We start from the raw sequence: 98998 nt of genomic DNA on the forward strand, positions 1-98998 counted from the left end.
ATTTTCTGTACGAGGAAAATCGAAGGTAGAAAACGAAATGGGCCTCGCGTTAATGGCAGTGAATTTAAGAAAATTCACTGTCAGCAACTAAGATATAGAAATATTTACACGCAAAATAGAGAAAAAGTGAATTTGAGGATCCTCAAATTCACCTTTCTCATTATTTAGAAGCTAGTTATGTCCCAGCCTCTTTAAAAAATGACTGGTATCATAATTGGTATTGATCCTCTACATAGTTCAATATGTTTAACTTTTCAAGGTATTTGGCCGGAGCTAAGAAAGTAACCGTTACAACGCCTGGATGACGGCCAATATCAATAGATCCTGTGATCGTCGCTCTGTTTAATACTTCTGGCACAGTAATGCCAAAAGCATCGGCTGCTCTTTGAAGCCCGTTGTCTGTTGCTTCATTTAGATTTGCACCAGTTCCAATAAATGATACAGGCAAGGCATCTTCAAGCTCAGGTACACCCCATTGATCTGCAAGCTTACGTGCAGCTTTTTTCTCTGCTTCTGTTATTGGTTTAGCGACATATGGCAAATCTTCTACGACAGGCAGAACAATTGGGCCGTTAATTTTTGCACCTTTGACGACATGAACTTGCAATGTTACAATCCCGGCAACGTCTGCCGTATGACCTGCAATTTCCCCATTTCCTTGCATGGCATGCATATCGCCTAAATAGACGCCGCCGCCAGCCACTTTTACTGGACAAATTAGCACTGCTCCCTCACGAACGCGGTTAACGTCCATGTGGCCATCCGTTCTATCCTCAAGTTGTTCCTTCGTTAATCCGTAATCATGCGGTGCATCAATAAGAAATTGACCAAAATCCCCAGCATTATGAGAATCAGGAATTTGACGTGCAGGTGTCGTTCCAAGCTGTCCAAGGAACGGTCTCATCCTAGCAACTGTACCGACTAAATCATGCGGTGCAAAAGTAACAATCGGATTTTGAATAGAGTTTTCCGGCGTGGACATGTAATCCCTTCCATCCTGCGCTACTTTTTCAGCAGCCTCCTTATGAAGCGTCACACCGAGTTCTTTATCATGGTCAAATGCAATTGTATAACCATTTGTAAAAATAAATGGTGTTACATCTGCCCCACAGTTTGCACAACGAATCGCTTCTTGACCAATGCCTTCAATTTTCGTTTCTGGATTTATCTCACCACATTCAGGACATTTTCCGGCAACAAATGGATCGCCAAGAAATCTTCCTTCAACAGGACTGTCGTTTCCTGAAGATGTCACTTGTGATGTTACTTTTATCGATTTAATTTTAATCACAATCGCATCGCCAACCTCTGCGCCTTCAACAAAAACCGGCTTTGTTACTTCATGTCCTCCACGAAGACATGGCGTAATCATCGGTCCCCAACAACCTGGCGTTGTATTAGCAACGATGTATCCACCGTCCTTCACTGGACCTAGCATCTGTTCTTCAGGATTTAAAATCCCGTTCGTGAACTCGTTCACAAAAACCGTTTGTTTAGCCATTACGATCGCTCCTTGTTATATCATGATGTCTTCCACTTTCAGCATATCGGTAAACGCTTTATCGAACAAGCCTTTTACAAATCGTTCAAAAAACATTCGGTATTTTTCCTTTTTTTAAAGGTTGACTTTTCATAATGGACTATTTTTTATAAAAACCTTTTATGAAGACATAGTGATAGACACTTATTATTTTTCCCACATCTAACTGGCGAGTCAAGACCCCCACCTCAGAGTAAGAGGAACGAAAAAGTCTAAGTGGGGATAACTGAAAGTCAAATGTCCGATTGGTTCGGGTCGACAGGATAAGGAAAGCTTCTTGAATCAACATCGCACGAAGAAAAGTGCTCTTCTTTTTCGAGGATGTCGGTCACAAAGGCGTTGCAACAGCACGTTTCGACCTTAGCCTTTGTTCTACTTTCTTATCAGTAGGGGATGAGAAAAAAACCCCCACTGATGGAAGTTTCACTTTATTTTTAATGTATCCATATTTAAACAGGCTATGCTCTTCTTTTTATAAGACTGATAGTAGAGCCAATTTCAATATCCACTTATCTCCTCCACCCCTGTCCCTTTCAGGTTAAGAAATCGAACATACATTAAATAGTAAGGACAATTAAGTTCAATTCCTATTTAGAAGGGAGGAAAAAAGATGGATTTAGGAAAAACAAGAAAACAGCTTTGCCAAGAATTTGCCCGCATTCTCGATGGAGCTGGGAGTCTTGATGAAAATGGTGTCTGCCTCGTGCAAAAGTTTCGTAATTTAAAATTTACCATTCTTGGCCGCCGTACTCGTTCACCATTAGTACTGCCACAATTTTTCACTTTTGAAGATCTCGATTCTCAAGGCAGGGCATTAAATTTAGGAGAAACTGTACTATTGCAAGAAGAAATAAATCCATTATTAACAGAACTGCGAAAACGAAATATTATCGTAACAGCAGTCCATAACCACTGGTTATTCGAGGAACCAAGAGCAATGTATATGCATTTTGAATCGATTGAACCACCACTGGTATTTGCAAGAAAAATAAGAGAAGCATTTCGTGTTTTAAAACGTTAAATGTTTGAGCTGTGATCTATTGACAAAAGAACGCTAGCGCTGGAGGCGTTCTTTTGATGACTTTTAATACTTATTTTCTCGTCATATAGAAAGGATCGATGAACTAAATCATGAAATGACAATTCTTTCTAAAACAGGAAGCGAAAATTGCTTCCTGTTTCATGTTTGAAGAACTAACACCTTCCATTCCTCTTCAGGCACTTAAAACCTCTTACGAATGAATGTTAACTTTTAATATCTTGCTTTATTTCATATTTAGTAATAATGATTTGCTTTGCAATGCTCTCTCATCCATTTTCATGAGGGAAATCATGATTTTTTTCACTTTATTATCATAAAAAGTACCCTAAATAAATGGAACAAGAGCAAATCTTGACAACAATGAACAAGTGTAACATAATTAAACATGTAAGGATGTTAAAAATGAACAAAAGGAGGCTAAATCAGATGTTAGTTCTTGAACGTCGTCGATGGATTGAAACACAAATTGCCAATAAAGGGAAAATAGACATTGAAGAACTTGCTAAGCAATTAGACGTTTCTAGTATGACTATTCGACGTGATTTAGCTGAACTTGAAAAAGAAGGAAAAGCTATCCGCACTTATGGAGGAGCTGTTTCTCCTACATCGCTGATTGGCGAAACCCCATATGCTTCGAAGAAAGGACAGAACATCTATGAAAAGCAATTGATTGCAAATAAAGCGCTCACAATCATACCTGAAAATGCGAGTATTTTGTTAGATTCAGGTACAACTACAATAGAGGTTGCTAAGCGGTTAAAACAGAGGAATGATATCACTATTATTACAAATGATATTAAAATAGCTGCTGAATTAATTGATAGTCAATTAAAAGTGATTGTGACAGGCGGAGAATTACAAAATAATGTAGGCGCTTTATATGGATGGCCAACCCAAGAAATATTAAAAAATATTCATGTTGATATCTTTTTCTTAGGTGCACATGCGATAGATATTCAAGCTGGCATTACTGCTCCTACCTTTGAAAAGGCTTTAATTAAAAAAATGATGATGGAAGCTGCTGAGCAAACGTGGCTGCTTGCAGACTCGAGCAAATTTAACAAAAAAGCATTTTCAGCCGTTTGTTCTTTTGAAAGCTTGGAAGGAATGATAACGGATTCAAAACATGATATTCCTGACAGAGAAAAGTATGAAGAACAAGTCATGCTGCTATTTGGAGAGGAGGTTTCATCATGAAAGTTGGAGTCATTGCTGATGATTTAACAGGTGCGAATGGTACAGGTGTAAGATTAGCGAAGCAAGGTTTCAAAACAACAACCATCGTTCAAAATGCACCATTTCCGACGTCAAATAAATATGACGCGATTTGTATTGATACAGATAGCCGCTATGCAAAAAAGGAAATTGCGATCGATCGTGTGAAAAGGGCCGTCCATTGTTTTAAGCAATGGGGTGCCAAAGTTTTTTGCAAACGAATTGACAGTACGATCCGCGGCAATATTGGCATCGAAATTGATACATTGCTCGATGAGCTTGGCAAAGATGCAATTGCAATCGCAGTTCCGTCATTTCCAGACTCAGGACGAATTACAACAGGCGGATTTTTATTAGTGGATGGGACACCTGTTCAAGAAACGGATGTTGCTAGAGACCCGATCACGCCAATTACAAACTCTTTCGTTCCGGCAATCATTGAAGAACAAAGCAAATACCCTGTTGCTCATATCGGTTTAGATGTCGTGCTATCAGGAATTGATGCGATCACAACCGAGATGCAATTAAAAGTGAAAGCAGGAAAAAGAATCATCGTCATTGATGCGGTAAGCGATGAACAAATTGAAGCGATCGCAACCGCAATGTCAAATTTAAAAGATAATATGATGATACCGGTTGATCCAGGACCATTAACAGCTTACTATTCTAAAGCTTATTTACATCAGATGGCTAGCGAACAAAAACTGCTTGTAACAGTTGGAAGTGTGACTTCTTTAACTGGAAGGCAGCTTGAATACTTATTTGCAAAAACGAATGCCACTCCAGTTTATGTAGATCCAGCGAAGTTAGCAACTTACAGCGACTCTTGGCAAAAAGAAATTGATCGCGCTATTGCAGCAGGCTTAGAAGCCCTCAAAACAGAAACGATACTAATCGTCACGACTTATTTACCAGGAAATAAATTGCTTCAATTGAAACCGCTATCTGAAATGGAACAAGTATCAGAAGATGCATTAGCAAAACGGATCACTGATGGACTTGCTGCCATCAGCAGGAGGATTATTGAGCGAAGTCCTTATCCAATTGCTGGTTGTTTTTCAAGCGGCGGAGATGTAACTGCTTCCTTATGTGCAGTTGCTGGCGCCAATGGAATTGAATTGGAAGATGAAGTACTTCCCCTTGCTGCTTATGGCAAATTTGCTGGTGGGTTCTTTGATGGTCTGCCTGTCGTCACGAAAGGCGGAATGGTAGGCGATAAAAGAGCTATCTACGAAAGCATTAGATTTTTACAAGCAAAAATATTTAATCATCAAAGGAGTGTTCACAATGACTGACACAACAAACATTATCGCAATTCCAATGGGCGACCCAGCTGGTATTGGGCCTGAAATTACCGTCAAGGCACTAAATAAGCAAGAAATTTATGATGTTTGTTCACCTCTTGTAATCGGACATGCTGAAGTATTGAAAAACGCCTTAAAAATGACGAATACAAACTTAAATATTCGGTCGATCAACGAACCATCTGAGGGCTTATATGAATACGGAACAATTGATGTGATTTCATTGGACAACCTTGATATGAGTAGTCTAGAAATCGGCTCCATTCAAGCTCAATGCGGTCGAGCAGCTTACGAGTATATCGAAAAATCTGTTGACTATGCTTTAGCTGGAAAAGTTGCAGCATTAGCAACAACTCCTATTAACAAAGAATCGCTTAAAGCCGCAAAAGTACCATATATCGGACATACTGAAATTTTAGAAGATCTCACAAAATCATATGATCCATTAACAATGTTTGAAGTATTAAATATGAGAATTTTCTTCTTAACAAGACATTTATCTTTAAAAGATGCAATTGCAGAAATGACAAAAGAGAGAGTAAGCGATTATTTGGTTCGATGTGATGAAGCACTGCAGCGTCTTGGCGTAAAAGATAGAAAAATTGCAGTAGCTGCGTTAAATCCTCATGGCGGTGAAAGCGGATTATTTGGCCGGGAGGAAATTGAAGAAATTACACCGGGTATTGAAGCAGCAATTGAAAAAGGCATAGACGCAGTTGGTCCCGTACCTGCTGACTCTGTATTTCATCACGCATTAAATGGCCGCTATGCAGCAGTATTATCTTTGTATCACGACCAAGGACATATTGCAGCGAAAATGACCGACTTCGAAAGAACGATATCGATCACAAACGGCCTGCCATTTTTACGAACTTCCGTTGACCATGGCACAGCCTTTGATATTGCTGGAAAAGGCATCGCTTCAAGTGTCAGTATGGAAGAATGCATCAAATTAGCAGCAAAGTATGGAAAAAACTTTAACGCGATTCATTCTTAAACGTGATTCACATAAATGTTCAATCAAACAAAATAGATCGATAACAAGAGGCTGCTATAAAGAAGGAGGATAAATGATGGACGTATCCGGTGGACAAATGATGTTAGGACTTGGGCTTGGTGTCCTCGTGTTAATTTTCCTAGTACTAAAAACAAAAATTCACGCTTTTCTTGCATTAATTATTGCAGCGTCTGTTACAGGTTTAGTCGGGGGCATGCCTGCTCCCGATGTTGTTAATGCCATAACAGCAGGATTTGGTTCAACGCTAGGATCAATCGGTATTGTCATTGGTTTTGGCGTCATGATGGGAAGGATATTAGAAGTCTCGGGCGCTGCAGAAAGAATGGCTTATACAGTAGTCAAACGTCTTGGAAAAAGAAAAGAAGAATGGGCAATGGCGATTACAGGATATATCGTATCGATTCCCATCTTCGTCGATTCGGCGTTTGTAATTTTAACGCCGCTTATTAAAGCGCTATCAAAGAAAACAGGTAAATCTGTCGTTGCCCTTGGCGTAGCGCTTGGCGTTGGTTTAATTGCAACACACCACGCCGTTCCGCCAACACCGGGTCCACTTGGTGTCGCTGGCATCTATGGTGTTGATGTTGGTCTAATGCTATTGTGGGGATTAATCTTTGCCATCCCTATTATGATTGTTGGTGTGATTTATGCGAAATGGCTTGGAAATAAAATTTATCAGCTTCCTGATGAAACTGGCTTAGGTTTTATCAGACCTGAAAAACAGATCACAGTGGAAGAATACATTGAAAATGCAGAAAACAAAGATCTTCCTTCGTTAACACGATCCATCTTGCCAATCATCGTACCAATAGTATTAATTTTTATGAATACATTGATCTCGTCACTTGGACGAACAGGAGGCATCTATGATTATTTATCCTTTTTTGGTTCCCCTGTCATTGCAGTTGGAATCGGATTAATTTTCGCTATATATGGACTCTATCATCATGCTAAACAATCTGAAGCAATTGAACGAATGGAAGAAGGCATCAAAACAGCGGGCATCATTTTACTTGTAACAGGTGCTGGCGGCGCACTCGGAAATGTGCTGAGAGAAAGCGGAAGTGGAGATTATATCGCTCAGCAAGTTGCCAACATTCATATGCCAGCCATTTTAATTCCTTTTGTAATCGCTTCACTCGTTAGACTGATTCAAGGCAGCGGAACAGTTGCAATGATCACAGCTGCATCGATCTCAGCTCCAATTTTAGCTGGATTAGACGTTAACATGGCATTAGCTGCACAAGCTTCCGCACTAGGTGCACTCGTATTTTCTTATTTTAATGATAGCTTCTTCTGGGTTTTAAATCGGATGCTAGGCATTAAAAATGTGAAAGAACAAATCTTAACATGGTCCGTTCCGACAACATTAGCCTGGCTCGTATCACTTGTTATGCTGCTGATTGCAAACGCATTCGTATAATGAATAATAGGTGGCGCAAAAGATGCTAAAGTGTTCTTTTGTGCCACTATATGCATTGTTCATACGTTTTATAAATAAAGCTTCTTTTGCAAATGAAGAATGGTTTCTTTCGACACCCCTGTACATTCGATGATTGTTTCAATATCCATTTTTTTTTTGCAGCATCTTCTTTGCTACTTCTTTTACTCCTACTTTGATTCCCACCTCTTTGCCTTGCTTAATTCCTCACGATTCATTACAATGTAGTCTTTTATCATGGGCTTGGTTCTATTTTCATTGGCTGCATGAGTGTTGATACCTCCTTATCTATAAGTGGATTAGCTGAATTTGAAGCTTTTCTTTTGAGTCTATTGGGATGTTAAGCGAATAATCAATGAAGGAAAACAGTGTGTTGAGGTAGCTGCGCTTGTTTTGGCGGAGAATATGCTTATCTTGAAGTACGAGTGTGAGGAGGTTGCGTTTAAATTGACAGCGGATGTCCATGGCTTTGTTTATTTCTAGCGCATACTGTCCAGCTAAGATTGCATAAGCAAAGCGGTTATTCATACTGAGAAAGTTTGTTTCATCTTGATCGAGGATTTTATAAGTATTGAATTGATACATACCTTTCGTCTGAAGAGAAAGAAAATTAAAATATTTATCGTAGATATTATGGTATCATGTACATAACAAGGAAGGAGGCAAGGAAATGGATAAAGAAAAGATTGCGCTTAGATTTGAAAGTTTTGCGATCAATGAATGTAAAGGTTCTTGTGAGTTGTATGAATTTTTATCATGGAAGATTGCTAGTGATAATGAATTGCTTGAAATTGCATCACATGCTAGAACCGGGCAGCCTGTTCCAAATCTATTGTTTGGTGCAGTTCAATATTTATTGTTAAAAGGAAAACAACATCCATTAAAAAAGTACTATGAACACGATAAAATAAATTTAAAAATAACCGAGGATGCTTTTCATCATTTTCGTGATTTTTGTCTCCTTTATCAAGATGAGATTATCTCGCTCCTTCAGAACAAGTACGTTCAAACAAATGAAGTAAGGCGCTGTTCATACTTATATCCAAGCTTTTGTTTCATCTATCAGAAAATAAGGAAACCGCTATCGTTAATTGAAATAGGCACAAGTGCTGGGCTGCAGCTATTATGGGATAAGTACTGTTATGATTACGGCACAAACGAGCGGTTTGGCAATGTTGATTCTGATATTGAGATTAAAGCCGACATCCGAGGTGAGAACAAACCATTTTTCCTTCCAACAAGTCCGCCTGTTGCTGAAAGAATTGGTTTAGACTTGCATGTAAACGATGTAACAAATGAAGAAGATTATTTATGGCTTAGAGCGTTAATTTGGCCTGAACACCAAGAGCGTGTTGCACTTTTTGACAAGGCATCGCTTTACTTAAAGAAACAACCTGTAACATTGATTGAAGGCGATGGAATTGCTTTACTACCACACATTATAGAGCAAGTGCCAACTGATACCGCCATCTGTATTTTCCATACACATGTCGCAAATCAATTATCAAAAGATGCTAAGGAAAAACTGATCGATACCATTAAAGATATTGGCAAAGAAAGAGATGCCTTTCATTTATATAATAACATTTGGGATGCTCACCTTCATTTAGATTATTTTATAGATAGCAAAGAATACAATGAAATGGTAGCGGAAACAGACGCACATGCTCGTTGGTTTAACTGGAAATTGTCAATGGAAAGTAATTTGGTGTAGCTAGAAGTACTAAACTTTTGAAGAGGGGGATTTCTCATTATCCTTTTATATGTTAAAAATATAAGCATTTTCGATTGAATGCTACGATAAAATCATGAGCATTATAAAGGAATCCTCTCGCTACAAAGTTGAAAAATGAAGATTTTATATATTTGAATACGGAGGAAATTCTTTGTTTCTTGAAAAAAACATTTCTACTCAGTTTAATCAAGTGATTGAACATGTTAGAAATACACATGATACTGTGAAGGCTTTAGGATACGCAGTATTAGTCATACACAATGATCAAATTGTGACAGAACATTATGCTGGCTATCACTCACAATTGCAACATGCAAAAGCTATCAATGAAGATTCGCAATTTCATATTGCATCTGTGCGTAAAAGTTACACTGGTTTTTGCATAGCTTGGGCTCTCCACTACGGATACATACAATCAATTGATGATCCAGTGCTTCACTATTTACCTGATCTCGATAAAGTGAAACTTCCATCAGTGGGGGTTTTCTCTCATCCCCCACTGATGGTTAGTTGAACCAATCGGACATTTACTGGCAGTTAACCCCCACTTAGACTTCTTCGATTCCTCTTACTCTTGAAGTGGGAGTCTTACTGCCAGTTAGATGTGGGATAAAAGGGTGTTGACAGGAATCACCCTTCGTCATTTCCTTACGCATACACATGGACTTCGCACAGATTCTAACGGACATTTATATAATCATTTTCCCGCTGGCCAGGGATGGGACTATCGGGATGAAAATATTAAAATGCTAGCTGAGATCGTACATCGTACAACTGGAAAAACTGTAGCGCAAATATCTTCAGAACAAATTTTCGCCCCGATGGGATTTACAAAAAGCGGGTGGAAAAATAAACCACATCCTGATATGGTTTTAACTATCTTAGATCCTAATAAAGAGCCCTCATTCGAACTACGCGACACTGTGAATGGTGATCGACCCAACATGTTTTCTACAACCAGAGAATTGGCTTATTGGGGTTATCTCCATCTTAAAAGAGGAAAGATTAAAAATAAACAAATAATCCCTGAAAAAATATTTCAATTGGCAACAACATTACAAAGCCCAGCACTCTCAAATGCAGACCTCCCAAGAAATGGATTCCTTTGGCAAGTACAGGATCAGCCTGCAAAACAAAGTGAAATTGGACCTAAAGTACCTAAAGGTTCTTTCCAAATCATTGGAATTTGCAACCAAGCGATTTTAGTTATTCCTAAATATCATATCGTTGCAATTAGACTAATGAATCGCCTTGGAAATCCGCCCGGATATGATTATTTAGAGGACATCAGATCTTTTGGCGACTGTGTTGCATCATGCATTTGATATCATGAGAGGTGACATCACGAAAAAGGAAGCGCTTTAATTCGTTTCCTTTTTCGTTTGTAGCTTGCCATACCTTTCTAATGTAGAAGGAGTATTTTATCTTTCTATAAACTATTAGAGTCCTTGTTCCTCCTATTCGTCTAAATCCTAATTGAACAACTGTACAAAGTAATTCAGACAGGAAATTAAGAAATTAAGAAATATTGTTGATGAAAGAAACATCATTGTCTCATTTGCTGTTTTTATAATCTTTAAATAAATTTAGTAACTGAATTAAAATACTTTTCTCAAGTCTTATTGTCTTAAGCTAATACCAATTAAATAAAGAATTACAATATGTAATGGATAAAAAATGTAAAAGAAATATTTTAGGCCTAATCCCTTTTTCCCATTGTAGAGCAACATGAAAGGCAGTGCTGCAATCATTAGCCATTGATAATCTGCAAAGGGTACGAAGTAAGAAAAAAATCCTCCCATGTGATACCCATATCTTCTCACTAAAAAATAACATATAATGGTAAATATGCTGAAACAGATAATAAATGCCTTTTTATTATTTCTCATTACATAGAATAACACTCCAAGCATAACAAAAAGAGGACCACCTTCTGTAAACATTATATTTCCAAATAATGAACCATAAAACATGTGAGATTGAAGTATGTAAGGAACGCTTGGAATAAGCTCAGCTATCATAAGACATAAAAAGGTACTAATGAATTGCCAAATAATAAAGCCAAGAAGATATTTTTTTTCTTTTTGATTCATGAGAAAAATAGTGAAACCAATTAAAAATAAGGTAGTAAAAATGTTGTTAGTAATAGAAACATAGGTATACCTAAATACATAATTAATCACTAAATTTATGATAGCCATCCCTACTCCAAACAAATACATACGTGTAAGATACTTTCTTTTATTCGATGTATACGAAAAACCCCAAATTACACAAAAAATAAATAAAGGAGCAGAAATTCTACCAATCCATCGAAACCAAATTGGGGTTTCTGGTATAAATTGGCCGATATGATCTATAAGCATAAATACTAGTGCCAATAATTTTAAGGTTGTTGTTGTCATATTAAAAAATCTCCTTATTCTTTAAAATCTTTGAGATTTGTATCATTTGATGAAATAAAGGTATCACGTAAAAATATTAAGCTATATCATAATTTGATATTCAAGTCTATTTATTAAAATAAATTTGATAATTATTGAAAACTATTAATAATTATCCTTCTATAAATAAAAAGTCCTTCAGAAAAATAATTAATTGCGGTTATCTTATCCATTATAGATGATTTGTATGGAGTTGGTGTTGTAGAGATAGAAAGATAATTTAATAAAAACCATGCTTCTTTTTATTAACCATCTAATCATTTTAGGGAAATATTAGAGATGAGGGTACGCAGTTAAAACTTTTTCAATTGGTTTAAAAAATGCGAGTACACTTGCTTCATAATCGATCAATAGAAAAAAACATTTCATTTCCAACGTGATTGATTCATATTGCAATCATTTTATCTTTGTCACCATCTTCATATATTTCTTTTCCCTAACTTATTGAGAAAAAACGCCACGATGACGTTGATGGAACGGGATCATGGCGTTCCTAGTTGATAGTTATAGGTGATATTTTTAAGGTAGCTCAAGTTCTGCTGGAAAAACATATTCTTGGAGTCAATTTCGATAATCGTTTATTTATTCTATATATCCACTAAAATCACTAGGTGCCTGAAAAGTCATATAGTAAAGTTTTGATGAATTTAAATCTGAGATAGTACCTGTGGATGTCGTATTAGCGGGAACTTTTATTGTTTCAGTAGCAAAAATACCATATTACGTATAAACTTTTACTGTTAATTCGTTATCGTTATAATTAGTTATACTGTAACTAACTTTCGATTTCCCTGTGAAATAATTGTTTGTAAATAATTTTGATCTCTTAGCCTCTCCTGAAAATTTCATTTTTCCATCATTAAGATCAACTACATTATCGGTACTTGGCTTACCTCAAAGAAAGCATTTAAAAAGGTTGACAGATCAGTTTTTCTGCATTAACATACCCTTAGAGGTATAAACGGGTCATAGCGAATCATAGATGCTAAAGATTCGGTATCTTAATATTCACCGTGTAAACGAAAAGAGCCCCATGAATAACTTAGAAGCAGGGCAATTCTAAAGTTCAAACAATAAAAAGTTTTTGCCACCGTCTACATTCAAAAAGGTTCATTTTTTTTAAACTTTTATATACCCATATAGGTATTTACGAATATTAAATAAGGAGGCATCATGATGACTGGACAGAAGAAAAAAACAACGATTGTGTTATTCAGCGGAGATTATGATAAAGCAATGGCTGCATATATTATTGCAAACGGTGCAGCAGCCTATGATCACGAGGTTACTATCTTCCATACATTTTGGGGATTAAATGCCTTGCGCAAGGATGAATCAATGAAACCTAAAAAAGGATTCCTTGAAAAAATGTTTGCGAAAATGATGCCACGCGGCGCGGATAAAATGGGCTTGTCGAACATGAACTTTGCTGGAATGGGGCCGAAAATGATCAAACACGTGATAAAAAAACATAATGCCATGACGCTTCCGCAATTAATTGAAATGGCGCAGGAACAGGATATTAGACTAGCAGCCTGCACAATGACAATGGATTTGCTTGGTTTGCAGCAGGAAGAATTGCTGGATAACATTGAATACGCTGGTGTTGCAGCCTATTTAGCGGATGCTGAAGATGGAAATGTAAACTTGTTTATCTAATCTAGGAAACACAATCATATGAATAAAGGGATGCTAAATAACGTTAAAGAGAAGCAGCTGGGAAAATCCCTAGCTCAGTGAATATCCCTTTATGTTTATTAGAGTTCCGGCGGCAGAAGCTCAAATGGTAACAGCATAAATGAGTGCTAAGGTCGCGCCAATATTTTTTTACTCTTTTAGATACTTCGGCTAGTTTAATTGGTAAGGAGGAAATAGAATGATTACACCAAACTATGTATTAGACGCAAAAGGATTTGCCTGTCCGATGCCGATTGTCAAAACTAAAAAAACAATGAAGAATTTGGAACCAGGGCAGGTATTAGAAATTCAGGCAACAGATAAAGGATCAACAGCAGACCTGCAAGCTTGGGCAAAAAGCACAGGCCACGAATACTTAGGAACGAAAACAGAAGGTGATGTTCTCCACCATTTCCTTCGTAAGGATGGAGCAAATACCGCAGCTGAAACCACTGTCATTCCTGAGATTTCATTAGAGAACTTTAAAGAAAAAGTAGAAAATGGTGAAAATCTCATCATTCTAGATGTACGCGAATTAGGTGAGTACGAGGCGGGTCACATTCAAGGCGCCATTCATATTCCACTAGGTGAAGTAGAACAGCGTTCCGATGAATTAAAGAAAGATGCGTGCATTTATGTAATCTGTCATTCGGGCAGAAGAAGTGAATTAGCCGCTCAAACGATGGCGAAACAAGGATTCAAACAATTAATCAATGTTGTGCCCGGCATGTGTGACTGGACAGGCGAAACGGTAAAGTAAAAAGGAAAGTTTAAAAAACAGCAATGATTGCTGCAAACGGCGATTATTCGATGCATAAAAATATTCCATATCGCAACGGCAGCGGCTGCCAATCCCCAAAGGGAAAAAGCATGTTTCCGAAGACATCCAAGAACAACAAACCCTTCTATTACGAAACTTGAAGGAATGGCTTGGAAAAGATGGCGACGGATAACATGGGCCTTGAAAAAGGTACAATGAAAAAATTTTTAACTCAAAATATACTATAGGGGGTAAGTATAAATGTCAGTAAATCCAATGACAGCGAAAGAAGTCACAAAAAAGGTCATCAACAAAGAATCATTTTTTATTTTAGATATTCGAAATGAAGATGCTTTTCACGATTGGAAAGTAGAAGGAGAAAATATTCAATATCTAAACGTTCCTTACTTTGATCTCCTGGATGGAGTCGAAGAAATCTTGCCGCAACTTCCGCAAGGTAAAGAAATCTTGGTTATATGTGCAAAAGAAGGTTCATCTATCATGATCGCTAATATGCTTTCAGAAGAGGGGCTGAACGTATCTTACCTTGAAGGCGGCATGGAAGCGTGGAGTGAATATTTAGAACCTGTTAAAGTAGGCGATTTAAAAAACGGAGGTGAATTATACCAGTTTGTCCGCATCGGGAAAGGGTGCCTCTCTTATATGGTGGTATCGCATGGAGAAGCAGCTCTTATTGATGTGACGCGTATGACCGATGTCTACACGAAGTTTGCGCAGGAAATTGGCGCGACCATTACCCATGTATTTGATACCCACCTTCATGCGGACCATATCTCAGGCGGAAGAAAGATTGCGGAAGCAACCAACGCCACGTACTGGCTGCCGCCAAAGGATGCACAGGACGTAACGTTTGACTTTCAGCCGTTAGAAGAAGACCAGCACATCACGATCGGCAATACGACGATCCAAATTCAGCCATTGTATTCCCCTGGCCACACGATCGGATCGACGTCCTTTATTGTAGACGAATCATATCTTTTATCAGGAGACATCTTGTTTATTGACTCTATCGGAAGACCTGATTTGGCTGGATTAGCAGAAGACTGGGTAGAGGATCTGCGTGAAACGCTATACACACGTTACAAAAAATTATCAGATGACCTCATTGTGTTGCCGGCTCACTTTATGATCACTGAAGAGCTGAATGACGACGGCAGTGTATCAGAAAAATTAGGTACACTATTTGAAAAAAATCACGGGTTAAAGATAGAAGATGAAGCGGCATTTAGAGAAATGGTGACCAGCAATCTGCCGCCGCAGCCAAATGCATATCAGGAAATCCGGCAGACAAACATGGGGAAATTGACACCTGATGAAGAGCAACAACGCGAGATGGAAATTGGCCCAAATCGTTGTGCGGTTCGATAAAAAAGAGAAACAAAATACAAAACAACTAAAAACGAATGGAGAGATTGAAATGAATGCAGATAAAGTATTAGATGTAAAAGGGCTTGCCTGCCCAATGCCGATAGTGAAAACGAAAAAAGCGATCAATGAGCTGGAATCCGGACAAGTGCTGGAAATTCATGCGACAGATAAAGGGTCAAAAGCGGACCTCACTGCCTGGGCGAAGTCCGGCGGCCATGAACTCGTAGATCAGACAGAAGAAGGTGATGTTCTAAAATTCTGGATCAAAAAAAGCTGATAAGAGAACGAAAGGGTGTCGACCAGATACCCTTTCTCTTTTTGAAAGGAGGAGGAACCGATGGATTTTCATTTTATTGTCATCATTTTCCTAATAGGATTTATCGGCTCGTTTATTTCCGGTATGGTTGGGATTGGAGGATCGATCATTAAATACCCGATGCTTTTGTACATTCCTCCGATGCTTGGAATGGCAGCGTTCACTGCCCATGATGTATCCGGAATCAGTGCCATTCAAGTCTTTTTCGCTACGATTGCAGGTGTATGGGCGTACCGAAAAGGCGGCTACTTGAACAAAACCTTGATTCTTTATATGGGGTCAAGTATTTTAATCGGAAGCTTCATCGGCGGTTATGGATCTGGCATGATGTCAGAAGGAGGCGTCAACCTTGTTTACGCGATACTTGCGACCATTGCGGCTGGCATGATGTTTATCCCGAAAAAAGGAATCGATGATATTCCGTTTGACCAGGTGACATTTAATAAATGGTTGGCGGCTGGACTGGCATTTATTGTTGGAATCGCGGCTGGCATTGTAGGAGCAGCAGGAGCCTTTATTTTGGTTCCGATTATGCTTGTCGTCTTAAAAATCCCAACAAGAATGACCATTGCCACCTCACTAGCGATTACATTTATTTCGTCGATCGGTGCCACAATCGGCAAAATCACGACGGATCAAGTTCTTTATGGTCCTGCAGCCATCATGATTATCGCTAGCTTGCTTGCCTCTCCTTTAGGAGCAAAAGCTGGAAAAAAGGTGAATACAAAAATATTGCATGTTCTGTTGGCTTTATTAATTCTAGGAACAGCAATTAAAATTTGGATGGACATTTTTTAACATAAAAAAGCAGGCCAAAATGGTGCCTTTTCATTGTATCCAACGCAAAAAGAAACGCTTTTATTCGTTTCCTTTTGCGTATACAATTTGCCTAAAAATTCGAATTTGAGCTTATTTCGTATTTTAATTTTTCTTCATTTACGAACACACTAATTATGTTACTGGAATCATTCAAAAGAAATCCTTTTCTTCTTCTAGTTCCTTTTGCAATAGCAAGATCTTTTCTTTCGACAAACCTGTACATTCGATGATCGTTTCAATATCCATCTCTTTTTGTAGCATCTTCTTTGTCACTTCTTTTACTCCTTTTTTAACGCCTTCTTTCTTTCCTTCTTCTTTACCTTTCAAGATTCCTTCTTTGATACCTTCTATCTTCCCTTTTTTAACTCCTTCTTTAATACCTTCCTCACGTTTCATCGCGATGTAGTCTTTTATCATTGGGCTTGGTTCCATTTTCATCGGTTGCATGAGTGTGGATACCTCCTTATCTATGAGTGGGTTCATTTGAATTTGAAGCTTTTCTTTTAAGTCTAATGGGATGTAGAGCAAATAGTCAATGAAGGAAAAGAGTGTGTTGAGATAGCTGCGCTTGTTTTGGCGGAGAATGTGCTTATCTTGGAGTACGAGTGTGAGGAGTTTGCGTTTAAATTGATAGCGGATGTCCATGTCCTTTTTCGTTTCCAATGCATACTTGCCAGCTAAGATTGCATAAGCGAATTTGTTATTCATTTGAAGAAGGTTTGTTTCGTCTTGATCGAGGATTTTATAGGTATTGAATTGATACGTAAGTTTAGTTCCATGGAAATTGTAGCAAAAAGCTGTAGGGTGAAACGAGGGGGTGCCATCTGTTAGAAGTGCAATTGCCACGATTTTCTGTTTATACTTATCAAAGGTGCGATAGAAATATTGAAACATACGCAAACCGAAGTGGTCATCTTGTGATTGCTGGATTTCAACGTGAATGAGTATCCATTGATCTTTACCGTTTTTCAACTTTACTTCCATTAGCTTATCCATATGGCGAGTTCCCTTTTTATCGTGTTTCGGAAACAGCTTCAACAGTTCCTGCTCCAGCGCTTTCGGTTCATAACGCCAGTCGATTTTCTTTGCTAAATCTGGAGCAAACAAATACATAAAGTCCTCGAACAGCTCGGTAATCACCGTTTTCCACAGATAATCATAATCGATTGTATACTTCTTCTTTTTCTCTTGGACGAGCATGGTGAACATGCGGTTACCACTTCCTTTTCTTTTAATAAATCTCCCATATACACTATTCGACATAATATGAGTTAATCCTTCTATTTTTGTCTATATGTTAAAAAAGAGTAATGTTTTTCAGGTTTATTCATATGAAAGAAAGATGTGGTCCCCATACTGAGAGACCACATGCTTTATTAGCCTAAGCTTTTGTTCCTGCTTTTTGTTCTTTTCCATTAACTTCTACTTGTTGCCCTTTAAAATGATTCATTTTATAAAATTCTACAGCATAAGGTTCAGTAATTTGATAAATTTCTTCCCACTTTTTAACAGCCGCATCGTAGTCTTTTTTCTTCGTTAATTCAACGACTTCTTTATAAAGAGGTTCTAACTTTGCTATATCGTCTTTTTCAACAGAATATTTTTTTATATCGTCTTCAAATGAAGCAACTCTTGCTTCTGCATAGTAAGGTTTAAGAGCTTCAAAGAATTCATCCATGTGATTTGCATTACTTTTATTTTTATCGTGTTTTGCCATCCCTTCTTCATGGAGTTTTTTCAATGCTGCTTTATCTTCATCTGGAATCTGAAGTCCAGTTACTTCTAAAAACTCCTCAAAAGTTTGTTTGTAGTCAATATCTTTTGTTTTATCCGGTGGGAAGAATTTTTCTGGTTCTGCTTTAGGATATGAAGCAAGAACTTCACTTATTTCATGTTCAACTTCAAAATAGCGATTCATTTTTTCTTCGTTTTTGGAATCTGCATCTACATACTTATTCTCACCTATTATTTCAGTGAAGGCGAGTTTTTCTAACTCTTTTAATTCTTTATGCAAATTTTTGACCTTTGCTAAATCATCATTTGTTATTTCTTTCGGTAATTGTCTTTTATATGCTTCAAAGCTATCAAAAAAGGCCTCGCTATCTAATACTTTTCCTTTCACAACGATTTCAGCGCCTTCTTTCAATCGCATATCTATAATTTGTTCATCTGTGAAGTCATGTAAACTTACACGATATCGTTTGCCATCTTCTCCAGTGATGAATAATTCATAATTGGCGTAAGTTAACACTTTTCCTTTTACTTGTTGTTGTTCCAATTGTGTTTCGGACACTTCTTTCTTAACTGCTTCGGCTGCTCCAGCTTGTATAGGTGCGAAGACTGCCATACCCATCACTAATGCCGACGCAAGCACCATCGGTTTTCTCGCCTGTTTTTTCTTCATTAGGTATACCTCTTTTCACGTATATTTTTGATCATTCTGATAAAACGACCTATCTTCTACAACTTTTCACTGTCATTCTCAATCTTTGTTAACGCTGAAGGAGAATGACAATCTGTTTTGTCTACCTTTTTTTGCTGCTTCTTCTTTTGTCTTCATGCTTTCCATTCTAAATGGTAGTGCACGGGAAAACTCCAAGTATGGATCAAACATTTCATAAAAATGCGTCCTACTTATTAGCACCTTTCATTTGTTCCACTAAGAGGAGATGAAATAAAGAGTGAACGAAAAGTACATGATGAGATGAAAAGATGATTATCAATAGAAATGGAAAAAGAATAAATCTTGTAGGATGTTCTACACTAGTCATAGAAATACAATCCTATTTGGGTTCATCAGAACGTAGAAAACTTCTTCTTGCCGCAATAAAGGTCAAATCCATCAAAATAGACTTTCCCTTCAAGAGTTAATCTTCCACATCCCAATTCACCTATAATGCTGAGACGAATTTTCCTTTCTTAATGACGGAATTCACTTCTTTCTATGCGCGAATCATGGTTTCACCCACTAAAATTTTTCTTGGTAAGGTTTGTTTCCATCATCGTCCACTCTCTTCTCCTCTTAGTACTACTAATGTAACAAGCAATTATTTAAAAGTAATGGAGTAAATATGCAGATGTTGTGCAGATCATATTACTTCATAAAAATAGGTATTTAGACCTACTATGTCATTAATACTTTTTCCGTTGATCTGCTGGTTCCCTCAAATAAATAGGAATGTTTTCTTGCATTTTCCTACTCTATCATTAGCACTGTAATAATATAGTTAGGATGCAAGCCATGATACGAGTATATCTTCGTGCATTGCAATCAAATTTCTTTTTGATAGCTACACAAATTTTACCCCAAGAATCACTAAACGAAGCTCGTGATGCCGTTAAAAATCTTGATTCCTGCACCTCATCACTCAAGCCAACAAATTATAAACAAGCCAAATTGTATCTATATGTTGTGTATGGGGAAAGGAATTTTTATAAGTAGATCATTTGATGATTCGAAGAAAATGGTAGGAAAGCTTATCAAGTTTATTAGTTACCTATAATATTAAAAGATTAAAATAATTTACATTGACAAAAGCAATATTATCTATGTATTCGTTTTTAAAATATTTATTTTTATAGTTAATCGTTTTATTTCAATCTATTGATAAGTCCTTTAGGTCAATTGGTATTTCACGTAACACTACTTTCCTTATGATTTCATGATGATCTTCAAAACCTTCTTCTTTCAAATCACGATAGAGATCCTCAAGATGAGATAAAAACTTTGCTTTTTTTCTATAAAATGACGATCCTTGGTCTGAGGTAACTATCAGTGAAAAGATTTAATTTTTCTAACATAACATTATCCATCCTTTGAATTTATTGAGGCTGCGAGTGTAATCTTTATCACAGCCTCTTGATTTGAAACTTCAAACGATATTTTTAACTTCTTGCCATCTTCATATAACGTCTATAGCCAACCAAAGAGAGGGCAAATCCTAAAATTGAATAGCCAATCAAAATAAGGACAACGATCCCTAAGTTTTCTCCTCCTGGCAGTGTTGAAACGAATTGTAATAATCCTTGATGAGCCCAGTATTGCGGCAAAATAATCCCAATCGTTTGGAGATAACCAGGAAGTTGATCAAAAGGAGTCCATAAACCGCATGTGACAGCTGCTACAAGAGCGATCATATTCGACATGACTAGTCCTGTATTTTCCGTTTTCGCATATAGAGCGATTGCCACACCCCATGAGGTAAGCCAAATAGAAATGAATAAAGTGACTGTTAGATAAGAAGCGTAATGAGTAATTTGAATATCATACAGATAGACCCCAATTACTGTCAGTAACAGTATTTGTGATGCAATGATAATAAAAAAAGGAATACATTTGCCAAGAAAAAAGTGATAATTCTTTAGCGGGGTACTGGCTAGTCTAGCGACCATCCCTTTTTCCCGGTCTTTCACAAAGCTTATCACGATTGAAATAATAATAAAGGTAGAAAAGACTATGCTCATGCCTGTGATCAATTGTGAGGCTACAAGTGTTTTATGAGCACTATCTCTTGAAAATAACTCAACCATGAAAGTAATCGTAACGATTGGCAACAGTAGGGTCCAAAATAATAAAGATTTATCTTTTATTTGCTTTTTTGCTTCTATTTTAGTCAACGGCCACATAGTAGTCACTCCCCTTTTTCATTTTGATCTCGCAAATCAGTACCAGTTAGTTGAAAAAATACATCCTCTAATCGCGGCTTAAAGAGTGATAGTTGTTCTGGGATAACATGATGATCTCTGCTTAATTGAACAAGTTCAGTAATCGTTGTTAACGGATCGTTGCTTTGAATAATAGCGCCTGTCTTATATGGAGTGAACGCAAATTTTCCATTTGCTAATAATTGAGTTGAATCCTCTGCTTCAAAATACACCGCGGTATTCGCATAACGATTTACAAGTGCTTTGATTTCTCCTTCTTCAACAATATTGCCTTTGTCGATGAACGCAACGTAATCGCACAAATTTTCAATCTCTTCCATGTAATGACTTACATAAACAATCGTTTTTCCTTGCTGTTTTAACTTGTTGACAATATTAAAAATATACCGTCGAGACTGCGGGTCAACTCCTACGGTTGGTTCGTCTAAAATGATTAATTCAGGATCATGCATCAGTGCACAGCCAATATTCAATCGGCGCTTCATCCCCCCTGAAAAACTTTCCACAATATGATCGGCCCTCTCTAACAAACCAATGTCTTTCAAGATTTGTTCTGCTTTTTTCTTTAAAGTGCTCCCTTTCAATCTATGAATCTGACCAAAAAACTCCAAATTTGTTCTGGCAGTTAATTTCTCTTCTAAACTAATGTCCTGGGGGACATAGCCTAACGTTCCTTTCGCACCACCAACGTATTTGATCCTGCCTTCATAGGATCTAATAATTTTCGAGATAATTTTTATCAGAGTAGATTTTCCGGAACCGTTAGGACCGATTAATCCGTAACACGTCCCCTTAGGAATAGTAAGCAATACATTGTTTAATGCATTGATTGTTCCATAGGATTTGCTTACTTGCTCAATCTGCAACATACTGACTCTTCCTTTCTCACTCGTTGTTTTTTAAAATTGCTTCAATCGTTTTGATATAGTTTTTATAAGCTTGAGCGCCAAGATCAGTAACCTGTACAATCGTTTTCGGTTTTTTTGCTACAAATTTTTTAGTAACTTGAATGTATGCTGCTTCCTCTAACTTCTTTAAATGAGAGCCTAGGTTCCCGTCCGTAATCCCTAATGACTTCTTTAATAGCGTGAAATCACAACTTTCGTATGTCATGAGTAAACTCATAATCCCTAAACGAACCTTTGCATGAATTAAATCATCTAACTCGTTGATATTACTCATTTCCATGCCCTTTTCGTTTCAAAATCAGTCCAGTCAACACCAAACTTCCACCGCCAATGACGGCAAAAATAATATTCATGACATTAGGGAAAAAGAAGAAAGTAATCATTCCAAGAATACTAAGCCAAACACCCATGAAGAAAATTTCTTTCGTTAATACAATGCCTAACAAAAGGTACATTATTGAAACGAGTAAAACAATGTAAAACAATATATTTTCAAACGTATATGGCAAGAGGCCGGAATAGATAAGAAAAAGAAATACCGCTAATATGACAAACAATGCTATCGAGGTATATCGCAACTGGGTTCTTAGAAATAACGGAAGCGGATCTGTTTTATCTTGCTTAAAATATATCGTTAATGTAATAGCCCAGCCAATCATCCCCAAAGTGAACCAAGAAACGCCAATCGTGAAAGAACTCAAAGAAAACGATGACATCGGGTAAGCAATCATCGAAATAATCCCCCAGACGATAAAATAAACGCTGGATTGCTTACAATACTCGGTTTTGTAATTCGTAAGGGTTTTAATGTGAGAAAGATTTTCTAAAATTTCTGATCTGGTATATTTCTGTTCCGACATATCATATCTCCTTTTTCACAAAGTACTCTGCAAAACAAAGTATATATTATTTCCATATCTTTGTAAAGTGATCTTTCCACATTATTTTATTTCTATATAAAAAAGGGCATTAGTTCCTCTCTTTTCGCTTTTGAGGGTGTTATCATTCGGTTGTTTCGTTATCCAGGGCTTTATATACATTTTAACAAATTAGCTTGCGGTTAAAGCCATTGTTCCATTAATTGATGGTGGATGCCAACAAGAGAATAGTAGATTTGGAATACGTGATCTTGGCGAATCCACCGCCCTGTAGTAGTCCACAGTACCGATATCCATTCGTTCAACATATACTAACTCTTACTCCTGTATTGAGTAGGAAATTTACAAGCAAGCAATTTCGCTGAGAAGTGATTCAATTGTGTTTCAAGCAAATAATAATCAATCGACTTCAACATCAAAAAATGCAGTTAAAACAGTTTACTACCAGACATAACATTCATTCAATCCCGTTTTAATTTGATTAAAAATTTGATTAACTAGTTGTTAGAAACTTATTCTTTTCTTTTAAGCAGTTAATTTATTATGGGATGGACGGAATAAAAGTCTGAGGCGATTCAGAAATATACGATAGAATTGCAAAGGGAAGCCCCTAGAAATAAATCCAAGGGCTTTTTTAGAAGGATGTTGATCATTTATCCATAAGGTTGTTGCTTATTATCTACTTTAACATTACCACTATCATCGATAGATACGAGAACCGGAATCTTAGTGTATTTGTTGTCCTTTACTTTAACATGTAGAAGTAGGAGAATTCTTTTCGAAAACCTAGTTTATCTATACATTTAAATCCTTTGTAGTGTCTTTATTTATCTTTATCTTTCTTTTATGTCTATTTAAGATAATATTTCCGATTACCATCAAGCCGAGTGTTGAAATAAGTAAAACGGTACTTCCAGTCATCATGTGAATTTTTGGATTATCTAGTAAAGTTGAGACTTCGCCGTTGATGATTTTGGCGACATTAAAATAGACGAAAGGTGACAAATGTGCCATCTGAGGCAGCGTTTGTGTGCTTAATGCATATCCCGAAATGGCAAGAAGGCTGACAAACGTAAATAAACTGAATTGATTTTTTATCAATAAAGAACAAAAAATTGTTAGTGTAAGCAAAAACATGAGTACGATTAGAAATAAGACAATACTTTGGACTAAATACTCTCCTATTGGGATAAAGTGAAAACCCATTCCTTGAGAGTAATTTCCTGTGTAATTTAATGAATTGGCCAAACTAGCGCTATCATATATCAAAATTGGATACAGCCAATCTCCGAATCGATCAAAGATCGTTCCCATTAAAAGTACAATAGAGAAAATCCCGATACTGCTCAGTAATGCTGCTGTTAACGAAGCAAGCCATTTCCCATTAAAGATATGGCTCAATGAAAGAGGTTGTGTCATTAAAAAATGGAGTGTTCGGTTCTTTCCCCTTTCCGTGGCCAAACCCCCTCCTAATAATAGAAAGAATAGTATCATTGGCACAAAAAAGAAATACTGATCCATATAGAGATAAAGTGAGAAAAGTCCGCTGCTATCCACTTTTCGATTCGCTTCTTCCCATTCTTTTTGTAAATAAGCTTGATTTTCTCCCCAGTAATGAAAGATCGTTGGAACAAATTCTCCAGGAAATACAGGTTGAATATGATGCTCCATCAGCCACTTTTTTTCTGCCAAACTGGCGTCTATCGATAGTTTCCCTATTTCGTCCGGCGAATTATTTAAATAGTAACCAGTATCAAATTCTTTGTTGGAAAATTGATTTGCAAAAAGTTGATACTTATATAAAGGAATCCAATCTCCCTTTTCGTAAGCAGAAACGGCAGCTTTATTTTTAGATACCTGTTCTTTAGCAACAGCCAATGCTTTTTCATAACCTACAACTATCACATCATCTTCGTCTTTTAAAGATGCAATCACTTGTTCAAAAAGTGTAACTAGCTTTTCTTCTAGCGGTTCTTTTAGCTTATCAAAATAAGCAGCTTCTTTTTCCTTTGCCTCCTGATAAATGAAAAAATATCCAATCGCAATAAATAATACGAGAAGGATGTGCACTTGTTTTAAAAGCCTTTTCCGTTGCATTTTCCGCCATTCAAACATACTAAACTTCCACAATATTGAGCGCTTTTTTTGTATCCCCCCACGTTGAAAAGCTTTATTAACATCATTCGCATGAAATAAACTTCTCTCTTTCTCAGGAAGAATAACTGCTAAAGCTAGTAGAATGAGACTCGAAACGAAGGCCGAGAGAAGATATAGCAAAGCAGAACATAGTGATGTTTCTCCTATCATCTGTGACAAGCGAAAATATTGAAATGGATTATAAGGGATTTGTAAATTTGGATACATACTTGTCACGATAAACCCGAGAAAAATTGTCGAGCTAATCAGCATTAAAACACGAAAAGAATTTTTTAGCCATGCGCTGAACAATAAAATGAGACTAAAAGTAAAAGTACTTGCACAGATAAACAATATGGCTCCCCCCATTAAATAATGAAAGGTGGAAATGAGGATAAAGGTATCTCCTGATTCGATTATTTGGGGATACTGAAGATTTATGCCGTATTCACCAAAAAGGAAGGGAATAAACAACCCTAGGCAGATAACCATGATAAAAAATACAAAAAGCGTCATCAGCAAGCTCGCATATTTTCCTGCAAACAGTTGCCATTTAGGAATAGGTTGCGTATTCAATGTAAGCCATGTTCGCTGTTCCTTTTCTGCTGTAATAGTAGTACCAAAGAAAAGCAAGAAAATCAAAATACTTAAAACACTAAAGTGTATATTTGTACTATCTTTTAAAAATAAGGCAGGAGATAATGGATACTCTTCATCTTCGTAAGGCAAGTTGTATGCTCGAAGCCAAGCATTTTTCGCGATTGCTTTTTCTCTTTCAACCCCCTGCAATAGTTGAAATTCGCCGCCATATCGCTCAAACTGCTGTAAATGGGTCAAAAAATCTTTTTCATAAGCGGGGATCTTGCTCCATTCTTGGTGATTGATCGCAACTTTCCAATATACCAATGCAGTTCCCATATCTTGTACGTGTTCAAATTGTTTTGCTTGTAAGTCGTCTTCAAAACCATTTTCTCCTCTGACCGATTCAAGGTCTTCTTTTACACGATTTACTTCACGTAATAACGGTTCCATTTTCGCTGTAGCGCGTTCTGACATAAGAGATTGTTGAGAAAGATTTTGATAGAAGATGCCACATGTACATAAGAGAACGATGATGAACAACCAAAGAAGTTTTTTCTGACGCCATACCTTTTTCATTTCAAATAGGAGCAATTTCATGATACATCATCCTTTTTTCCGAAAATCTTTTGATAACGATCCTCAGAACCGAGCATTTTTTTCTCTATATCTAAAATTTCTATTTCTTTTTGATTAAACAATTGGAAAATTTCATTAATAGGAGCACCTTTCATATAGAGCAACAGCTTGTTATTCTCTATTTTGACCGGAATTTTTATCCCTTCTAAAGCCGTTTTGGCATGTTGCACATTATCAACGCTTAGCTGGTAGCCAATCCTTTCATAGTGGGGAATATGTTCTTTGATGATTTTTCCATTTTTCAAAAATAAAATATGGGAAGTGATAAGGTCTATTTCAGCTAGCTGATGTGATGATAAAACAATGGTCGTTCCATTTTCATATAAGTTTATTAAAAGGTTCCTTACTTTAATTGCACTTGTAGGATCAAGCCCATTCAGAGGTTCGTCTAATATGAGTAGTTTCGGTTTATTTAAAAGGGCCATTGCCAATAATAGGTGTTGTTTCATCCCAAGAGAATAATTTCCTACTTTTTTATTTAAATAATGAGTCATTCCTATTCGCTCAGCAGTTTCATAAATCCGTTGTTTTGAAATCTTTTGGATGTCGCCAATAAACTGAAGATGATCATAGCCAGTTAAATAATCATATAGGACAGAATTGTCTTGCATAAAGGAAATCTCTCTAAAAATCTTCGGATCTTTGTTGCTTCTGTTAAGTATCATAACATCACCACGATCAGCAGTTAATAAATTGGTAATAATATTTAAAAGTGTAGATTTTCCAGAACCATTTGGCCCTACCAAAGCAACAATTTGGGGCTTTTCAATTTCAAAAGAAATATCTTTCAGTACTTTTTCTTTTCCATACGATTTGTGTACTTGATTGACTGATAGAATCATGATTACGCCCTCCATATTTATCAGTAAATAAAATTCAACTTTCAAACGATAAAAAAGCTCTTAACCTCCAACAATATGAAAGGAAGAGCTTTTACTTTAAGTGATTATAAGAATTATTCAGTATCTATAGGGCTAACAAATGGAGTTGGATATGATAAAGGTTCTCTATAAAGATAGCCACGATATGCACTTACACCTGGATGAATTTCTTTATATGCACTCAACCATCCTCGATAGACGTGACCATATTTTCCTTCTGAATAAAATATATAAGGGTTTATACTCACATCTACTATTCCTTCAACAAAGTAACTATCGGGGGCTGATTGTTCAACTACTGAACCTGATTTTGCTAAATCAGAAGTGGCCTTCGCAGGTGTACATACTAATGAAATAGAAGCAGCTAGAGTAATCATTAACATTGCACCAAAAATTTTCTTTAACAAAATCATCACTCCTAAAATTATTTTACAACTCTTTTAAATATTAACATTTTAAGAAAATTTTATCAACTGAAAACCCACAGTTTTTACTATTTTTTAAAAAAATAGATATTTTATAACTAAATAACTGATAGTTGAATAGACTGAAAAACCTATCGTCTTTATAGTTTATTTTGTTGTAGAATTACATGTGTAAACGCTATAATAAACAATTTTCGCTAAGATAATTTTTATACTTTCGTCAAATAAGACCTAATTGCCCAACGAATCGCTTATCTAATCGACAATGTAATAGAATTAAAAAAGGAAAAGCCCTTGGAAATAAATCCAGGAGCTTTTTAAGAAGGAATGTTGATCATTTATCCATAAGGTTGTTACTTTTTATCTACTTTTACATTACCACTATGATCGATAGATACGACAACTGGAATCTTAGTCTCTTTATAGTCATTTGGTTTAATTAATACAGTAAACTCTAGAGTCTTGTTTCTAAAGATCCACTTTCGAATTAACATTTTTATGGTTTCCAATTATTCTGATGTAACGTCCCTTTAATGTACAAAAAATATCATTGATTAATGTTTATTAATAACACTCCATAAACCTAGCTTTCCTAGGATTAATCTTCTTGCTAATCTTTGAACATTATGAATATCATATGGATTAATATAAGCAATTACTTCGTTAAATTTATGTCCGATAAAATAATTCCTTATATAGCTACAATAATGTAGTGCATCATAAATCCTCAATTTTTGATCGAGAATTACTTCTCCATCATTCCAATATGAATCAATTCCTAGTACGGGTTTGATCTCTGAATATAAGGGACTTGGAGTGCCCCTTATAAGCCAAGTAATTGTTTCCAACTCATCTATATCTACTTCTGAAAGTCTTTTAAGAATGTCATCTTTAACAACAAAATTCCATTCACCTTGTAAAAATCGATGTTTATTACTACTAGAACGTATTTCAAGACCCAATTCTTCTATTATTGAATAGGCACTAAAAAATGCATAAGCTCCTTGAACATGGTAAGAGTATCCTCTATCCTCTATAGAAAATACTTGTCCATATGTAGGAGAAGCAGAATGTGGTGAAATTGAATCCAATTGTAAGCTAAATCTATATTTTTCAATACTATATATAAGACTTTTGTCATTCCAACTTCTTGAGGCTACTAAACATGCAAAAAGCATATGTTCATTTATTGTATTTTACTTATAATTATCATTTAATATAAAGTCACTTTTAATATCAACAACAGACTTTGGATTTGGATTTTCATATATTGAAGGATAAGCTAAGAGTCTTCCTCCATGTATTAGGTTACTTATGTTCTGGGCTATAACATCATTTTCAGCATAAACAATCAATTCGAAAGCTCGATTATATTCTTTAAGTAATTCATTTATTTTTTTAGGAATGGGTGGTTTTTGTCTCATTATAAAATCATTACTGTCTTTTTTAACCCAATTCATATAGCTCGGATCTTCCCTATAATCAAAAAAAACATTTTTATCAATCTCTATATTCTTTATTAGTTCTGCCTGTTTATCATAAAAAATATTGAAAGTTGAATATCCAGTTAAATTCTTTTTCAACTTTATCCCCCTTATATAAATAATACTTCCTTAGTTTACTTTCTTTTTCTCTTATTTTCAAAATTTAAAAACCAACTTCTATAAATTGAATACTTTTTGTTTAAAATAAAAAGTATATTCAACAAAATACAAACTCTTCATTATTGATGAGATTGGTATTTACCGATTGATCCATGGACACCAAATATTCTTCCAGCTGATTGATAAACGTTATTAAAAACGAATCCATGATTTTATGGCAAACGTAAATTTTGAATCCTGGAACGAATTGTTTCAAGAACTGAAACTAGCCAATGCGATTCTCGACCGGATTCCACGCAACAGTTGTTACAATTGTAGGTGATCATATCGTTTGAAGGATCATCTAGCGAAAAATTCTAAGTGCTTTTGTACATCATTAAGTGAGCGTTTGTGTACATATTTTGGGTTCTTACGTTCTTTTGGTGAAAGAACTTATAATCATATGAATAAAATGTAAATCATTCGATTTTTACGGACTTCCTGTGCTCGAAAAACGTAATAAAATGCGAAGTTGCTTTTATCCAGCCACAATAAATTGACTTTCCCCAACATTATGTGAGAGCCATATTTTGTTAACATTTATAACTAATAGTAAAAATTCCAAATTTCAGAATTTTTCTAGAACGTCTTTATCCTTTATGAGTAGTTCGTTTGACTTACAAGTACATTCTATATACCATAATATTATCAACATTGTTTTGATAATTGTTAATAAAAGAGGTGTGTTTATAATGATGTAAATGTACTTCGAATAAATAATTGCACAAAATTATTCACTTTTAGTTGAAGTAGTTTTTTTAGGTTAAGATTTATTAAGATAATAAGAGGAATAGAATTCCTTTAATACATCGTTATACTTAGTACCTTGTTATTAAGTAATATTAGGAATACCTGATGGATCATTTCAGGTACTGAAATAGCTCTTAAAAATTATAAACCGGATGATGTGAAAATGTCTATTTAGAGTATATAGATGAACAAAACGATTAACGAACATATTAAGTATATATTTCGATGTATTAGATTTAAATCAGGCTTAAAATCAGAATTATCTCGTATTAAAACAATGACATATTCCATTGATTGATGATAGAAGGTCAAAGTATACACTTAATATAAAACAGATGAAATAAATACTGTATGCATATCTTTTATCCATAAATATCGATTAATATTCCAATATTTCGGGAAAGCGTTAACTACGATGAGTAAGAGGTGATAGGTATTGTTTTCAATAAAATATGATGATTGGAGAAATACTTGCTCGCAAATTTTTAACCAAAAACATGGACGTAAAAGGATGTATTTACAATGGTATCCATTTACACGTCTTTCCCAAAAAGAAAAAGAGCTCTTAATAAGCCAAGAGTTTTTTAATAGCTTTATTAAGTCTGGATTGTTCTTGTATTATTCCGAAAACTGGATTGTACCAAACAATTATATAATGAAGGGAGATGGAAACTTTAGAAATGCATCTCTTGTTTCCCCTATTATGTATCTACTGGCGCTAACTATAGGAAAAAGCATTTCTAATGTATATGTATGTAAAAGACCGCAGGGAATTAAAGTATTTTATGCAGGAAACTTTGATGAAGATAGGCTATATTACAAAAAGGACTATGATGTTTTCTTTAAGACAATAAACAAAATATCACAATCATATCAATATTATATCAAAACAGATGTTAAGGATTTTTTTCCTAACATAGATATGAACAAACTATTCGACATGATTAATAACAGACTTTCCGTGATAGCAAATCCAATATCACAAAAAGATCTATTATTATATAAAGAATTATTGTTGTGCTTAGGCCAAGGAGAATTTCCATTGATAGAAAATAGTACTGTTTCATCGTATTTAGCTACTGTTGTTTATTTGGAAAAACCTGATATTAAGCTTAATCACTATGTTGAAAACAAGGAAAAAGATATAACGGAATTTGTGATGATTCGATATGCTGATGACTTATACATACTTTTCAACTCGAATACTCCACAAAAAAAACTAATGCCCATAGTAAACCGTGTTATTAATTTTTACTCTAGTGAACTAAAGAAATTAGGCTTATCTTTAAATAGAAGTAAAACAACGTGGAGACGTATTTCTGAACTGAACGAGGAACTGAAAAAATCATTGTATGATGAACAATTCAATGGTAAAGATTTTAATATCACCGATATTGTGGACGCCGACCTTTTGTTAAAATTTCTTGAAAACATTGAAAATGCACTCTTAAATTATAGTTTAGATGTTACAGAATATACTAAAATAGTCAACAATACATTTTTTATTAAACAAACAGAATATACTCCACAGGAGATTTTTAATTCTTTGGTATATGAAAAACATCAATTATTTAATAATCCACAGATTATTAACAAATTACTTCTGCTGATTAACTTTGACTACAGTTTTCTAAAACTAGATACAAAACGCTTCATGATCATGTTCCTTAAAACAAAAGACGGGAATTTAATAAAAGCTATGCTCGCTAAACTTTTCGAAGCTAATCGAAATGGTGTTTGGAGTATATATGATACATCATTAGCCATAAATTATTTACTTCAAAGAAATTTTGAACATCGTGACCTACTTAAAATTTTAAGAAATGAAGAACAAAATATACATTCTTATTATAATTTGTATTGCAAATGTTCATTTTTCAAATCAATTAAGCAATCACATCAAAACTATATTCGTAAATTTGGAAAAAACGCTTTTTATTTTAAAGATGATAAATTATTTTTCTTTTATTTTATGTATATGGTCGAGCTAAAAAAGAAAAATTACCTTTCAGCTTTTGCATATTTTAAAAATTTTTTTGACAGAATTTCTGCACATTTGGCATTTGCAATAAATAATGATAATGCTAAAGGAAAGCCCAACTATAAGAAATATTATAAAGAAGGTGCATTTAAGAGTTTATACAAAAATATTCCGAGTTCAGATATAGTTATAAGAAAGGCACATACTATTAGGAATGCTAACCCTTTATCACATTCAAGTGCGGAATTGATAGATAACAATAATACTCCAAAAGATATTTTGACATCTATAGAAGAATTGAGTTTATTAATTAAATCTAAAATATCAGAATTATGATGGGAACCAAGGTGTTCAATTCAGAATAACTAAAAAAATACCTTTATAGAGGAAGTCGCCCCCCTACAACAGATGGTCCTGTATTTGATTGACTTGTTGCTTGAAACATAGAAAATCATTAAACACTTTTAAGCTGTTGATTTTTTTATTAATCGTGGAAACAGCATAATCATGTTCGATCAGATGTTCTTTATATTTCACAAATAAAAAACGAGAAAGAAGCGGTTGGTCTCCGTCTCCTTTCTCGTTACAGTATTGCATATAGCCTTTGATATCACTAACGTAAGAATCGATGGTCTTCTTTGCCCATCCTTCCTCAATTAGCCATTGGGAAAAGCCTTGTAGAATGTCCATATTTCCCTCCTAGTTCCCTTTTCCATTTTCAACCTTAACTAACGACAATTTTATATAAATGACGTATTTCCTTTTAGCACTCATTTTAACCAAACAGATGAGCTACATGACTTCCCAATACATTAAGAAAACAAACATCCATGTTTAATAGAAATGTCACCAGTTTATGATCAGAAATGTCGTGAGTAAATCCCCTAAAATATGATGAGCAACTGTGACAGATTTTTAGAATATGCTCCCTAAGGGAATTTACTAATAGTAAAAAACTCGTATTCCACGTTTTTAGCAGCAATTATGACATTAACAAGCAAAAGTATAGTTAATCTTACAAATGATGGTTTTCGTTATTTCTCGGCCTTTAAACACTATTTTTTGATCTTATCCTTTCCCTTTTTTAGCTGTTCATTTTTTTATACGATAGAAGATCATCATTTTTTAAGATTAACTGACATAACCATTGGTATGATTCTTGATCAATAAAGACAACTCCTAGCCATTCATGTCCATGTTGATCTTCTACTTGAATGTTTCTGCAATCACTGCATCAGGAAGCGTTTGCAATAAGAGAGCCGAAAAAGTCTTCTTGTCCATTTCCTCACAATTGAAAAGCAATGATTCATTTCCAACATGTACTGGATCGACATTGACTTGATATTCTTCTGCTAATGTATGAACAAACCAATCTACTGGCAACATGGTCAAAAATACCCCTTCTCTTTCAGTGATGTATAAGAAGACTCACAAACAATGAGATGTCTAATAAGTCGATTCCTAATATCTTCCCTGCCTCGTTTAATCTTTCTGTAATCCCAATGTCCTGCGGACTTGGAGTGCTCACATTCGAAGGATGGTTATGCGCGATAAGAATACTAGCTGCATTCGATAGTATTGCAACTTTCATGACCTCTCTCGGATGTACAATACTGGCATTTAAGCTCCCAATATGACAAACATGAAGGAAATTAGGACAATTCTTTGTATCTAAGCAAGCAACGAGGAAATGTTCCCGATCAGCATCCTTTAGATATGGCAAAAACAATTGATAAGCATCCTCTGAAGAATTGACTTGTCTTTGACTAAATAGAAAACTCGACTCCCTGACCATTTTAATGCTTACAATCTGTACTCGCTTTGCTGGTTGGTGTTTCGTTGTTTCTGATTGCATAAGTGGTTGTTCCTTTTTGGATTGATCGTACATCATAAATCCCTCCTGAAATAGAAATAACTTTTATTCCGAATGGGATGGAATAAAGGTTTGTGGTGATTCAGGAGTATAATATAGGTTTGATTATGGGGACATTACGGTGATTTAAAAAGGGAAAAGCCCTTTGGAGATTAATCCAAAAGGGCTTTTCAATTATAACAGACATTAGCTTAATTATTGTATTGTAACATCACCAGTTACTGGAACTGTAACAGTATATTCTTGCTCTGCAGTTTTACCATTTTTTGTAAATGTAGCTTTTAATATAACAGTTTCGTTACTAGTACCACGATTGATAGTACCATCTGTAGCTACAACACCAGTTTTATTTGATCCCCAAGAAACTGTAACACCATTTCCAGCATCTGTTAATAAAGTTAAAGTAGGATTTGCTCCATCTTTATCATTTACTATAGGTGTATCAAAAGTTGCTTTTGCACTATCTACAGCATCTTGATCTAGATCAGGTGCTTTATCATCGTAAGTTACATCACCAGTAACTGGAACAGTTACATAAAAGACTTTTTCTTCTTTTGCGTCACCTTTTTTAACAGTAGCCTTTAATTCAACTACTTTACTATCACTTTGATGACGAGTCACTATACCAGTATTTACATCAATTACATTAGATGGATCGGCATTCCAAGTGATTGTTGATCCTTTATCCCCAGTTTTAGCTAAGATAAGTTTAGGATTAGTTGCACTTGCTCCATTAGTTCCATCCCAAGCAAGATTTAGTCCAGCTAGATCTTTTTCAACAGCATCGGTATCTTCTGAAGCTTGATTAATTGCGTCTTCAACTTTAACTGTAGTTTTCTTGATGTCAGCTTTATTTTTACCAAAGAATTTTACATCACTGATTGTTAAGTCAGTAACTTTGCGATCGTTTTTAGCACCTTTTATTGTAATAACAACAGTTTTATCATCGTTAGACTTAACTTCTGCTTTAGTAGCAGTGATCTCATCGCCAGCAAAAGTAAAGATATCTTTACTTACTTTAGCAGGATCAATAGCTTCGCTAAATGTTACTTCAACTGTGTCAGCTACACCATCTTGTGGATTGCTTGTATCAAATGCTTGAGCATTTTTTGTAACTGTTATATCAGCTGGTTTATCATCAATCCCAACAACTTCAAATCGATAGTTATCGCCATTAATAATTAATCTTACTTTTATAAAGTTGATGTTTTCTTCAACTAATTTATTAAACTCGCCTTCTGTAAGACCAGTATTTCCATTTCTAACATCATAGTAAGAAACTGTTTTGTCTTTATATTTTACTAGGTCTTTACCTTCAAGTTTAATTTCTTTTTTAGATTTGTCAAATGATGTAACAAGACCTACGTGACCTTGACCAACATCAGTAGTAGATTTAAATTTAGCTTTAACAGCTTTTGAAGTTCCAAGGTAAATAGTTGAGCTGTTATTATTTACCGTATTAGCTGGAATTGAAGCTGTAGCAGTTACTTCTAGAGATGCGTTTTTGTCTCCATCTGTTTCAACTGTAATTTTCCTATCTTTCCCATTAACATTTACTGTTAGTGGACTGCCTGGAGAAACAATTTTACCATTAACTTTAATACTGTTATCACCAGTATTTCTAATAGTAAATGTGCCATCCAAACTAGAAGGTTGACTCAATTCGCTGTTATCTGAATTATATTTAGTACCACTTTGGTTTCCAGCTAATAATACAAAATCATAAGCTTTATTACCAATAAGTGCTTCTTTATCACCTTTATACTCCGAATTGCTGTCTTTTTCTCTAAGTTCTACAATAGTTGTAGTGAATGTTGCTCTTTCGAAGTAAGTGATTTCACCTTTTTGTTGTGGTGAAGTTTCATGGTAAGTATTCTCACCAGTGTTACTGTTTCCAATATTGTACCATACTACAGGTGTAGCATATTCATTACCAGTAGCATTGTCACTAGCAATTGTAAATGATGCTTTACCATCTTTGTCTAATTTAATAGTTGTTGTTTTATCAGCAATTTTTTTCTCATCTTTAGTAAAGTAAGCATCTGTGCTAGTGTTTACGTTTCTATCAAGGTTTTCCATGAAACCTACATTCAATACTTGGTTAGGAACTACCTTGCCGTCTTTGTCTTTCACTTCTACGTTGTACTTACGACCGTTTTTCTCACCAGCAGCTGCTTTTTCGCCGCCATCACGAGTTACTGTGATTTTGTATTCAGATTGGATTGCTCCAAATTGAAGCTCTTTCGCATATACACGTAGGTTGTCATTTAACAATCTGGCATCAGTTTTGTTATCGATAGTTGTTGCCTGGTATACAACTGGTGTAACTTTTGTGTTTGAACCAGTAACTGTGAATTTAGCAACACCGTTTCCGTCTGTTGTAACTTCAGCAGTACGTAGTGTATTGTTTGTTAATTGAACAGGGTTTACACCGTTAACAGTTGCTTTAGATGTTTTGTCAACTGTTACATTTACGTTTTCAGCAAATGTGACATGGAATTTAGCACCTGGTACTGGGTTGCCTGTTTTCGGATCGTTATAAGTGATTTTATATGCTTTTGTTTCGTTGTTGTTTAATTTGTCGCCAGCTTTGTCGTCAGCTTCAATTTTTAGAATTTCGTTGACGCCCCAGAATACTTTAGCATTTGCACGGTGTGCAGGTGCTCCAGTTGGGTAAACTGCAACATCGTCGTTGTAGCCAGCTGCATATTGAGTGTAAGAATACTCTGCAATACCTTCAGCGTTTGTTAATGCTTCTTCAACGTGGCTTTTGTTTAAGCTTCCAGCAGCTGCTTGAACGTTGAATGTAACAGGGATACCTGCTTCTTTAACACCAACGTCTGCTTTCAATGTTACTTGTTTACCAACTACCCCTTGAACAGCTGTGTCAGCTAAAGAGATTTTCTCAGGGATAACAGCAGAGATACCTTCGAATTTACCGATTTCTTTGCCGCTTTGTTTAACAGTGTATTTTTCTCCACCTTTTTGTTTAGCAGTAGTTAATACAACTGTTTTGTTGTCAGATTGCTTAATAGCAGCGTTTTCTACTTTTAAGCCGCTAATTTCGAAGTCAGAAGCTTTAACGTCTTTCACTTCTTCTTTATATGTGATTTCAACTGTAGTGTTGTTAACTGCTTTAATTTGAGTATCGCCTACGATGCCGTCGCCGTAAATTTGCTCAGCAGTGTAAAGAAGGATTGCCAAGTCACCACGGTCGATTGTGTCGTTAGGTCCGAAAGTTGTAGTTGTAAGGCCTTTAATAACTCCATCTGCATAAAGTGTTTTGATTGCTTCTGTATACCATGCATCTTTTACATCAGTAAATGGAAGTGTAACGTCATTTTTCGGTTCCACACCATATGCTTGCATCGTCATTAGAGCGAATTCTGCACGTGTTAATTCAGTATTAGGTTCGAATTGTCCAGAAGGTTTACCAGTGATAACACCTGCTTTATATGCAGCGTTAATTCCTTCTGAATACCATACACCTTGTTTTACATCTGGGAATGGAGCTGCTGATGCAGTCAGATCAAAACCGCGAATTAAACTTAATACGCGTGCAGCTTGAGCACGTGTTACTTTATTTCTGATTTTGAATGTTCCATCGTTGAATCCTTCAAAAACTTTCATTTTTGCTAATGCGTTAATAGGCTCAGTGTAAGGTGTTCCTTCTGCAACATCTGGGAAAGATGAAGCTGCTAGGCCTGTAATAGGAGCAACTGCTGTAGCTACCATTGCGGCAGTCATTGAAGTTGCTAAAAATTTACGGTATGACTTTGGTTGATATGCCATAGTATTTCATTTCCTCCTTTTTGTATGTAAAGCATGTATTATTTTCCAATCCTAGAGACATAGTGTGCTGGTTTCTAAGGTTGTTTTTCTCATGATGTTGTCCACAATGTCTGTAGTCTCGTAGACTGGGAAAAAATAGTTGTAAAAAACAAACCAAACCATGCATATATGAGTATAGTTAACAATGATTTCAATGTCAACTATAAAAATGACATATTAGCATTTTTTATTAAAGTTGGTTTACTTTTCACGTTAAACCCATTTTACCCTATCATTCATAAATTTCAAGCGTTTTTCTACAAAAAAAAGTTCCTTAAGAAATGATTCTTTCCTTATATATAGTTTTTCATTTCAAAGCTGAAATGATTGGAAAGTGCATAAGATAGAGGGATTTGCCATGATAGGATATAGTTGGCAAGGGGCGCTTGTCGTTGTTTTGTGGTCGTTTTGTCATTTTTGTCATGAAAGTGTAAAATAAAAATCGACCTCCTACGACTTTATTTCGAGTATAGGAGTCCTTAAAGAAGGGAGTTTAGTAGTGTATGAAAAAAACATTCTCGATTATTGTCGCATCATTGGTTTTTCTGTTTACCCTTTTCTCCCTCAAGTTGCGCAAAAAACGTAAAAGCTAACTGTGATGGAAATCCCTGCTTCTTTAACCACATCTTCTATCATACACAAAAAAAAAGCGCTTGTGCAAGGGCGCTTTTTTGTTCGGGAAAATGATAATGGTTATTCCCTCGTCTCGTTCATTGCTTTTGAAAGCAGCACGGTTAATTCTGATCTGGTAATACTTTCGTTCGGCTTGAATGTATGATCCGGGTAGCCATTTGTCATGTGAGCTGTTTTTAAACTATTGACTGCTTCATAGTAGTAAGCTTCAGGACGTACATCACGAAAACTTGCTGTATTATTATCAGGTAAATGGAAAGCTTTCTTCATTAATATTGCCACATCGCCGCGGACAATTGGATCGTCTGGTTTGAACGATCCGTCTGGAAATCCTGTAATCATCGCTAATTCACTTGCTGCTTGTATATAGGGAGCAGCAAATGATGCTGGCTTTACATCGGTAAAGATCGTTTCTGAACTGTCCGTTTCTACGTTTAATATTTTCCCGATCATCGTTACCGCTTCTGCTCTTGTCACGACCTCGTGAGGCTGGAAGGTGCCATCAGGATAGCCGCTAATGATCGCTTCTCCGCTTAAATGTTGTACGGATGGCGTATACCAGCTTGCTTCACGAACATCTGAATAAGGAGTCGTATCTTTCGTTGGCGCTTGTATGAGTCCGTAGCCGTATTCTTTATTTTTCCCTGGCGTGCCGAGGTCGAGTGCATTGATTTGCATCATGTGACGGATCTCTTTATGATCGAGCTCAGGAAAAGCTTCCTTATATAGTGCTAACACACCCGCAACAAAAGGGGTTGCAATGGATGTGCCATGTGTAACGATATAATCTCCATTCGCATTGTCTGTCAACACGTGTGAAGTTGTAAGAATGTAGGAGCCTGGAGCTGTGATTTCCAATGATTTGCCTGTATAAGAAAAGGATGAGTACAAATGATCTTCATCAATGGAACCGACAGCAATGACAGATGGATAGCGTGCAGGATACAATACGTCTGTTCCTTCGGGTAAAGGCACTTTCGTATTTCCCGAAGCCGCTACGATTAAAATTCCTTTTTCATATGCTTTCGCGAGTACTTTCTTAAGTGCATATGAATCTTGTTTCGTTGTTAAGCTTAAATTGATAATGTCCATTTCGTGCTCAATGGCCCAATCAATCCCGGCAATGACGTTCGTTTGGTTGCCAAAGCCATTATCGTCCAATGCTCGGACTGCATAAATGCTTGCTTCTGGTGCAATGCCGACAATGCCAATGTCATTGTTGAGCGCACCGATAATGCCTGCAACATGAGTGCCATGTCCAAAAACATCCGTATAGGAAGTACGGTCACCGATAAAAGAGACACCGCCAGCAATATGTAAGTCGGGATGCTGATCGTTCACTCCAGTATCAATAATGGCAATTTTAACGCCTTTTCCTGTATAGCCAGATTGTAATGCTTTTGGCGGCTTCACAAGATTGTAGCCCCAATTGGTCTGTTGTGCTTCCGTTTTTACTACCCCGTCATGTTCCACCCATTTTACGTGTGGGAGCTGCTTTAATGCCTCACGTTCTGTTTTTGGAACTGTTACAGCAATAGCGGGGATATTCGCAAACTGATGATGCACGTCTGCTTGCACATTTTCTAGTACAGATAAGTCAACTTCCTCTTCAAATCCAACAATGATTCTTTCTGTCTCGATATCTAATGCTTCTGCATTGACAGTATTAAAGCTTGTAAACAGGATAAATAGTAAACTGGCTAACCATCCAATAGATCGTTTCACAAGTCCATCCCCTTCTCTATTTCCTCATTTGCTAGCTGCCCAATTATCTTCATTAATGGTTAGATCCCTACTTTCGATGCAAGCATATCTCCCCATTGCTTCCTCTATATAGAGGAAGCACTCAAGCAAAATGCTTGAGTGGCTTCTAAAAATCTTGGTCATCTTGCTGAACGATAACTTCGGCGACTTACATTCCTTTCCAAGCGTAATAATCAAGAATCCCTTGGGTGATTGCGGCAGCAGCTGCATCACGATATTGATCGGAAGCCAGCTTTGCAGCATCGTCTTTGTTCGTAAGGAAGCCGAGTTCTACAAGAACAGCAGTCATTGTTGTTTCGCGGATAACATGGAAGTCTCCGTGCTTTACGCCGCGGTCAGCAGTTTTCATCGCGGCAACTAATTGCTTTTGGATGAAAGCTGCTAATTGTTGACTTTCTTTAGATCGCGTATCGCCAGAAGCTGTTTTGTAATAGTACGTCTCTGAACCGGATGCACTTGCGGTTGCACTGTTCGCGTGGATGCTTACAAACGTATCTGAATTGCTGTCTTTGGCGATTTTGACTCTTTGTGTAAGCGTAGGATAGCTATCATCTCTGCGAGTCATGATCACTTCAATGCCTTGTTCCTTTAAAAGCTTTTCTACGCGTAGCGCCACAGCAAGGGTTACGTCTTTTTCATTCAAACCGTTTGCAATTGCTCCGGGATCTGTTCCGCCATGCCCTGCATCAATCGTAATGATTTTTTTGCCATTTGCAGGCGGCGGTGTTGGTGTTGGTGTTTCTGGCTGCGTTGGCGCTACATCTTTTTGCAAGTATTTATTGTTGACATAGCCTTTCAAGTTGCCAGCTGTAATACTCGACCAATCGCCTGTCGTCTCATTGACAGTTACTTTCGTGTTGTACGTCAGTGCGCCGATTACACCATAGTTTACGCCAGGGCCGCTGCGGACGTTTAAAGAATCTACGTTTACGTAACGTACGACAGGCTCTTGTACTGCTGGTGGCGTTTCAGGTTCTTTTGGCGGTGTCACAGGTGTTTCTGGCTCTTTTGGTACTTCTTCCTGTTGTAAATATTTCGCGCTCACATAGCCTTTCAAGCTGCCAGCTGATATGTATGCCCAACCATTTGAAATTTCATGCACCGTTACTTTCGCATTCTGCTTCAAAGAACCGATCGCCTGATAATTCGTACCAGGGCCGCTCCGAACGTTTAAGGAGGTTGCATTTACATAGCTTTCCCCGATTGAATTATGTTCAAAAACGATGCGGAATTCTTCGTTCAGGCTGCGGGCGACTAGTAAAGCAAATTCTGCTCTTGTAATCGCTGTGTTTGGCTTGAATGTTCCATCTGGATAGCCAACAGAAATCCCTGCTGTTGTTAGCTTATTAATCGCTGCATATTGCTTCCCAGAGGGCGAAACATCTTTGTAGAAAACATCGCCTTCTTTTGTAAATTGAAATGCCTTCGTAATCAGGACAGACATTTCCCATCTCGTAATCTTGCTTTCAGGCCGGAATTTCCCCGCTCCGTCTCCAGAGATGATGCCTTTTTCAAATGCCGACTGAATATAGCCGGAAGCAAATGAATCTTTTTTCACATCTGAGAAGCTTGTCTTACGCTTTTCACCATTTAAGCCAATCGCTTTTCCGATTAATGTTGCCGCTTCTGCACGGGTGACATTGTTGTTCGGTCGAAATGTCTGATCTGGATAGCCTGAGAGAACATCGCGATCGATTAAGTAGCCGATTTCTTTCTGGTACTTTTCTGGGATGTCTTTCAGTTTTGCAGCTGCGTTTGCTTCGGTATGAAGTGTACCGAGCATAACGACAAAGGCCATCATAAGCGAGACAGAAAATCTAAGGTGCTTAGCCATTTTTCTCCTTTTCCCTCCTTTTAGTTTTAATCATGTAAAAAGCTTTCTAACTCCAAGCATAGCGCCATCTTTTTAGAAAAATAAAGATTCACATCTGATCAAAGCATGTCCAAAGAATCTTGGCATGCCGAGGAGAACAAGCAGCTTCCCTGTCCCTCTAATCAAGACCAGCATTAAGCAACCGGAATATGAACATGTCAGAGATTGTTTGAACAACTTTAAATAGATCATGTTAAAAAAATCTTTGAAAGCAAGCACTAGCGGTTTGAGACACATCGCAGAAAAGAGCGGAGTATGCGCAATGAGCATGTTGAACGGCATTTTCTCGACGTTTTGCGAAGGTGCAGTGTGGATTTTCAGAGACTTTTTGAACAACCTCTAATAGACCGATGTTTTCATAGTTTACCATATTAAACTAATATTTTTGGTTATTTTTCTAAAAATGACAAAAGTTTTTCGGCGCCTTTGTGGGAAAATGCTTGACAACTGCATGTTAGCATATATTTGGTTTTGAAGGAATATTTTTCGGCATATTTAGTTCGTCAGACACAAATAGCAAAAAATGATGCGAAATTTCTGTAGTGTTGACAAATCATGATACTCGTTGACATATTTTATGATTCCTTGGATAATGAACCTGTTGCAGGCAGCATGGATATGAATAGTTGACTGAAATTCTTAAAAATATATTAATTTATACGAACCTCATGGGGATGTTGTTACAATATACTCATGAGGTGATTTTATGAAAATATATGATTGGAGAGTTTGCTAAAAGAAATAACAAGAACTGAACAAATACTTAGAAATTGAAGTAAATTAGGAAAATTCAACCCGCTCATGTCGTAGGTTGCATCGTCAAATTTTGCGCAAATATGAATGAATAAGGAGGGGAACCGTTTCGTCAAAACGAGCAACATGATTTATTTGATTTTTATCAGTTTTTGGCAACGGGAAAATCTTGAAAACTCGCATATTTATACTTGTTTCACTAGTCTTATGTTTTTCGATTTTGCTTTTCTTTAACAGTAACATTTTAGGAAAAAAGAATAACTATCAAGTTTATATTGATGGAGAAAAAATAGATACTTCTAATGTTCAAAGTAAAAATGGCAAAATTCTGCTTCCCCTTCAAGAACTAGCGGCACATTTAGATACGGATGTCGACTGGAATGAAGAGGAGAAAAAATTAACATTAGCACACAATGATGATTCGATTATTTTTTTTGCTAATGAAAAAGTGATTGAAAAAGACGGGAAGAAACAGCATACAGATGAAGAACTTGTCATCGAGAAAGCAAAATTAATGGTACCGCTCCGATTTTTCGCTGATCTATTGGGATTTTCCGTTAAGTGGGAACAAGCTCAGAAGGCAGCGATGATTGACACGGATATGGATACGGATGAACCCTTTGAAGCTGCCGCCATTCCGATTTTAATGTATCATCACTTTGCTGAAAATGTGAGCAATGCGATCATTCCTCCTCATGAATTCGAGGAGCAGATGCACGTTTTGCATGAACAAGGCTACAACACAATTCATGAACATGATTTGCTGTTAGCAATGGAAGGGAAAAAACCGCTTCCTGAAAAGCCGATCTTGATTACGATCGATGATGGATATGAGAGTAACTACACACATGTCTTCCCAGTTTTAAAACAATTAAACATGAAGGCTACCATCTATCCTATCGTAAAAGAAATGCGGGAACTAAACACGACACCATATAAACCCAATGCACTGCCAAAGCTTTCTTGGGAACAGATTCGGGAAATGTATCAAACAGGACTTGTAGAATTTCAAAGCCATACATATGACATGCATATAAAAGGAACAACGGCAAATGGCTCTGAGCAGCCACTCATTATGGAGCCGATCTACATCAACGAAAAGCTGGAAACGGAAGCAGAATATGAAGAAAGAGTGCTACATGATATCCAACTCTCAAAATCGATCATTGAAGAAAAAGTCGGAAATAAAGTCATTTCGTTAGCATACCCGTTTGGAGGTGTTAGCGAGGAAGCGATTCAATTACTGCAACAATCAGGCTATAAAATGGCGTTAACGACAAGCCATGGCGCCAATAAAACAGATAATCCGCCATACCGATTGAACCGCATTAACGTTGGACCTGGAACGTCAGGGTCAGAGCTTGTAAGTATCATTGAAGAAGAGATTGCTAAATTGGAAGCAGATAAATAAAGTAGAATTGCAAAAGAGCGCATGTTTGCGCTCTTTTGTGTCTAAAATCTATGAAACTTTGTGTTTGTTCCAAAAGTTATATGGCTGCAAAGAGTTTGTCATTACTTTTAACTCGTAGCCATTGTTCTGCAAGTAATCTAAAATGGCAGGAAGCGCTTCAGCTGTTGTTGCTTTATCGTGCATTAAAATAATTGGCGCCGTTCCGTTTGCTGCTTGTTTTTTTATTTGTTCGATCGTATAATTAGCCGTTTTAGGACCGTTTAAAAATTTCCAATCCAAACTGTCTACGTTCCAGTCCCACATCAGATAACCCGCTTCATCCATTGCTTTCCGATAATCGGCTTTCATATAGGGAACGCTGCCATACGGAACACGAATGATATTGGAATCTACATTTGCAATCGCTTTGATGGTGCTAAGGCACGTCGTCATTTCATTCACAGCCGAAGCAGGAGAACGATAAAATTTGTTTTTATCGTGTGTAACGCCATGACAAGCTAAAGCGTGGCCTTCCGTTACCATTTTTTGAACAGTGCCTTCATATTGCTTCATATTGCCGTCCAACATAAAGAAAGTTGCTTTCGCCTCATACTCCTTTAAGATTTGCAAAATGGTTTCTGTATGCTTGTTCGGACCATCGTCAAAAGTAAGGTACGCGCTTTTGGTAGGTTTTGGCTGCTGCATCTTGCGCCACTTTTCTGTCTCCGCTTGCATTTGTGCCTTGTATTTGGCAAGAAATTGTTCGTTCGTTAAGGTCTCTTTCCCGTCTACTACTCTAGCAATAGGACCTTCTTGGATATAGACGATTTTAAAGCCAAAATACTCACTCATAAAACGATACGGAGCGACTACTCTTTCCTGATCTGTTTGGATAGAAAGTGTTTGTTCCTCCCCTGTATCCGTCGTTAAACGTTTGTTAGCTGGGTCTAACAAGATGCTTTTGTCGTCCTTCGTCAACTGTACTGTTCGCGTATCTTTATTCCAGCGAACTTCGACGCCTAATGCTTCAGCGAAAATACGGACAGGAACATAAGTAATCCCGTCTTCTATGTATGCTTGTGTATCTACATTTGAAATCAGTTCATCATTTACCCCGATAAAGATAAGCTGTCTTGTTTTTGCCTCTGCCTTCGTTTGTGTGAAGCCTATGATCATGACACACCATACCATCGCAGCAAGTACGATTTTTCTTTTCATTGTTTCCCCTTCTTTCATTATTTAAAAGTCATGTCGATTTTTCCTGTGCCGTTTTCCACTTTCACTGTTGCAAAAGCACCGTTGACGAGCGTCACTTGCGGCGGCAAGTGGCCGATGTCAGCATCGTATACAACTGGCATCTGTAAATCAGCAAAAACAGCATGCAATGCATCGATCATTTCGAAGTCATCCACAGGCTGATAGTCGCCTGGACGGCCAAATAAAATGCCTGCAGCGCCCTCAAACCAACCGCTCATTTTTAATTGCCATAATGCCCGATAAATACCTGCTGCCGTTAATTCGGCACTTTCCAAATACCAGATCACACCATCTTCACGGCAATAACGATCGATGAAATCACGAGCGTTGCCATAAGGTGTTCCAACGAGATGATGAAGCGTATCAAGACAGCCGCCGATTAATCGGCCTGAAAATTGTGTTCCTTTGCTAGATAGCGTCTTCCATTCAGTTGGTGTATCAAAGTAAAGACCAGTTCCCGGATTTTCAAAAGCCTGCTCCCATGAAGATTGGTAAGTCTCTGACGACGTTTGTGAGATCGTTTCATGGACTGCTGTTCCTAACACTTCCGTCCATTTTTTTGTGATCGGGTCCCAATGAGGGGCTGACAGATCGACATAATTCGTACCGTGCGCTGATGCGAAACCTGTCATGATAGTATAAGCAAAACATAGTGTGCTAGTGTCCGAATATCCTAATATCCACTTAGGTTCCGCAGCCTTTAGTGCTTCCCAATCTAATAGCGGCAATATTTCCATTAGAAAGTGTCCGCCCCACGGTGGAATAATCGCTTGGATCGTATCATCAAGGAGAAAATCCATCAATTCCTGCGCTCTTTGTTCTTTTTCACAACTAACTAATTTATGATTTGTCCAAATCGACTTGCCTTCCCTTACTGTATAGCCGGCACGTTCGACTTGCTTTTTTGCTTTGTGAAGCAAATGATGCAGCTCCCGTTCGACACCGCTAGATGGAGCGGTAATGGCAACCTGATCACCTTTCTTTAATGGCTTTAGATAACGTATGCTTGTCATTTTGCTCTCTCCCTTTTCATTCATCCGTAAAACACGAAATTAGACAAATAGTTACATTCTTGCTCTTTTTTACACTTGTAAAAACTTTCGTGATCATACTGTAAATATCCTTTTTTGATAAGGAAAAAACCAATTTATCTACTTTTTAGAGGAAAATATTTATTTGTTAGAACTTGCTGGATTGTACCCCTCATATTTTTATAGTATGATTAGCTTTGATTCATGTCTTTTTTGGGAGGATTATCTCAGTGATTTTTAACTCATTTGAATTTATATTCGTGTTTCTTCCCACAGTGTTTCTTGTCTACTTTCTTTTAAATAGATGGCATTTCACTGTGTCAAAAATCTGGCTGTTTCTCAGCTCATTGTTTTTTTACAGCTGGTGGAATCCAAAATATTTTCCGCTTATTTTACTCTCGCTATTCGTCAATTTCTTTATCGGTACTTATTTAGGAAAAGAAAAACCGATTTGGCAGCGGAAACTCATGTTGACGATCGGGATTGTCTTCAATGTCGGTTTGTTAGGCTTCTTTAAATATTATGATTTTTTGATTAACAATATCAATCTTGTTTTTTCAACAGATTTCAATCTTCTTTATTTGGTACTTCCGTTAGCGATTAGCTTCTATACGTTTCAGCAAATCGGTTATTTGGTCGATTCTTACCGCCAAGAAACGAAGGGATATGTTTTTTTAGATTATGCACTGTTTGTGTATTTTTTCCCGCAATTGATTGCTGGACCGATCGTGCATCATAAAGATGTGATGGATCAGTTTCGCGACCCATTTAATCGGCGCGTGAATGCCAAACATATCGCAGTAGGCCTGCTTGTTTTTTCCATTGGTTTATTTAAAAAAGTGGTGATTGCCGATGCATTTGCTGTGTGGGTGAATAGTGGCTATAGTATGGCAGCGTCGTTAACATTTATCGATGCATGGATGACGTCGCTTTCGTATACATTCCAGCTTTATTTTGATTTCAGCGGCTATTCAGATATGGCGATTGGAGCGGGCCTGCTGTTTAACATTCATTTGCCAAAAAACTTCAACTCTCCATATAAGGCATTAAACATTCAAGATTTTTGGCGGCGTTGGCATATTACACTATCCACCTTTTTGACAAGATATATCTATATTCCGCTCGGTGGGAACCGAAAAGGAGCCGTTCGCACGTACGTGAATATCCTGATTATCTTTGCGATTAGCGGGATATGGCATGGAGCGGGCTGGACATTTGTTTTGTGGGGACTGCTGCATGGCATCGCAAGTGTGATCAATCGCTTTTGGACGCGGGCTGGTTTTTCCATGAATAAAGTATTAGCATGGTTTATCACCTTCCAATTTGTCAATGCAACGTGGGTGTTTTTCCGCGCTCCTAATTTCACAACTGCCATTCAAGTATTAAAAGGCATGGCAGGACTTAACGGTGTATCCATTCCGGATCAGCTTGCAAATATACTTCATTGGGAGACGACAAGGCTTTATACATTTTCGTTAGCAGCGTCAGCATTGGAAGTGCTGCTTTATCTAGCAGGTGCACTCTGCATTGTGTTGGTCTTTAAGAACTCCTATGAATGGAAAGAACAATTTAAGCCAAAATGGTATTATGCGGTTTTTGCCGCGGCGCTGTTTATTTATTCGGCTTTTCATTTACAGAAGGTAACAGAGTTTTTATATTTTAATTTTTAGGGTGAGCTAGGTGAATCCTTATCGAAAATTTGTCATCGTTTTTTTGTCGCTTGTCTTTCTAATCCTTGGATCAACAGCTTCCTTTATTTTTTTTATCGATCCGATGTGGACGTTTGGACATGCACATACGTACAATGATCATCAGCTTTTGATTGATGAACGCCAGCAGAAATCCAATCATATGTATTTTCAGCCGTTTCATCATCGTACGCTGCTCATTGGCAGCAGCCGGTCTACTTATATTAATCAGGACGATTTTATCGACATGGATGTGTATAATTTTGCTGTTAGTGATATGTCGATTCGTGAATACGAGAGCTTTATCGATTCTGCTGTGAAGGCAAACAAAGAGCCGTTTGAAACAATTATCATCGGTGTTGATTTTTTCAAATCAAGCTTGCAAGAAAGTGCTGAAGCGAAAAATTTAGACAATTACTTAGAAACGCTGCATGAACCATTTTACCGTTATAAAAATTTAATCTCTTTTGATTTGTTGAAATATGCTTGGAAAAATTTCAACAAATCACGTCACAATGTGATTTTGGAAGAACGAAATTATAATCGCAACAATGTTGCATTTGCGAAGCGCATCGATGAAGTAGAGCTTGAAAATGTCGTTGCTGAGAAGGTGGAGCGTTTCCGACAAGTCTTTTATGGAGATACGTATGAATACAACCCTGACTATCGAGCCATTTTCCACCAATTACAAGTGAAGAACCCTGATACGGACTTTATTATTTTTACAACACCGATTTCAACGCCTTTGTTTGAAGCACTAGTAGAAAAAGGGAGACTTCCCGATTATGAACGATGGCTTCGTGATTTAGTGGCAGAATTTGGCGAAGTGCAGCATTTTATGTATCCAAATTCGGTTACGGACGACATTTCCCATTACTTTGATGGCCACCATTTTTATCCCGAAATAGGTACGCTTATTGCGAACAAAATAAGCGGTCATGATGAAGATGTTCCAGCCGATTTTGGCGTCGTACTCACAAATGAAAATCTAGACGAATTTCTAAACGTGATACGAGAAAAATTTTCTGCAAAATGATTGTCTTAAGTTTGGTGATAGATCTCCATATTGAGCGCGAAAGCTTTTCAACGCTTCGTATAAGTAAAAAATGACAGCAGCGTTTTTCAAAATTATGAGCATTTAACGTCTGCTGCCATTTTTTTTGCATCACATGGAGATTTTTGCTATTAAATAAGCTAAAATAATAGTAGTGGAGTGTACTAGTCGAATGATGCCGAAAAGATAACAAAAATAGCTTGTCAGTTTAACAGTTTCTCTACTTTTTGTATCATTCGAAGGCGTTCAATTTTGTTTATCATTGGAGGCAGCTTTTTATGATTTATGAGTTTAATTTCTGGAAAGCGCTCGTCCATCCGGCGACTAGCTTTTATCAGGTATCAAAAACCGAAAAGATTTATCGTCTGCGGTCAAGGATCATCGTGCTCTTTCTTTGCAGCTTTATCATCTTTATGGCTGCTGGTTTTTTTGGAATTGGCGGAGAAAGTTTGTCGAAAGATTTAACAGTGCTTCAGCCCCATGAATTTGAGATTCGAAAAGCACTGTTTGCCTTGGGTAAAGGATTTAGCGGTTTAGGGTATGCAGCGATCTTAACATTTTTTACTGCGTTGCTTTTTTGGGTTTTTACAGGGATTGATTACAAGAAGCTGCTCGTTTTTCAGTCACTTGTCCTAGGCATCCATCTAATCGAGATTGCCGTAAACGGCTTACTTCTCCTTACAGCTGGGCTGCCATGGTATTCATCGCCTTTTTCCCTTGGTGTTTTACTGCAATCGATGAACGCAAAAAATTTCTTCATCTACTTATTTGGAAGCATCTCGCTTTTTAAAGGATGGGCGATTTATTTGCAATATAAAGGATTGCGTGCTTGTATTGAAAAAAGCCGTGCAGCTATTTTAGGGATTGTCATTGGTGTCAATCTTGCATACTGGATTATAACAGCTGTGCTTGCTTATATTGATTTTCATGCTATTTTATAAGATGAAGAGATTACTGATAAAGATGGTGGTGAAAGCATGACGAAAAAGCGATGGTCGATCGTATTAATCGCAGCGATTTTGTTATTTGCAACAGTAAATATCGTATTGATCAGCAAAGAGAAAAGCAAGGTGGCTCGCGTGCATTCTATTCATCAATGGAAAACAATCCAAACTGGCAGCCTTGAGGAATCGTTTGTGGCAGATGGTGTTGTCTCCGCTGCTGACAAGCATTATATCTATGTAGATAAAGAGGCGCCGTTTCTGGAATTTTTAGTAGAAGTAGGCGATGAAGTTAGCCGTGACACACCGCTTTTTGAATATGCCAATCCGGACTTGGAAAAACAGCAAGAACTCCTCAATCTTGAAATAGACCGGCTAGAAAAAGAAAAGCGCAGTATAGAGGATGCAATTGGTGAGTTGGAAAATATTTTAGCATCATTGCCTGCTTCTCGTCCTCATACATATGGCAGTGAAGAGGATAAAATTATCATTGTTGAACAGCAAGAAGAAACTGCTTATCGCATTGAAGCAGACATTGCTGAAAAAGAGCTGGAAAAAAGCAAGGTCGAGCATGCAATCGACAAATATGAACAGCAATTGCTGCTGGAACGGGTTAGTGATATCTCTGTCGTCAGCGGATATGCTGGAAAAGTAGCGGATATTGCTTATAATCTCGACAATCCAGTTATCACGATTATGTCGGGTGACGCTGTTGTGGAAGGACTTTTTACAGAAGAGGAAAGAAGCTTAGTTGAACAAGACATGGACGTGCAAGTGTCTTCTGAATTATTTAAGGAAAAAATGACAGGAACGCTGCAATCGATCCGTGAAGTTCCTGAGCAAAAACCGGACGTGAAGACAGAAGCAGCCTATCCATTCACAATTGCCTTGGAAGAGATAGAAAATGAAAATATTTATCCAGGCTACCATGTGAAGGCGAAAATCATTCTTGATGAGGCAACAACCGTTCCCCTCGTCCCAGAAAAAAGCCTCGTTGGTTCCAAAAATGAGAAAAGCATCTATGTTCTCAATGACAAGGGACTAATTGAAAAAAAACCGTTAAAAACCGGCATACAGGTAAATGGCAAAGCTGAAGTAGTAAATGGTGCAAAAGAAGGCGATTGGTACGTAGCAAAACCGAAAGGACTGCAAACAAACCAACCTTTTATCACACCATTAAAAGTAAGCAAACTAAAGAAAACGACATTCCGTAGCACACCGACAAAAACAAAAGTAAAATACGTACTAATCGGCGCCTTGCAGCGCTGAGGTTAAAAAAACAGGACTGTGGAGAACAGTCCTGTTTTCTTTGTATTATATGTTGTTAAAAACGATGAATTAGCGTTATAACGTTAAAGTGATGCGGGGGTAAGTTTGCGAAATCAAATAAATATGCAGAATTGCTCTTTCATGAGCCAATTCGATAAGTTTATATGCCGAAGCTTTTTAGACTCAAAAGAGGAGGGGCAAAATACAATGATAAGATCTTACTGTGGTAATTAATGAGCTTTCCAAAGACTAAAAAGTTTATTTGTTATACGTTCCGTTCATAGATGATAGAAAACTAAATCCGTTTCCATGACTTGCCAAATTAATATGATCAGATTCTTTTATATTCATGCTTCCAAATACAAAAACACCTACAGCCATTACTCCTACCGCCAACATTTTAAGCTTTTTCATTAAATAGCACTCCTTTTTTTAGAATATTCCTAGCTTCACAACTAACTCGGAAATATTCATTTGATTTTTTATGATGATTTTGATCAAAAAGTCGAATAGCTAAATCTTCTGCATAGTCTTCCACATATATCCATAGATTTACTTTCTTGAAATATTGAATAGCCTTATCTATAACATGCTCTAACTGTTCAATAGACGATTGATCTATCATTGTCTTCAAAATGGTAAAATGATGTTTGTACTCTAAATTACAATCTACTAATCCTTTTTCAATATATGCTTGTGCTTCTTTTTTATTTTCTAATTTATAATGCTCTCTAGCTAATAAAAAAAACCTTTTATACTCTATTTCTTGTTTACAATCAGAAAGGTATTTAATCGCTAATTCTGAAAGACCTTTTTGGGAATATAGCAATCCTAAATTATACTTTACTTTCTTAATTAGTGATTTTTCTTGTTTTTCTTTGAGCATATTCAATGAGGAGATCAGATGTTTTTCAGCAAGTTCAAATTGTAACAATTCTATATAAGACATTCCAATGACATTTAAAGATGCCGCTAATTTAATTTCGTAACCAGATTTTTCAGCGAAAAAACGTTTGGCTTCTATTGCATGGCTAATGGAACGGCTATAATCGCCAATGTAATAATAGAATAATGTTGCCCTATGATTAAACTCGGCTTTTTCTGCTTTGTCTGGAATATCCTCTAGTAATCTTCCAGCATATTCACAATGTTTTTTAGCTTTGCTGTAATGACTGATTTCCGTGTAATAAATAAATTTGAATAGATGATAATAGTACTGCAGAAATGTTTCTGTTTGTTCTGAGATAGACAAGTTTTCATTTAAACTTAAATCATGTTGAAAATTTCCTGTCAACATTTGAAAACGAAAATCTAATAAAGAATAGTAGATTAGAATATCCTGATCTTCTTCAATACGGTGAATTTTTTGGTCGATTTCTATTTTTAATTCTTTTGCTTTAGCAACATGATGTGATCGTATCTCACTATACCAATCATTCAATAACTTTGTGATTTCTTCTTTTGATACAACGCTTACAGTCACTTTTTTCTTCACCTTCTTTTACCAGTTTCATTATAGAAAATTATATTTTTTACATTTATAAATTAGTAAGATCAATTATTTTAGTTTCTTTTATATTCATGCCTCTAAATGATTTAAATGTAAAATTTCACTGTTTAATATTTGTTTTGCTTCATAACTAATACGAAAAAACTTGGTTGATTTTTGGGGATTATTCACAGCAAAAAAACGAGAAGCTAATTCCTCCGTATAAATCTTTACATATTGCCATAATTCTTCTTTTTTGAAATATTTGATGGTTTTTTCTACATTCTCCTCTAACTGTTCTATTGGAGACTTATCATTCATTGACTTCAGAATGTTGAAATGATGCATATATTCTTCATCACAAACTTTTAATCCTTTTTGAATGTAAGTTTCTGCACGATCAATATTTCCTATTTTAAAATACTCTCTTGCTAGCAAAAACATCGTTTTATAATCTGTTTCTTCATCTTCGAATGATTCGGATAAGTATTGGATTGCTAATTCTGAGAGGTTCTGATCTGCATACAATAATCCTAAATTGTAGTTCGTTTTTAAGATTAACGACAACAACGTATTATCATTCTGTTCTCGCAGGATATTAAGGGAAGCAATGAGATGTTTTTCTGCAAGTTCGAACTGCCTTAAGTGAATACATGCCATACCTAGCGTATTAAGACAATTTGCAAGCTTGATTTCATATCCGAGATTGTTAGAAAAAAAATCTTTAGCTTTTGTTGCATGCACTATTGCTGTTCCATCTTGACCAATATAGTAATAGAATAAAGAAGCTCGATAGTTAAACTCCGCTTTTTCGGCTTCGTCTGGAATATTATCTAATAATTTTTCTGCGTTTTCATAATGTTCTTTTGCTTTGCTGTAATGACTGATTCCTGTGTAATAAATAAATTTAAAGAAATGATAATAGTATTGTAAAAATGTTTCTGTTTGTTCTGAGATCGACATGTTTTTAATTAAACTTAAATCATGCTGAAAATTTCCTGTTAATATTTGAAAGCGAAAATCTAACAAAGAATAGTGGAGCAGGATATCTTGATCTTCTTTCATACGGTGCATTTTTTGATGGATTTCTGTTTTTAATTCTTTTGCTTTATCAACATGATGTAACCGAATTTTACTATACCAATCATTCAGTAGCTTTGTGATTTCTTCTTTTGTTACGACGTCTACAGTCACTTTTTTCTTCACCTTCTTATACCAGTTTCATTTAGAAAATCATATTTTTTACATTTATGAATCAGTAAGATTAAATATTTAGTATTCATGCCTCAATATGATTGATATGCAAGATTTCCCAATTCAAAATCTGCTTCGCATCATAACTAAGACGAAAAAACTTGGTTGACTTTTTAGGATTATTCGCAGCAAAAAAACGAACAGCTAATTCTCCTGCATAATCTTGGACATATCTCCACATATTCTCTTTCTTAAAATAATGCAAGGCTTTCTCTACTACGTTTTCTATCTGTTCAACAGATGATTGGTCCACTATTTCCTTTAAGATTTGAAAATGATGCATATATTCTTTATCACAAACTTTTAATCCATTTTGAATGTAAACGTGCGCATCTTCAATATTCCCAACTTTAAAATATTCTCTCGCCAATAAAAACATGGTTTTATAATGCTTCTTTTCTTTGATTGAAGCAGATAAGTATTTGATTGCTAATTCTGAATGACCTTTTTGGGAATATAGCAATCCTAGATTATAATAAACAATGAATAATTTTTCCTTCTGTTCAGTAAGAATGTTTAGCGAGGATTTCAGTTGTTTTTCAGCAAGATCAAACATTGATAATTCTATACATGATATTGCGATCGTAATTTTACAATTAACCGATTTAATTTCATAACTGGGATTGCAAGAGAAAAAACGTTTCGCTTCCATCGCATGACTAATGGAATGACTATAGTCGCCAATGTGATAATAGAATATAGAAGCTCGATAGTTAAACTCCGCTTTTTCGGCTTCATCTGGAATAGCTTCTAGTAACCTTTCGGCGCTTTCATAATGTTCTTTCGCTTTCCTGTATTGACTGATTTCCGTATAATAAATAAATTTAAAGAAATGATAATAGTACTGCAGAAATGTTTCTGTTTGTTCTGAGATTGACAGTTTTTCACTTAAAATTAAATCATGCTGAAAATCTCCTGTTAATATTTGAAAGCGAAAATCTAACAAAGAATAGTGGAGCAGGATATCTTGATCTTCTTTCATACGGTGCATTTTTTGATCGATTTCTGTTTTTAATTCTTTTGCTTTATCAACATGATGTGACCGAATTTTACTATACCAGTTATTCAATAGTTTTGTGATTTCGTCTTTTGTTACGACGTCTACAGTCACTTTTTTCTTCACCTTCTTCCATATTTCTCGATATAATCCCATAAACTTTCATACAAGTTCAATTATAGCAAATAACTATTTTTTTACTACCATATAAAGACTTAATATTCCGACATTGTTCGTCAATATTTTTGATTTTCTATGCTTTGCCGGACGCTCATTTAAAAAGCTCTGCCTGATCGACAGAGCTTTTTAGCGTTATTGTTGTTCAGCTTGTGCTTTGAAGATGTCTGCGACTTGATCTATGACGATGCCGCTGCCGCCTTTTTGATGAACGTTTTCTATAAGCATTGCCACAAGCAGATTGGGATTTTCTGCATTATAGGCGACAAAGACGCCATTTTCTGCTCCTTTTGCTCCTTTTTCTGCTTTCAGTTCTGCTGTTCCTGTTTTACCAGCTAATGCAAATCCGGGAATGTTGGCTGCTCGTCCAGTTCCTCTTGGGTCTGCTACTACTTTACGCATCATGTCTGCAATGGCTGCTGCCGTGTCTTCGGAAAGAAGATTTTCCCGCCAATATTGCGGCTGCTTTTCTTCTTGAAGCAAAACGGGCTTTAGGAGATTGCCTTTATTGACAAAAGGTGTGTAGGTCATTGCTAAATGAAGGATGTTCATTTGCAGTTCTCCTTGTCCATATGCAGTATCCGCTATCAAGCCTTCGCTTCCTAATTTACCGTTATTAGAAATCTGAGATTTTTTTAGTGGATAGCCTGATAATATGTTGTCCTCAAAGCCAAACTCTTTCAATCCTTCTATAAACTGGTCGCCGCCCATTCTAAGTGCCATTTGGGCAAAATAAATATTGTCGGAAAGCACCATTGCTCTTTCCATGTTGACTGGTCCGTTCGTATCCGATACTCTGGAAACATAGTGATCTCCCCAGTTTTGTTTTTGCCATTTTTTACCTTTTATTACGATGCTTTCAGATAGGGTTGTTGTCCCTTTTTTCAATGCAATGGCTCCTGTAATCGGTTTAATAGTGGAGCCTGGTGCGTAAGAAAGTGCAAAGCGATTAATGAGTGGGAGCCCCGGCTGATTTTCTAATTTTTTATAATCTGCAGCTGACATTCCAAGTGTTAGATCATTTGGATTAAAGGACGGTGCGCTAACTAATGATAATACTTCCCCTGTCAACGGGTTGATTGCTGCAGCTGTGCCAGGTCCGCCTTTCATCTGTTCATAAACATTCTTTTGCGTTTCAATGTCAATGGTTAGATGAATATTTTCGCCATCAACTGGTTCTGTTTCTGCAATAATAGTGTTTTCTCCATCCGTATTCTCGATCGAAATTTGCACACCGCTTTTCCCGCGCAATTCCTTTTCATAAACTTGCTCCAGCCCTCTTTTTCCAATGATGCTGGTAGGTCCATAATCTTCATCTTTATGTTCTTTCATATCTTCTTCTGTTACTGCTCCAACGTAGCCAATTAAATGGGCAGCTGCGTCTTCATATGGGTATACACGCGTTGCTATCATTTTCGTTGCAATACCGGGCAGACTTTGCAATTTCATAAGAATATCTTCGCGATTCGTTGCAATTTTCTTTAAGGGAACAAAGTAGTCAGGCTGAACCCAGCTTGCTTCTAGCTTTTCATTGATTTCTTCTACAGATATGCCTAAGTAGCGAGCGGCATCGTACTTTACTGCTTCGCTATTTTCCCCCAGTTTTCCGGGAACGATGCCAACTTCATAAGCATTGCCATTCGTAGCTAATGCCGTTTTGTGTCGATCAAAAATGATTCCCCTTTTTGCATCTGTCGTCGTAACCTTTACTTTGTCTTCTTTTTTAAGATCAGGCAGGATAAATCCTGGGTTCCAATCAATATACCAATCCGTTTCTTTTTCACGTTCTTCTTTCCGCAAATGGATTTTCTTATTATAGGAAATTGGCCCTGCAATCGTATCGAAACTAATCTGAAGCGGAATGACTGCTTCTTCTTCCAGTTCCTCTACTTCCTCTTCTGTTAAAGGCTTGTAATCAATTTTTACATTCTTAATTTGCAAATCCTTGTATATCTTTTCATAACGATCTACATAATCTTTTTTGTTATACGTTTCTTTTGTCTCTGTTGATAAATCACGCTTAAACATTTTGTCAAATTGCTGCTCATTCCAGCTTTCAATATAGGTGTTCAGACGATCATTTGGTGATAAAGCCTTATTTTTGCAAGCAGCAAGTGTGAAAACGATGAAAATGATGACAACCATACTGATGATTCTTTTCATCTAGTTTACTTCCTTTCCACTTCATTCTATCCTTCTATTATAATCGCTTTCGTTCCTTCTCTCAAAGTTTAATCTCCACTTGAAAGATAAAAAAAGGGTTGCATGGGTAAGAGAATAGAAGAAAGATCATAGCGCTTTCGAATGAAATAAAAAGACAATGATTATTACTGTTTAAGATGAAGAGGAAAGCAGCTTTTCAAAATAGGTGTTTAAGAATATGCCATTGGGGTCAAATTGCTGACGGGTTGTTAAAAATACTTCCCACATCGGATACCATTGTTTTGCTTGCTGGTAGTTAAAGGTGTTCATTTTCCCCCAATGAGGCCGCCCTTGAAAGTCGGACATCAATTCTTCGACCCAAGCAAAATACGATAGGTATTCCATTCCTTTATACATATGAAAAGCTAGAAAAGCTGAGTCCTGTTGGTAATTTGGACTGAGGAAACCATCTTCTCCTTTTACAAAACGGCATTCAATCGGAAAATGGACGGAAAATGGCTGCTTTTGTAAATGTGAAGCGATCATTTCTATGCACGGTAAAAATTGTTTGATTGGAATGGCATATTCTATTTCGTAAAATTTCACCTTTCGAGGGGAAGCAAACATTTCATAGCTAAAGCCTGTTTCTATACGATTAGGGATTGTTTTGGCTGAAATATTGCTAACCAATTGTGAGCGTTTAGGATTTCGTCTGCACCACTCTGAGAGTAAATAAAAAATATGATTTTCAATGCATATTTTACTGAAGCTGGCGTTTATCTTTTCCCCTTTACGCTGGGCAATCGGGGCAACTTTTTCCATCTGTTTTATTTGGACGATGTCTGTACCCGGAAAGTAAAACCATTCGAGATGACGGTTTGTTTGCATATCTATTTTCCAAGAAGACATCGTATCCGCAATGGTTGTCCGAAATGTCGTTACTTTTAAACTATAAAGCGGAACAACTTTAATCGTTAACCGAACGAGGATGCCTAGTAATCCCATAGAGACGTGGAGTGCATTCGCTAAATCATCATTTTTTCCAGTTCTCCTATGATAATGGAGATTGCCATTTCCATCAATCCATTCCCAGGCGGCCACTTGATTGGATAAAGAACCAAAGGTAATACCTGTTCCATGGGTCCCCGTGCTCACTGCTCCAGCAATTGTCTGCTCTTGAATATCTCCCATATTTTCTAATGCATAGCCATGCTCTTTTAACAATGGGCCAATTTCGTGTAAATATGTTCCTCCTAAAATCACCGCCTCATTTGTTGTTGGATCGACTTTTTCTAAACCACGCATATGATGAAGACTAAGTACAATATGCTCTGGCATCGCAACAGGACTAAATGAATGGCTAGCGCCAATAACGCGGACTCTTTTGTGCTGCCGAGCAGCTTTTTTCACAATATCTTGCAATTCAGCAGTACTTTTTGGCGTATATAACGCTTCAAAAGCACTCGATGCTGTTGCAGCCCAATTTTTCCAGCTTTTCTTTTTTCTTAATAAGTTTATTGATTTCATTTTACAGCCATCCCAAAAGGCTTTTGGCAAATGGCTTCCTCCTTTCTATAAAAAACACTGTCCATCACCGCGGTATGTCGTAAAAGTTTCTACTACTTGGCCATCTCGATAGCCATATAAGCATGAAAAACGTTCGCACAATTCCCCAGCCTTGGCATGACGAAAGTAAACGGAATCTCCAATCGAAGGAATTACTGTCGTTGCTAGTAAGGGAGTTTGTACTTCTCCAGCCCCTTCATTAGCTAAAAGCGACAATCCGCTAGGCAAGTAAGGCTGCGGAAATTTATCCTTTGAGAAAGCACCGGAAGCAATAAGCCCGCCGCCATGGCAGACAACAATGTTCTCAGCTGGTTTTCTCGTCACGCTTAAAGCAAAGCCAGCAGCGGGAAGAAGTGCTAGTGATTTGTACTGGTCAAAAAGAGCTGGAAAATAAAAAGCTGAACCAACCGCTACTTCTGTCACTTCGCTTTGCTTTCCCGTCCACCATAAACTGCCTGAGCCGCCGCCATTTATAAATTGTAATGGACCAGTGTACGATTCAATGATATCGATAGCTCGCAATCTCCAATCAGCAATCGCCTTGAGTGATCTTTTTTTCAATACTGGAATGATAGGCCTTTTCCACCTTTCTGTTGGAACATCGCCGACCCCAGCAATTTGTGCCTCATACCCCATGACACCGACAACCTTTGTATGCGTAAAAGAAGCAACCATATGCAACAAATTTTTTAATGCTGCTTCATTGTTGAGAGGCGAACGTTTCGTGCCAAAATATAAAAACGGAAAAGCAGTTGCTACATTTATGTCAAGACAAAGTGAAAAAACGATATTATGTGTAAGGCCTATCTCCTCAAGGAGTTGCCAAGCTTCAAGTGAATCAACCATCCAAATGACTTCTCTGCCCTTACGAATATATGGAACTGTTTGTTCTATTGCTGTTTTTTCAACTGTTGGATAGGCACAAAGCAGTTGATCAAGCCCCTGTACAAGCAAATAAACTGTTTCAGCAGCACTAAAAGTCATCCATCCTGAAAATTGCGGAAATTTATTTGCAATATAAGTCATGACTGCAACAGAGCGAATTGATTTTGTGGCAATCCGAATACGTTTTGAGCGGAGAAGCTTCTTAATGTAATGAATATTGCTGTCGAGGTAGTCTAAATCTAAATATGCAAAAGGCCGCGGCAAATGTTCAAAGGCTGCTTCATAACGTTTATATTGTGAAAGCATTTTAGCGAAGTTCCAACCTCCTTCTTGTCCAATGCTTTTTATTTTTATAGCATTTAGTTAAAGTGCTATAAAAAAATTCGGCAGCTAACTCTTCCTTATCATTTATATTACTAGCAGATTTTTTTATACAGTTAATTAAGTCAGTATCATTTCAATAGTTGTTTTCACACAAAAAACTCACCATTATTTTAAAAAACGGTGAGTTTTTCTATTACTATATTTTCATGCTGGCATGCTTTATGAGTAAGTTTCGTAAATGTGATAGCGTGTTCGCTGTCGCCGTGCAGACAAACAGTATCTGCTTTGATTGGAATGATTTTACCTGACACAGTTTGTACTTGCTCGACCGCAATTTCATGATTTTTAATCATTGCATGCTGGTCCGTTCTTGGCGTTAGTGTGCCATCATCTTGTTTCGTTCGATCGGCAAAAACCTCATGAGCACCTTGCAAGCCAAACTTTTCCAGTTATTAGACCAATGTTTTTTCTGCTGCTTCATTTAATAGCTTGATTGTTGTTTTTCGGATAAGAAACGGTAAAATACCGAAAGAATATGGTTTATACACACGTTCTGTCCACTTATGTCCATCTTTCCCATATACGCCCATGTTTACAGATGGCACATTCAATTTCTTAATTGCTGAGTATGGCACTGGATAGAGGGTTTCCCACTCTGGTAAATTATCAAGCAGCGGCCGAAGCTCTTCTTCTGTTTCGTGAATGGATAAGAAGCTGCCATCTGCTAAATAAGGAAAGAATTTTTTCAAGGTAAATTGCTCGCTAGTTTCTTTTTGCATGTCTTCGAGAATCGCCGCAACGGATTCCTGTACTTGTTTATCTCGTTTGTCCGTTTCTTTCAAATAATTGTGCGGTAAAAAAGGCGGCGCAAAAAATAGAATAACACGAGCTTTCTTATCAGGGTCAAGCGCTTGGAGTACGCTGACAACTTCAAAACTAAGGTCCCGCAAATCGTTCGCTTTTTTTTCCTCTAAGACCTTTGCAATAACAGGCTTGACATCGATTCCTTTGTCTACTAGTGTTTGCACATAATCAGAATAGGTGGTCACTTCTATTTCCCAAGAAAGGTCTCTTGTCGGTAGGCCAGTGACAGCAATATATTGTTCAAACTGCTTTTTCAAATAGCTTTCTACCTCTGCGCAAGCCTGCTTTGCCTCATGCAGCAGTTGATCAAGCACCTGTTCTGGCGTCGCTTCGTAAATAAAATAATTAAAGTATAGATGACTGCTTGTCGCTGTCTGTACTGTATATGTTTCCTTCGTATCTCTTTGATAGAGACAAGTAGGCGGCAGAACAAGTTCACCGGGAATTTTTTCGGTAAGGTCGTAGCGATTATGTATCCGTTCTGTCAACTTTGCCGCAACAAAGTTCGGATCGATGCCTGACAATGTATCTCCAACATGCACTTCACGGCCGTATATATGAAAGCAAGGCAATATTTTTCCCGCTGTTCCAGTATAAATATAGCGCTGCTCGTCACCATCATAGAGCGGCGTAATAAAGTCATTGTTAATCGCTAACACATAGTTTAATTGCTGCTCCTCTTGTAATCTATTCAATTCCTGGAGCGCCCCAATAATTCCACGATGTTCGCTTTCTTCATCTCCATTGAACATTAACAATAGATTGCCTTGCAATTCCTCGCGATGCTCAGAAAAGTAAAGGATGTTCGCAACATGAACAGCCGCCCCGCTTTTCATATCTACAGCCCCGCGCCCAAACATCCAGTCTCCCGATTGTGCTGCTTGCTGTAATTCTTTATCATTGTCATAAGTACGGAAGAAGGCTTGTAATGCATCTGGTGAGAATGCTTTATCTTTCAATTGGCCATAATCTTCTATTGCTACAGTGTCAATATGAGAATGATAGATAATTGTATTCTTCGTTTCAGCTGCCCCCTTGACGAAAGCAAAGACATTCTTTCTTCCGATCGGATCACCTTCCACCGTATGAAGCCAAAGATTTTCCGGGTTCTCTTGAAAGTATGGAAACGTTTTTAAAATTGCATAAAGCTCTTCGGCAATCCGTATCTCTCCAATGGTTCCATTGATACTATTAATCCCAACTAAATGTTTGGTTATTTTTTCTACTTGTTGTTCAGTAGGAAGTGAGTAAATTTGTTGATACATGGATGTATACCTCCTCATTCTATTTATCTTTCCTTATTTTTCAGATGATTCTTGTCGTTAAGCTCCCTTTTTTCGGTAAGCCTGCTTGTAAAAGTTCGTAAAATAGTCATTCGTAATCGCTTGCACTTGTTTGCTCAATAGAAGAACAGCAATGACGTTTGGTATGACAACAATAGCTAATAGAAGATCGAGAAATTGCCAAATAAATTGCAGCCCGCCGATGGCGCCAACGATGATGGCACCAATGTAAAGAAATCGCATTATTTTAGCAAATGTGGAACCGAACAAAAATTCTGCTTGCTTTTCACCGTAAAACACGATAACAACTACTGTCGTGATAACAAATAAAAACAGTGTCGCTGAGATAATGACACCAGCGGCGGAAGCGCCAAATACAGGTGATAAAGCAGCTGTTACCATTGTCGAAGCTTCATTAGGAGCAATTTTCTCCCAAACACCAGAAGTTAAGATGACAAGCGCAGTAATCGTACAAACTACTAGCGTGTCCACAATGACTTCAAAAACGCCCCAAAATCCTTGCTTGGCAGGATGATCGTTCATCGCAGCGGAATGTGCGATTGGTGCTGTCCCCATACCCGCTTCGTTGGAATAAAGACCACGTGCAAGCCCCCAACGAATGGCGGCAGCCACACCAGCTCCTGTAAATCCGCCGGCAGCTGAAATTGGTGTCAATGCATGTTTAAAAATAAGTGCAAAAGCAACAGGAAGTTCTTTTATATTGACTACAATGACAACAAGTGCACTTATTAAATAAATGATTACCATAAACGGAATTAATTTTTCCGATACTTTACCAATTGTTTTGATGCCGCCATACGTAACTAAGCCGACGAGAATCGCCACTATTACCCCTGTCCAAATAGGGTCAATATTGAACGCTCCTTTCATCGTCGTTGCAATCGAGTTGGATTGTACCATCGTACTAGCGACGATCTCTATCATTAAAGCAAATGCAAAAAAGGAAGCAAGCTTTTTCCAGCCTAAGCCTTTTTGTATATAATACATCGGACCGCCAACGTATTCGCCGTCTTCATTCCGATGCCGATAATGAAGTCCCAATACTACCTCAGAGTACTTAGTCGCTACGCCGATAAACGCTACGAGCCACATCCAGAAAATTGCTCCCGGCCCGCCGAGTGCTATTGCTACAGGGACACCAACTATATTCGCGGCTCCCATAGTAGAGGCAAGTGCTGATGTGGTTGCTTGGAATGGCGTTACGGTTCCAGGGCCATCATGTTTTGCAAAAATTTTTCCAAATGTTTGCTTCATGATATGCGGGAAATAACGAAATTGGAAAAAACGAAGTCGAAACGTTAAGATGATACCCCCACCTATAAGCAACAGCATCATAGGCCATCCCCAAATGATGCCTGTTGCCCGTTCTATCAATTGTGTAAATTTCTCCATCATGTCCTCCCTCTCATTTTAAAAATAGATTGCGAGATGTTCCTCCCCTTTGAATAAGACTGCCTGCTCATGATTGCAGGACGAAAACAATTGTGAGACTTTTATGTTTATTATTGACATTTCACATCCTATAGGAAGCGTTTTCATCGTATACAAAGAAAAAGTCTCCTATTAGAAAAACTCATCAACTTTCAAACAAAAAATTAGAAAAATCTGTAATATCTGCTCGCTGCATTTCCTTTGTAGAAATCTTTGCCAGTGAAAATGTCCTTATCCTGAAAATGCAAAAAAAGCACTATTTTTTTCACATAGTGGAATAAATTCCACATAGTAAAATATATTAAGTACTTTACATTAAAAACGATTTTCATTTGTTTGTCAATACATCTGCTGAAATTGCTGAATCAACAAAACACGATCAGGACCCCATTTTCTATGGTTTACATTAGATTGCTAGGTTAAAATGAAACTTCCATCAGTGGGGGTTTTCTCTCATCCACCACTGATAAAGAATAGAACAAAGGCTAAGATCGCAGGCGTCCTCGAAAAGGAAACCGCTTTTCTTCGTGCGTTGATCGCTACCGAATCTTTCCTTGTCCTGTTGCAACGCCCCATCCTCGAAAAAGGAGAGCACTTTTTCTTCATGCGATGCTGATTCAAGAGGCTTTCCTTAGCCCGAACCAATCGGACATTTGACTTTTAGTCATCCCCCACCTAGCGCTTCTGACTCCTCTTACTTCCCAAGGTGGGGGTCTTGACTCGCCAGTTAGATGTGGGATAAACAACTAATAATGATAGTGATTTGAAAAGGCCTCTATTTATGTCACATAACATAACAAAATATGCTACACTCGTATATAGAAAAAAATACAACTCTTTACTGCTCAGGCGATAAGACAAGCTAAAGGGGAAAAAATAAATGATTCAATCTATAAACCGTGCAATGCAAATTATTCATCTTCTTTCAGATCCTAAAAAAGAAAAATGGTCGATTACGGAAATAGCAGAACAAACAGAGCTGCCAATTAGCACCGTATATCGACTCATTCAATCGTTAATGCAACATCACTTAGTCATGCAAATACCGGATACAAAGCAATATAAATTAGGCTATATTTGGATGGAAATTGGATTAAAAATGTTCGAAAGTTTAGACATTCGTGTTGTTGCAAGGCCAATCATGGAGCAGTTAGCTGCAGATGTAGAAGAAACTGTCTACTTAAACCTCCCGAATGGCAATGAATCTATCATTATTGATCGAATTGACAGTCCACGCAATGTGAAAATAATTGATGTTATTGGTGAAAGAATCCCTATGCATATAGGAGGCGCCAACAAGACAATTTTAGCAAATATGCCCTCTCGTCAAATGAATGAAATATTAGAACAGCTCCTGCCCAATGAACAAGCAAGAAACACATTTGTAGAAAATTTGCTTAAAATTAAGCGACAAGGCTATGCCGTCAGCTACGGAGAAAAAACAAAAGGAACAATTGGAGTTGGCGCTCCTATTTTTGGGTTTGATGACAACGTACTTGGCGCTATTAGCATTGAGGTTTTAGCATACGATCTTACCAAGGAACGGATGACTTTTTTTATAGAAAAAGTGCATGATGCGGCCCATATGATTTCCATGAAGTTTGGGAAAGCTTGATGATATGCAAAAGTATATCTTTCTACACGAGGCCTTCATCAAGTTGGGACTAACATTAAACAAGCTTTCGATATCATCAAATCGAAAGCTTGTTTTCATTATGATTCGATCGCCACAAATTGCACCTTGTTCCCCCCCAGGCTGCGGCAACGTTGGCGGGTCTTTATCAATCTGAATAAAATCAACTGTGTCAGCTGCGATCAATTTCTAAATAGAATTTATAGCGTTCTCCCGCGTAGAAGGAACGTACATACTCGAAAGGGCTGCCGTTATCTAAGTGTGTAAGTCGTTCCACTTTTAAGATCGGCGCACTTTGTTCTATCTCGAGGAGGTCGGCAATTTTTTTATTTGATGCAGCGGCTTCAATCGATTGCTTCGCTTTTCCAATGGTAAGAGAAAGTTTTTTCTCAATCGCCTCGTACAAGGAATGCTCAATATCTTTTTCAGTCAAGGGAGACGCTATTGTCCACGGTATCGTCGTTGTTTCATATACCATTGGTACATCATCGGCTAAACGGACACGTTCTACCCATAGAACAGCATCCTTTTCTTTTAGCTGAAGCTGTGCCGCTTCTTCCTTACTCGCTTCTCTTTTGGAAAATGCAATCATGTTCGTTTTAGGCTGCTTCCCCTTTTTCTGTATGATATTCGTGAAGCTGGAAACAGAAAGCAGCTGTTGTTCCACTTTTACATCTGTGACAAAAGTACCTCTTCCCCTAACGGTTGTTAAAATCCCATCTTCTATCAATCCTTGAATGGCGTGGCGCACCGTCATTCTACTGACAGAAAGCTGTTGTGATAAACTGCGTTCAGAAGGAATGGCACTACCTATCATCCAGTCTCCATTTGTAATTTGTTCTTTCATATATCGCTGAATTTGCAAATAAATAGGAATGGATGACTGCTTATCAATCATCTGCTGCTTACACCTGTGAGAAGAGAAGCGGCGTCTTTATCTGTAATAATGATTGCGTTTGGATGCTGCTGCAATACAGAAGCAGGACAGTCTACGTTAACGGCGCCTTCCACTGTTTGTTTGATTGCTTCAGCTTTTTCAGCACCAAAGGCAAGCAAGATAATTTTCTTCGCTGCCATAATTGATTGAATTCCCATTGAAATCGCATGCGTTGGTACATCTTCTTCTTTTTCAAAAAAACGTTTATTCGCTTCTCGCGTAGCTGCAGCTAATTCAACAACATCTGTTTTTGAGGAAAAGGAAGTTCCCGGCTCGTTAAAGCCTATATGTCCGTTCGTGCCGATTCCTAATATTTGAATGTCTACAGGATTTGCTTGCAGCAATGCTTCATAATTCGCACATTCTTCTTCTAAGTTTTCTGCCATTCCATTCGGCAAATGTGTTTCCTTAAAATGAACTTTTGAGAAGAGATTTTCATTCATATAGTAGTGGTAGCTATTTGGATCATCTTTCGCTAGACCAACATATTCATCTAAATTAACTGTCGTAATCTCGGAAACATCTAATGCTGCATGGGCCATTTTATCATATAGCTTTAATGGTGTGCTTCCTGTTGCTAAACCTAATGTCTTTACTTCGTTAGCTTGAATAGCTGTTTTGATTAGTTGAAATGCTTTTTCTGCCCCTTCTTCTGGGTTGTTCACAATAATCGTTTCCATAGCGTTGCTCCTTTGTCAGTATTCCGAAAGCTTGCTCGCTTTTTATAAAAGATCTGCGCATTTCGGTAAGGCAAAGTGGTTGAAAGACATACACTTCTGCATGAATGATACACCATCATCATCATAACATTTTTTCTGCAAAAATAGATGTAAAAATGGCAGATATATCTTTTATATGAATTTTTTATGACTTGCCGCCAAGTCTGAAAGCTTGTTTAACGTAAAAGTCTGCATCCATAAGGACTAAATCTGCATCTTTTCCAGTTTGAATGGCGCCTTTGTTTTCCAAGTGAAATTCGCGAGCTTGGTTCCCTGAAGTCATCATAACCGCTTCTTCAACAGAACAGCCAGTAAACGCCATTATATTACGGAATGCCTGATCCATTGTCAGTACACTGCCAGCGAGGGATCCGTTTTCCAGTCTTGCCTCTCCATTCGCAACAATCACCTTTTGACCGCCTAACTCGTAATCACCGTCTGGCATTCCTTTCGCACGCATCGCATCTGTTATGACACATATTCCTTTCGCACCTTTCAGCTTGTAAGCAAGCTTCACCATATCTGGATGAATATGAATGCCATCAACAATCATTTCCACTTGTATTTTTTCTTCCAGCAGCACATGTCCTGCAACACCAGGCTCTCGGTGATGCAACCCTCTCATCCCATTAAATAGATGCGTACAATGAGAAGCACGGCTATGCTTTAATTGACTGCGCAGTGCATCCGAATGACCAACTGATGGAACAATTCCTTGTTCGATCATCCACTCTTCAAAAACTTTCGCCCCAGTTGCTTCCGGTGCATAGGTTACAAGCTTAATGAGTCTTCCAGAAGCTTCATGCCATTTTTTAAATAAGTTTGGATCTGGTTCACAGATACAGTGAATCGGCTGTGCACCTGCTCGTTTATCCGAAATAAATGGTCCTTCAAGATGAATGCCAGCAATTGCTTTATCATGCTCTGCCGCTTTTTGAACCGCCTGCAAAGCTGTTTCAATTGCGCTATGCTCCTGTGTGATCGTTGTTGGAAAATAAGTTGTAATTCCTTCTTCTAGCATTCTTTTGCCCATTTCATGCAACTTGTCAACATCAGCATCCATCACATCGACGCCATAGCCGCCATGTGTATGAACGTCAATCATCCCAGGAATAACAGATTGATTGCTTCCATCAATCATTTGATCTGTCTGATTTTTTTTATAGCACTCCATTGGTCCTACTTCAAGAATTTTTTCTGCAAAGCGGACATAACCATGATCGATTTTTCCTTCTCCTGTATAAATAGCAGCGTTGATAATTGTTTTTATGTCCATCGTTCATCCTCCTAGAAGTGGTCTATACCAGCAGTATAACATGAGAATAGCTAAAAAGGAAGAAAAATCAATTCAATCCTTTTGCCCATACTCAAATAAAGTAAAACTTCCATCAGTGGGGGTTTTATCTCATCCACCACTGATAAGAAGTAGAACAAAGGCTAAGATCGCAACGTCCTCGAAAAGGAAACCGCTTTTCTTCGTGCGATGTGTCGCTGCCAAAGCTTTCCTTGTCCTGTTGCAACGCCTTTGTGACCGACATCCTCGAAAAAGGAGAGCACTTTTTCTTCGTGCGATGCTGATTCAAGAAGCTTTCCTTATCCTGTCGGCCCGAACCAATCGGACATTTGACTTTCAGTTATCCCCACCTAGCGCTGATTCCTCTTACTCCCCGAGGTGGCGGTCTTACTGCCAGTTAGATGTGGGATAAAGAAAAGCGAACGCTTTTTACGTTCGCCTGTCCAATAGCCTAGCGCAGTACTTTTATACGCTCTTCTACTGCTGGAATTTCTTTTCCTGCTTTTAAATATTCAAGCAGCACTGTTGCGTATTCATCGTTGCTATCAAATTCAATCTTATCTGAGCTGAACATTTCATATCCATCGCCGCCAGCTGCAATGAAATCATTTGTGGCAACGGTATAGGTTTTATTAGCTTCTAAAACTGCGCCATTGATAACTACTTCTTGTACACGCTTGCCGGCTGGTTTTGCTGGATCAAAAGCGAAGCTTAATCCAGAAACATGGAGGAAACCGCCATTTTCGCTTGCTTTTATATCATCTGGGTTAAATAGACGGACAGAATGCTCCAGTGCTGCCTTTATTTCTGCGCCTGTCAATACTGCTTTTACCGCTGTATTATCAAATGGGAAAGCTGCATAGACATCTTTGCGTTTCACATCACCAGCTTCAATCGTTGCACGAATTCCTCCACCATTTGTAAGGGCAATATCTGTGTCAAGCGCATACCGCAAAGCATCAGCGATAAGGTTGCCAAGATTTGTTTCTTGCGTCCTTACATACAAACGATCACCCTCCAGTTTTACATTTACGTTAGCGACTGATTCTCCCATCATCTTATCAACCTTTTCCTGATAAGGCTTTATGACAGCAGCAATGTTTGGATCTTCTTGTTTATCACTACTATCTCGATAAAGGAATCCATTGACGCCAATGAGCTTCTCATCATGAAAAATCAAGTTTGCCTGTCCTAATGCTTTCCCGTGTTCATATGATTGCGTCACATAGCCATACTTTCGCTTTTCTGGCGTTTCAATTGTCGTATGACTATGCCCCCCAAACACAACAGCTATCTCTGGTACTTGATCTGCGATCTTTATTTCTGTTTCATAGCCCGAGTGGGAAAGAACCAAGATCTCATCGACTTTTCCCGCTAGTTCTCGCACGACCTTTTTTGCAGTCGCTACTTCATCAGCAAACGTAATGCCTTTAATGCCATTTGGATGCGTTTTCACTTCCGTATCAGTAGCAGTAAGACCAATGAGGCCAAATGTCTTGCCACCTTTTTCAATGATCGTATAAGGAGGCAGAAAATGCTCGCTATTTTTCATGATATTGGCGCTAAGCAATGGGAAATGAAACTGATCCTTTAATGCTAAAAGACGATCTTGGCCATAGTTAAAATCATGATTTCCAGCTGCCATCGCATCATATTGAATCGCATTATAAATTTCTGCCAATGCCTGGCCTTTATCCATGATGACATAATTCGTTCCGTGTATCGTATCTCCGTTGTCTACAACAAATGTAGGATTTTTTGCACGGACATCGTTAATGATTTTCGCTATTTTTGCGAAGCCTAATTCTTTATTTTCTGGATTGTGAAGAACACGTCCGTGCGTGTCGTTCGTATGAATAACCGAAATAATGTCAAATGATTCCTTAAAAGATTTGATCAATTGGTTCACATCATCCATGTTTTCGAAGACTGCCTGTGGTTGAAACTGCGGATGTGATGTGTCAATAAGTCCTAAAGCTGCCGCAGCTGCTAATTCATTTTTATAATCTGCCCTTATGCTATCTTTATCTGTAAATCCTGTTAATATTTCCACATCGTAATCATCCCTTAAATTTAAAGCGCGAATAAGAAAAACGTACGCTTGTTCACGAGTAACTTTTTCATTAGGGGCAAAAGAGGATGCTGTCATGCCTGCCGCTATATTTGTCCGATAAGCAGCCTCAATATAAGGATTCAATTTATCATCAATATCGGCAAATGGCAGCTCTTTTCCTGGCTGCAGATCGATGCCAAGTTCTGTCACAAGTGTTTGAATAAATTCGCCTCGTGAAATTTCTTTATTGCTTGCCTCGGCAGCCTCTAAACTAAAACCTGCTGAAGCGAGCAGCAATATGATTCCAGCTATGATTGCACGTTTCAACCTATTCATTTTTGTTTCTCCTCCCTTTTTTATGAAGCTATTCGATTTCATTATAGCTTGATTCATATTCGTTTGGAGAATATTCCAATTAATTTAACAATATATGATAAAAAAGATAGAAGTTTCAATTTGCTTATGATGAAAGAGGAGGGCTTTTTACTTAAGCAGTTCAAAGGATTTTCATCCTTTCTAAAGGCTTATCCTTAACATGTTTCCGATTCGATGAAAATATCAAAATTAAAAAATGCTAAGCCTGCCGTAATTGGCAGCTTAGCATTTGTTTTTTTATTTTGCGGCTAGCATAGGAAGCTCCATCACTAATTCACCGCCGATGTCGATTTCACCGTTAAAACGAAAACCAAATTTTTCATACAATGTTTGTGCATGTTTATTTTCTTTAAAAATACTTAAATAAATTGTTTTTGGTTGATAAACAGCTTGAATATGATCAAGCAGGCATTGCATTGCTTTTTTTCCATAGCCTCTGCCTTGAAATTGCTTATCGATCATAAATCGATCAAGCCAGACTCTTCCAGTCTGTTTATGCAAACCATACATGGCAAAACCTATTAATGCTTCTCCATCATATAATCCAACAGCTGTCCATCCTGCCTCAAACTTAGATTGTGCTAATGAATAAGCATTGCTCTCAATAAATTCTTTTTGGTCTTCATTTACAGAAAGCATTGCTACTTGATCCCAATTATCAGCATTTACCTCTCTAATAAAGAGGTCCATGATTCCATCTCGCTTTCTTTTTTCTTCATATTTGAATCCTTATTAGCACATAAATTACAATTCATGAGCTGTTTGCTATTTATTGTGTCCCAAATCGTCATTATATGAGCACATGAAATGATAAAGTGAAACTTCCTTCAGTGGGGGTTTTCTCTCATCCCCCACTGATGGTTAGTTGAACCAATCGGACATTTACTGGCAGTTATCCCCCACCTAGACTTTTCTTGAGGTGGGGGTCTTACTGCCAGTTAGATGTGGGATAAAATAAGCAATTATATAATTCAGTGAACGAGACAAATGCAGAAATCATCTGTCTTACTTTTGATCTTCGATGACCAATCCAAACAAAATCATATCAACAAAAGCGGATAATCCTTCTTCAACAGATATACTATTTTTCATAAAAAATTGCTGATCAAGCGTCGCATTCGTTGCATCGGTAATAAGTTTGACAGCCAAAGCAATATTGATATTTTTTAATATGCCTTCTTTGATGCCTTGTTCTATTAAATCACCTAATTGATCCCAATTGTGTAGAGCCCTATTTACTTTTTCCCATTGTTCTGGATAAAACCGCTTCATTTGTTCAAGGATACGCAAATCATAGAACTCATTGTTATTCGGCAAGACTGTAATAACACCTTTTATTTTCTCAATCAATGTTAGGCTTTCGTCTTGCACAATCTGCTCCGTCTTTTTATCAAAATCGGCTAAAGATTGGTCAATAATCAAATCGAGAATTTCACGCTTTGAAGAAAAGTGCTCGTAAAGTGTCCTTTTACTAATACCGAGTCTTTTTGCTAAGTCATCCATCGTAAATTTTATGCCCTTATGATGGATTTCTTCGATAAACGCCTTCGCGATACGATTCTGCAAGCTTTTTCCCCCTCACTGAAAACTATATAAACATAAATAGTTTTATCAGTTTAATAATAACATAATGAGCATACAGAAGCAATCAAACGGTTTTTATGCAATTCTGCATAAAAAAAAACGCTCCTCCTAAATAGGAAGACACGTTTTTTCAGTCTTCAGTTGGAAAAAATTCCATCAAATGCTGAAGGTTCTCCATAAACTCATCATCTAATCGGAGCGCCGTCTTCTTTACTGTTGCGATGTTGTAACGGCTTATGAGCCCTGTTTCACGAAAATCCAGCCCCTGTGCTTTTGATTCTCCAAGGCTGTTCCATTCTATTGCCAACGTTCGTTTACTTTCGGTATTTGTTAAATATGTCAACTGGACTGTCAAGTTGCCTGGAAATATTCCTTCGGCTCGAAGTTCTGGAAGCTCCTCATCATGATCATTTTCTGATGACAAGTTTTCACATCTTCCACGAAGCAATTGCAATACATATAAGTCACTTATAAGGTAAGCATTTAAATAGGGAGCATTCCAGCTTCTTGTAAGCCGCAGCGTTCCGTCATGTTTTTCATGATGTGCAAAGGCTTCCAACTTTGGGTAAAAGGCATGCTGCTGTAAATCAAAATAAAGATAAACTTCTTTTGAGCGAAGGGGTTCTGTATCTTTTTTGTAATAGTGCAGCAAATAATAGCTTAATGGAAAATAAATACGTGTGCTCTGGGATAAAATAGGTGCTATTTCTTCCAAAGCAGACGAGACTAAAATCGTCTGATGATGAGGGAGGGTCGAAACGTCCTTTATCGGTTCATCCACCACTAAGACAGCTTCTTCCATGTCAAAGAAATCTTCCGCACCAATAATGACTTCCATATATTGTCCACCTCCTCGTGTTCGTTTTTTCTATTTTGTCACTTCCCATTCGCTTCTATGCAAATCTGTTCATCTTACGTTCCATTGGGCTTCTGGAGTTTTAATCTTCAGCCCCTATTGTACAAAAGTTTATAATCGCAGGAACTTAAAAAAAGCCGCTTTTTTCTTCTGCGGTGCTCATTCAAGAAGATTTCCTTATCTTGCAGCTCAAACAAAGCAGGAATTGACTAGAAAAGAAGAGATGAGAAAAACTCCCATCTCTAGAACTGTTAGATGTGTGACAATACTACAATAAGCTAGTGCTTTTTTTCAAAGGCGCCATTTTTACATACCTATTTTCATCAAAATCAGAGAGTGAAAAATTGGAGATAAATAGCTCACTACCGACATTTTCTCGTTGTGATGTAATGGAATAGTACCATTCTTCTTGATTAATAAAATGTGCCCACGAATACAATGATCTCGTTTCTTCACAATTATCAATTGTCAATAAAAATGGATGCTTGCATACTTTTAATAGCTCTGATAGCTCTTGATGTTCCTTCATTGTCATAAACTCTTTGTAGAGTTGTTTTCCTTTCGTGTAATAGGGCGGGTCAAGAATAATAAAAACATCATCGCCGTCCGCTTCTACAATTGCTCGATAATCTAATGCTGTAATGGTAGTATCTTGCAGCTTTTTTGAGCAATCATCTATTCGTTGACATAATAAATCTGGGTTCCAGCGGCAATCGATTTTATACTTTGATGATTGCTGCAAGCCGCCAATCGGATTGGCGGAAATAATTCCAGAAAAATTCGTACGATTAAAAAATAAAAACATAAAAGCAATCTCTAGGGACGTTGATGGGGTAGAAGCCTTCATTTTCTTCCATAGATCAATTGTCGGTCTGCATTGCTTAATGCGTTCCTTCAACTTCTCCGGCTCATCACGAACGATCTGAAAAAATGCAGCTACAGAATGATCTTTATCATTTAGCCAGTTAAAAGACACTTTCGGTTTACCGAAAAAAATAGATCCACTCCCCAGAAAAGGTTCACGGTATTCTTGATGTGGAATAAAATAAGGGACAAACCTTTTGAGCACTTTACTTTTTGAACCGGGGTAACGAAGAGGTGAATGTATTCGGTCTATTGCTGCCATTTGATCACCTCTCTTCTCTTAAAAAACTAGTTGCATTAATATATAAAAACAGTTCTCCCTTTCATATTACATGAAAATGATAAAGATAGGTATTTCTAGGTGTTTATGCGTCTTTCATAGCAGTCATTTTCCTATTGGATTATCCTAGAATGAAGTAAATGTTGCATTCTAAGTATTCAGAAGCAAATAACATTCTTTTTAAAGTTGCTATCTTGAAGCACTCATGTTAAGATTATTTATACTTAATATGTATCAGATTTTATAATTCACGTGTTATCAGGGATTATATGTAAAATGATATATAGTCCGCGGTAACATGTGAATTTTTTTACAGCGGCATTAAGTGCACTATTTATATACGGAGGTTTTCGAAATGAATCAAGGTACAGTAAAATGGTTTAACGCAGACAAAGGTTTTGGATTTATTGAAGTTGAAGGTGGAGACGATGTATTCGTACATTTTTCCGCAATTACTGGTGACGGATTTAAAACGCTTGAAGAAGGTCAAAAAGTGAGCTTCGACATTACAGAAGGAAATCGTGGACCACAAGCAGAAAACGTAGCTAAATTATAAGAAACGTAACAAAAAGCTATTGACATTGTGTCAATAGCTTTTTTCGTTTGACTATACAAAAGTCATGTTGAAACATGCGGGACTACTCTTTTGTCATCTATTAAGATTTTGCTGCTTGTGTATTCCCTGTTGTTTTTGCCGCTTTTATCCTTATGAGCATCATAACACTTGCCAATAAGATCATCGCTCCAAAAATATAAGGGATATTCATATTGATATCGAATAGAGTGCCGGCAATCGCGGGACCAATCATATTGCCAATCGACATGTATGCATTATTCATTCCAGCAACATATCCTTGTTCATCTCCAGCCATTTTTGATAATAATGTATTAAGCGCTGGACGGACTAAGGAAGTTGCTGTAAAGAACATAAGCGCTACAATAAGAACAATGAAGAATCCTTTCACAAACAGCATCAAAATCATCGAAGTAGCTGCGAGGATAAAGGTCATGATCATGACCTTTCTTTCACCAAAGTAACGGATCATTCTATCAACAACAGCTGCCTGAATGATGACTCCTAATAAAGCGCCTGCCGTAATAATGATTGAAATATCCTTCGGTGTAAAGCCAAACTTGAGATCAACAAATAATCCAATCACTGTTTCAAAATTGGATAAGCCAAATGCTAATGTAAATACGAGGACTAGCAGCATAAAATAAGGAGCCTTAAAAGACCTTGCTAACTGCTGAAATATATTTTCCTGTTTTTTCTTTGTATTCCTTGCCTTTATTTGTTCTGTTTTTGATAACGTTTCGGGTAAAAATAACAACGATGTAACCGTTGCGATACAAGCAATCACTGCTGATGAGTAGAATGGGACACGTAAGCCAAAATCGGCAAGAAAGCCGCCAATCCCAGGGCCAATGACAAATCCCAATGACATCGCTGCTCCAAGCATCCCCATCCCTTTTGCTCGTTTTTCTATCGTTGTGATATCAGCTACATAAGCCATCATTGGTGGAATCATAAAGGCAGCCCCCATTCCTCCAAGCAGCCGTGATACATAAAGCACCCACATTTCTGTGCCAGCTGCAAATATAAACTGGGAGGCAGTAAAGCACGCCAATCCGATAATAATCATAAACTTGCGCCCATATTTATCTGAGAGCTCCCCACCAAGCGGCGAAAAGAAGAATTGTGTAAATGCGAAGGCAGCAACCAAATAGCCCATAGACTGTCCACCTACACCAAACTCTTCTAAAAATCTCGGCATGATCGGAATAATTAAACCTATTCCTATCATCGCAATTAGCATATTTATCATTAAAATAACTAACGAAAATGTCGGTCGTTTTCCCTCTTCCATTTTTTTATCTCCCTAATGTAAAAATTAAAATTGTTGTTCCTCTAGCAGCATGGAAGAAATCCAGTCAATACGAGCTATCAATATTTAAAGCTTGAGACAACTTTTCTCTGGCTGCTTCTAACTCGTTCACTTCTGCAAGATTGCGCAGCATCCCTTTTATCATCGCTGGCCGCGGTTCCATTTCCATCAGCTCATGCTCCAAAATTTCCAGTGATTGTAATGCTTCTTTTAATTTGTTTTTATCTAAAGAGATTTTCTTTATACTTTCTTTTATTTCTTTTATGATGACTAGCGGGTGCTGCTTTTCTTCAAATAACTCTTTATTGTGTATCGGCCAAAGGTCATTGATAATAGGCTTGCCTTTTTCCTTCAGAATCCCTTCTACAAGAAAATCAAATTTTTTTATTAAGAAACGAGGTAAATACGCTAGATCAACAGATAACTTCTCTATTGTAATTAAATTGATAAATGCTGAGATCATTCCAGTTAAGAGCAGTAGACAATCTAGTGCATAGGGTTCTATTTCGGAACCGTAGATGCCAATAAAATAATTTTTCAGCCACTCTGTCTGCTCAACATTTTTTGTACGAATATATTCCTTTATTACATCACTTTTTAAGCCAATGATTTCCTGCATTTGCATGCGATAAAATTCATGATATTCAATAGCAAGTTTCAGTTGAACTTCCACTGTCTTCGTTAACTTTTCCTTTAAACTTAAATGGTCGTCTTGATCTATGAATATCATTTGTTCATCAACTAACTGAAAGTAATATTTGAATATTTGCAGGAGCAGCTCTTCCTTCGATTTAAAATAAATATACAAACTGCCTTTGGACATTTCACATGTATCTGCAATTTCCTTCATTGATGTCTGGTGATAACTTTTCACTGAAAACAACTTCATTGCCGTCATTAAAATCTGTTTTCTCTTTTCATTGTGCTTCATGCTCAGTTTTATTACCTACTTTCGACCTAGTGGTTCTACTGATGACTGCATCGTAAAGAAGTATAATAATAGCATAGCAAAAAGCGTTTTTCAATCATTTTTTTCGCAAAGTTTTCTGCTTGTAATTATTTTAATGCCGATTCTATGATCATTTATCTTAATCAAAAAAACGGAACGATCTTTGTCCCGTTTATTCCTATATGAAGACGAGTAAGAGTATCGCTAATTCCCATTTCTCTTCGTTCGTCTTCATTTAACTAGCTTTCATAAACATTGAATATTATAAATTTTCCAACTATTGGTTTGAAACGATGCATTTATCGGCAGCGCAATTGATTTATATATACATTCCAATTCCAGGTCCAAATGGAATCCCTAAGAGAGCAAATATAAGCAACAGGATAATCCAGCATCCCAGGAAAAAGAGACTATATGGCAGCATTAACGAGATCAATGTGCCGAGGCCAGCCTTTTTATCATACTCCCTCATAAAGGCTAAAATAACAACCATGTATGGATTTAAAGGAGTAATAATATTTGTTGACGAGTCTGCAATCCGATAGGCAGCTTGAATAAAAGCAGGATGATAGTCAAGCATTGCGAACATGGGGATGAAAATAGGTGCTTCCAACGCCCATTGTGCTGAACCGCTAAAAATAATTAAATTTAGGATGGAGGTTAATAGTGTAAAACCGATTACAACTGGTATACCTGTCAGGTCAATAGATATAAGAAATTCTGCTCCATTCACTGCTAGCCATGTTCCCAAGTTGCTCCATTCAAAATAAGCGATAAATTGAGAAGCTGCAAAAATTAATACAATGTAGCCTGACATATCTCTTATTGCTTCCCCCATATATTTTGGGATATCTCTCGTGCTTGTTATTTTTTTTACTGTTTTTCCATAAGCAACACCCATCGTTATAAAGAACAATATAATGATCGGCACAATCCCATCTATAAAAGGGGAAGGAAGGATGCCGCCTTCTTCGTTTCTTAATGGTGAATGTGGCAATAGCAGTATAAAGACAACCACCGCTATAAAGCCAAGGCCCGCTAAACAAGCATTTCTTAATCCTCTTGCTTCTATAATAGAAATTCCTTCCATCTTTTTTTCTAGCTTGTTTGTATATACACCAAGCTTTGGTTCAATGAGTCTTTCTGTAATCCAAGCCCCAATGATGGAAAGCATGATAACTGAAACACTCATAAAATACCAGTTATCTACTGGTGTCACAACAATGTCAGGACGAATTCCTTTTATCGCCTCTGTTGAAATCCCTGATAGCAGCCCATCTGTTCCGGCAATGATAAAATTAGCTGTGAAGCCAGCTCCTGCTCCAGCAAATCCAGCAGCAAGTCCGGCTAATGGGTGTCGGCCAATCGTATAAAACACCATTGCTGCTAACGGTGGAATAATGACAAAAGCAGCGTCAGAAGCAATATTACCCATTATGCCCACAAAAATAACAGCGTAGGTAACCAACGATTTCGGTGCATGAAGAATGGTTCGTTTTATTGCTGCTTCCAGCAGTCCTACTTTTTCAGCAAGCCCAATTCCAATCATCATTGCCAGTACAAGACCAAGCGGTTTAAAGTTGGTGAAATTCGGCAGCATAGAAGTTAACATGTATTGAAGCCCTTCACCGGAAATCAAGCTTTTAATTGGAAGAACTTCCTTTGTTCCAGGATGAACAACCGTTACATGAAAAGCGCTTACAATACTAGAAACAATTATGACGATGAGCATTAAATAAACGAATATTATAAAAGGATCAGGCAGTTTGTTTCCAATTCGTTCAATGCCATTTAAAAATCTAGTTAAACCTTTTGATTCTTTTGTTTCCAAGTTAGGCAAAGCCATGTTGACAACTCCTTTTAAATCTTATTAGCGGTTTTCTTTGTCATACCTTATCAAGTAAATGTTTAATAGACGGAATATTCTTTCTATTATTCGTTATAAAGTGAAACTTCTGGGGGTTTTCTTTCATCCCCCCATACAAAGGATCTCAAGCTAAAAGCGCGACGTCCTCGAAAAAGGAAACCGCTTTTTCTTCGTGCGATGTATCACTGCCAAAGCTTTCCTTGTCCTGTCGCAACGCTTGAGTGACCTACGTCCTCGAAAAAGAAGAACACTTTTTCTTCGTGCGATGCTGATTCAAGAAGCTTTCCTTATCTGTAGGCCCGAACCAATCGGACATTTGACTTTCAGTTATCCCCACCTAGCGCTTCTGATTCCTCTTACTCCCCGAGGTGGGGGGCTTGACTTGCCAGTTAGATGTGGGATAAAAAGGAGCTTTCTAACATAGCGAAGGAGCATTTCTTGTACTAGTTTTTGTATATCTATGACCTAAATCGCAAAATGGAACGAACATTGTTCTTATGCATACATCTCCTGACCTCCGAATTGGTCAGGATGATGATGCAAGCATTGTCTTCTATAAGGTGCATTTAAGCTATGCTAAACGAGAGAAATCAAGGGAATTCCCCCCTGAATGATCTAGCATTTAATGGCGAGAAGAGAGGTGAACAATTAGCATAATAATAAAGGCCTAACCTTCACAAGCGCTCTTACAGCTTTTCTCTGTACTTAAATGAATAGCAGCTTATAAATTTTCCGCGGACGTCCACGATGACCTGACTGCTCCTCTCCAGTGATAGCAACAAGACCAAGCTTCTCTAACTCTGCTAAGACACGGCGTCCATTTCTTTCTGAACTTTTCAGCCAAGTTGCAATGTCGGTCGAAGTGACAAATATTTTCTTATAATGGTTCGCAAGCGCCTCTATTTTTGATACAACAGCTGGACTAATAGAGGCATCTTTAAAACGTTCTTCCCATCCCTCTCCCCATTTGCGCGGAGAAAAGGTAATAGCTCCCTCGTTAGGTTTCTGCTCCGTTACTTCTCTATCTTCATTGACAATCACGAAAATTTCTTCTGACTGCCTTCTAGCGTATTGAAAAGCAAAACGCAGATTTTGCTCTGCATCTAACACTGTAAGTCCGTAGCCTAAGGCCACTCTAACAGCCAACTCGCTTTGAATCTTGATTCTTTCAATAAGCGAGTGTATCCCTTTTTCATTTAAATGAAGGCTTAATTCTCCCCTTGTCGTATAAATGAAAAATAAGTCATCTCCTATTTGGACAAAAGAACCTTTAATGTCTTCAGCAAAATCGAGCAAAACACGTGTTAATTCAAGCTTGCGGTGTTTTTCACGGTATGAAAAATGATCATTTGCTTTTGTTTTTGTGTCATGAATCATTTCGACGCCAAACACTGCTAATTGCGACTTTTGATATTTGACTGAAAGGCCTCTTTCCTTTAAAAGATTTAAGACAATTTGAATCGAAATATTAGACGGCTTTACACGATAACAAGGAATTCCAAGCGCTTTTAGTTGATTATAGACGGATTTTAAACAAGTAATTGCGACATCAATTTCCCCTTTATCATATAAATCTTGATGAAAAGCAATCAGTCTTTCGGAAGGCAAGTAACCTGTATAAGGATAAGAAAAAAATTGCAACGCTTGAAGTGAATAAAGCTCTTTACTTGCAGCAATCTCTGATTCTGCTATTGTATCGATGCTAAAGCGCCGCAGTATTTTTCCTTCCGCAACAATGCTTTCAAGCAAGGTGGCAAAAAAACTAGAACCATGCAAAGGTGGGTAGCTTCCTTTTCCCTCAGGAAGCACGCCATGTGTACGTGCATAATGATACGGTGCTTGTCCAGAAAAAAGCCACTGATCAACGATATGGTCATTTTCTTTTATAATCCGAATTGTGTCCTCTGTTTGTTCATAAGGGAATGGAATCATCTCAATATCCTTATCGTCTTTGCCGAACAACATAATATGATCAAGTGAATCGTGCGGCCCCACTATTCCCAATCGTATTTTCAACTTTTTTTCACACCTATCTGCTAAGATGCCGGCTCTGTGAAAGAAAATGTGCCTGCTTCCTGTTCAAGATATGCGGCAACGATTTCCGTTCCACGTTCTAAGTCTTGAAGAGATGCATGCTCATCTTGATGATGGCTAATTCCATCTCTACACGGAATAAAGAGGAGTGCGGTTGGCCAATTTTGAGCCATATTCATACAATCATGCCCAGCTCCACTATCCATTTCAAGACATTTGTAGCCTAGTGATTCACTTATTGATCTCAGCTTCTTTCTTTGCTCAATAGGCAAATCAATAGAAGGCTGATCAACAAGCGTCTCCAATTGGATTGTAACATGATATACTTTTTCAAGATAGGTACATTTTTCCATTATTTTCGTTTTCATTACCTTTTTTAAGCTGTCATCGACACTACGAATATCAATACCTAATTCCACTTTAGCAGGAATAACGTTCATCGCATTTGGAAGCAAGCAGATCGTACTAACCGTTGCGACAAGGGGAAGTTCCCCTTTTTCAGATAGCTGTTCGCTCGTTTCTGATACATATGTGATGAGAGGAGCGGCTGCAACAAGCGCATCCCGCCTTTTTCCCATCGGAGTAGAACCAGTGTGGCCTGCCATTCCATTAATCGTTAATTTCAAGCGAATGGGACAAGCGATCCCCCTTACTACCCCAACATTGACCTGTGCGTCTTGAAGCTGTCTCCCCTGCTCTATATGTAATTCAATGAAGCTTTTAATCTCTTGTTGTGGACGCGAAGCGCTGTTAATTTTTGACCAGCATAATCCTCTTTCTTCGACTGCTGCCTGCAAAGAAATTCCCACTTCATCCTTGATATGAGCAACTTCATCGGGATTCAGGACACCTGTCATCGCCTTGCTACCAATCGTTGAGATGCCAAAACGAGCTGATTCCTCCCCTGCAAAACAAATAACTTCAATTGGATATGTTGGAATAAACCCTTGATCTTTCAGTTGCTTCACTGCGCCTAGACCACAGAGCACTCCTGCTGTACCATCGTAGCCTCCTCCGTTTTTTACTGTATCGAGATGAGAGCCCGTTGCTACAGCTGGGAGATTTCGATGATGTTCTGGCTCCCATCTTGCAATACAATTTCCCGCTTCGTCACGACGAACATCAAGTTCGAGCGTTCTTGCAATCTGGAAAAATCGTTCCATCGCTTGCCACTCTTCTTCACTATACGCAGGCCGATTAAAACTATGGGACTGCTTCATTGTCGCTACATGGTTTAGTTGATGTAAATGCGTTTTTAACCACTCCTTCACAATATCCCCCCTTTTTTCCTCCTCTGATATACGATTTAGCCGAACACTTTTATTTGCTAATTTTCTGACAACAATAAGATTCTTGCTAATAATTCGACTGCAACAATTAATACATTTTCATCAAAATCAAAAGCGGGATGGTGATGTCCATTTGTAATCGGTGTACCAAATAATAAATAAACTGCCTTTCCACCTCGTTTTTGAACTGCTCGCATCATCAAAGTTGCATCTTCTGAGCCGCCAAACGGTACTTCTGGAATCACACGATTAATTCGCTTGCTATCTTTGCATACATTTTCGATTCTGGAAATCCATTCCTTATCACAAACAGCATCGATTGTTTTCCCGACGACATCTATTTTTGTGGAAACTTGGTACATGTCCCCGGCTGTTTCTATTATTCTTCTAGCAGTTGTCTCCATGTAATCATTGAGTGCTTCTGTTTCACCGCGGGTTTCCATTTCCATTCGGCCAGTATCTGAAATGATATTTCGGCCCGTCCCAGCTTCTAATCTACCGATATTAATTCTCGTCATGCCAGCAGAATGTCTGGAAATGCCTTGCAAGTGTAAGCTTGCTGCTGCACAAGCCAATAATGCATTTTGGCCTTTTTCAGGTTCGATTCCAGCATGAGCAGCTTGGCCTTTAAAAGAAATATCCATTTTTGTGGATGCAAGAAATTGAGTCGTATTTGCTGCTACCTCGCCAATCTGCAAAGGATAGATGCCAATATGCCCACTAATAAATTCATCAACGTCATCGAGCCACCCTTGTTGTACCATGGCAGCTGCTCCACGTCCGCCTTCTTCCGCAGGCTGAAATAATAATGTGATTTTTCCCTTTAAATCATGCTGAAAATGCTTCATACAATACGCGAGGCCAAGACCAATCGCCATGTGTCCATCATGGCCGCAAGCATGCATGATTCCTGATTCGTTAGAGCTAAAGCCTTTTACAAAAGGAGCATGTAAAGCATCGCACGCTTCTGTTATTGGCAGTGCATCTATGTCAAAACGAAAAGCAACGTGTTTCCCAGGCTTCCCAGTATCCCATTGTGCGGCGAGTCCTGTCTTTCCGCCTTTCATTTTCGCAAGCCAGCTTTCAGGGACTCCTGCTTTCTTTGCTTTTTTTTCAGCTGCTGTTAATATTTGTGTATGAGGAAGTCCCATTTTTTTTCTATTCCCTACTGCATCTTCCCCTACTGCAATCTTCATCCCAAGCTTCTTCAGCTCTTTGCCGATCTGATAAGTTGTCCAATATTCAGTCCATCCAATTTCTGGATAACGATGAAACGCCCTTCTCCAACTTTTTAATTGCGGCTCTAATTGCTTGATAAAGCCATTAAGCTTCATTTCAATAGCTAATGTATTCATGAGGCTGTCCACTTTTCATTTTTTAGCATATATAGTGCTTCAATCGCAATGTTTGTCATCAGCTCTGTTCCAATTGAAAGTGCATCCTCATTTAATGAAAATCCGGGATCATGAAGAGGTTTTTGCCATTCCTTGTTTTTTAATTGAGTTCCTAGCCAAAAGAAGGCTCCTGGATATTTTTCGAGATATCTTGCAAAATCTTCCCCTCCTAGACTTGGCTGAATATCTGGCGTTCCTTCTTCTCCTAATGCAGCTTGGGCTGTTTTCTTTACAAGATTCGCCCACTTCCTAGAATTGACCGTAGCTGGGTAACCGTCATAATAAACTACTTTTGCTTCTGCCCCCATCGCTTTGGCAACGCTTTCAGAAATAGCATATAAATGTGCTTTTGCTTGTTGCTTTGTTTCATTTCTAAAGGTTCTAAGTGTTCCTTCTAAAGTGACTACATCAGCTATCACATTGTAGCGATAACCACCATCTAGTTTTCCAATTGTCAGCACAACGGCATCTAATGGATTTAGTTTTCGACTTACAATCGATTGCAATGCTGTTACAATCTGACTAGCTGCAACAACCGCATCTACGGTTTGATGCGGCATACTTGCATGCCCCCCAGACCCCGTTACGGTAATAACAAAACGATCAGAATTACCCATCATTTCACCCGCGCGAATACCGATTTGTCCTACTGGCAAATCGGGCCAAACATGCTGGCCAAAAATGACATCTGGAATATGCGTCTTAAATACACCGTCATCCATCATTGGTTTTGCTCCGCCTATTGGACTTTTCTCTTCAGCTGGTTGAAAGACTAATAGAATCTTTCCTGGCAGCAATTCCTTCACTTGATTCAAAATATAGCCAGCTCCTAAAAGCATGGCAGTATGAGCGTCATGCCCGCACGCATGCATGATGTTCGGATGTACAGAGGTAAAAGCATCGTTATTTTCCTCCTGAATAGGAAGTGCATCGAAATCTGCTCTTAAAGCAATTGTTCCACCTGGCTGTCCTCCTTCGACTATTCCTAGTACACCTGTTTTAGCAAAGCCAGTTTCAAAAGGAATATGATATGCCGCTAGTCTTTCTTGGATCAGCTTGGAGGTTTCTACTTCTTCACCGCTTAATTCAGGATATTGATGAAGATGCCGACGGATGTTTAATACTTCAGGTGCAATCAACCGCAGTGCATCCTTTACTTTTTTATTCATGTTTCATCTCCTCTCATTTCAAATCGATTTTTAAGCCTATTATCTATTTAAGGAAATTATCCTTAAAAGTCCGTTAATTGCTATTATAAAAGATGATGATAAAAAATGCACTTGTTTTTTTAAAAAATTTTTAAAAAATAAAGTGAAACTTCCATCAGTGGGGGTTTTCTTTCATCCCCCATACAAAGGATCTCAAGCTAAAAGCGCGACGTCCTCGAAAAAGGAAACCGCTTTTTCTTCGTGCGATGTATCACTGCCGAAGCTTTCCTTGTCCTGTCGCAACGCTTGAGTGACCAACATTCTGTTGGCCCGAACCAATCGAATATTTGACTTTCAGTTATCCCCCACCTAGCGCTTCTGATTCCTCTTACTCCCCGAGGTGGGGGGCTTGACTTGCCAGTTAGATGTGGGATAAAATCCAAGTTATTTGAAAAATTTTCATTAAAAAAAAGCAGTGAAGATGCATCACTGCTTTTTTATTTCGATTATCAGTAATTCTATCAATCTGTTGTTTCAATTACGCGTTTTGCGCCTGCATACTTTGGCCCCCAATAAGAGCTGTCTAATGAAGCTACTGAAACGCCTTGATCCTCTGCACTGATAAATTCATTGTTTCCTAAGTATATACCTGTATGTGAAATGCCTTGCTTATATGTATTTTGAAAAAAAACTAAGTCTCCTGGTTTTAATGAATCCTTTTCAATCGGTGTTCCAACGTTGAATTGTTCAGCTGATGTTCTCGGAAGGTCTGTGCCAAAATTCTTATACACGTACAAAATATAGCCTGAACAATCAAATCCCGAACTTGGCGAATTTCCACCGTACTTATATTTTACACCTTTAAATTCTAATGCATAATTAAGAATATCTTGTGTTTTAGTAGATTCTGCCGCACTCGCTTTATGTGGATTTACTGAACTAAAAGCAACGAATAAAAGTACTGTCAAAAAAAAGACGATATTCCTTTTCATTCTTTTAACCACCTCGATTGATGTCATTAATTAGCTTGTCTTCTTGTTAAAAACATCTTAACAGATATTTCGAGGATTTTATTTTACAGTTACATTACATTCATGTTTCAGGGTAATATTTTGCAAAATAATAGGGTTTAATTTGTTAAAGCATAGCAAATGCTGTAATGTATTGATTCTCTTCATGGCAGAAAAAGCTTAAGAGAGACATTATTCATGGAAAAAACATCGACTTTTGAATCGGAGATCTTTTTTTCCTTTTTATTCTTCATTGATTTATTCTTATAAACCCCATTATTACAGCATTTGTATGCATTAAAAAAAAGCTCCTGTCAACATAAAATGTTGTCAGAAGCCTTAAAATGAGGATATAAAAGTGGTGGTATTTTTAGCTGCGTTTAATGAACAGAAATAGTAGGGGGAGAATGAAGCAAACGATATTTTCTTTCTAGTTGATGGAGTTTATTTTCCGCAGTATTTAGGCGGTTTTCTAGACTAGAAGCTTGTTGTCTTGCTTTTGCCAATTTTAGAAGGATGTCTTCAACTAACAATTCTAGCCGTTCGATTCTTTCCTGTTCTGTCAATCAATCACCTCGTTCACTCTCTTATTAAAGTAAATAAGATTTGACTAGGTTCACCTCCCTTTACTTTTTTTCTGGATATAAATCGATAAATGGGATTACTTCGTGGCGAATCGTGGAGGATCACGGTATTCTGTGGGTTTTTTTCCAAGGAAACGTACAGATTCTGCTATTACTTCGGTAATATACACCTTTATGCCTTCTTGATTTTCATAATTTCTTGTTTGAATCCTGCCAACTATGCCAATAAGAGAACCTTTTTTGCAATATTTTGACGTATTTTCCGCCACTTTATGCCAAAGTGTACATAATACAAAATCAGCTTCCAACTCTCCATTGCGGTTCTTATAATGTCGAGTTAAAGCAAGGGTAATATTTAAAACTGATTTTCCTTCTACTGTTTGGCGAAGAATTGGGGCTTTTGTTAGTCTTCCCACTAACGTGACCTGATTCAGCACATTTTCTCAACTCCTTTCTATCTAATTACCTATATTCTAAAAGAATAATCTTGTAAAGTAAAATATCGAAAATGCTTTTTTTATGTCGCTTTATTCTTCAAAATAGTGATATCACGGTAAGAGAGTTTCTTTTTCCAGCCATTTTTAAATAAAAATAATGAAAATAAACTTTTTTATATTTTTATTAACAGGCAAGAAAATTCTCATCTCAAATACTAAATAACATAGAGCATTATGTAGAGATTTGGATCGACGCGATAAGAGTTGATCAGATGGAAAATTTCCCATTGTCGAATGTTTTATTCTTTCTTGCATTTTTAGGGAAGAAAATTCATGAAGAGCTCCTTTTCGTATATGGTATAATTTATAAAACAGAATTTGGAGGAACGAATATGAAAACGTTTAAAATCGTTGCCTTGCAAATAATAGAAGATAATAACATAAAAGATATTCCTTTAATGGATGGCCTCATTATTAATAAAGAAGATGAAAAACAGACATGGCTGATTGAAGCTTATATTGATGCGCAGTATTATGATTACTTTGGTCAAGCCCAACAAAAAAATGGCGACATCGATATTCAAGTTGTCATTACTCATGAAGCGAACGATCCTGCGCCATTTAAAACCCATATTCATTCTATAAACAAGCTTGGCAATTGTATGAGTGTGTTATTTGAAGGGCATTTAAAAGCTGAACGCAATGAATATGCGGAATTAATTTTGAGCAAGCTTCTTGCAGAAGGTCTTAGTGGGGAAGCACTACTGAGGGAATTCAAACAACGAATACGAGTCAAGCCACGGCTCGCAGTTAAAAAAACAACATCCTAATAAATTAAAGTGAAACTTCCATCTGTGGGGGTTTTCTCTCTTCCCCCACTGATGGTTAGTTGAACCAATCGGACATTTACTGGCAGTTATCCCCCACCTAGACTTCTTCGAATCCTCTTAACTCTTGAGGTGGGGGTCTTACTGCCAGTTAGATGTGGGATAAAACTGAATATATAGAGAAAATAGAGCACTGACTACTACTTTCCTTTCCAACTTTATAGCAGCTTCTAAAAGGAGACACTTAAACAATTCCTTCTGTTTGAGTCCTAAGTTGTGAGTCTCATTACTCATGAAGCAATGAAAAAAACAGCGCGGAAATTTCTCCATGCTGTTTTTATTTATGGTTCTTAGTAAAATATGATCATGTAATAGCAAATGTTATTCCAGTCATCTCTATATTGAAGACTTGTACAGCTTTTAATTTTCCAATTGTTTTTCTAACGTTTCGATTAAATATTTCGCTTCTGCTTTACAGGAATAAGTGATTTCTTTTTTTAATTTTTTTTGCAGTTCGTTTAGTTTTTGAATTTGTTCTTCCGTTGGTTCTTCATTAATAATTTTTTCGATCGTTTCATTTATTTTTATCGCCAGATCTTCATGAAAGCGAGGATTATTTTTTATCTGTTCATCCACTTTTGCAAACCAAGTTGAGTGATTATTAATATACGTACGCCACTCTTTAATGAAATTGCTTAAATCATACTTATTTTCATCCCATGAGATCTTTTCCATATATTGTTCAAATGCCGTTGTAATGGACCTAGTAATACTAATTTTGATTCCTGCCGATAAATCTTTTAACATCTATGAAAAGTACCTCCTAATAATTACTGTCCTCTTTCCCGTCATCTATATTGATAATTAAATCTTGTGTCAATAAGTGCCGCAAAGCCTGGTCCAAGCCTCTTGATTTTCATTGACAAAAAATATGGTGCTATTTATGCATTTTACTGTAAAAATCTATGTTTAGCAAATGATACTTGAAAATAACTGATTTTTATCTCATAACTAACAGATAAATCAAAATTTCCATCTGTAAGAGATGAGATGTCAGAAGTGGGATGTGAGCTTTCATTTTTATCTCACAAATAGCCAAAGTTTGAGATTTACTAAGTAAGGAATATTTCTTAAATCAGCCTCGCTGTTTTTAAAAAATGTAGTTCATTTTGATAATTGCAGCATGAGCTTTTAGCTTGAGATCGTGACCCAATAATGAGACATCCCACTGATGGCAACTTTACTTTATCTCTTCTTAATATGCAAATATTTATTCCTAGTAAATGAATAGGAAAAGCAGGGGATCCCCTGCTTTCTACTTCTCGATTTGTATCATCATTTTAAATTATTATTCGTATCGTCATTGTCGTCAGTATTACCATTTAAACCTGTGTCTCTGTCTCCCCCGTTATTCCCATTCGTATCTCCGTCTACCCCGTTATTCCCATTCATATCTCTGTCTACCCCGTTATTCCCGTTTTCAGGAGGTGGATTTTGATTGTCATTGTCTGCTGCTGTACAACCAACAAGAAGCAGAGAAGCCATGACAGATGTGCCAATGATTTTAAGTAGTTTTTTGTACATATGATATGCTCCTTTTATCATTTTTTTAATAATGGACGACCTAAATGGTAGTCTGAAGTTAGCATACCCAAAAAACAGCAAAAATATTTTATTTTTATACTTCATTTCTGTTTATCTTACTTTGTTGACTATTGTGAGGGGAAGCAGACATGAATACTGCTTTATAGTGCATAAATAAAGTAAACATCGTGAACTACTCACCATTTATCGACCTTGCGGTCTGATTGAAGTGGGAGCTTCTTGGGAACTAGATACTTTTGTTAGCTATCTATATTTACCAAGCTATAAGGGCAGTCCCTGCCCCTAGAGAAAATACAATATTTTGGCTTAAGGCCAACCGAAAATTCATCTCCCACTTTCATTGGGCTAAGCCCTTCCCCATTTAGAAGTGGGAGAATTCTTTTCGGAAGCCCAGTAAAAAAACGAATTTAAAATTGAATGCCCTTCCATTTTTGAACAGGCATTTAATGATCACTACGTTAACATTATTTATCTGCTAGCGCAAACATGATTTCAGTTTCACAAACAACTTCACCATCAACAGTTGCTATACCTTTGCCTTTCCCGGCTTTTCCACGAACACGAGTCAATTCCACTTCAAGCCGCAATTGATCTCCTGGCTTCGCTTGCCGTCTAATTCGACAGCGGTCAATACCTGTAAATAAGGCAAGGCGATCACGGTTTTCTGCTTTTTTTAGCATCGCAACAGCGCCAACCTGAGCAAGTGCTTCTACAACCAAAACACCTGGCATAACAGGGTAGTCAGGGAAATGGCCGTTAAAAAATTGCTCATTTGCCGTTACATTTTTGATGCCTACCGCCCTTTTTCCTTCTTCTATTTCAATGATCTTATCTACCAATAAAAAAGGATAACGATGAGGGATGATTTCTTTAATTTGTTGTATATCCAGCATGAAAATACCTCCTTGAAAAATAAAGTGAAACTTCCATCAGTGGGGGTTTTCTCTCATCCCCCATACAAAGGATCTCAAGCTAAAAGCGCTACGTCCTTGAAAAAGGAAACCGCTTTTTCTTCGTGCGATGTATCACTTCCAAAGCTTTCCTTGTCCTGTCGCAACGCTTGAGTGACCTACGTCCTGTAGGCCCGAACCAATCGGACATTTACTGGCGGTTATCCCCCACCTAGACTTCTTGATTCCTCTTACTCTTGAGGTGGGGGTCTTACTGACACAGTTAGATGTGGGATAAATTTGTAAAATACATAGAATTAAAAATCCTAAAAGAAGCCATTTTACTCATAAATTCTCATTAAAGTTTTGATAGACGAACATAGCCTGTCCATTTTTTCATGTTAGGACAGGCATCTCACTTTTCATTCTTTAAAAGCTTAAAATAATCCTTTTCATATTGCCACTTATTTTTTATTTACAATATCAATAATGTGAGTCCATGTAGATTTTTTAAATACGTCAGTTGGTTTTCCATCGCCAATAACACCATAGCCAATCATTGCTCCTGCAATGGTACTAACAATAAGGAAAAAGAGCACAATCAAAATACGAAGCCAAATTGGAAAAAGACGAATTTTAATTTGTTTTTGGCCACTGAGCAATGCTTCGGCTTTTTCTTGTTTTTTAAGCTTTCTCTTTTCGGCACGTGTAAGCTCTTTTTGTTCCTTCATAGCTGTATTTTTAAATTGATCACGTGTTTGTACAATATTATTGGAAGATTCCATCATATTTGTTTTACCATTATAACCTTTATTATTTTTATTATTTGCTAAAGTAGGATGATCAGATGTGCTCGTTTGTGCAACAGCTATTTTGCTGCCATGATTGACAATTTGGTCATTTTTTTCTGAAAGCTTATATGAACGATGACTAGTTTGTTCATTTTCGATTAGTCCTGAAGAAACATTCGTGCGCATTTTTTCATTCGACCTAGTCCTAAAACGCAGGCGTTTATTCAGCCCCTGCTCTAAATGCCGTTTCGTATCCTGTCGACTACTTTCGTCCTTATTTGAGTTCTTTTCAGTTGACCTACGAGTGTCTTTCTCATCCATTTCAAAAAACTCCTTTAGAGTTTGTTCAAAAAGTTAGTTAGTATCAGCTTGCTACGGGATACGCAATCTCATACGTTCCAGTGTTCCACACTGCACTTTTTTATCTTCTTGAACTTACACTTTAGCGTATACCATTTACCAATCCCATCATTTGATCTGCAATGGTAACGGATCTTGCTTGAAATTGGTAAGAACGTTGTACATTAACCAATTCCGACATTTCCTTTGCCATATCTACGTTAGAATTTTCTAATGAAAATTGCTTTATCGAAACATTATTGCGTAATTCTCCAGTTAAATCAGTCATAACAACTGCTTGATTTACATCAAGATCATCAATATTTTTAGGCAAACCAATCATATTTTCGCCTTTTTGTTCAAAGAATTGCGGTTTATTCACTTCTATTATACCAAGGTTAAATCTTTCCTGCTGCCCATTATATTGAGTAGTTGTCAACACTCCTTGTTGTGAAAACTGCAAGTCTTTGCTGCCCTCTGTCATCACGATGATGTTTTCATTTTCATCGAGTACTGGATAACCCTGGCTATTCACAAGCATCACTTCGTTTTCTCCAACAGGCGTTACATGGAGAGAACCATCTCTCGTATATTGGACGGAGGAGACATCATTTTCTTGTACCAATACTTTTAAAAATTGATTCGGCTTTGTAAAAGCAATATCTAATGATCTATCTGTCCCTTTAAGACTGCCTTGAGTGAGCACCAGCTCAGTATGGGCAATTTTACTGCCAACGCCTTGGCGAACGCCATTAGGAGTTAAGCGGCCTATTTCCCTTGCTGCATCCGGCTGATTATCAAATTGCTGGTACATGAGTTCCGTAAATGTTGCCTCTCTTCGTTTAAAACCATTTGTATTAATATTAGCTAAGTTGTGGCCAATCACATCCAGCTTTTTTTGCAATTGATTCATTGTATTTGTTGCTGTCAGCATCGTTCTATTCAAGTAAATTCCCTCCCTGATAGCGCCCTATATTAATTTACACGCCCAATTTCATTTACAGCTTTATCCATGCTGCGATCATAGGCTTGCAGCACCTTTTGATTTGCTTCAAAAGCTCTATAAGCAGTTAGCATTGCTGTCATTGTTTGCGATGCATCTACATTAGAACGCTCAAGAAAACGTTGTCTAACTTCAAATTCAACACCTGCTGCATTAAAAGCGTTTGGAAGGTTTTCACCATTTACCGTCCGATACAAGCCTTCTCCTTCTTTAATCAATAATTCTGGGTTATCTGCATAGGCAACGCCAATTCTTCCAACTACCGTGTCATTTACCATAATCTCTCCGGCACGATTCATATTGAAATCTTCATTTGCCAGTAAAATGCGATTCCCCTCTGGATTAAGCACATACAAACCATTCATTGTTGTTAGATAACCCGCAGCATCTAACGTAAAGTTTCCATTGCGTGTATACCGCTGCCCGCCATTTGGATGCTCTACAGAAAAGAAAATAGTGCCGCTGCGGCCAGTTTCTGGATTGATTGGCATTGTTCCATCTATTAAAGCAAAATCAGTATTTAACTCTGTTTCACGGATATCTCCCTGTGCAAATTGAGGAATTGCCTCCTGCATATATACACCCGTATTTAGACCTCCTATTTGCGGAGAAAAAGGCATATTTAAAGGTTTTTGCGTGGGAACCGATTGTTTATCAAATCTTTGCAAGAGCAACTCTGGAAAAGCGCGCATAGAAGATTGCTCTCCTTTAAAACCTGGTGTATTCACATTTGCCATGTTATTTACAAGCATCTCTGTTTTACGCTGCTGGGAAATCATTCCAGAAGCTGCGGTATAAAAACCCCTTAACATTTTTACCACCTCAATATGATTATTTTAACAGTTGCATTTCTCTTCATAAACGAAGATTCCAATTTATACGCGATGACCCTAAAAATCTGCGATGCTAATTTAGGAAGCTCTACTTGTTGTATCGGCCTGAATCTATCTAACATTTACTTATTCCAGAAGAGAAATTCGTTTCCCACCTCTATTGAGCAAGAAGTTGGGACAAAGACTGTTTCACTTGCTTGCATTCCATATGTAGAATCATATGGTGACACAATGCAATCTGCTTGTAATCAATGAGTGTCTTGTTTAGGATTGCTTTTCCGTTTGAATACTCTTTCGTGATCAGGCCTAAGATATTTAAGCAAAACGATGGCTTGCTATTTTATCTATGTTTTCCAGCATGATGCCTGTTCCAATGGCAACAGAGTCCATTGGATTTTCTGCAACCAATACAGGAACCTTTAATTCTTCTGCCAGCAATTGGTCAATTCCGTGCAGCAATGCGCCTCCGCCCGTAAGAATAACTCCACGATCAATAATATCAGCCGATAATTCAGGCGGGGTTTTTTCTAATACATTTTTTGCAGCCTGAACGATCACTTCAACAGATTCACGAAGTGCTTCCTCAATTTCCCTTGAATTGACGGTTAATGTACGCGGCAAGCCTGTCACCATATCTCGTCCACGAATATCCATTTCCTCGTTGCGCGCTCGAAAGACAGTGCCAATATTTACTTTAATATCTTCTGATGTTCGTTCACCAATAAGCAGCTTATACTCTTTTTTAATGTAGTTAAGAATTTCACTATCGAACTTATCTCCTGCCATCTTGATAGAGGCCGATGTAACAATATCTCCCATTGAAAGAACAGCAATATCTGTCGTACCGCCGCCAATATCCACCACCATGTTTCCACTTGGCTGCAAGATATCCATACCTGCTCCGATTGCTGATACCTTAGGTTCTTCTTCTAAATATATTTTTTTGCCGCCGCTTTTTTCAGCAGCTTCCTTAATTGCTTTTTGTTCTACACTTGTGATATTAGTTGGACAACAAATAAGAATGCGCGGCTTTGATAAAAAGCCCTTTACATTCAATTTATTAATAAAGTATTTCAGCATAGACTCCGTAACATCGAAATCGGCTATCACACCATCTCTTAGTGGACGAATGGCAACAATATTTCCAGGGGTTCTCCCTACCATACGTCTCGCTTCTTCTCCAACAGCTAATACTTTATTTGTGTTTTTATCTATCGCAACAACAGATGGTTCATTTAAGACAATTCCTTGCCCTCTTACATGCATCAACACATTTGCTGTCCCTAAATCAATTCCGATATCTTTTGCAAACATTCTATAAGACCCCTTCCTATACTTACATTACATCTTCAATAATCTATGTAAAAGCTTCTTACAATCATTGTTTTCTTTCACCTATTGAGACAAGAGCGTACAAGCAAAATACAGCAAGCTGCGATTATCTCCTTACAATTTAGAAAGATAAACATCGACCAAACGAGTTCACTTCCCTAATAGTTTATTCTATCATACAAGTGTCCAAAGAAGGAATCAATTGTAAAAAAAAATTAATGATTTTATTACCTATTTGTCTTATTTGATAGATAAAGTAAAACTTTCATCAGTGGGGGTTTTCTCATCCCCTACTGATAAGAAGTAGAACAAAGGCTAAGGTCGCAGGCGTCCTCGAAAAGGAAACCGCGATGTATCGCTGCCCGAAGCTTTCTTTGTCCTGTTGCAGCGTCTTTGTGACCGACATCCTCGAAAAAGAAGCGCACTTTTTCTTCATGCGATGTTGATTCAAAAAGCTTTCCTTATCCTGTCGGCCCGAACCAATCGGACATTTGACTTTCAGTTATCCCCCACCTAGTGCTTCTGATTCCTCTTACTCCATGATATGGAATGCTTACTGCAGTTAGATGTGGGATAAAATAAAAAAAGGAAGAGGCATACCCCTTCCAAATCCATTCTGTTACACATCGTGAATTCTTTTAAATTGCTAACATTGATAAGAGGCTGTGCTCTCTCTAAAAGTAGTTTATTTCAACCAAAAGGAAATTTTCAATAAACGAAGATTCGTATATAACCAATTAATTTTTATTATTTCTATAGAAAGGAGATCACAGTTAACTTTGCACTTCTTCTCTCCGGTATTTTTGCTTCGTTGCTTCTCCCCCTCGTAAATGTCTAATAGATTTATGATAATCTAATATCGCCTTTACTTCTAATGCTAATTCAGGATTAATCTCAGGCAATCTTTCTGTTAGATCTTTGTGGACAGTACTTTTGGACACGCCAAACTCTTTCGCAATGACGCGAACTGTTTTTCTCGTCTCCACGATATACCTTCCAATCTTGATAGTCCTCTCTTTGATGTAATCGTGCACACCACTCGCCCTCCCTAAATTGGATGTGAGAAGTGTGAAATGAGACTCGCCCTCATCTCGACATGATACAGTGCCGCTGCAGCAAATTTTTTATGATGACGTTTATTTGCTTACAGTTCTAGGTATAGAAGGATTAAATCATATATTTAGCTGGATGTACGACCTATAATTGGCTCCTCACCTCAAACACTCTCTTTTTTTTAAGTCAAGTTTGTAACATTTTATTAAAATGGGATAAGATATATGCACGAATTGTACAATAGGGACAAGGCTTTCTTTAGAAAATGCTTTTTTATGATGTAAAATTGCTCTATGGAGGGGTTAATCGGTGGAATTGAATTGTTTTGCTACTGAGAGTAAATGGAGATAACTCAAGAATATATGTTCGTTACATAACATGATGTTAATGTTTTATCATCATATAGTTTTATAAAATGCCGCAATAAGTTAAAAGGCAAAGGATATCTCAAGAATAATTTATTTCCTGAGAAATATGTCGTTTCAAAAAAAATGAGTAGAGCCGACCTTAAATGAAGTCAACCCTACTTTCTTTGTTCATTATAGAGCGTTAAACGCCCGCTTTATGACTTTTAATATGAAATTTCACTTTAGATTAGTCATTATTCTTTATCTTTTGCGTCTATCTCTTTTTCAAGCGGAGAATCGACATCTTCCATTTCTGGTGTAGAATCAGCGTCTTGAGGATCTTTCTCTTCTACTGATTGCTCATCTTTATCCGCTTGCTCCTCAACATCTTCCACTTTCTCAACAAGGGCAGTGATCGGTTTGTTAAAGTAAGAGATTGGATCAACAGGTATATCGTCTTTACGGATTTCAAAGTGAACGTGTATGCCAGCATTCTCATGAAAGGCACTATTACTTGCTGTAGCTAGTGCTTGCCCTTGTTTTACTTGATCGCCAACTTCCACTTTGATGTCTTTAACAGATTGATATTGAGTCGTAACACCTTGTTCATGTTCAATGAGTATGGTATTCCCTAATAGCGAATCTTCTTGAACATTAGCAACTGTTCCACTCATCGCTGCTAATACTTTAAATTCTTTGCCATCCTTCATCACAATGTCAATTCCACGATTTGGATAATAAGAATTTTTATAGACAATCAACGCCTCTTGTTGCTTTTCTTTTGATGCATCTTTATCATAAAATTCCTTTTCAATGACAGCATTTTCTGGATTTTTCACAGGCATTTTAAAGTTTTCTGTAGGATTACTAACCTCTACAGCAGGTTCATCCATGTTTTCCTGTGTTAATAAATTTGAATCAAGATTGTATTTATCTTGAGCTGTATGATCCCGATTTGCTGATTGAAACCAAAAAACTGCAATAATGACCAAGGCTGCACTGACAAGGTAAATCGCTGGGAAAACCCACCGTTTTTTGAACATGCTTCGTATTTTCATCTTTCGAGAAGATTGTTTCTTTTCTTCCTCTCTCATTATCATCACCTCAGCTATCATTTTGAACAAATAGCTGAAAATATATACGTTCCAATGTGAAAAAGTTAAAAGGTTTAGTATAGCCTGTATCATAGCAATTATGTATGCCATTTTTTTCATCGTTTTTACCCCCACTGCATTTTGCCCAGTGAGGGTAGAAAAAGTTTAGAAGCAGATCAAGACTTCATGTGAAAAACTTGCTGAACGAAGTTCTCTATTTTCTTGCAACTTGTTTCGATAAGTAAGCATCACTAGAAGAAATTTCTATACCGCGATAATAGTGGCGTACAATTTCTTCGTATCCCTTTCCTTCTTTTGCCATTTCATTTGCACCATATTGACTTAGTCCAACTCCATGTCCATATCCTTTTGTTGTAATAATAATGTGATCTCCACTTTTTTCCCAATAGAAATCGGTTGAACGAAGATCTAGTTTTTCACGAATATCTCTTCCGGAAAACTCTTTATCCTTTATCGAGACTTTTGCAACTCGGTTTCCAGGGGTTCTTGCTGTAATAATGCCAATATCACTTGTATGATCTAATGTGACGCCAAGTTTATCTTCAAATTCTCGGATTGGTATGCTCTTTTTACTTAAAAAAGTAGAAACCTGTTTATCCCAAGGGCTTTCAATTGCTTTTAAATATGGAATATCTTCCCCCCAATAATCTCCTGCATTTTCTGTAAAGCCATTACTTATTGAAAAAAACGCAGCAAAAATGGGCTGATCATTATATGTCATTATTTTTCCTTCTGTTGCTTTCACTGCTTCTGTTATTTTTTTCATATTTACTTCATAAGCCTTTCCCCACATTTCTCTTAAACCTTTGCTATCTTTGTAAACTTGATGCTGAACAGTGTCTGTTACATCAGCATCTTTCGGGGTATCATGGTGAGAAGGTGACATTAATTTTTTCACAATATAGGTTCGTGCTGCTAGTGCTTGTGCCTTTAAGGCTTCCATTTCAAATCCTGCGGGCATTTCTGAGGCTACAACACCTGCAACATATTCTTCCAGGGGAAGGTTGTCTATTGCTTCAGTTTGCGCTCGATATACCGCCACTGTCATTGCCTCTTTCTCATTAAGCACATTGGTTTGTTTTCTTTCTTCCATTTTTTGAGGTGTTTTTTCTGCTTTATTCATCGTGCTTGCAGAAGAAATAGGAAGGACTAACATGGAAGGAATCATGAAAGATAGAAGTACTACTAGAAAAATAATCGTTGAAATAGATTTACATTGCTTCATTCACAGGCCCCCAATCCACTGTTTTGACAGCTGACCATTACCTTTTTAAATCATATCATTCGGTTCTATCAACAGATTTACTATTAGATGATTTGATTTTCTTAAGAATACTTTCGAACCTTTGAACCATTGGCAAAAAGCAGCATCCTTATTTGAATAGGAAAAGGAGCTGCCTTTTCTTATAAAGATCAGCTATTAACATCTTTATGGATTTTAAGATACTTTTATACCAGCAAAATATTTAAAATGACGCTTCTATTTAGAAGAAAAGAGATTTATCAATGTACAAGTACAGTGCAATCGATAGCAAGGCATTAAGTAGATGCCGCCGCACATAAGCAGCTAGTATCTCTTAGGTATATCCTAATGATAAGCACATAGAGTAGAGTAACCTCTTTCGAGGTTACTCCCTCATCAAACCGTACGTGCCCTACTAAGGCATACGGCTTACCCATGTGTTACTTGTTATG

Annotated in this window: 83 protein-coding genes; 22 read left to right on the forward strand and 61 right to left on the reverse strand. The window is 37.4% G+C overall.

The annotated features are described in order from the left end of the window. Positions 1-208 precede the first annotated feature (208 nt). A complete protein-coding gene (locus tag J2S08_RS14890) occupies positions 209-1501 on the reverse strand; it encodes an acetamidase/formamidase family protein (protein ID WP_307230845.1) in 1293 nt (430 codons plus the stop codon). Positions 1502-2150: 649 nt separating this feature from the next. Here J2S08_RS14890 and J2S08_RS14895 point away from each other — a divergent pair. From J2S08_RS14895 to J2S08_RS14930, 8 genes are all read left to right on the forward strand, one after another. Beyond that, on the forward strand, positions 2151-2561 hold the full coding sequence (locus J2S08_RS14895; protein ID WP_307230847.1) for a DUF1259 domain-containing protein: 411 nt from the start codon (positions 2151-2153) through the stop codon (positions 2559-2561). A 447-nt stretch (positions 2562-3008) separates the two neighbouring features. Further along, positions 3009-3779: a DeoR/GlpR family DNA-binding transcription regulator gene (locus J2S08_RS14900; RefSeq protein ID WP_307230849.1), complete on the forward strand. Its 771-nt coding sequence runs from the start codon at positions 3009-3011 to the stop codon at positions 3777-3779. Further along, positions 3776-5092, forward strand: a complete 1317-nt coding sequence (locus J2S08_RS14905) for a four-carbon acid sugar kinase family protein (protein WP_307230851.1) — start codon at positions 3776-3778, stop codon at positions 5090-5092. The genes J2S08_RS14900 and J2S08_RS14905 overlap by 4 nt, the downstream gene beginning before the upstream one ends. Next, positions 5085-6098, forward strand: a complete 1014-nt coding sequence (gene pdxA, locus J2S08_RS14910) for a 4-hydroxythreonine-4-phosphate dehydrogenase PdxA (RefSeq protein WP_307230853.1) — start codon at positions 5085-5087, stop codon at positions 6096-6098. The genes J2S08_RS14905 and pdxA overlap by 8 nt, the downstream gene beginning before the upstream one ends. 76 nt (positions 6099-6174) lie before the next feature. After that, positions 6175-7542 carry a GntP family permease gene (locus tag J2S08_RS14915; RefSeq protein WP_307230855.1) on the forward strand — a complete coding sequence of 456 codons (1368 nt, stop codon included), beginning with the start codon at positions 6175-6177 and terminating at the stop codon, positions 7540-7542. A gap of 688 nt (positions 7543-8230) precedes the next feature. Further along, entirely contained in the window at positions 8231-9274 is a 1044-nt protein-coding gene (locus J2S08_RS14920) for a DUF2332 domain-containing protein (RefSeq protein WP_307230857.1), read from the forward strand. Positions 9275-9446: 172 nt separating this feature from the next. Further along, complete coding sequence (locus J2S08_RS14925; protein WP_307230859.1) at positions 9447-9809, forward strand: serine hydrolase; 363 nt, start codon at positions 9447-9449, stop codon at positions 9807-9809. A gap of 106 nt (positions 9810-9915) precedes the next feature. Continuing rightward, positions 9916-10620: a serine hydrolase domain-containing protein gene (locus J2S08_RS14930; RefSeq protein WP_307230861.1), complete on the forward strand. Its 705-nt coding sequence runs from the start codon at positions 9916-9918 to the stop codon at positions 10618-10620. Between the two features lie 294 nt (positions 10621-10914). Here J2S08_RS14930 and J2S08_RS14935 read toward each other — a convergent pair whose 3' ends face one another. Continuing rightward, positions 10915-11700 (reverse strand): TraX family protein, encoded by a 786-nt coding sequence (locus J2S08_RS14935; protein WP_307230863.1) that lies wholly within the window; start codon positions 11698-11700, stop codon positions 10915-10917. 1215 nt (positions 11701-12915) lie between these two features. Here J2S08_RS14935 and J2S08_RS14940 point away from each other — a divergent pair. The 5 genes from J2S08_RS14940 to J2S08_RS14960 all read left to right on the forward strand — a co-directional run bounded on the left by J2S08_RS14940 (position 12916) and on the right by J2S08_RS14960 (position 16679). Then, the gene (locus tag J2S08_RS14940; RefSeq protein ID WP_307230864.1) at positions 12916-13398 is read left to right on the forward strand and encodes a DsrE/DsrF/DrsH-like family protein; all 483 of its coding nucleotides are present in this window, start codon (positions 12916-12918) and stop codon (positions 13396-13398) included. 217 nt (positions 13399-13615) lie between these two features. Then, the gene (locus J2S08_RS14945; protein WP_307230866.1) at positions 13616-14176 is read left to right on the forward strand and encodes a sulfurtransferase TusA family protein; all 561 of its coding nucleotides are present in this window, start codon (positions 13616-13618) and stop codon (positions 14174-14176) included. 261 nt (positions 14177-14437) lie between these two features. Continuing rightward, on the forward strand, positions 14438-15565 hold the full coding sequence (locus tag J2S08_RS14950; protein WP_307230868.1) for an MBL fold metallo-hydrolase: 1128 nt from the start codon (positions 14438-14440) through the stop codon (positions 15563-15565). Between the two features lie 49 nt (positions 15566-15614). Continuing rightward, the gene (locus tag J2S08_RS14955; protein ID WP_307230996.1) at positions 15615-15842 is read left to right on the forward strand and encodes a sulfurtransferase TusA family protein; all 228 of its coding nucleotides are present in this window, start codon (positions 15615-15617) and stop codon (positions 15840-15842) included. A gap of 60 nt (positions 15843-15902) precedes the next feature. Then, a complete protein-coding gene (locus tag J2S08_RS14960; protein WP_307230870.1) occupies positions 15903-16679 on the forward strand; it encodes a sulfite exporter TauE/SafE family protein in 777 nt (258 codons plus the stop codon). 171 nt (positions 16680-16850) lie between these two features. On the opposite strand, the gene J2S08_RS14965 is transcribed toward J2S08_RS14960, so the two are convergent. From J2S08_RS14965 to J2S08_RS15025, 13 genes are all read right to left on the reverse strand, one after another. Further along, positions 16851-17963 (reverse strand): RpnC/YadD family protein, encoded by a 1113-nt coding sequence (locus J2S08_RS14965; protein ID WP_307230872.1) that lies wholly within the window; start codon positions 17961-17963, stop codon positions 16851-16853. Positions 17964-18081: 118 nt separating this feature from the next. Further along, the gene (locus J2S08_RS14970) at positions 18082-18993 is read right to left on the reverse strand and encodes a hypothetical protein (RefSeq protein ID WP_307230874.1); all 912 of its coding nucleotides are present in this window, start codon (positions 18991-18993) and stop codon (positions 18082-18084) included. Between the two features lie 7 nt (positions 18994-19000). Then, positions 19001-19123, reverse strand: a complete 123-nt coding sequence (locus J2S08_RS14975; protein WP_307230875.1) for a hypothetical protein — start codon at positions 19121-19123, stop codon at positions 19001-19003. Positions 19124-20585: 1462 nt separating this feature from the next. Then, entirely contained in the window at positions 20586-21326 is a 741-nt protein-coding gene (locus tag J2S08_RS14980) for an ABC transporter permease (RefSeq protein ID WP_307230877.1), read from the reverse strand. Between the two features lie 5 nt (positions 21327-21331). Next, positions 21332-22234: an ABC transporter ATP-binding protein gene (locus J2S08_RS14985; protein ID WP_307230879.1), complete on the reverse strand. Its 903-nt coding sequence runs from the start codon at positions 22232-22234 to the stop codon at positions 21332-21334. 16 nt (positions 22235-22250) lie between these two features. Continuing rightward, positions 22251-22547, reverse strand: coding sequence for a winged helix-turn-helix domain-containing protein (locus tag J2S08_RS14990; RefSeq protein ID WP_307230881.1), 297 nt, complete (start codon positions 22545-22547; stop codon positions 22251-22253). Next, the gene (locus J2S08_RS14995; protein ID WP_307230883.1) at positions 22540-23133 is read right to left on the reverse strand and encodes a hypothetical protein; all 594 of its coding nucleotides are present in this window, start codon (positions 23131-23133) and stop codon (positions 22540-22542) included. Before J2S08_RS14995 ends, J2S08_RS14990 begins: the two co-directional genes overlap by 8 nt. A gap of 200 nt (positions 23134-23333) precedes the next feature. Beyond that, positions 23334-23459, reverse strand: coding sequence for a hypothetical protein (locus J2S08_RS15000; RefSeq protein WP_307230885.1), 126 nt, complete (start codon positions 23457-23459; stop codon positions 23334-23336). Between the two features lie 487 nt (positions 23460-23946). Further along, positions 23947-26466 carry an ABC transporter permease subunit gene (locus J2S08_RS15005; protein WP_307230886.1) on the reverse strand — a complete coding sequence of 840 codons (2520 nt, stop codon included), beginning with the start codon at positions 26464-26466 and terminating at the stop codon, positions 23947-23949. Next, entirely contained in the window at positions 26463-27347 is an 885-nt protein-coding gene (locus tag J2S08_RS15010; RefSeq protein WP_307230888.1) for an ABC transporter ATP-binding protein, read from the reverse strand. Before J2S08_RS15010 ends, J2S08_RS15005 begins: the two co-directional genes overlap by 4 nt. Before the next feature lie 113 nt (positions 27348-27460). After that, positions 27461-27793: a hypothetical protein gene (locus J2S08_RS15015; protein WP_307230890.1), complete on the reverse strand. Its 333-nt coding sequence runs from the start codon at positions 27791-27793 to the stop codon at positions 27461-27463. A 572-nt stretch (positions 27794-28365) separates the two neighbouring features. Beyond that, on the reverse strand, positions 28366-28902 hold the full coding sequence (locus J2S08_RS15020; RefSeq protein WP_307230892.1) for a hypothetical protein: 537 nt from the start codon (positions 28900-28902) through the stop codon (positions 28366-28368). Between the two features lie 105 nt (positions 28903-29007). Next, the gene (locus tag J2S08_RS15025; RefSeq protein WP_307230894.1) at positions 29008-29394 is read right to left on the reverse strand and encodes a hypothetical protein; all 387 of its coding nucleotides are present in this window, start codon (positions 29392-29394) and stop codon (positions 29008-29010) included. Positions 29395-30640: 1246 nt separating this feature from the next. Here J2S08_RS15025 and J2S08_RS15030 point away from each other — a divergent pair. Beyond that, positions 30641-32521, forward strand: a complete 1881-nt coding sequence (locus J2S08_RS15030) for an AbiA family abortive infection protein (RefSeq protein WP_307230896.1) — start codon at positions 30641-30643, stop codon at positions 32519-32521. Positions 32522-32584: 63 nt separating this feature from the next. Here J2S08_RS15030 and J2S08_RS15035 read toward each other — a convergent pair whose 3' ends face one another. The 6 genes from J2S08_RS15035 to J2S08_RS15060 form a co-directional block, all read right to left on the reverse strand. Beyond that, positions 32585-32875: a site-specific integrase gene (locus J2S08_RS15035; RefSeq protein ID WP_307230897.1), complete on the reverse strand. Its 291-nt coding sequence runs from the start codon at positions 32873-32875 to the stop codon at positions 32585-32587. 516 nt (positions 32876-33391) lie between these two features. Next, entirely contained in the window at positions 33392-33577 is a 186-nt protein-coding gene (locus tag J2S08_RS15040; RefSeq protein WP_307230899.1) for a hypothetical protein, read from the reverse strand. Between the two features lie 16 nt (positions 33578-33593). After that, positions 33594-34073 (reverse strand): JAB domain-containing protein, encoded by a 480-nt coding sequence (locus J2S08_RS15045; protein WP_307230901.1) that lies wholly within the window; start codon positions 34071-34073, stop codon positions 33594-33596. A 180-nt stretch (positions 34074-34253) separates the two neighbouring features. Beyond that, positions 34254-37850, reverse strand: coding sequence for an S-layer homology domain-containing protein (locus J2S08_RS15050; RefSeq protein ID WP_307230903.1), 3597 nt, complete (start codon positions 37848-37850; stop codon positions 34254-34256). 732 nt (positions 37851-38582) lie between these two features. Next, on the reverse strand, positions 38583-40247 hold the full coding sequence (locus J2S08_RS15055) for a S8 family peptidase (RefSeq protein ID WP_307230905.1): 1665 nt from the start codon (positions 40245-40247) through the stop codon (positions 38583-38585). A 187-nt stretch (positions 40248-40434) separates the two neighbouring features. Continuing rightward, on the reverse strand, positions 40435-42120 hold the full coding sequence (locus J2S08_RS15060) for an N-acetylmuramoyl-L-alanine amidase (protein ID WP_307230907.1): 1686 nt from the start codon (positions 42118-42120) through the stop codon (positions 40435-40437). A gap of 961 nt (positions 42121-43081) precedes the next feature. Between J2S08_RS15060 and J2S08_RS15065 the strand changes: the two genes are divergently transcribed. Then, positions 43082-44323 (forward strand): polysaccharide deacetylase family protein, encoded by a 1242-nt coding sequence (locus J2S08_RS15065; RefSeq protein ID WP_307230909.1) that lies wholly within the window; start codon positions 43082-43084, stop codon positions 44321-44323. 48 nt (positions 44324-44371) lie between these two features. On the opposite strand, the gene J2S08_RS15070 is transcribed toward J2S08_RS15065, so the two are convergent. Together J2S08_RS15070 and J2S08_RS15075 are read right to left on the reverse strand one after the other, a co-directional pair. Next, positions 44372-45520: a polysaccharide deacetylase family protein gene (locus J2S08_RS15070; protein ID WP_307230911.1), complete on the reverse strand. Its 1149-nt coding sequence runs from the start codon at positions 45518-45520 to the stop codon at positions 44372-44374. Positions 45521-45537: 17 nt separating this feature from the next. Continuing rightward, positions 45538-46572 carry a S66 family peptidase gene (locus J2S08_RS15075; RefSeq protein ID WP_307230913.1) on the reverse strand — a complete coding sequence of 345 codons (1035 nt, stop codon included), beginning with the start codon at positions 46570-46572 and terminating at the stop codon, positions 45538-45540. A 248-nt stretch (positions 46573-46820) separates the two neighbouring features. Between J2S08_RS15075 and J2S08_RS15080 the strand changes: the two genes are divergently transcribed. The 4 genes from J2S08_RS15080 to J2S08_RS15095 all read left to right on the forward strand — a co-directional run bounded on the left by J2S08_RS15080 (position 46821) and on the right by J2S08_RS15095 (position 51542). Next, the gene (locus J2S08_RS15080; protein ID WP_307230915.1) at positions 46821-48260 is read left to right on the forward strand and encodes an MBOAT family O-acyltransferase; all 1440 of its coding nucleotides are present in this window, start codon (positions 46821-46823) and stop codon (positions 48258-48260) included. 10 nt (positions 48261-48270) lie between these two features. Then, a complete protein-coding gene (locus tag J2S08_RS15085; protein WP_307230917.1) occupies positions 48271-49314 on the forward strand; it encodes a hypothetical protein in 1044 nt (347 codons plus the stop codon). Between the two features lie 296 nt (positions 49315-49610). After that, positions 49611-50273, forward strand: a complete 663-nt coding sequence (locus J2S08_RS15090; protein WP_307230918.1) for a hypothetical protein — start codon at positions 49611-49613, stop codon at positions 50271-50273. Positions 50274-50309: 36 nt separating this feature from the next. Beyond that, on the forward strand, positions 50310-51542 hold the full coding sequence (locus tag J2S08_RS15095; RefSeq protein ID WP_307230920.1) for an efflux RND transporter periplasmic adaptor subunit: 1233 nt from the start codon (positions 50310-50312) through the stop codon (positions 51540-51542). Between the two features lie 258 nt (positions 51543-51800). Here J2S08_RS15095 and J2S08_RS15100 read toward each other — a convergent pair whose 3' ends face one another. The 10 genes from J2S08_RS15100 to J2S08_RS15145 form a co-directional block, all read right to left on the reverse strand. Then, positions 51801-51956 carry a hypothetical protein gene (locus J2S08_RS15100; protein ID WP_307230922.1) on the reverse strand — a complete coding sequence of 52 codons (156 nt, stop codon included), beginning with the start codon at positions 51954-51956 and terminating at the stop codon, positions 51801-51803. Next, entirely contained in the window at positions 51943-53025 is a 1083-nt protein-coding gene (locus J2S08_RS15105) for a response regulator aspartate phosphatase (RefSeq protein ID WP_307230924.1), read from the reverse strand. The genes J2S08_RS15100 and J2S08_RS15105 overlap by 14 nt, the downstream gene beginning before the upstream one ends. Positions 53026-53121: 96 nt before the next feature. Further along, entirely contained in the window at positions 53122-54225 is a 1104-nt protein-coding gene (locus tag J2S08_RS15110) for a Rap family tetratricopeptide repeat protein (protein ID WP_307230926.1), read from the reverse strand. An 85-nt stretch (positions 54226-54310) separates the two neighbouring features. Continuing rightward, positions 54311-55396 carry a response regulator aspartate phosphatase gene (locus tag J2S08_RS15115; RefSeq protein WP_307230928.1) on the reverse strand — a complete coding sequence of 362 codons (1086 nt, stop codon included), beginning with the start codon at positions 55394-55396 and terminating at the stop codon, positions 54311-54313. 198 nt (positions 55397-55594) lie between these two features. Then, positions 55595-57622: a penicillin-binding transpeptidase domain-containing protein gene (locus J2S08_RS15120; protein WP_307230930.1), complete on the reverse strand. Its 2028-nt coding sequence runs from the start codon at positions 57620-57622 to the stop codon at positions 55595-55597. Between the two features lie 171 nt (positions 57623-57793). Continuing rightward, positions 57794-59158, reverse strand: a complete 1365-nt coding sequence (locus tag J2S08_RS15125; protein ID WP_307230932.1) for a D-arabinono-1,4-lactone oxidase — start codon at positions 59156-59158, stop codon at positions 57794-57796. Between the two features lie 15 nt (positions 59159-59173). Beyond that, entirely contained in the window at positions 59174-60358 is a 1185-nt protein-coding gene (locus J2S08_RS15130) for a type III PLP-dependent enzyme domain-containing protein (RefSeq protein ID WP_307230934.1), read from the reverse strand. A 188-nt stretch (positions 60359-60546) separates the two neighbouring features. Next, positions 60547-60810, reverse strand: a complete 264-nt coding sequence (locus tag J2S08_RS15135) for a LamB/YcsF family protein (RefSeq protein WP_307230936.1) — start codon at positions 60808-60810, stop codon at positions 60547-60549. A gap of 18 nt (positions 60811-60828) precedes the next feature. Then, positions 60829-62505 carry a M20/M25/M40 family metallo-hydrolase gene (locus J2S08_RS15140; RefSeq protein ID WP_307230938.1) on the reverse strand — a complete coding sequence of 559 codons (1677 nt, stop codon included), beginning with the start codon at positions 62503-62505 and terminating at the stop codon, positions 60829-60831. A gap of 57 nt (positions 62506-62562) precedes the next feature. Continuing rightward, the gene (locus tag J2S08_RS15145; RefSeq protein ID WP_307230940.1) at positions 62563-63936 is read right to left on the reverse strand and encodes an alanine/glycine:cation symporter family protein; all 1374 of its coding nucleotides are present in this window, start codon (positions 63934-63936) and stop codon (positions 62563-62565) included. A gap of 919 nt (positions 63937-64855) precedes the next feature. On the opposite strand from J2S08_RS15145, the gene J2S08_RS15150 reads away from it, so the two are divergent. Further along, positions 64856-65590, forward strand: coding sequence for an IclR family transcriptional regulator (locus J2S08_RS15150; RefSeq protein WP_307230942.1), 735 nt, complete (start codon positions 64856-64858; stop codon positions 65588-65590). A 190-nt stretch (positions 65591-65780) separates the two neighbouring features. Here the strand turns inward: J2S08_RS15150 and J2S08_RS15155 are convergent, their stop codons facing one another. From J2S08_RS15155 to J2S08_RS15190, 8 genes are all read right to left on the reverse strand, one after another. Beyond that, a complete protein-coding gene (locus tag J2S08_RS15155; RefSeq protein ID WP_307230943.1) occupies positions 65781-66506 on the reverse strand; it encodes a GntR family transcriptional regulator in 726 nt (241 codons plus the stop codon). Next, on the reverse strand, positions 66503-67225 hold the full coding sequence (gene nagB, locus J2S08_RS15160; RefSeq protein WP_307230945.1) for a glucosamine-6-phosphate deaminase: 723 nt from the start codon (positions 67223-67225) through the stop codon (positions 66503-66505). Before nagB ends, J2S08_RS15155 begins: the two co-directional genes overlap by 4 nt. A 184-nt stretch (positions 67226-67409) precedes the next feature. Beyond that, on the reverse strand, positions 67410-68540 hold the full coding sequence (gene nagA / locus J2S08_RS15165; RefSeq protein ID WP_307230947.1) for an N-acetylglucosamine-6-phosphate deacetylase: 1131 nt from the start codon (positions 68538-68540) through the stop codon (positions 67410-67412). Positions 68541-69009: 469 nt separating this feature from the next. Continuing rightward, positions 69010-70947, reverse strand: a complete 1938-nt coding sequence (locus tag J2S08_RS15170; protein WP_307230948.1) for a 5'-nucleotidase C-terminal domain-containing protein — start codon at positions 70945-70947, stop codon at positions 69010-69012. A 276-nt stretch (positions 70948-71223) separates the two neighbouring features. Continuing rightward, a complete protein-coding gene (locus tag J2S08_RS15175; protein WP_307230950.1) occupies positions 71224-71676 on the reverse strand; it encodes a GNAT family N-acetyltransferase in 453 nt (150 codons plus the stop codon). A gap of 315 nt (positions 71677-71991) precedes the next feature. Further along, complete coding sequence (locus tag J2S08_RS15180; protein WP_307230952.1) at positions 71992-72552, reverse strand: TetR/AcrR family transcriptional regulator; 561 nt, start codon at positions 72550-72552, stop codon at positions 71992-71994. A 148-nt stretch (positions 72553-72700) separates the two neighbouring features. Then, positions 72701-73408 carry a hypothetical protein gene (locus J2S08_RS15185; protein WP_307230954.1) on the reverse strand — a complete coding sequence of 236 codons (708 nt, stop codon included), beginning with the start codon at positions 73406-73408 and terminating at the stop codon, positions 72701-72703. 286 nt (positions 73409-73694) lie between these two features. Beyond that, on the reverse strand, positions 73695-74552 hold the full coding sequence (locus J2S08_RS15190; protein ID WP_307230956.1) for a DNA adenine methylase: 858 nt from the start codon (positions 74550-74552) through the stop codon (positions 73695-73697). 373 nt (positions 74553-74925) lie between these two features. Between J2S08_RS15190 and J2S08_RS15195 the strand changes: the two genes are divergently transcribed. Beyond that, positions 74926-75126, forward strand: coding sequence for a cold-shock protein (locus J2S08_RS15195; protein ID WP_307230958.1), 201 nt, complete (start codon positions 74926-74928; stop codon positions 75124-75126). A 100-nt stretch (positions 75127-75226) separates the two neighbouring features. Here the strand turns inward: J2S08_RS15195 and J2S08_RS15200 are convergent, their stop codons facing one another. The 10 genes from J2S08_RS15200 to J2S08_RS15245 form a co-directional block, all read right to left on the reverse strand. Continuing rightward, positions 75227-76438: an MFS transporter gene (locus J2S08_RS15200; RefSeq protein ID WP_307230960.1), complete on the reverse strand. Its 1212-nt coding sequence runs from the start codon at positions 76436-76438 to the stop codon at positions 75227-75229. 64 nt (positions 76439-76502) lie between these two features. Continuing rightward, entirely contained in the window at positions 76503-77387 is an 885-nt protein-coding gene (locus tag J2S08_RS15205; protein WP_307230961.1) for a TetR/AcrR family transcriptional regulator, read from the reverse strand. A gap of 337 nt (positions 77388-77724) precedes the next feature. Beyond that, on the reverse strand, positions 77725-79251 hold the full coding sequence (locus tag J2S08_RS15210) for an AbgT family transporter (protein ID WP_307230962.1): 1527 nt from the start codon (positions 79249-79251) through the stop codon (positions 77725-77727). 726 nt (positions 79252-79977) lie between these two features. After that, on the reverse strand, positions 79978-81288 hold the full coding sequence (locus J2S08_RS15215) for a hypothetical protein (protein WP_307230964.1): 1311 nt from the start codon (positions 81286-81288) through the stop codon (positions 79978-79980). Positions 81289-81308: 20 nt separating this feature from the next. Further along, positions 81309-82577, reverse strand: a complete 1269-nt coding sequence (locus J2S08_RS15220) for a M20 family metallo-hydrolase (RefSeq protein ID WP_307230966.1) — start codon at positions 82575-82577, stop codon at positions 81309-81311. A gap of 56 nt (positions 82578-82633) precedes the next feature. Next, positions 82634-83950, reverse strand: a complete 1317-nt coding sequence (locus J2S08_RS15225; protein WP_307230968.1) for an amidohydrolase — start codon at positions 83948-83950, stop codon at positions 82634-82636. After that, entirely contained in the window at positions 83947-85158 is a 1212-nt protein-coding gene (locus tag J2S08_RS15230; RefSeq protein ID WP_307230970.1) for a M20 metallopeptidase family protein, read from the reverse strand. The genes J2S08_RS15225 and J2S08_RS15230 overlap by 4 nt, the downstream gene beginning before the upstream one ends. Before the next feature lie 500 nt (positions 85159-85658). After that, the gene (locus J2S08_RS15235) at positions 85659-86129 is read right to left on the reverse strand and encodes a C40 family peptidase (RefSeq protein WP_307230972.1); all 471 of its coding nucleotides are present in this window, start codon (positions 86127-86129) and stop codon (positions 85659-85661) included. Positions 86130-86527: 398 nt separating this feature from the next. Then, positions 86528-86713 carry a hypothetical protein gene (locus J2S08_RS15240; protein ID WP_307230974.1) on the reverse strand — a complete coding sequence of 62 codons (186 nt, stop codon included), beginning with the start codon at positions 86711-86713 and terminating at the stop codon, positions 86528-86530. Between the two features lie 95 nt (positions 86714-86808). Further along, the gene (locus tag J2S08_RS15245; RefSeq protein ID WP_307230975.1) at positions 86809-87168 is read right to left on the reverse strand and encodes a single-stranded DNA-binding protein; all 360 of its coding nucleotides are present in this window, start codon (positions 87166-87168) and stop codon (positions 86809-86811) included. Between the two features lie 392 nt (positions 87169-87560). Here J2S08_RS15245 and J2S08_RS15250 point away from each other — a divergent pair, with 392 nt between their 5' ends. Then, positions 87561-87998: a YwpF-like family protein gene (locus tag J2S08_RS15250; RefSeq protein WP_307230976.1), complete on the forward strand. Its 438-nt coding sequence runs from the start codon at positions 87561-87563 to the stop codon at positions 87996-87998. Between the two features lie 417 nt (positions 87999-88415). Here the strand turns inward: J2S08_RS15250 and J2S08_RS15255 are convergent, their stop codons facing one another. The 10 genes from J2S08_RS15255 to spoIID all read right to left on the reverse strand — a co-directional run bounded on the left by J2S08_RS15255 (position 88416) and on the right by spoIID (position 98528). Continuing rightward, positions 88416-88802: a hypothetical protein gene (locus J2S08_RS15255; RefSeq protein ID WP_307230977.1), complete on the reverse strand. Its 387-nt coding sequence runs from the start codon at positions 88800-88802 to the stop codon at positions 88416-88418. A 528-nt stretch (positions 88803-89330) separates the two neighbouring features. Continuing rightward, positions 89331-89579, reverse strand: a complete 249-nt coding sequence (locus J2S08_RS15260; RefSeq protein WP_307230979.1) for a hypothetical protein — start codon at positions 89577-89579, stop codon at positions 89331-89333. Between the two features lie 485 nt (positions 89580-90064). Continuing rightward, complete coding sequence (gene fabZ / locus J2S08_RS15265) at positions 90065-90493, reverse strand: 3-hydroxyacyl-ACP dehydratase FabZ (protein ID WP_307230981.1); 429 nt, start codon at positions 90491-90493, stop codon at positions 90065-90067. A 461-nt stretch (positions 90494-90954) separates the two neighbouring features. Continuing rightward, the gene (locus J2S08_RS15270; RefSeq protein WP_307230983.1) at positions 90955-91602 is read right to left on the reverse strand and encodes a DNA-directed RNA polymerase subunit beta; all 648 of its coding nucleotides are present in this window, start codon (positions 91600-91602) and stop codon (positions 90955-90957) included. A gap of 121 nt (positions 91603-91723) precedes the next feature. Next, positions 91724-92566 carry a flagellar hook-basal body protein gene (locus J2S08_RS15275; protein ID WP_307230985.1) on the reverse strand — a complete coding sequence of 281 codons (843 nt, stop codon included), beginning with the start codon at positions 92564-92566 and terminating at the stop codon, positions 91724-91726. 29 nt (positions 92567-92595) lie between these two features. Continuing rightward, a complete protein-coding gene (locus J2S08_RS15280) occupies positions 92596-93435 on the reverse strand; it encodes a flagellar hook-basal body protein (protein WP_307230987.1) in 840 nt (279 codons plus the stop codon). Between the two features lie 336 nt (positions 93436-93771). Next, positions 93772-94770, reverse strand: a complete 999-nt coding sequence (gene mreB, locus J2S08_RS15285; RefSeq protein ID WP_307230989.1) for a rod shape-determining protein — start codon at positions 94768-94770, stop codon at positions 93772-93774. 791 nt (positions 94771-95561) lie between these two features. Continuing rightward, a complete protein-coding gene (spoIIID, locus tag J2S08_RS15290) occupies positions 95562-95822 on the reverse strand; it encodes a sporulation transcriptional regulator SpoIIID (protein WP_307230991.1) in 261 nt (86 codons plus the stop codon). 620 nt (positions 95823-96442) lie between these two features. Then, on the reverse strand, positions 96443-97402 hold the full coding sequence (locus J2S08_RS15295; RefSeq protein ID WP_307230992.1) for a peptidoglycan DD-metalloendopeptidase family protein: 960 nt from the start codon (positions 97400-97402) through the stop codon (positions 96443-96445). A gap of 94 nt (positions 97403-97496) precedes the next feature. After that, entirely contained in the window at positions 97497-98528 is a 1032-nt protein-coding gene (spoIID, locus tag J2S08_RS15300) for a stage II sporulation protein D (RefSeq protein ID WP_307230994.1), read from the reverse strand. Between the last annotated feature and the right edge of the window lie 470 nt (positions 98529-98998).

Origin of the sequence: Bacillus chungangensis, assembly GCF_030812995.1 — a bacterium.
Taxonomy (GTDB): domain Bacteria; phylum Bacillota; class Bacilli; order Bacillales; family Bacillaceae_C; genus Bacillus_CF; species Bacillus_CF chungangensis.

What these genes read in the sequence shown, in the direction of transcription:
- J2S08_RS14890 (WP_307230845.1), bottom strand. Translation starts at nt 1,501, where the DNA reads ATGGCTAAACAAACGGTTTTTGTGAACGAGTTCACGAACGGGATTTTA.
- J2S08_RS14895 (WP_307230847.1), top strand. Translation starts at nt 2,151, where the DNA reads ATGGATTTAGGAAAAACAAGAAAACAGCTTTGCCAAGAATTTGCCCGC.
- J2S08_RS14900 (WP_307230849.1), top strand. Translation starts at nt 3,009, where the DNA reads ATGTTAGTTCTTGAACGTCGTCGATGGATTGAAACACAAATTGCCAAT.
- J2S08_RS14905 (WP_307230851.1), top strand. Translation starts at nt 3,776, where the DNA reads ATGAAAGTTGGAGTCATTGCTGATGATTTAACAGGTGCGAATGGTACA.
- pdxA (WP_307230853.1), top strand. Translation starts at nt 5,085, where the DNA reads ATGACTGACACAACAAACATTATCGCAATTCCAATGGGCGACCCAGCT.
- J2S08_RS14915 (WP_307230855.1), top strand. Translation starts at nt 6,175, where the DNA reads ATGGACGTATCCGGTGGACAAATGATGTTAGGACTTGGGCTTGGTGTC.
- J2S08_RS14920 (WP_307230857.1), top strand. Translation starts at nt 8,231, where the DNA reads ATGGATAAAGAAAAGATTGCGCTTAGATTTGAAAGTTTTGCGATCAAT.
- J2S08_RS14935 (WP_307230863.1), bottom strand. Translation starts at nt 11,700, where the DNA reads ATGACAACAACAACCTTAAAATTATTGGCACTAGTATTTATGCTTATA.
- J2S08_RS14940 (WP_307230864.1), top strand. Translation starts at nt 12,916, where the DNA reads ATGACTGGACAGAAGAAAAAAACAACGATTGTGTTATTCAGCGGAGAT.
- J2S08_RS14945 (WP_307230866.1), top strand. Translation starts at nt 13,616, where the DNA reads ATGATTACACCAAACTATGTATTAGACGCAAAAGGATTTGCCTGTCCG.
- J2S08_RS14950 (WP_307230868.1), top strand. Translation starts at nt 14,438, where the DNA reads ATGTCAGTAAATCCAATGACAGCGAAAGAAGTCACAAAAAAGGTCATC.
- J2S08_RS14955 (WP_307230996.1), top strand. Translation starts at nt 15,615, where the DNA reads ATGAATGCAGATAAAGTATTAGATGTAAAAGGGCTTGCCTGCCCAATG.
- J2S08_RS14960 (WP_307230870.1), top strand. Translation starts at nt 15,903, where the DNA reads ATGGATTTTCATTTTATTGTCATCATTTTCCTAATAGGATTTATCGGC.
- J2S08_RS14965 (WP_307230872.1), bottom strand. Translation starts at nt 17,963, where the DNA reads ATGTCGAATAGTGTATATGGGAGATTTATTAAAAGAAAAGGAAGTGGT.
- J2S08_RS14980 (WP_307230877.1), bottom strand. Translation starts at nt 21,326, where the DNA reads ATGTGGCCGTTGACTAAAATAGAAGCAAAAAAGCAAATAAAAGATAAA.
- J2S08_RS14985 (WP_307230879.1), bottom strand. Translation starts at nt 22,234, where the DNA reads ATGTTGCAGATTGAGCAAGTAAGCAAATCCTATGGAACAATCAATGCA.
- J2S08_RS14990 (WP_307230881.1), bottom strand. Translation starts at nt 22,547, where the DNA reads ATGAGTAATATCAACGAGTTAGATGATTTAATTCATGCAAAGGTTCGT.
- J2S08_RS14995 (WP_307230883.1), bottom strand. Translation starts at nt 23,133, where the DNA reads ATGTCGGAACAGAAATATACCAGATCAGAAATTTTAGAAAATCTTTCT.
- J2S08_RS15000 (WP_307230885.1), bottom strand. Translation starts at nt 23,459, where the DNA reads ATGTTGAACGAATGGATATCGGTACTGTGGACTACTACAGGGCGGTGG.
- J2S08_RS15005 (WP_307230886.1), bottom strand. Translation starts at nt 26,466, where the DNA reads ATGAAATTGCTCCTATTTGAAATGAAAAAGGTATGGCGTCAGAAAAAA.
- J2S08_RS15010 (WP_307230888.1), bottom strand. Translation starts at nt 27,347, where the DNA reads ATGATTCTATCAGTCAATCAAGTACACAAATCGTATGGAAAAGAAAAA.
- J2S08_RS15035 (WP_307230897.1), bottom strand. Translation starts at nt 32,875, where the DNA reads ATGGACATTCTACAAGGCTTTTCCCAATGGCTAATTGAGGAAGGATGG.
- J2S08_RS15045 (WP_307230901.1), bottom strand. Translation starts at nt 34,073, where the DNA reads ATGTACGATCAATCCAAAAAGGAACAACCACTTATGCAATCAGAAACA.
- J2S08_RS15050 (WP_307230903.1), bottom strand. Translation starts at nt 37,850, where the DNA reads ATGGCATATCAACCAAAGTCATACCGTAAATTTTTAGCAACTTCAATG.
- J2S08_RS15060 (WP_307230907.1), bottom strand. Translation starts at nt 42,120, where the DNA reads ATGGCTAAGCACCTTAGATTTTCTGTCTCGCTTATGATGGCCTTTGTC.
- J2S08_RS15070 (WP_307230911.1), bottom strand. Translation starts at nt 45,520, where the DNA reads ATGAAAAGAAAAATCGTACTTGCTGCGATGGTATGGTGTGTCATGATC.
- J2S08_RS15075 (WP_307230913.1), bottom strand. Translation starts at nt 46,572, where the DNA reads ATGACAAGCATACGTTATCTAAAGCCATTAAAGAAAGGTGATCAGGTT.
- J2S08_RS15090 (WP_307230918.1), top strand. Translation starts at nt 49,611, where the DNA reads ATGATTTATGAGTTTAATTTCTGGAAAGCGCTCGTCCATCCGGCGACT.
- J2S08_RS15095 (WP_307230920.1), top strand. Translation starts at nt 50,310, where the DNA reads ATGACGAAAAAGCGATGGTCGATCGTATTAATCGCAGCGATTTTGTTA.
- J2S08_RS15100 (WP_307230922.1), bottom strand. Translation starts at nt 51,956, where the DNA reads ATGAAAAAGCTTAAAATGTTGGCGGTAGGAGTAATGGCTGTAGGTGTT.
- J2S08_RS15120 (WP_307230930.1), bottom strand. Translation starts at nt 57,622, where the DNA reads ATGAAAAGAATCATCAGTATGGTTGTCATCATTTTCATCGTTTTCACA.
- J2S08_RS15130 (WP_307230934.1), bottom strand. Translation starts at nt 60,358, where the DNA reads ATGCTTTCACAATATAAACGTTATGAAGCAGCCTTTGAACATTTGCCG.
- J2S08_RS15140 (WP_307230938.1), bottom strand. Translation starts at nt 62,505, where the DNA reads ATGTATCAACAAATTTACTCACTTCCTACTGAACAACAAGTAGAAAAA.
- J2S08_RS15145 (WP_307230940.1), bottom strand. Translation starts at nt 63,936, where the DNA reads ATGGAGAAATTTACACAATTGATAGAACGGGCAACAGGCATCATTTGG.
- J2S08_RS15150 (WP_307230942.1), top strand. Translation starts at nt 64,856, where the DNA reads ATGATTCAATCTATAAACCGTGCAATGCAAATTATTCATCTTCTTTCA.
- J2S08_RS15155 (WP_307230943.1), bottom strand. Translation starts at nt 66,506, where the DNA reads ATGATTGATAAGCAGTCATCCATTCCTATTTATTTGCAAATTCAGCGA.
- nagB (WP_307230945.1), bottom strand. Translation starts at nt 67,225, where the DNA reads ATGGAAACGATTATTGTGAACAACCCAGAAGAAGGGGCAGAAAAAGCA.
- nagA (WP_307230947.1), bottom strand. Translation starts at nt 68,540, where the DNA reads ATGGACATAAAAACAATTATCAACGCTGCTATTTATACAGGAGAAGGA.
- J2S08_RS15170 (WP_307230948.1), bottom strand. Translation starts at nt 70,947, where the DNA reads ATGAATAGGTTGAAACGTGCAATCATAGCTGGAATCATATTGCTGCTC.
- J2S08_RS15175 (WP_307230950.1), bottom strand. Translation starts at nt 71,676, where the DNA reads ATGGACCTCTTTATTAGAGAGGTAAATGCTGATAATTGGGATCAAGTA.
- J2S08_RS15185 (WP_307230954.1), bottom strand. Translation starts at nt 73,408, where the DNA reads ATGGAAGTCATTATTGGTGCGGAAGATTTCTTTGACATGGAAGAAGCT.
- J2S08_RS15190 (WP_307230956.1), bottom strand. Translation starts at nt 74,552, where the DNA reads ATGGCAGCAATAGACCGAATACATTCACCTCTTCGTTACCCCGGTTCA.
- J2S08_RS15195 (WP_307230958.1), top strand. Translation starts at nt 74,926, where the DNA reads ATGAATCAAGGTACAGTAAAATGGTTTAACGCAGACAAAGGTTTTGGA.
- J2S08_RS15200 (WP_307230960.1), bottom strand. Translation starts at nt 76,438, where the DNA reads ATGGAAGAGGGAAAACGACCGACATTTTCGTTAGTTATTTTAATGATA.
- J2S08_RS15205 (WP_307230961.1), bottom strand. Translation starts at nt 77,387, where the DNA reads ATGAAGCACAATGAAAAGAGAAAACAGATTTTAATGACGGCAATGAAG.
- J2S08_RS15210 (WP_307230962.1), bottom strand. Translation starts at nt 79,251, where the DNA reads ATGGCTTTGCCTAACTTGGAAACAAAAGAATCAAAAGGTTTAACTAGA.
- J2S08_RS15225 (WP_307230968.1), bottom strand. Translation starts at nt 83,950, where the DNA reads ATGAATACATTAGCTATTGAAATGAAGCTTAATGGCTTTATCAAGCAA.
- J2S08_RS15230 (WP_307230970.1), bottom strand. Translation starts at nt 85,158, where the DNA reads ATGAATAAAAAAGTAAAGGATGCACTGCGGTTGATTGCACCTGAAGTA.
- J2S08_RS15235 (WP_307230972.1), bottom strand. Translation starts at nt 86,129, where the DNA reads ATGAAAAGGAATATCGTCTTTTTTTTGACAGTACTTTTATTCGTTGCT.
- J2S08_RS15250 (WP_307230976.1), top strand. Translation starts at nt 87,561, where the DNA reads ATGAAAACGTTTAAAATCGTTGCCTTGCAAATAATAGAAGATAATAAC.
- J2S08_RS15255 (WP_307230977.1), bottom strand. Translation starts at nt 88,802, where the DNA reads ATGTTAAAAGATTTATCGGCAGGAATCAAAATTAGTATTACTAGGTCC.
- J2S08_RS15260 (WP_307230979.1), bottom strand. Translation starts at nt 89,579, where the DNA reads ATGTACAAAAAACTACTTAAAATCATTGGCACATCTGTCATGGCTTCT.
- fabZ (WP_307230981.1), bottom strand. Translation starts at nt 90,493, where the DNA reads ATGCTGGATATACAACAAATTAAAGAAATCATCCCTCATCGTTATCCT.
- J2S08_RS15270 (WP_307230983.1), bottom strand. Translation starts at nt 91,602, where the DNA reads ATGGATGAGAAAGACACTCGTAGGTCAACTGAAAAGAACTCAAATAAG.
- J2S08_RS15280 (WP_307230987.1), bottom strand. Translation starts at nt 93,435, where the DNA reads ATGTTAAGGGGTTTTTATACCGCAGCTTCTGGAATGATTTCCCAGCAG.
- mreB (WP_307230989.1), bottom strand. Translation starts at nt 94,770, where the DNA reads ATGTTTGCAAAAGATATCGGAATTGATTTAGGGACAGCAAATGTGTTG.
- J2S08_RS15295 (WP_307230992.1), bottom strand. Translation starts at nt 97,402, where the DNA reads ATGAAAAAAATGGCATACATAATTGCTATGATACAGGCTATACTAAAC.
- spoIID (WP_307230994.1), bottom strand. Translation starts at nt 98,528, where the DNA reads ATGAAGCAATGTAAATCTATTTCAACGATTATTTTTCTAGTAGTACTT.